The sequence below is a fragment of the Escherichia albertii genome, from assembly GCF_028622335.1.
GTDB lineage: Bacteria > Pseudomonadota > Gammaproteobacteria > Enterobacterales > Enterobacteriaceae > Escherichia > Escherichia albertii.
Genome location: NZ_CP117568.1, coordinates 2,764,756 through 2,880,098 on the forward strand (window position 1 = coordinate 2,764,756; position 115,343 = coordinate 2,880,098).

Annotated in this window: 109 protein-coding genes, 1 tRNA gene and 1 pseudogene (2 of these 111 only partly in view); 76 read left to right on the forward strand and 35 right to left on the reverse strand. The window is 48.1% G+C overall.

What is annotated here, in order from left to right:
• From PS053_RS13480 to PS053_RS13490, 3 genes are all read right to left on the reverse strand, one after another.
• Positions 1-68, reverse strand: the beginning of a protein-coding gene (locus PS053_RS13480; protein ID WP_000936287.1) for an MOSC domain-containing protein. The gene continues 580 nt to the left of window position 1, outside the view; only the first 68 of its 648 coding nucleotides appear in the window; the start codon lies at positions 66-68; the stop codon falls past the left edge of the window.
• A gap of 155 nt (positions 69-223) precedes the next feature.
• Entirely contained in the window at positions 224-1,360 is a 1,137-nt protein-coding gene (locus PS053_RS13485; RefSeq protein WP_000364957.1) for an HlyD family secretion protein, read from the reverse strand.
• Between the two features lie 2 nt (positions 1,361-1,362).
• A complete protein-coding gene (locus PS053_RS13490; protein WP_024164875.1) occupies positions 1,363-1,725 on the reverse strand; it encodes a DUF3302 domain-containing protein in 363 nt (120 codons plus the stop codon).
• A 535-nt stretch (positions 1,726-2,260) separates the two neighbouring features.
• Between PS053_RS13490 and mtlA the strand changes: the two genes are divergently transcribed.
• The 3 genes from mtlA (at position 2,261) to mtlR (ending at position 6,224) form a co-directional block, all read left to right on the forward strand.
• Positions 2,261-4,174: a PTS mannitol transporter subunit IICBA gene (gene mtlA / locus PS053_RS13495; RefSeq protein ID WP_000093236.1), complete on the forward strand. Its 1,914-nt coding sequence runs from the start codon at positions 2,261-2,263 to the stop codon at positions 4,172-4,174.
• A gap of 314 nt (positions 4,175-4,488) precedes the next feature.
• On the forward strand, positions 4,489-5,637 hold the full coding sequence (gene mtlD / locus PS053_RS13500) for a mannitol-1-phosphate 5-dehydrogenase (protein ID WP_059217102.1): 1,149 nt from the start codon (positions 4,489-4,491) through the stop codon (positions 5,635-5,637).
• Positions 5,637-6,224 (forward strand): mannitol operon repressor MtlR, encoded by a 588-nt coding sequence (mtlR, locus tag PS053_RS13505; RefSeq protein WP_000227975.1) that lies wholly within the window; start codon positions 5,637-5,639, stop codon positions 6,222-6,224. The genes mtlD and mtlR overlap by 1 nt, the downstream gene beginning before the upstream one ends.
• An 11-nt stretch (positions 6,225-6,235) precedes the next feature.
• Here the strand turns inward: mtlR and yibT are convergent, their stop codons facing one another.
• Positions 6,236-6,445 carry a protein YibT gene (yibT, locus tag PS053_RS13510; RefSeq protein WP_000516029.1) on the reverse strand — a complete coding sequence of 70 codons (210 nt, stop codon included), beginning with the start codon at positions 6,443-6,445 and terminating at the stop codon, positions 6,236-6,238.
• A gap of 284 nt (positions 6,446-6,729) precedes the next feature.
• On the opposite strand from yibT, the gene PS053_RS13515 reads away from it, so the two are divergent.
• The 7 genes from PS053_RS13515 to trmL all read left to right on the forward strand — a co-directional run bounded on the left by PS053_RS13515 (position 6,730) and on the right by trmL (position 17,167).
• Positions 6,730-7,092 carry a YibL family ribosome-associated protein gene (locus tag PS053_RS13515; protein ID WP_000665678.1) on the forward strand — a complete coding sequence of 121 codons (363 nt, stop codon included), beginning with the start codon at positions 6,730-6,732 and terminating at the stop codon, positions 7,090-7,092.
• Between the two features lie 500 nt (positions 7,093-7,592).
• Positions 7,593-8,234 (forward strand): SadB/YajI family lipoprotein, encoded by a 642-nt coding sequence (locus PS053_RS13520; RefSeq protein WP_256879254.1) that lies wholly within the window; start codon positions 7,593-7,595, stop codon positions 8,232-8,234.
• Positions 8,235-8,277: 43 nt separating this feature from the next.
• Positions 8,278-12,615, forward strand: coding sequence for a YadA-like family protein (locus PS053_RS13525; RefSeq protein WP_256879253.1), 4,338 nt, complete (start codon positions 8,278-8,280; stop codon positions 12,613-12,615).
• Positions 12,616-13,027: 412 nt separating this feature from the next.
• Positions 13,028-14,683 carry an L-lactate permease gene (gene lldP / locus PS053_RS13530; protein WP_001055293.1) on the forward strand — a complete coding sequence of 552 codons (1,656 nt, stop codon included), beginning with the start codon at positions 13,028-13,030 and terminating at the stop codon, positions 14,681-14,683.
• A complete protein-coding gene (gene lldR / locus PS053_RS13535; RefSeq protein ID WP_010341490.1) occupies positions 14,683-15,459 on the forward strand; it encodes a transcriptional regulator LldR in 777 nt (258 codons plus the stop codon). Before lldP ends, lldR begins: the two co-directional genes overlap by 1 nt.
• A complete protein-coding gene (lldD, locus tag PS053_RS13540) occupies positions 15,456-16,646 on the forward strand; it encodes a quinone-dependent L-lactate dehydrogenase (RefSeq protein ID WP_000586944.1) in 1,191 nt (396 codons plus the stop codon). The genes lldR and lldD overlap by 4 nt, the downstream gene beginning before the upstream one ends.
• A gap of 47 nt (positions 16,647-16,693) precedes the next feature.
• Positions 16,694-17,167 carry a tRNA (uridine(34)/cytosine(34)/5-carboxymethylaminomethyluridine(34)-2'-O)-methyltransferase TrmL gene (gene trmL, locus PS053_RS13545; protein WP_025238086.1) on the forward strand — a complete coding sequence of 158 codons (474 nt, stop codon included), beginning with the start codon at positions 16,694-16,696 and terminating at the stop codon, positions 17,165-17,167.
• A gap of 54 nt (positions 17,168-17,221) precedes the next feature.
• Here trmL and cysE read toward each other — a convergent pair whose 3' ends face one another.
• The 5 genes from cysE to PS053_RS13570 all read right to left on the reverse strand — a co-directional run bounded on the left by cysE (position 17,222) and on the right by PS053_RS13570 (position 20,495).
• The gene (gene cysE / locus PS053_RS13550; protein ID WP_001277555.1) at positions 17,222-18,043 is read right to left on the reverse strand and encodes a serine O-acetyltransferase; all 822 of its coding nucleotides are present in this window, start codon (positions 18,041-18,043) and stop codon (positions 17,222-17,224) included.
• 78 nt (positions 18,044-18,121) lie between these two features.
• On the reverse strand, positions 18,122-19,141 hold the full coding sequence (gene gpsA / locus PS053_RS13555; RefSeq protein WP_001076193.1) for an NAD(P)H-dependent glycerol-3-phosphate dehydrogenase: 1,020 nt from the start codon (positions 19,139-19,141) through the stop codon (positions 18,122-18,124).
• Positions 19,141-19,608: a protein-export chaperone SecB gene (gene secB, locus PS053_RS13560; RefSeq protein WP_000003382.1), complete on the reverse strand. Its 468-nt coding sequence runs from the start codon at positions 19,606-19,608 to the stop codon at positions 19,141-19,143. Before secB ends, gpsA begins: the two co-directional genes overlap by 1 nt.
• Before the next feature lie 62 nt (positions 19,609-19,670).
• Positions 19,671-19,922, reverse strand: coding sequence for a glutaredoxin 3 (gene grxC, locus PS053_RS13565; protein ID WP_000024388.1), 252 nt, complete (start codon positions 19,920-19,922; stop codon positions 19,671-19,673).
• A gap of 141 nt (positions 19,923-20,063) precedes the next feature.
• Positions 20,064-20,495 carry a rhodanese-like domain-containing protein gene (locus tag PS053_RS13570; RefSeq protein ID WP_002460317.1) on the reverse strand — a complete coding sequence of 144 codons (432 nt, stop codon included), beginning with the start codon at positions 20,493-20,495 and terminating at the stop codon, positions 20,064-20,066.
• Between the two features lie 245 nt (positions 20,496-20,740).
• Between PS053_RS13570 and gpmM the strand changes: the two genes are divergently transcribed.
• Genes gpmM through PS053_RS13585 form a run of 3 tightly spaced genes read left to right on the forward strand, consistent with a single transcriptional unit; the run spans position 20,741 to position 24,541 of the window.
• Positions 20,741-22,285: a 2,3-bisphosphoglycerate-independent phosphoglycerate mutase gene (gene gpmM, locus PS053_RS13575; RefSeq protein WP_256879252.1), complete on the forward strand. Its 1,545-nt coding sequence runs from the start codon at positions 20,741-20,743 to the stop codon at positions 22,283-22,285.
• Between the two features lie 33 nt (positions 22,286-22,318).
• The gene (envC, locus tag PS053_RS13580; protein WP_024164984.1) at positions 22,319-23,578 is read left to right on the forward strand and encodes a murein hydrolase activator EnvC; all 1,260 of its coding nucleotides are present in this window, start codon (positions 22,319-22,321) and stop codon (positions 23,576-23,578) included.
• A gap of 3 nt (positions 23,579-23,581) precedes the next feature.
• Complete coding sequence (locus PS053_RS13585; protein WP_054410740.1) at positions 23,582-24,541, forward strand: divergent polysaccharide deacetylase family protein; 960 nt, start codon at positions 23,582-23,584, stop codon at positions 24,539-24,541.
• On the opposite strand, the gene waaH is transcribed toward PS053_RS13585, so the two are convergent.
• The 3 genes from waaH to kbl form a co-directional block, all read right to left on the reverse strand.
• Positions 24,528-25,562 (reverse strand): UDP-glucuronate:LPS(HepIII) glycosyltransferase, encoded by a 1,035-nt coding sequence (waaH, locus tag PS053_RS13590; protein WP_059277657.1) that lies wholly within the window; start codon positions 25,560-25,562, stop codon positions 24,528-24,530. The genes PS053_RS13585 and waaH overlap by 14 nt on opposite strands.
• A 411-nt stretch (positions 25,563-25,973) precedes the next feature.
• A complete protein-coding gene (gene tdh / locus PS053_RS13595; RefSeq protein ID WP_256879251.1) occupies positions 25,974-26,999 on the reverse strand; it encodes an L-threonine 3-dehydrogenase in 1,026 nt (341 codons plus the stop codon).
• A 13-nt stretch (positions 27,000-27,012) separates the two neighbouring features.
• Complete coding sequence (gene kbl / locus PS053_RS13600; protein WP_059225026.1) at positions 27,013-28,209, reverse strand: glycine C-acetyltransferase; 1,197 nt, start codon at positions 28,207-28,209, stop codon at positions 27,013-27,015.
• Positions 28,210-28,422: 213 nt separating this feature from the next.
• On the opposite strand from kbl, the gene rfaD reads away from it, so the two are divergent.
• The 4 genes from rfaD to rfaL are packed head-to-tail and all read left to right on the forward strand — an operon-like array spanning position 28,423 to position 32,624.
• Positions 28,423-29,355, forward strand: coding sequence for an ADP-glyceromanno-heptose 6-epimerase (rfaD, locus tag PS053_RS13605; RefSeq protein WP_000587781.1), 933 nt, complete (start codon positions 28,423-28,425; stop codon positions 29,353-29,355).
• Positions 29,356-29,364: 9 nt separating this feature from the next.
• Positions 29,365-30,411, forward strand: coding sequence for an ADP-heptose--LPS heptosyltransferase RfaF (gene rfaF, locus PS053_RS13610; RefSeq protein WP_000699250.1), 1,047 nt, complete (start codon positions 29,365-29,367; stop codon positions 30,409-30,411).
• A gap of 3 nt (positions 30,412-30,414) precedes the next feature.
• Positions 30,415-31,371 carry a lipopolysaccharide heptosyltransferase RfaC gene (gene rfaC, locus PS053_RS13615; protein ID WP_001264631.1) on the forward strand — a complete coding sequence of 319 codons (957 nt, stop codon included), beginning with the start codon at positions 30,415-30,417 and terminating at the stop codon, positions 31,369-31,371.
• Between the two features lie 35 nt (positions 31,372-31,406).
• On the forward strand, positions 31,407-32,624 hold the full coding sequence (rfaL, locus tag PS053_RS13620) for an O-antigen ligase RfaL (RefSeq protein WP_256879250.1): 1,218 nt from the start codon (positions 31,407-31,409) through the stop codon (positions 32,622-32,624).
• Positions 32,625-32,678: 54 nt separating this feature from the next.
• Here rfaL and PS053_RS13625 read toward each other — a convergent pair whose 3' ends face one another.
• The 10 genes from PS053_RS13625 to rfaQ all read right to left on the reverse strand — a co-directional run bounded on the left by PS053_RS13625 (position 32,679) and on the right by rfaQ (position 42,624).
• Entirely contained in the window at positions 32,679-33,821 is a 1,143-nt protein-coding gene (locus PS053_RS13625) for a lipopolysaccharide N-acetylglucosaminyltransferase (protein WP_256879249.1), read from the reverse strand.
• A gap of 51 nt (positions 33,822-33,872) precedes the next feature.
• A complete protein-coding gene (gene waaZ, locus PS053_RS13630) occupies positions 33,873-34,682 on the reverse strand; it encodes a 3-deoxy-D-manno-oct-2-ulosonate III transferase WaaZ (protein WP_256879248.1) in 810 nt (269 codons plus the stop codon).
• A 74-nt stretch (positions 34,683-34,756) separates the two neighbouring features.
• Positions 34,757-35,455: a lipopolysaccharide core heptose(II) kinase RfaY gene (gene rfaY / locus PS053_RS13635; protein ID WP_125317721.1), complete on the reverse strand. Its 699-nt coding sequence runs from the start codon at positions 35,453-35,455 to the stop codon at positions 34,757-34,759.
• A gap of 17 nt (positions 35,456-35,472) precedes the next feature.
• Positions 35,473-36,489 carry a lipopolysaccharide 1,2-glucosyltransferase RfaJ gene (gene rfaJ, locus PS053_RS13640; protein WP_256879247.1) on the reverse strand — a complete coding sequence of 339 codons (1,017 nt, stop codon included), beginning with the start codon at positions 36,487-36,489 and terminating at the stop codon, positions 35,473-35,475.
• Positions 36,490-36,528: 39 nt separating this feature from the next.
• Positions 36,529-37,548, reverse strand: a complete 1,020-nt coding sequence (waaO, locus tag PS053_RS13645) for a lipopolysaccharide 3-alpha-galactosyltransferase (protein WP_059258606.1) — start codon at positions 37,546-37,548, stop codon at positions 36,529-36,531.
• Positions 37,548-38,627, reverse strand: coding sequence for a lipopolysaccharide 1,6-galactosyltransferase (waaB, locus tag PS053_RS13650; RefSeq protein ID WP_256879246.1), 1,080 nt, complete (start codon positions 38,625-38,627; stop codon positions 37,548-37,550). The genes waaO and waaB overlap by 1 nt, the downstream gene beginning before the upstream one ends.
• Positions 38,628-38,670: 43 nt before the next feature.
• Entirely contained in the window at positions 38,671-39,606 is a 936-nt protein-coding gene (waaS, locus tag PS053_RS13655; RefSeq protein WP_059256897.1) for an LPS core biosynthesis protein WaaS, read from the reverse strand.
• Between the two features lie 36 nt (positions 39,607-39,642).
• On the reverse strand, positions 39,643-40,440 hold the full coding sequence (gene rfaP / locus PS053_RS13660) for a lipopolysaccharide core heptose(I) kinase RfaP (protein ID WP_256879245.1): 798 nt from the start codon (positions 40,438-40,440) through the stop codon (positions 39,643-39,645).
• Complete coding sequence (gene rfaG, locus PS053_RS13665; protein WP_000634288.1) at positions 40,433-41,557, reverse strand: lipopolysaccharide glucosyltransferase I; 1,125 nt, start codon at positions 41,555-41,557, stop codon at positions 40,433-40,435. Before rfaG ends, rfaP begins: the two co-directional genes overlap by 8 nt.
• Positions 41,554-42,624, reverse strand: a complete 1,071-nt coding sequence (gene rfaQ, locus PS053_RS13670) for a lipopolysaccharide core heptosyltransferase RfaQ (protein WP_000414657.1) — start codon at positions 42,622-42,624, stop codon at positions 41,554-41,556. Before rfaQ ends, rfaG begins: the two co-directional genes overlap by 4 nt.
• A 411-nt stretch (positions 42,625-43,035) precedes the next feature.
• Between rfaQ and waaA the strand changes: the two genes are divergently transcribed.
• Together waaA and coaD are read left to right on the forward strand one after the other, a co-directional pair.
• Positions 43,036-44,313 (forward strand): lipid IV(A) 3-deoxy-D-manno-octulosonic acid transferase, encoded by a 1,278-nt coding sequence (gene waaA / locus PS053_RS13675; RefSeq protein ID WP_000891550.1) that lies wholly within the window; start codon positions 43,036-43,038, stop codon positions 44,311-44,313.
• A gap of 7 nt (positions 44,314-44,320) precedes the next feature.
• Positions 44,321-44,800, forward strand: a complete 480-nt coding sequence (gene coaD, locus PS053_RS13680) for a pantetheine-phosphate adenylyltransferase (protein ID WP_001171860.1) — start codon at positions 44,321-44,323, stop codon at positions 44,798-44,800.
• 39 nt (positions 44,801-44,839) lie between these two features.
• Here coaD and mutM read toward each other — a convergent pair whose 3' ends face one another.
• The 4 genes from mutM to radC all read right to left on the reverse strand — a co-directional run bounded on the left by mutM (position 44,840) and on the right by radC (position 47,056).
• Positions 44,840-45,649, reverse strand: coding sequence for a bifunctional DNA-formamidopyrimidine glycosylase/DNA-(apurinic or apyrimidinic site) lyase (mutM, locus tag PS053_RS13685; protein ID WP_059245001.1), 810 nt, complete (start codon positions 45,647-45,649; stop codon positions 44,840-44,842).
• 97 nt (positions 45,650-45,746) lie between these two features.
• Positions 45,747-45,914, reverse strand: coding sequence for a 50S ribosomal protein L33 (gene rpmG, locus PS053_RS13690; RefSeq protein ID WP_001051798.1), 168 nt, complete (start codon positions 45,912-45,914; stop codon positions 45,747-45,749).
• Positions 45,915-45,934: 20 nt separating this feature from the next.
• The gene (rpmB, locus tag PS053_RS13695) at positions 45,935-46,171 is read right to left on the reverse strand and encodes a 50S ribosomal protein L28 (RefSeq protein WP_000091955.1); all 237 of its coding nucleotides are present in this window, start codon (positions 46,169-46,171) and stop codon (positions 45,935-45,937) included.
• A 216-nt stretch (positions 46,172-46,387) separates the two neighbouring features.
• Entirely contained in the window at positions 46,388-47,056 is a 669-nt protein-coding gene (gene radC / locus PS053_RS13700) for a RadC family protein (RefSeq protein WP_010340830.1), read from the reverse strand.
• A gap of 171 nt (positions 47,057-47,227) precedes the next feature.
• Here radC and coaBC point away from each other — a divergent pair, with 171 nt between their 5' ends.
• The 3 genes from coaBC (at position 47,228) to slmA (ending at position 49,587) form a co-directional block, all read left to right on the forward strand.
• Positions 47,228-48,448 carry a bifunctional phosphopantothenoylcysteine decarboxylase/phosphopantothenate--cysteine ligase CoaBC gene (gene coaBC / locus PS053_RS13705; RefSeq protein WP_059221216.1) on the forward strand — a complete coding sequence of 407 codons (1,221 nt, stop codon included), beginning with the start codon at positions 47,228-47,230 and terminating at the stop codon, positions 48,446-48,448.
• Complete coding sequence (gene dut / locus PS053_RS13710; protein ID WP_000976060.1) at positions 48,426-48,884, forward strand: dUTP diphosphatase; 459 nt, start codon at positions 48,426-48,428, stop codon at positions 48,882-48,884. Before coaBC ends, dut begins: the two co-directional genes overlap by 23 nt.
• A gap of 106 nt (positions 48,885-48,990) precedes the next feature.
• Positions 48,991-49,587, forward strand: coding sequence for a nucleoid occlusion factor SlmA (gene slmA, locus PS053_RS13715; protein ID WP_000818597.1), 597 nt, complete (start codon positions 48,991-48,993; stop codon positions 49,585-49,587).
• Between the two features lie 36 nt (positions 49,588-49,623).
• On the opposite strand, the gene pyrE is transcribed toward slmA, so the two are convergent.
• Positions 49,624-50,265 (reverse strand): orotate phosphoribosyltransferase, encoded by a 642-nt coding sequence (gene pyrE / locus PS053_RS13720; protein WP_000806157.1) that lies wholly within the window; start codon positions 50,263-50,265, stop codon positions 49,624-49,626.
• Between the two features lie 65 nt (positions 50,266-50,330).
• The gene (gene rph / locus PS053_RS13725) at positions 50,331-51,047 is read right to left on the reverse strand and encodes a ribonuclease PH (RefSeq protein ID WP_001247086.1); all 717 of its coding nucleotides are present in this window, start codon (positions 51,045-51,047) and stop codon (positions 50,331-50,333) included.
• Between the two features lie 126 nt (positions 51,048-51,173).
• On the opposite strand from rph, the gene PS053_RS13730 reads away from it, so the two are divergent.
• The 21 genes from PS053_RS13730 (at position 51,174) to PS053_RS13835 (ending at position 68,876) form a co-directional block, all read left to right on the forward strand.
• A complete protein-coding gene (locus PS053_RS13730) occupies positions 51,174-52,037 on the forward strand; it encodes a YicC/YloC family endoribonuclease (protein ID WP_000621324.1) in 864 nt (287 codons plus the stop codon).
• Positions 52,038-52,225: 188 nt separating this feature from the next.
• Entirely contained in the window at positions 52,226-53,485 is a 1,260-nt protein-coding gene (locus PS053_RS13735) for a tyrosine-type recombinase/integrase (protein ID WP_001555742.1), read from the forward strand.
• 95 nt (positions 53,486-53,580) lie between these two features.
• Positions 53,581-54,546, forward strand: coding sequence for a hypothetical protein (locus tag PS053_RS13740; protein ID WP_001555743.1), 966 nt, complete (start codon positions 53,581-53,583; stop codon positions 54,544-54,546).
• A gap of 114 nt (positions 54,547-54,660) precedes the next feature.
• Positions 54,661-54,864, forward strand: coding sequence for a helix-turn-helix transcriptional regulator (locus PS053_RS13745; protein ID WP_001090781.1), 204 nt, complete (start codon positions 54,661-54,663; stop codon positions 54,862-54,864).
• Positions 54,864-55,295, forward strand: coding sequence for a hypothetical protein (locus PS053_RS13750; protein WP_000412543.1), 432 nt, complete (start codon positions 54,864-54,866; stop codon positions 55,293-55,295). Before PS053_RS13745 ends, PS053_RS13750 begins: the two co-directional genes overlap by 1 nt.
• Before the next feature lie 12 nt (positions 55,296-55,307).
• A complete protein-coding gene (locus PS053_RS13755) occupies positions 55,308-56,141 on the forward strand; it encodes an antA/AntB antirepressor family protein (RefSeq protein WP_273774109.1) in 834 nt (277 codons plus the stop codon).
• Positions 56,134-56,316 (forward strand): DUF4222 domain-containing protein, encoded by a 183-nt coding sequence (locus tag PS053_RS13760; protein ID WP_000476150.1) that lies wholly within the window; start codon positions 56,134-56,136, stop codon positions 56,314-56,316. Before PS053_RS13755 ends, PS053_RS13760 begins: the two co-directional genes overlap by 8 nt.
• Positions 56,310-57,377 (forward strand): ash family protein, encoded by a 1,068-nt coding sequence (locus PS053_RS23225; protein ID WP_001437061.1) that lies wholly within the window; start codon positions 56,310-56,312, stop codon positions 57,375-57,377. The genes PS053_RS13760 and PS053_RS23225 overlap by 7 nt, the downstream gene beginning before the upstream one ends.
• A complete protein-coding gene (locus PS053_RS13775) occupies positions 57,370-57,564 on the forward strand; it encodes a hypothetical protein (protein WP_001065741.1) in 195 nt (64 codons plus the stop codon). The genes PS053_RS23225 and PS053_RS13775 overlap by 8 nt, the downstream gene beginning before the upstream one ends.
• Positions 57,561-57,824 (forward strand): hypothetical protein, encoded by a 264-nt coding sequence (locus tag PS053_RS13780; protein ID WP_001024679.1) that lies wholly within the window; start codon positions 57,561-57,563, stop codon positions 57,822-57,824. Before PS053_RS13775 ends, PS053_RS13780 begins: the two co-directional genes overlap by 4 nt.
• Positions 57,821-58,042 (forward strand): hypothetical protein, encoded by a 222-nt coding sequence (locus PS053_RS13785; RefSeq protein WP_000181940.1) that lies wholly within the window; start codon positions 57,821-57,823, stop codon positions 58,040-58,042. The genes PS053_RS13780 and PS053_RS13785 overlap by 4 nt, the downstream gene beginning before the upstream one ends.
• Positions 58,035-58,637, forward strand: a complete 603-nt coding sequence (locus tag PS053_RS13790) for a hypothetical protein (RefSeq protein ID WP_001058743.1) — start codon at positions 58,035-58,037, stop codon at positions 58,635-58,637. Before PS053_RS13785 ends, PS053_RS13790 begins: the two co-directional genes overlap by 8 nt.
• 10 nt (positions 58,638-58,647) lie before the next feature.
• A complete protein-coding gene (locus tag PS053_RS13795) occupies positions 58,648-58,989 on the forward strand; it encodes a hypothetical protein (RefSeq protein WP_000628967.1) in 342 nt (113 codons plus the stop codon).
• Positions 58,982-59,353 carry a hypothetical protein gene (locus tag PS053_RS13800; RefSeq protein WP_001208878.1) on the forward strand — a complete coding sequence of 124 codons (372 nt, stop codon included), beginning with the start codon at positions 58,982-58,984 and terminating at the stop codon, positions 59,351-59,353. Before PS053_RS13795 ends, PS053_RS13800 begins: the two co-directional genes overlap by 8 nt.
• Complete coding sequence (locus PS053_RS13805; protein ID WP_001555747.1) at positions 59,340-62,096, forward strand: TOPRIM and DUF927 domain-containing protein; 2,757 nt, start codon at positions 59,340-59,342, stop codon at positions 62,094-62,096. Before PS053_RS13800 ends, PS053_RS13805 begins: the two co-directional genes overlap by 14 nt.
• A 584-nt stretch (positions 62,097-62,680) precedes the next feature.
• Positions 62,681-62,842, forward strand: a complete 162-nt coding sequence (locus tag PS053_RS13810; RefSeq protein WP_001018524.1) for a hypothetical protein — start codon at positions 62,681-62,683, stop codon at positions 62,840-62,842.
• A gap of 16 nt (positions 62,843-62,858) precedes the next feature.
• Positions 62,859-63,320, forward strand: coding sequence for a DUF2824 family protein (locus PS053_RS13815; RefSeq protein WP_000420674.1), 462 nt, complete (start codon positions 62,859-62,861; stop codon positions 63,318-63,320).
• Positions 63,314-63,991 carry a hypothetical protein gene (locus PS053_RS13820; RefSeq protein WP_000909176.1) on the forward strand — a complete coding sequence of 226 codons (678 nt, stop codon included), beginning with the start codon at positions 63,314-63,316 and terminating at the stop codon, positions 63,989-63,991. Before PS053_RS13815 ends, PS053_RS13820 begins: the two co-directional genes overlap by 7 nt.
• Positions 63,991-65,310 (forward strand): phage DNA ejection protein, encoded by a 1,320-nt coding sequence (locus tag PS053_RS13825; protein WP_021527466.1) that lies wholly within the window; start codon positions 63,991-63,993, stop codon positions 65,308-65,310. The genes PS053_RS13820 and PS053_RS13825 overlap by 1 nt, the downstream gene beginning before the upstream one ends.
• Positions 65,307-68,027: a lytic transglycosylase domain-containing protein gene (locus tag PS053_RS13830; RefSeq protein WP_016231879.1), complete on the forward strand. Its 2,721-nt coding sequence runs from the start codon at positions 65,307-65,309 to the stop codon at positions 68,025-68,027. The genes PS053_RS13825 and PS053_RS13830 overlap by 4 nt, the downstream gene beginning before the upstream one ends.
• Positions 68,028-68,177: 150 nt before the next feature.
• The gene (locus tag PS053_RS13835; protein WP_000594596.1) at positions 68,178-68,876 is read left to right on the forward strand and encodes a hypothetical protein; all 699 of its coding nucleotides are present in this window, start codon (positions 68,178-68,180) and stop codon (positions 68,874-68,876) included.
• A gap of 544 nt (positions 68,877-69,420) precedes the next feature.
• Here the strand turns inward: PS053_RS13835 and PS053_RS13840 are convergent.
• Positions 69,421-69,642, reverse strand: coding sequence for a hypothetical protein (locus tag PS053_RS13840; protein ID WP_001378274.1), 222 nt, complete (start codon positions 69,640-69,642; stop codon positions 69,421-69,423).
• A 79-nt stretch (positions 69,643-69,721) separates the two neighbouring features.
• On the reverse strand, positions 69,722-70,165 hold the full coding sequence (locus tag PS053_RS13845) for a hypothetical protein (protein WP_001344215.1): 444 nt from the start codon (positions 70,163-70,165) through the stop codon (positions 69,722-69,724).
• A 271-nt stretch (positions 70,166-70,436) separates the two neighbouring features.
• Here PS053_RS13845 and PS053_RS13850 point away from each other — a divergent pair, with 271 nt between their 5' ends.
• The 7 genes from PS053_RS13850 (at position 70,437) to PS053_RS13880 (ending at position 81,328) form a co-directional block, all read left to right on the forward strand.
• Positions 70,437-70,724, forward strand: a complete 288-nt coding sequence (locus PS053_RS13850) for a PerC family transcriptional regulator (RefSeq protein ID WP_000617439.1) — start codon at positions 70,437-70,439, stop codon at positions 70,722-70,724.
• A 985-nt stretch (positions 70,725-71,709) separates the two neighbouring features.
• Positions 71,710-73,248 carry a lysine decarboxylation/transport transcriptional activator CadC gene (gene cadC / locus PS053_RS13855; RefSeq protein WP_025238068.1) on the forward strand — a complete coding sequence of 513 codons (1,539 nt, stop codon included), beginning with the start codon at positions 71,710-71,712 and terminating at the stop codon, positions 73,246-73,248.
• Positions 73,249-73,612: 364 nt separating this feature from the next.
• Complete coding sequence (gene cadB / locus PS053_RS13860; RefSeq protein WP_000092918.1) at positions 73,613-74,947, forward strand: cadaverine/lysine antiporter; 1,335 nt, start codon at positions 73,613-73,615, stop codon at positions 74,945-74,947.
• A gap of 78 nt (positions 74,948-75,025) precedes the next feature.
• Positions 75,026-77,173, forward strand: a complete 2,148-nt coding sequence (cadA, locus tag PS053_RS13865; protein WP_002460343.1) for a lysine decarboxylase CadA — start codon at positions 75,026-75,028, stop codon at positions 77,171-77,173.
• 58 nt (positions 77,174-77,231) lie between these two features.
• Entirely contained in the window at positions 77,232-78,689 is a 1,458-nt protein-coding gene (gene dtpC / locus PS053_RS13870; protein WP_000856808.1) for a dipeptide/tripeptide permease DtpC, read from the forward strand.
• A gap of 235 nt (positions 78,690-78,924) precedes the next feature.
• Positions 78,925-80,442 carry a lysine--tRNA ligase gene (lysS, locus tag PS053_RS13875; RefSeq protein WP_000003797.1) on the forward strand — a complete coding sequence of 506 codons (1,518 nt, stop codon included), beginning with the start codon at positions 78,925-78,927 and terminating at the stop codon, positions 80,440-80,442.
• A gap of 268 nt (positions 80,443-80,710) precedes the next feature.
• Positions 80,711-81,328 (forward strand): trimeric intracellular cation channel family protein, encoded by a 618-nt coding sequence (locus PS053_RS13880; protein ID WP_000924290.1) that lies wholly within the window; start codon positions 80,711-80,713, stop codon positions 81,326-81,328.
• Here PS053_RS13880 and ligB read toward each other — a convergent pair.
• Positions 81,325-83,010 (reverse strand): NAD-dependent DNA ligase LigB, encoded by a 1,686-nt coding sequence (gene ligB / locus PS053_RS13885; RefSeq protein WP_059225568.1) that lies wholly within the window; start codon positions 83,008-83,010, stop codon positions 81,325-81,327. The two genes, PS053_RS13880 and ligB, sit on opposite strands and share 4 nt — an antisense overlap.
• A 257-nt stretch (positions 83,011-83,267) precedes the next feature.
• Between ligB and gmk the strand changes: the two genes are divergently transcribed.
• Genes gmk through recG form a run of 5 tightly spaced genes read left to right on the forward strand, consistent with a single transcriptional unit; the run spans position 83,268 to position 89,129 of the window.
• Positions 83,268-83,891: a guanylate kinase gene (gene gmk / locus PS053_RS13890; RefSeq protein ID WP_002460337.1), complete on the forward strand. Its 624-nt coding sequence runs from the start codon at positions 83,268-83,270 to the stop codon at positions 83,889-83,891.
• A 54-nt stretch (positions 83,892-83,945) separates the two neighbouring features.
• Positions 83,946-84,221 carry a DNA-directed RNA polymerase subunit omega gene (gene rpoZ, locus PS053_RS13895; protein WP_000135055.1) on the forward strand — a complete coding sequence of 92 codons (276 nt, stop codon included), beginning with the start codon at positions 83,946-83,948 and terminating at the stop codon, positions 84,219-84,221.
• A gap of 18 nt (positions 84,222-84,239) precedes the next feature.
• The gene (spoT, locus tag PS053_RS13900; RefSeq protein ID WP_000280465.1) at positions 84,240-86,348 is read left to right on the forward strand and encodes a bifunctional GTP diphosphokinase/guanosine-3',5'-bis pyrophosphate 3'-pyrophosphohydrolase; all 2,109 of its coding nucleotides are present in this window, start codon (positions 84,240-84,242) and stop codon (positions 86,346-86,348) included.
• 4 nt (positions 86,349-86,352) lie between these two features.
• Positions 86,353-87,042 (forward strand): tRNA (guanosine(18)-2'-O)-methyltransferase TrmH, encoded by a 690-nt coding sequence (gene trmH / locus PS053_RS13905; RefSeq protein ID WP_000993813.1) that lies wholly within the window; start codon positions 86,353-86,355, stop codon positions 87,040-87,042.
• Between the two features lie 5 nt (positions 87,043-87,047).
• Positions 87,048-89,129, forward strand: coding sequence for an ATP-dependent DNA helicase RecG (gene recG / locus PS053_RS13910; RefSeq protein WP_000678467.1), 2,082 nt, complete (start codon positions 87,048-87,050; stop codon positions 89,127-89,129).
• A 188-nt stretch (positions 89,130-89,317) separates the two neighbouring features.
• Here recG and gltS read toward each other — a convergent pair whose 3' ends face one another.
• Entirely contained in the window at positions 89,318-90,523 is a 1,206-nt protein-coding gene (gltS, locus tag PS053_RS13915; protein ID WP_000468838.1) for a sodium/glutamate symporter, read from the reverse strand.
• Positions 90,524-90,803: 280 nt separating this feature from the next.
• Here gltS and xanP point away from each other — a divergent pair, with 280 nt between their 5' ends.
• From xanP to PS053_RS13945, 6 genes are all read left to right on the forward strand, one after another.
• Entirely contained in the window at positions 90,804-92,195 is a 1,392-nt protein-coding gene (gene xanP, locus PS053_RS13920; RefSeq protein ID WP_002460332.1) for a xanthine/proton symporter XanP, read from the forward strand.
• A 120-nt stretch (positions 92,196-92,315) separates the two neighbouring features.
• Positions 92,316-94,025, forward strand: coding sequence for an AsmA family protein (locus PS053_RS13925; protein ID WP_256879244.1), 1,710 nt, complete (start codon positions 92,316-92,318; stop codon positions 94,023-94,025).
• Between the two features lie 398 nt (positions 94,026-94,423).
• A tRNA-Sec gene (locus tag PS053_RS13930) sits at positions 94,424-94,518 on the forward strand.
• A 162-nt stretch (positions 94,519-94,680) separates the two neighbouring features.
• Entirely contained in the window at positions 94,681-95,844 is a 1,164-nt protein-coding gene (locus PS053_RS13935; protein WP_001218984.1) for a tyrosine-type recombinase/integrase, read from the forward strand.
• Positions 95,845-95,853: 9 nt separating this feature from the next.
• Positions 95,854-97,725: a DEAD/DEAH box helicase gene (locus PS053_RS13940; RefSeq protein ID WP_000220867.1), complete on the forward strand. Its 1,872-nt coding sequence runs from the start codon at positions 95,854-95,856 to the stop codon at positions 97,723-97,725.
• The gene (locus PS053_RS13945; protein WP_000611230.1) at positions 97,722-98,144 is read left to right on the forward strand and encodes a hypothetical protein; all 423 of its coding nucleotides are present in this window, start codon (positions 97,722-97,724) and stop codon (positions 98,142-98,144) included. Before PS053_RS13940 ends, PS053_RS13945 begins: the two co-directional genes overlap by 4 nt.
• A gap of 310 nt (positions 98,145-98,454) precedes the next feature.
• Here the strand turns inward: PS053_RS13945 and PS053_RS13950 are convergent, their stop codons facing one another.
• From PS053_RS13950 to PS053_RS13960, 3 genes are all read right to left on the reverse strand, one after another.
• Entirely contained in the window at positions 98,455-99,027 is a 573-nt protein-coding gene (locus PS053_RS13950; RefSeq protein ID WP_000446136.1) for a phage polarity suppression protein, read from the reverse strand.
• Positions 99,028-99,100: 73 nt separating this feature from the next.
• Complete coding sequence (locus PS053_RS13955) at positions 99,101-99,601, reverse strand: ogr/Delta-like zinc finger family protein (protein ID WP_000638635.1); 501 nt, start codon at positions 99,599-99,601, stop codon at positions 99,101-99,103.
• A complete protein-coding gene (locus tag PS053_RS13960; protein WP_001283007.1) occupies positions 99,598-100,332 on the reverse strand; it encodes a hypothetical protein in 735 nt (244 codons plus the stop codon). The genes PS053_RS13955 and PS053_RS13960 overlap by 4 nt, the downstream gene beginning before the upstream one ends.
• A 552-nt stretch (positions 100,333-100,884) precedes the next feature.
• Between PS053_RS13960 and PS053_RS13965 the strand changes: the two genes are divergently transcribed.
• The 15 genes and pseudogenes from PS053_RS13965 to PS053_RS14035 form a co-directional block, all read left to right on the forward strand.
• Positions 100,885-101,151, forward strand: a complete 267-nt coding sequence (locus PS053_RS13965) for a helix-turn-helix transcriptional regulator (protein WP_001149160.1) — start codon at positions 100,885-100,887, stop codon at positions 101,149-101,151.
• Positions 101,148-101,738, forward strand: a complete 591-nt coding sequence (locus PS053_RS13970; protein ID WP_000980221.1) for a host cell division inhibitor Icd-like protein — start codon at positions 101,148-101,150, stop codon at positions 101,736-101,738. Before PS053_RS13965 ends, PS053_RS13970 begins: the two co-directional genes overlap by 4 nt.
• Complete coding sequence (locus PS053_RS13975; protein WP_001244665.1) at positions 101,731-102,018, forward strand: derepression protein; 288 nt, start codon at positions 101,731-101,733, stop codon at positions 102,016-102,018. Before PS053_RS13970 ends, PS053_RS13975 begins: the two co-directional genes overlap by 8 nt.
• Entirely contained in the window at positions 102,011-102,466 is a 456-nt protein-coding gene (locus PS053_RS13980; protein WP_000459302.1) for a hypothetical protein, read from the forward strand. The genes PS053_RS13975 and PS053_RS13980 overlap by 8 nt, the downstream gene beginning before the upstream one ends.
• Positions 102,467-102,601: 135 nt before the next feature.
• Entirely contained in the window at positions 102,602-102,922 is a 321-nt protein-coding gene (locus PS053_RS13985) for a DUF5375 domain-containing protein (protein ID WP_000856729.1), read from the forward strand.
• A 14-nt stretch (positions 102,923-102,936) separates the two neighbouring features.
• The gene (locus PS053_RS13990; RefSeq protein ID WP_006678642.1) at positions 102,937-105,270 is read left to right on the forward strand and encodes a primase-helicase zinc-binding domain-containing protein; all 2,334 of its coding nucleotides are present in this window, start codon (positions 102,937-102,939) and stop codon (positions 105,268-105,270) included.
• 673 nt (positions 105,271-105,943) lie between these two features.
• A pseudogene (locus PS053_RS13995) lies at positions 105,944-106,135 on the forward strand (phage integrase central domain-containing protein); the annotation flags it as partial.
• 135 nt (positions 106,136-106,270) lie between these two features.
• A complete protein-coding gene (locus PS053_RS14000) occupies positions 106,271-107,308 on the forward strand; it encodes a virulence RhuM family protein (RefSeq protein WP_025238062.1) in 1,038 nt (345 codons plus the stop codon).
• A 597-nt stretch (positions 107,309-107,905) separates the two neighbouring features.
• Entirely contained in the window at positions 107,906-109,090 is a 1,185-nt protein-coding gene (locus tag PS053_RS14005; protein WP_059225638.1) for a sugar efflux transporter, read from the forward strand.
• 289 nt (positions 109,091-109,379) lie between these two features.
• Positions 109,380-110,282 carry a carboxylate/amino acid/amine transporter gene (locus PS053_RS14010; RefSeq protein WP_256879241.1) on the forward strand — a complete coding sequence of 301 codons (903 nt, stop codon included), beginning with the start codon at positions 109,380-109,382 and terminating at the stop codon, positions 110,280-110,282.
• A gap of 221 nt (positions 110,283-110,503) precedes the next feature.
• Complete coding sequence (locus tag PS053_RS14015) at positions 110,504-110,797, forward strand: YicS family protein (protein WP_000839222.1); 294 nt, start codon at positions 110,504-110,506, stop codon at positions 110,795-110,797.
• Positions 110,798-111,126: 329 nt separating this feature from the next.
• The gene (locus PS053_RS14020; protein WP_025238060.1) at positions 111,127-111,636 is read left to right on the forward strand and encodes a SycD/LcrH family type III secretion system chaperone; all 510 of its coding nucleotides are present in this window, start codon (positions 111,127-111,129) and stop codon (positions 111,634-111,636) included.
• A 263-nt stretch (positions 111,637-111,899) separates the two neighbouring features.
• Positions 111,900-113,675 carry a hypothetical protein gene (locus PS053_RS14025; RefSeq protein ID WP_256879240.1) on the forward strand — a complete coding sequence of 592 codons (1,776 nt, stop codon included), beginning with the start codon at positions 111,900-111,902 and terminating at the stop codon, positions 113,673-113,675.
• 14 nt (positions 113,676-113,689) lie between these two features.
• On the forward strand, positions 113,690-114,841 hold the full coding sequence (locus PS053_RS14030; RefSeq protein WP_256879239.1) for a hypothetical protein: 1,152 nt from the start codon (positions 113,690-113,692) through the stop codon (positions 114,839-114,841).
• A 35-nt stretch (positions 114,842-114,876) separates the two neighbouring features.
• Positions 114,877-115,343, forward strand: the beginning of a protein-coding gene (locus tag PS053_RS14035) for an IpaD/SipD/SspD family type III secretion system needle tip protein (RefSeq protein ID WP_256879238.1). The gene runs 982 nt beyond the window's last position; the window shows 467 of its 1,449 coding nt (coding positions 1-467); its start codon is at positions 114,877-114,879; its stop codon lies beyond the right edge, outside the window.

Below are 115,343 nucleotides of genomic sequence, written 5' to 3' on the forward strand. Positions count from 1 at the left end.
TGCGAACCATCAGCCTGAAGCTGATTACCAAGAAGCGTTTGCAGTGTTACCTGAAAGTCTGGAAGCATGTCATCTCTCCTTATACCCGGAATTAGGTAATACAACGTCGCCATCGTTATATACCTAACAATATTTCGCTTCCAGCTCTGAATAAAGAAACGGCAGTAACTATTACCCGGCTCACAGAGAAGTCAAAATAATGAAGAAACTCGTATCAATTGTCCTAATGATCTAAATACAAGTAATGCATCCAACTGGTCATCCTCAACAACACTTTACGCATCACAGAAACATGGCTGAAATGGTCAGAGTAAACCGCCACTTGTGCGTAGATGCCGTCCGGCAAGGCATCGACCTCAGCATTGGGTTCAAGGTCAATTAGCGCGAGTACGCCGTCGGTTCCTGGCGTAACGGTCAGCGATTGCAGTACGCCCTGAGCCTGATACGAGCCGCCCGGCACGACAGGTAAAATGCTGGTCAGTTTCCCCCGAAAGACCTGCCCCGGCAACGCATTAAAGACGACTTCCGCTTCATCGCCGGCTTCCAGACGTAGCAGCGAATTTTGCCGGAACTGGGCGACAATTTGCCGCTTCTGCTCAGGAATAAACACCATCACCGGACGTAACGGCAAAGCCGCTGCGTAGGTGCCGGGGCGAATCAAGACCTGAGTGACATATCCATTACTTGGCGCCCGCACGATGGTTTGCGCCAGGTTATATTCCGCCTCCGTCAGTTGTGCTCGCAGGCTGACAATTTGTGACTGCTCACCGTTGACCATACTGTCTAACTGACTTTGAATTTGCGCTTGCTCCGCTATCGAACCTTTTACCAGCGCATCCTGCGCGAGAAAATTTTGCCGGGCATCATCGATATCACGTTCTGAAAATGGATTAACGGCGGCCTGGCTGCCTTTCAGGTAGCGCTGATAGTTTTTAAACAGACGATCGCGCTCTGCCGAGACCTGAGTTGTATTAGCCTGCGCTTCGGCTAACTGTGCTCTCAGCGTTTTAACGTTATGCGTTGCCGTCATCAGATCGGCCTGTAACCGCGCCACGCGCGCCTGATAACGCACTGGGTCGAGTTTAAAAAGCACCTCGCCTTTTTGAATAAGCTGATTATTTTTGTCCGTTACTTCGCTGACGATCCCCGTCACCTGTGGTGTAATGGGAATAGACACCACCGCCTTCTGCGCCGTAAACGTGTAAGGATGGTTGTAGTTCATCAATAGAATCAAACCGCTCACCAAAAACACGCCACCGAGCGCCGCCGTCGCCAGCGTCCATTGATTCACGGGAATACGGAAGATTTTAAATACCGCCCACGCCAGCGCCACGTAAGTTAAGACAATCAACAGATCCATGATTAAATCTCCGGGAACGTGGAATAATCAGTTTTTTTCTCAGCGGCAAGTTGGTGCTCCAGCCGGGAAATGCGGTCAGAAAGCGCGGCAATTTCCGCGTCAGTCGTTTTCTCTTGCGGCGTAACATGCGACTGCATACCCCAGCCGCGTTCCGGTTGGTAAAGCGTGGCCCAGATCCACAGAAACGGCCAGATAATATGTAGCGTAAACAGACTGACCCACCCTGCGGTATGAATCGCGTCGGCATGAGGATGGTTGCGCTTTTTGGCAATCAGATAGGGAATGTCATGTATCGCGATGATTCCATAAAAAATCACCAGAAAGACAAAAATCAGCACTCCCAACGCGAAATAGTTTAGAAACATAGCTGCCTCGAATTCACGCTTATCAGAGTTGTTATGGGCTGGCAGCCGGATGGGAATCAGGCTGATTATTTGACAATAATCCGGGTTTGCAAATCCCGCCATCACACCGATGGATAAATTTAGAAAGCGACAGGTTGCTCAATTACACAACAGTCTTAAGGCAAAGCCAGAATATGCTATAGATCACACTAGGATAATTCCACGCAAAAATATTTCGTGATTTAAGTCACAAAAATTCAACAAACCATCAAAACAAAAATGTGACAACAATCACATTTAAATGCCATTTTTAGCGAAATCTATGCTCTTGTTGTTTTTTTACACTGAGTTTTTGTGACATGAGTCACGTCAATTACCTCTCTACCCCCTATATTTATGTGATCAATATCACATAAAAAATCGACGACTGGACAGTTAACCGATTCAGTGCCAGATTTCGCAATATCTACAAGGTCCGGCTACCTCTGCCGCCACATTAACAAAAAACCTCGGGCTTCCAGCCTGCGCGACAGCAAACATAAGAAGGGGTGTTTTTATGTCATCCGATATTAAGATCAAAGTGCAAAGCTTTGGTCGTTTCCTCAGCAACATGGTGATGCCAAATATCGGCGCGTTTATCGCGTGGGGTATCATCACCGCGTTATTTATTCCAACAGGATGGTTACCGAACGAAACGCTGGCGAAGCTGGTCGGGCCAATGATCACCTATCTCCTGCCGCTGCTGATCGGTTTTACCGGCGGTCGTCTGGTTGGCGGCGATCGTGGCGGTGTCGTGGGCGCCATCACTACGATGGGCGTTATCGTCGGTGCTGATATGCCGATGTTCCTCGGTGCGATGATTGCAGGCCCGTTGGGCGGTTGGTGCATTAAGCATTTTGACCGCTGGGTAGACGGTAAGATCAAATCCGGTTTCGAAATGCTGGTGAACAACTTCTCCGCTGGCATTATCGGGATGATCCTCGCCATTCTGGCATTCCTCGGCATCGGTCCGATTGTTGAAGCCCTGTCCAAAATGCTGGCGGCTGGCGTTAACTTCATGGTTGTCCATGACATGCTGCCGCTGGCGTCTATCTTTGTTGAACCGGCGAAAATCCTGTTCCTTAACAACGCCATTAACCACGGTATCTTCTCGCCGCTGGGTATTCAGCAGTCCCATGAACTGGGCAAATCCATCTTCTTCCTGATTGAAGCTAACCCAGGTCCGGGTATGGGCGTTCTGCTGGCGTACATGTTCTTTGGTCGTGGTAGCGCTAAACAATCTGCGGGCGGTGCGGCAATCATCCACTTCCTGGGCGGTATCCACGAAATTTACTTCCCGTATGTGCTGATGAATCCGCGTCTGATTCTGGCCGTTATCCTCGGCGGTATGACTGGCGTGTTCACCCTGACTATCCTTGGCGGTGGTCTGGTTTCTCCGGCCTCTCCAGGGTCTATCCTTGCTGTGCTGGCGATGACGCCGAAAGGGGCTTACTTCGCTAACATCGCAGGTGTGTGTGCGGCGATGGCGGTTTCCTTCGTTGTCTCTGCCATTCTGCTGAAAACCAGCAAAGTGAAAGAAGATGAGGATATTGAAGCGGCTGCACGTCGCGTTCAGGAAATGAAAGCAGAGTCTAAAGGTGCTTCCCCGCTGGCTGCTGGCGATGTAACCAACGACCTGAGTCATGTACGTAAAATCATCGTGGCCTGTGACGCCGGTATGGGGTCCAGTGCAATGGGCGCAGGCGTACTGCGTAAGAAAATTCAGGATGCGGGTCTGTCGCAGATTTCTGTTACCAACAGCGCGATTAACAACCTGCCGCCGGATGTGGATCTGGTCATCACTCACCGTGATCTGACCGAACGCGCTATGCGCCAGGTTCCACAGGCACAGCATATTTCGCTGACCAACTTCCTCGACAGCGGTCTGTACACCAGCCTGACTGAACGTCTGGTTGCTGCCCAGCGCCACACCGAAAACGAAGAGAAAGTAAAAGATAGCCTGAAAGATAGCTTCGACGATTCCAGTACCAATCTGTTCAAACTCGGCGCGGAGAACATCTTCCTCGGTCGCAAAGCGGCAACCAAAGAAGAGGCGATTCGTTTTGCAGGCGAGCAACTGGTGAAAGGCGGTTACGTTGAGCCAGAATATGTGCAGGCGATGCTGGATCGTGAAAAACTGACCCCGACCTATCTGGGTGAGTCTATCGCAGTACCGCACGGCACGGTTGAAGCGAAAGATCGCGTACTGAAAACGGGCGTGGTGTTCTGCCAGTACCCGGAAGGCGTACGCTTTGGTGAAGAAGAAGATGACATTGCCCGTCTGGTCATTGGTATTGCTGCCCGTAACAACGAGCACATTCAGGTGATCACCAGCCTGACCAACGCACTGGATGATGAGTCCGTCATCGAGCGTCTGGCACACACCACCAGCGTGGATGAAGTGCTGGAATTGCTGGCGGGTCGTAAGTAATCCCTGTCCCACCTTCTCTACATGGAGGAGGTGGGGCTAATTGTCTGATGCGCTTTGCTTATCAGGCCTACAGGACGGTGCCAAACACGTAGGCCGGATAAGGCGTTTACGCCGCATCCGGCGGTCGGTGCACAATGCCTGATGCGATGCTGACGCGTCTTATCAGGCCTACAGGTCTGTGCCAAACACGTAGGCCGGATAAGGCGTTTACGCCGCATCCGGCAAAAAGTCCCTCTCCTCATGGAGAGGGTTTGGGTGAGGGAAAAGCCTCACCCCAGCCCTCTTGGGTAAAAACATTGATGAAGGTTAATACTATGAAAGCATTACATTTTGGCGCAGGTAATATCGGTCGTGGTTTTATCGGTAAACTGCTGGCGGACGCAGGTATCCAACTGACGTTTGCCGATGTCAATCAGGTGGTACTTGATGCCCTGAATGCCCGTCATAGCTACCAGGTTCACGTGGTTGGCGAAACCGAGCAAGTGGATACCGTCTCCGGTGTAAATGCCGTCAGCAGCATCGGCGACGACGTAGTGGATTTAATCGCTCAGGTTGATTTAGTCACCACCGCAGTCGGCCCGGTCGTGCTGGAACGTATTGCTCCGGCAATCGCCAAAGGGCTGGTGAAACGTAAAGAGCAAGGTAATGAATCCCCGCTGAACATCATCGCCTGTGAAAACATGGTGCGCGGTACCACGCAACTGAAAGGCCATGTGATGAACGCTCTGCCGGAAGACGCCAAAGCGTGGGTCGAAGCGCACGTTGGCTTTGTTGATTCCGCCGTTGACCGCATCGTGCCGCCTTCCGCGTCTGCAACTAACGATCCGCTGGAAGTGACGGTAGAAACCTTCAGCGAATGGATTGTCGATAAAACCCAATTCAAAGGCGCGCTGCCGAACATCCCTGGCATGGAGCTAACCGATAACCTGATGGCCTTTGTCGAGCGTAAACTCTTCACCCTGAACACCGGCCATGCTATAACCGCGTACCTCGGGAAATTGGCCGGTCACCAGACCATTCGTGACGCGATCCTCGACGAGAAAATCCGCGCGGTGGTAAAAGGCGCGATGGAAGAAAGCGGTGCGGTTCTGATTAAACGCTATGGTTTTGACGCTGACAAACACGCGGCATATATCCAGAAAATCCTCGGCCGTTTTGAAAATCCATACCTGAAAGATGATGTGGAGCGCGTAGGCCGTCAGCCGCTGCGTAAACTGAGCGCGGGCGACCGTCTGGTAAAACCGCTGCTGGGTACGCTGGAATACGGCCTGCCGCATAAAAACCTGATTCAGGGCATTGCCGCAGCAATGCATTTCCGCAGTGAAGATGATCCGCAGGCACAAGAGCTGGCGGCACTGATTGCCGATAAAGGTCCGCAGGCTGCGCTGGCGCACATTTCCGGGCTTGATGCCAACAGCGAGGTTGTCACCGAAGCCGTAACCGCTTATAACGCAATGCAATAATGGTGGACCTGGCGCAGGAATCCCTGCGCCCGAATAACAGATTGTCAGATATGCAGGCAACAATGGAACAAACCCAGGCCTTTGAAAACCGTGTGCTTGAGCGTCTGAATGCTGGCAAAACCGTGCGAAGCTTTCTGATCACCGCCGTCGATCTCCTGACCGAGGCGGTAAATCTTCTGGTGCTTCAGGTATTCCGCAAAGACGATTACGCGGTGAAGTATGCTGTAGAACCGTTACTCGACGGCGATGGTCCGCTGGGCGATCTTTCCGTACGTTTAAAACTGATTTATGGGCTTGGCGTAATTAGCCGCCATGAATACGAAGATGCGGAATTGTTGATGGCACTGCGGGAAGAGCTGAATCACGACGGCAACGAATATGCCTTTACGGATGATGAAATTCTTGGGCCATTTGGCGAGCTGCACTGCGTGGCGGCGATCCCTCCGCCGCCACAATTTGAACCAACCGACTCCAGTTTGTATGCAATGCAAATTCAGCGTTACCAACAGGCTGTGCGTTCAACAATGGTCCTTTCACTGACAGAGCTGATTTCCAAAATCAGCTTAAAAAAAGCCTTTCAAAAGTAAGCGATTACCGCTTACTGCTCCTCAACCTGCTTCGGCCGATAAAGCTGGCGATAATATTCCAGTCGTTTGAGATACAACGGCACGCTATCCGGGGGGATATCGGACGGAATCGCATTACGGGGGGGAAGTTTTTTCAAATACTCCCGAAACGCCTGGCTTGAGGCCATAAAATCTACGGCTTTATCGATAAGAAGCGGAACGTTTTCACCTATTTTGCCCATGATGATATCTCCGTATTACCCCGCGCCGGGAATGCGCGGCCGCCAATTTTAGTGTAGGCTCCCGATAAAGATGAGATTAAGGAAAACGTGCTTAATCCTCAATGATTACCTTTTGATGAAGGCTATCTTTATTCTTCAAATTTCTTACTCAATCAAGCAATTACACGCTTTTCAATAATGTTAACAATGTCAAAATACAACTATTGCATTGCCATCAGTTGTGAATGAACCGTCTGGTCGCGCATACTACGATCTAATAATTTATCTCTATCAGAAGTTATCTCATGAAAGAAGTCGAAAAAAACGAAATCAAACGTCTTAGCGATCGCCTGGACGCCATCCGTCATCAACAGGCCGATCTGTCGCTGGTTGAAGCCGCAGACAAATACGCTGAACTGGAGAAAGAAAAAGCGACGCTGGAAGCAGAAATTGCTCGTTTGCGCGAAGTTCACAGCCAGAAACTCAGCAAGGAAGCGCAAAAGCTGATGAAGATGCCTTTCCAACGCGCGATTACCAAAAAAGAGCAGGCCGATATGGGCAAGCTGAAGAAGAGCGTTCGCGGACTGGTGGTGGTTCACCCGATGACTGCGCTGGGCCGTGAAATGGGCCTGAACGAGATGACTGGATTTTCAAAAACCGCGTTCTAAGCTATCTATCGCCCGTAGTCCCCGTTTTTGCCTGCGTTCGCGGGCATACGGGGTTCTCACCATCAATGCCGCAATGAAATCATTGAGCACAATTCTGAAAAATCACTCCACAAAATAATATTCACTTATTAGCGTTGATAATAATTAACGCGGTCACATTCCTCAAACCATTCTGAAAAACGATAGTTTTTTGTCAAAAAACATAACTTCACATCAAATACATCATTTATATGAATATATCTTTATCGCTATACACTTGTTTACTGTTTTCACGTTTGACTTTTATTGTCATTCATCATTAGAATTCGCGTTTTAATATCATTCGCCACAAACTGAAACAATTTAATATTTAAGCATACATTTTCAATGTGAATATATTTGGCGATATTATTAAATATTTATATCTACTGTGAATAAAAACGCCGGTAACACGTAAGTTAATAAACAGGGATCTCCCTCGTTTAACAGCCTGGTTTGAGGGATGGCAAGGACATACTTATATGAATATTAAAAACATATTATTACGCGGACTCATCGTTTCACTGCTTAGCTCGTTAACAGGTTGCGACTATATTGAAAAAATCAAAGTCATTGATGAGCTAACAAAACAACAAGAACAGCAAAATGAGAAAATAGCTCTCCTTGAAAAACAACAAGTTAACATCATAAACAGTACAAAAATGCTTGCTACCGTCATCAAGAGCATTAAAGATCAACAGGATACATTTCTCTTCACCGAATTTAACCCTACGCAAACCAAATACTTTATTTTAAATAACGGTTCTGTCGGATTAGCAGGACGGATTATATCTATAGAACCTGCAGATAATGGTAGCGTCATCCATATAGCGTTAGTCAATTTATTAAGCGTTCCTGTATCAAACATGGGTTTTTATGCCACGTGGGGCGGCGAAAAACCGTCTGATGCTAAAGCCTACGCAAAATGGCAACAGTTATTATTTAGCACATCAATGAACTCCACGCTGGAATTATTACCAGGTCAATGGCAAGACATTAATCTGACGCTAAAAGGGGTATCCCCCAACAACCTGAAGTATCTGAAATTGTCTATCAACATGGACAATATTCAGTTCGACACTCTTCAACCTGCTGACCCTCAGCAGAAAAAAATCAAAAAATAAATGTAGCCTCTGCGCTTATATCAAGGAATAGAGAACATCAATAATGAACAAAATATTTAAAGTTATCTGGAACCCGGCGACGGGCAGTTACAGCGTCGCCAGCGAAACAGCGAAGAGCCGTGGGAAGAAGAGCGGGCGTAGTAAGTTGTTAATTTCTGCGCTGGTTGCGGGGGGATTGTTGTCATCGTTTGGGGCATATGCTGCTTTTACAGGAGATGGTGGTAAAAGCGCTGAAGAAGCTGCTGGCGGTACCCCGCTAACTGATGGCTGGATTGCCATTGGTAAGGGCTCTGTCGCAACGGCAGGAGCCCCGGGAAGTGGAACATCGAGTGTTGCGGTCGGGCAAGAAGCCAACTCTGGACTGGGAAGTACCGCACTAGGTTACAAGAGCAATGCGACAGGAGAAAGATCAGTCGCTTTAGGGCAAGTAACGGTCGCGACTGGCAGTCGAGCAATAGCAATAGGAAGTGCGGCGAAGGCGACCAAAGATTTTACCATTGCACTGGGGAATACCGCTCAAGCTAACAGTGATTATGCGATGGCGCTGGGCAAGGATACCAACGCCACTGGACTGTATTCACTCGCGATAGGATACAACAGTAAAACAAGCAAAGATAACGCGATCGCGTTGGGTAACGGGAGCACGTCAGATGGCGTTAACTCCGTCGCACTCGGTGCTGGCTCCGAAGCCAAAGCAGATAAAACTGTTTCTGTGGGTAATGATTCCTTAAAACGTAAAATCGTCAATATGGCGGCAGGTAAGATCTCAGATGACAGTACTGAGGCAATCAATGGCTCGCAGCTTTTTGCTATTAGCGAGTCCGTTGCCACCAGGTTGGGAGGTGGCTCTGGCGTAAATAGCGATGGCACCGTCAACGCACCAAGCTATGTGCTAAAAAATGGTACCTATAATAATGTTGGATCAGCACTCACCGGACTCGACAACAACACCCTGCAATGGAATGGCAGGAACGCCTTCAGCGCCAGTCACGGTTCAAGCACAACCAGCAAAATCACCGATATCGCTGCCGGGGACTTAACCGCCACCAGTACCGATGCCGTTAACGGCTCGCAGTTACAAGCCACCAAAGACGATGTTGCTGCCAACACAACAAGCATCACCAACCTGAGTAACGATGTTGCCGACAACACCACCAATATCACCAATCTGCAGGACGCTGTGGACGGTCTCGGCGACGATGCATTGCAGTGGGACAACGGTAAAACCGCCTTCAGCGCCGCCCACGGTGCCAGCACAACCAGCAAAATCACCAACGTCACTGCCGGGGACTTAACCGCCACCAGTACCGATGCCGTTAACGGCGCGCAGTTAAAAGCCACCAAAGATGATGTTGCTGCCAACACAACAAGCATCACCAACCTGGGCAACGATGTTGCCGACAACACCACCAATATCACTAACCTGCAGGACGCTGTGGACGGTCTCGGCGATGATGCATTGCAATGGGACAGCGGTAAAACCGCCTTCAGCGCCGCCCACGGTTCCAGCGCTACCAGCAAAATCGTCAATATGGCGGCAGGTGAGATCTCAGATGACAGTACTGAGGCGATCAATGGCTCGCAGCTTTTTGCTATTAGCGAGTCCGTTGCCACCAGGCTGGGAGGTGGCTCTGGCGTAAATGACGATGGTACCATCAGCGCACCAAGGTACAAGTTAAGATATGGTACTTATAATAGTGTTGGAGCAGCACTCAGCGGACTCGACGAAAACACCCTGCAATGGAATGGCAGCAACGCCTTCAGCGCCAGTTACGGTTACAGTTCAAGCACGAGCAAAATCACCGATGTCACTGCCGGGGACTTGACCGCTGACAGCACCGACGCCGTTAACGGCGCGCAGTTAAAAGCCACCAAAGATGATGTTGCTGCCAACACAACAAGCATCACCAACCTGAGCAACGATGTTGCCGACAACACCACCAATATCACCAATCTGCAGGACGCTGTGGACGGTCTCGGCGACGATGCCCTGCAGTGGGACAGCGGTAAAACCGCCTTCAGCGCCAGCCACGGCACCAGCACCACCAGCAAAATCACCAATGTCACCGCCGGGGCTCTAACCGCCGCCAGCACCGATGCGATTAACGGCTCACAGCTCTATGATTTCAGCAGCGCAATTGCTGACACTTTAGGCGGCGGTTCAACCGTTGGGGCCGACGGCATGTTTAGTGCGCCGACCTATACCATTGGCGGCACTGACTACGACAACCTGGGAGATGCGCTAACTGCAATTAACGCTTCTGTGGGCACTTCACTGGGTGATGCGCTGATGTGGGATGACTCCAGCAAGTCATACAGCGCCAGCCGCGCTGGAGTAACCAGCAAGATCACCAACGTCGCAGCAGGCGCACTTAGCGCAACCAGTACCGATGCGGTGAACGGCAGCCAACTCTATGGCGTCAGCAATTCTGTAGTTGATGCGCTGGGCGGCGGCTCGACGATGAATGCTGACGGCACCATCAATGCGCCAACTTACAGTATCGCCAATACCGACTACAGCAACATCGGCGACGCACTGAGTGCAATTGACGCATCACTGGATGATTCTCTGCTCTGGGATGCCAGCGCAGGCGCATTCAGCGCAGCGCATGGCACCGATACCGCCAGCAAAATCACTAATGTGGCCAACGGCCTAGTGGATGCAAATAGTACCGATGCCGTCAATGGATCTCAGCTTTTTACCACAAATCAGATGATCACCCAGATAGCCGGCAATACCAGCAACACGTATGTTGAAGAGCACGGGGCGGGAGTGAACTACATTCGTACCAACGATACAGGTTTAGTCTTCGAAGACGCTATGGCCTCTGGCATTGGCGCCACGGCTGTAGGCTACAATTCTGTGGCTTCTGCTACTGGCAGCGTCGCCATTGGTCAGGACAGCAGGAGCAATGTCGAGTCTGGGGTTGCATTAGGCAGCGGTTCCGTTTCTGACCGCGTTATCGTAAAAGGCTCGCGCAATACCAGCGTAACAGGAAATGGCGTGGTGATTGGTTATGACACCACTGACGGTGAGCTGCTTGGTGCGTTGTCGATTGGTGATGATGGCAAATATCGTCAAATCATCAACGTCGCGGATGGTTCTGAAGCTCACGACGCCGTTACCGTGCGCCAGTTGCAAAACGCCATTGGTTCCGTAGCAACCACGCCAACCAAATACTACCACGCCAACTCAACGGCAGAAGATTCACTGGCTGTTGGTGAAGATTCTCTGGCAATAGGGGCGAAAACCATCGTCAATGGTGATGCAGGTATTGGTATCGGCCTGAACACTCTGGTCCTGGCAGATGCCATCAACGGTATCGCCATCGGCAGCAATGCCCACGCAAACCATGCAAACAGTATTGCGATGGGTAATGGCTCTGAGACTACGCGTGGCGCTCAGACTGGCTACACCGCCTACAACATGGACGCGCCGCAGAACTCTGTCGGTGAGTTTTCCGTCGGCAGTGAGGACGGTCAACGTCAGATCACTAACGTCGCCGCCGGTTCACAAGATACTGATGCCGTTAACGTGGGTCAGTTGAAAGTGACCGATGCTCAGGTCGCGCAAAATACCCAAAGCATCACTAACCTGAATACTCAGGTAGGTAATCTGGATACGCGCGTAAGCACACTGGAAAATGGGATGGGCGATATCATCACCACGGGTAGCACCAAATACTTCAAGACCAACACCGATGGTGTAGACGCCAACGCGCAGGGCAAAGATAGTGTCGCAATTGGCTCCGGTTCTATTGCCGCCGCAGACAACAGCGTTGCGCTGGGTACGGGTTCCGAAGCAAACGAGGAAAATACGGTCTCCGTCGGTTCTTCCACCAATCAGCGCCGTATCACCAACGTCGCCGCAGGTAAAAATGACACCGATGCCGTTAACGTGGCGCAACTGAAATCTTCCGAAGCAGGAAGCGTGCGCTATGCCACCAACGAAGATGGTTCCATCAATTACACCACCATGAATCTTGGTGATGGTAAAGGCGGTACGACTCGCATCAGCAACGTTTCCGCTGGCGTCAACAACAACGACGCAGTGAACTACGCGCAGTTGAAGCAAAGCGTGCAGGAAACGAAGCAATACACCGATCAGCGCATGGTTGAGATGGATAACAAACTGTCTAAAACCGAAAGCAAGTTGAGCGGTGGTATCGCTTCTGCAATGGCGATGACCGGTCTGCCGCAGGCTTACACGCCGGGCGCCAGCATGACCTCCATTGGCGGCGGTACTTACAACGGTGAATCGGCTGTTGCGTTAGGTGTGTCGATGGTGAGCGCCAACGGTCGTTGGGTCTACAAATTACAAGGTAGTACCAATAGCCAGGGTGAATACTCCGCAGCCGTCGGCGCGGGTATTCAGTGGTAATGATCCATTAACGAATGGGTAAACGCCAAATTGCCTGATGCGCTTATCAGGCCTACAGGGGGATTCTGAAAATTCTTGTAGGCCGGATAAGGCGTTCACGCCGCCTCCGGCAAGATAAGGCGCACCGGATCAACAGTCTAAGGGCAATTCTCTGATGGGAATTGCCCTTTTCTTTACCCAAAATCTCCCCTCTCAAAAAATTGGCCCTACCAATTCCTGGCTTATCTGACCTCTGGTTCACAGTTCCCCAATTAAACTCACATTAACGTTGCCAATATATAACATTTAGTTAACTATTCATTGTCATTATCCCTACACAACAAAATTGGCAGTGCCACTTTTACACAACGTGTGACCAAGAGATGAGCAACAGACTCATTACACGATGTACGTGGCCTCCTGGAGACCTGCAATGAATCTCTGGCAACAAAACTACGATCCCGCCGGGAATATCTGGCTTTCCAGCCTGATAGCGTCGCTTCCCATTCTGTTTTTCTTCTTTGCGCTGATTAAGCTCAAACTCAAAGGCTATGTCGCCGCGTCCTGGACGGTCGCCATCGCTCTGGCAGTCGCTTTGCTGTTTTATAAAATGCCGGTCGCCAACGCGCTGGCCTCCGTGATTTATGGCTTCTTCTACGGTTTGTGGCCCATTGCCTGGATTATTATTGCGGCGGTGTTCGTTTATAAGATCTCGGTAAAAACCGGGCAATTCGACATCATCCGCTCGTCTATTCTTTCGATAACGCCTGACCAGCGCCTGCAAATGCTGATCGTCGGTTTCTGTTTCGGCGCATTTCTCGAAGGGGCCGCAGGCTTCGGCGCACCAGTGGCGATTACTGCTGCATTGCTGGTCGGCCTGGGCTTTAAACCGTTGTACGCAGCCGGACTGTGCCTGATTGTTAACACCGCTCCCGTAGCATTTGGCGCGATGGGGATCCCAATTCTGGTTGCCGGGCAGGTGACAGGCATCGACAGTTTTGAAATTGGTCAGATGGTTGGACGTCAGCTACCGTTTATGACCATTATCGTCCTGTTCTGGATCATGGCGATTATGGACGGCTGGCGCGGTATCAAAGAAACCTGGCCTGCGGTCGTGGTCGCAGGCGGCTCGTTTGCCATTGCGCAATACCTCAGCTCTAACTTCATTGGGCCAGAGTTGCCGGACATTATTTCCTCGCTGGTATCGCTGCTCTGCCTGACACTGTTCCTCAAACGCTGGCAGCCGGTACGCGTTTTCCGCTTCGGCGATCTGGGGGCTTCACAGGTTGATATGACGCTGGCCCACACCGGATACACAGCGGGTCAGGTATTGCGTGCCTGGACGCCGTTCCTGTTCCTGACCGCCACCGTAACACTGTGGAGTATTCCACCGTTTAAAGCCCTGTTCGCTTCAGGCGGCGCGCTGTATGAGTGGGTGATCAACATTCCGGTGCCGTACCTCGACAAACTGGTTGCCCGTATGCCGCCAGTGGTCAGCGAAGCTACCGCTTACGCCGCCGTGTTTAAGTTCGACTGGTTCTCTGCCACCGGCACTGCCATTCTATTTGCGGCGCTGCTCTCTGTCGTGTGGCTGAAGATGAAACCGTCTGATGCTATCAGCACCTTCGGCAGTACGCTGAAAGAACTGGCCCTGCCTATCTACTCTATCGGCATGGTGCTGGCGTTCGCCTTTATCTCGAACTATTCCGGGCTGTCATCAACACTGGCGCTGGCACTGGCGCACACCGGCCATGCTTTCACCTTCTTCTCGCCGTTCCTCGGCTGGTTGGGGGTATTCCTGACGGGGTCGGATACATCATCTAACGCCCTGTTCGCCGCACTGCAAGCCACCGCGGCTCAACAAATTGGCGTCTCCGATCTGTTACTGGTTGCCGCCAACACCACCGGCGGCGTCACTGGCAAGATGATCTCCCCGCAATCTATCGCTATCGCCTGCGCGGCGGTAGGACTGGTAGGGAAAGAGTCAGATCTGTTCCGTTTTACTGTCAAACACAGCCTGATTTTCACCTGTATGGTGGGCGTGATCACCACCCTTCAGGCCTATGTCTTAACGTGGATGATTCCTTAATGATGGTTATACCCAGACGCCTGTCAGACGAGGTAGCTGACCGTGTGCGGGCGCTGATTGATGAAAAACAACTGGAGGCGGGCATGAAGTTGCCCGCTGAACGCCAGTTGGCGATGCAGCTCGGCGTGTCGCGAAATTCACTGCGCGAAGCGCTGGCGAAGCTGGTGAGCGAAGGCGTGCTGCTCAGTCGTCGCGGCGGCGGCACGTTTATTCGCTGGCGCCATGACGCATGGTCGGAGCAAAACATCGTCCAGCCATTGAAAACGCTGATGGCCGATGACCCGGATTACAGTTTCGATATTCTGGAAGCTCGCTACGCTATTGAGGCCAGCACCGCCTGGCATGCGGCAATGCGCGCCACACAAGCCGATAAAGAAAAGATTCAGCTTTGCTTTGACGCAACGCTCAGCGACGACCCGGACCTCGCCTCACAAGCGGACGTTCGCTTTCATCTGGCCATTGCCGAAGCCTCACATAACATCGTGCTGCTGCAAACCATGCGCGGTTTCTTCGATGTTCTGCAATCCTCAGTGATGCAAAGCCGCCAACGGATGTACCTGGTGCCGCCCGTCTTTTCTCAGCTAACCGAACAGCACCAGGCAGTCATTGACGCTATTTTTATTGGTGATGCCGACGGGGCGCGTAAGGCGATGATGGCGCATCTTAGTTTTGTCCACACCACCATAAAACGATTCGATGAAGATCAGGCACGCCGCGCACGCATTACCCGTCTGCCCGGTGACCATAATGAGCATCCGAGGGAGAAAAACGCATGATTATTTCCGCAGCCAGCGATTATCGCGCCGCAGCACAACGCATTCTGCCGCCGTTCCTGTTCCACTATATGGACGGCGGCGCATATTCTGAATACACCCTGCGCCGCAACGTGGAAGATTTATCAGACGTGGCGCTGCGCCAGCGTATTCTGAAAAACATGTCTAACCTAAGTCTGGAAACGACGCTGTTTAATGAGAAATTATCGATGCCGGTAGCGCTGGCCCCGGTGGGATTGTGCGGTATGTATGCACGCCGCGGCGAGGTTCAGGCAGCAAAAGCGGCAGATGCACATGGCATTCCATTTACGCTCTCGACGGTTTCCGTTTGCCCAATTGAAGAAGTGGCGCCCGCCATCAAGCGCCCAATGTGGTTCCAGCTTTACGTACTGCGCGATCGCGGTTTTATGCGTAACGCGCTGGAGCGTGCAAAAGCGGCGGGTTGTTCGACGCTGGTTTTCACCGTGGATATGCCAACACCGGGCGCGCGCTATCGTGATGCGCACTCAGGTATGAGCGGCCCGAACGCCGCAATGCGCCGCTACTGGCAGGCGGTGACGCATCCACAATGGGCGTGGGATGTGGGCCTCAACGGTCATCCGCATGATTTAGGCAATATCTCGGCTTATCTCGGCAAACCAACCGGACTGGAAGATTACATCGGCTGGCTGGGGAATAACTTCGATCCTTCAATTTCATGGAAAGACCTCGAGTGGATCCGCGATTTCTGGGATGGTCCGATGGTGATCAAAGGGATCCTCGATCCAGAAGATGCACGTGATGCCGTTCGTTTTGGCGCCGACGGGATTGTGGTTTCTAACCACGGTGGTCGCCAGTTAGATGGCGTGCTCTCCTCCGCCCGTGCGCTACCTGCTATTGCGGATGCGGTAAAAGGCGATATTGCGATTCTGGCGGATAGCGGTATTCGTAACGGGCTGGACGTGGTGCGCATGATTGCATTGGGCGCCGACACCGTACTGCTGGGTCGTGCGTTCCTGTATGCGCTGGCAACGGCGGGCCAGGCGGGCGTCGCTAATCTGCTGAGTCTGATTGAAAAAGAGATGAAAGTGGCGATGACGCTGACGGGCGCGAAGTCGATTAAAGAAATCACCGGAGATTCGCTGGTACAGGAGCTGGGCAAAGAGCTGCCAGCGGCACTGGCTTCGATGGCGAAAGGGAATGCAGCTTAAGGGTTAGATCAATATCTGCTATCCTGCCCCCGCACTAAGGGGGCAGTATGCTAAACATCGTACTTTACGAACCAGAAATTCCGCCAAACACTGGCAATATCATCCGTCTTTGCGCCAACACCGGCTTTCGTCTGCATATCATCGAACCGATGGGATTCGCCTGGGACGATAAGCGTCTGCGCCGCGCGGGGCTGGACTACCATGAATTTACCGCCGTCACGCGTCATCATGACTATAGTGCGTTCCTCGAAGCGGAGAATCCCCAGCGCCTGTTTGCCCTCACCACGAAAGGCACGCCCGCGCACAGCGCCGTAAGCTATCAGGATGGCGACTATCTGATGTTCGGCCCGGAAACACGCGGCTTGCCAGCGACCATTCTTGACGCCCTGCCCGCTGACCAAAAAATTCGTATTCCAATGGTGCCGGACAGCCGCAGTATGAACCTGTCTAATGCGGTGTCGGTAGTGGTGTATGAAGCCTGGCGCCAGTTGGGGTATCCAGGAGCGGTATTGAGAGATTAAGATGCGGTAGGCCGGATAAGGCGTTCACGCCGCATCCGGCACGATCACAGGACGTCAGATCCCATCGCCATATTCAAACGTATGGTTAATACCGTTGAAATGCTGATCCATATCCATTGATGGCTTATCGCTGTCTGGTTTACCAACGATGCGTGCCGGTACGCCAGCGGCGGTAGTGTGCGGCGGCACCGGTTGCAGCACCACAGACCCCGCGCCAATTTTCGCACCGCGTCCAACTTCAATATTACCGAGAATTTTCGCGCCCGCGCCAATCATCACGCCTTCACGAATTTTCGGGTGACGGTCACCGCTGGTTTTCCCCGTACCGCCAAGCGTCACAGATTGCAGAATAGATACGTCATTTTCAATCACCGCCGTTTCACCGACGACGATGCCCGTCGCGTGGTCAAGCATAATACCGCGACCAATTTTGGCTGCCGGGTGAATATCGACCTGGAACGTCACAGAAACCTGGTTTTGCAGAAAAATAGCCAGTGCGCGACGCCCCTGATTCCACAGCCAGTGACCAATGCGATAGGCCTGCAAGGCATGAAAACCTTTCAGGTATAACAAGGGAGTTGAGTATTTATCGACTGCCGGGTCGCGGGTACGTACCGCCTGAATATCACACGCCGCAGAAGCGATCATTTCCGGGTCAGCGGCGTAGGCTTCTTCCACCACTTCACGAATCGCAATAGCAGGCATAATCGGCGATGCCAGTTTATTCGCCAGCATATAGCTTAACGCGCTGCCGAGGTTTTCGTGCTTGAGTAATGTTGCGTGGTAAAAACTGGCCAGCATTGGCTCACAGTCCGCCAGCGCTCTGGCTTCCGCTTTAATATTGTTCCAGACAATTTCCAGTTCTTCACACGACATTGCTTACTCCACACGATGAGATAATGACCGGCCCGTTCTGTGCGGGCCGGGTCATAGCGGTAACAAAGATTCCTGGGTTTAGTGGCTACTGCGCTCGTCCTTGCGTGCACGACCTAATAAAGTCAATGCTGCCTCGCGCGCGTTTTTTCCGCAATATAATACTTGATAAATTTCCTCGGTTATTGGCATTTCAACGCCGAAGCGATGCGCCAGTTCGCGGACTTCTTTCGTATTGCGGTAGCCTTCAACCACCTGACCAATCTTCTCCTGCGCGTTTTGTACATCCATGCCCTGACCGAGCATCATGCCAAAACGGCGGTTACGCGACTGGTTGTCAGTACAGGTAAGCACCAGATCGCCCAGCCCCGCCATGCCCATAAAGGTGGCAGGATCGGCCCCCAGCGCCGCCCCCAGACGCGACATTTCAGCCAGACCACGGGTGATCAGCGCCGTACGCGCATTCGCGCCAAAACCGATACCGTCGGACATCCCTGCACCAATGGCAATGACGTTTTTCACCGCGCCGCCAAGCTGCACGCCAATGAAATCCGGGTTGCTGTAAACGCGGAAACTTTTTCCGCAATGCAGCAGTTGCTGGAGGTCATCAGCAAAGGTTTGATCGGTAGAGGCCAGCGAAATAGCCGTCGGTAACCCTGCCGCCAGTTCTTTCGCGAAAGTCGGGCCGGAGATAACCGCCAGCGGAATTTGATCGCCTAACGCCTCGCGCGCCACGTCCTGCAACAGGCGCCCGGTTTCTGCTTCCAGCCCTTTGGTCGCCCACACCAGACGCGCATCAGGACGCATCAGCGGTTTAATCTGACGCAACACTTCGCCAAAAACATGGCTTGGCACGACGACAAGAATATTACGGCTGGCTGCCAGCGCGGTGGCGAGATCGCTTTCAAGATGGAGCGTGTCGGGAAAAGGCACATCGGGAAGAAACGCGGCGTTGCAACGATCGCGTTCAAGGGTAGCGATATGTTCAGGGTCATGGCCCCAGAGGACAACCTCGTGGCCATTTCTTGCCAGGGTGATGGCAAGAGCGGTGCCGTACGAGCCGGCACCGATCACAGTCATTGAAGCATTACGTTGGTTCATCAGGCATCCTGATGTTCTTCAGTACCTTCGCCAGCCTGCTGCTGCAAATAGTTCATGAACAGCGCATCGAAGTTAACCGGCGCAAGGTTCAGTTGCGGGAATGTACCGCGGGATACCATGCTGGTGATGCATTCACGAGCATATGGGAACAGAATGTTCGGGCAGTATGCGCCCAGGCAGTGCGCCATCTGGGTGCCTTCGATACCCGCGATGGAGAAAATACCGCCCTGCTGAACTTCACACAGGAACGCAGTTTCTTCGCCCAGGGATGCCGTTACGGTAACACGCAGTACCACTTCGTAAACGTCATCTGCCAGTTGAGTAGATGCCGTATCCAGATCAAGTTTAACTTCTGGCTGCCAATCTTTCTGGAAAACGTGCGGCGCGTTCGGCGCTTCAAAAGAGATATCCTTGGTATAAATACGCTGGATCTGGAAAGTCATTTCAGTGTTGTTTTGTTCTGACATGTGTAGAAAACCCTTAAGTGTTGTCCTTAAATACTGCGCAATGTAATGCCAACGTTCACACGTTATTTCAGCAGGGGATCCAGTCCACCACGTGCATCCAATGCATACAAGTCATCACAGCCGCCAATGTGCTGTGCGTCAATAAAAATCTGTGGAACCGTCGTACGGCCACTGCGTTTGATCATCTCTTCACGCCGGGCAGCATTACCATCAATCGGCAGTTCCTGAAAATTCACACCCTTGCTGCTCAGCAGCGCTTTCGCACGATGGCAATAGGGACAGGTTTCTTTGGTATAGATTTCAACATTGGCCATAACTTAGCTCCTGTTTTTTTCCCCTGCAGTTTCATGTTGCAGGAAGGCGACAATTTGGATTATCCCCTGAAGCTTATATCAATAAGTGACTGGGGGCATAATTGCAGCCAATCGCCTGCGCCATGAAAAATGACAGGTAAATTATTTGCCGCGCACCAGAGGCAAGTTCTCGCCAGCCCAGCCCGCGATGCCCTCTTTCAGTACGAATACTTGTGCAAATCCAGCTTTCGTCAGCGCGTTTGCTGGCTCCTGGCACTGCATGCCAGAACCGTCTACCACGATAACCGGTTTGTCTTTGTGCTTATCAAGTTCACCAACATTGTTGGCTTTGATTTCGCTCGGCAACAGATTGATAGAGCCTGCAATATGGCCCTTACGGAAGTCATCACGCTGACGTAAATCCACAACTACGGCGTCTTCTTTGTTGATAAGACGCGTCGCTTCACCACGAGTAATCACCTTCACTTTCGAGGTCAGGCTTTTAAACGTAGTAACCAGAACCGCCACCAGTAACGCGATCCAGGCGATACTCAGCATGGGATGGCGGCCGACAAATTGCATAATTTCTTGCATGGGGGGTAACAACTCCCGACGTAGTGATTAAAAAAACCAGGAAAGGAGTATACCTGCGCGTTGCGGCAAATACAGCCAGCGCGTGCACGGGAATGCAATTTTGCGGGGCGCTACGAAAAAAAAATCGCAATTCAGCCTCCCGCTTTCACTGCGCGGCGCCATAATTTGATCTTCAGAGGCTATTTTATCGATTCAGCTGTAGTAAAATTACGCAAATTTTGACTCTTGAGTATGAGGTTGTCGCAATGTCGGTTTCTAAAAAACCTATGGTACTGGTGATTCTGGATGGCTACGGCTATCGCGAAGAACAGCAGGATAACGCCATTTATAGTGCTAAAACCCCGGTAATGGATGCGCTGTGGGCCAATCGTCCGCATACCCTGATCGACGCTTCCGGTCTGGAAGTCGGTCTGCCTGACCGTCAGATGGGTAACTCCGAGGTAGGTCACGTTAACCTGGGCGCGGGTCGCATCGTCTATCAGGATCTGACTCGTCTGGACGTCGAAATCAAAGATCGCGCGTTCTTCGCTAACCCGGTGCTGACTGGCGCGGTAGATAAAGCGAAAAACGCGGGCAAAGCAGTGCACATTATGGGTCTGCTCTCCGCAGGCGGCGTACACAGCCACGAAGATCACATCATGGCGATGGTAGAACTGGCAGCTGAACGCGGCGCGGAAAAAATCTACCTGCACGCATTCCTTGACGGTCGCGACACCCCGCCGCGCAGTGCTGAATCCTCACTGAAAAAATTCGAAGAGAAATTTGCCGCGCTGGATAAAGGCCGCGTAGCGTCCATCATTGGTCGTTACTACGCAATGGACCGCGACAATCGCTGGGATCGCGTTGAAAAAGCTTATGACCTGCTGACTCTGGCGCAGGGCGAATTCCAGGCCGATACCGCCGTTGCCGGTTTGCAGGCTGCTTATGCTCGCGACGAAAACGACGAATTTGTGAAAGCGACCGTTATCCGTGCAGAAGGCCAGCCAGATGCCGCAATGGAAGACGGCGACGCGCTGATTTTCATGAACTTCCGTGCTGACCGCGCGCGTGAAATCACGCGTGCGTTTGTAAATGCTGATTTCAACGGTTTCGCGCGTAAGAAAGTCGTTAACGTCGATTTCGTCATGCTGACCGAATACGCCGCCGATATCAAAACTGCGGTTGCTTATCCACCAGCGTCTCTGGTTAACACCTTTGGCGAGTGGATGGCGAAAAACGACAAAACCCAGTTGCGTATTTCCGAAACCGAGAAATATGCCCACGTCACGTTCTTCTTCAACGGTGGCGTAGAAGAGTCTTTCAAAGGCGAAGATCGTATTCTGATCGATTCACCGAAAGTCGCTACCTACGACCTGCAGCCGGAAATGAGCTCCGCAGAGTTAACCGAAAAACTGGTTGCAGCTATCAAGAGCGGCAAATACGACGCCATCATCTGTAACTACCCGAACGGCGATATGGTCGGTCACACCGGGGTGATGGAAGCCGCAGTTAAAGCGGTTGAGGCCCTGGATCACTGCGTGAATGAAGTTGCAAAAGCCGTTGAATCTGTTGGCGGTCAACTGCTGATCACCGCTGACCACGGTAACGCTGAACAGATGCGCGATCCTGCTACTGGTCAGGCGCATACGGCACACACCAACCTGCCAGTTCCGCTGATTTACGTTGGTGATAAGCAGGTAAAAGCCGTCGAAGGCGGCAAGCTTTCTGACATCGCGCCGACCATGTTGTCGCTAATGGGTATGGAAATCCCGCAAGAGATGACTGGTAAGCCGCTGTTCATCGTGGAATAATCCCTCCCCATGAGGGGAAAGGCGATTAATACCATGACACGGGCCATAAAACCGCGCAGGTTTGCAATCAGGCCCATCATCTACGCCAGCGTTCTTAGCGCTGGCGTATTGTTGTGCACTTTTTCCGCCCACGCGGATGACCGCGACCAACTCAAGTCGATTCAGGCCGATATCGCTGCAAAAGAACGCGCGGTACGCCAACAACAGCAACAACGCTCAAGCCTGCTTGCCCAGTTGAAAAAGCAGGAAGAGGCGATCTCCGAAGCCACCCGTAAGTTGCGTGAAACGCAAAACACACTCAATCAACTGAATAAACAGATTGATGAGATGAATGCGTCAATTGCCAAACTGGAACAGCAAAAAGCCGCCCAGGAACGCAATCTCGCCGCGCAACTGGACGCCGCGTTTCGTCAGGGTGAACATACCGGTATTCAGCTCATTCTCAGCGGTGAAGAAAGCCAGCGCGGTCAGCGTTTGCAGGCTTATTTCGGCTATCTCAACCAGGCGCGACAAGAAACTATCGCCCAGTTGAAGCAAACGCGTGAAGAAGTCGCCATGCAGCGTGCTGAACTGGAAGAGAAACAGAGCGAGCAACAAACGCTGTTATACGAACAACGCGCCCAGCAAGCGAAGCTGACTCAGGCGCTGAACGAGCGTAAGAAGACGCTGGCCGGACTGGAGTCATCCATTCAACAAGGTCAGCAACAGCTAAGTGAACTGCGCGCTAACGAATCCCGTCTGCGTAATAGCATCGCCCGTGCGGAAGCGGCAGCAAGAGCGCGCGCTGAACGTGAAGCACGTGAAGCCCAGGCAGTACGCGACAGACAGAAAGAAGCGACGCGTAAGGGCACTACCTACAAACCAACGGAAAGCGAAAAATCGCTGATGTCCCGAACCGGCGGTCTGGGCGCGCCGCGCGGCCAGGCATTCTGGCCTGTACGCGGACCAACGCTACATCGCTATGGCGAACAATTGCAGGGCGAACTGCGCTGGAAAGGGATGGTTATCGGTGCCTCTGAAGGTACTGAGGTTAAAGCCATTGCCGATGGTCGGGTGATTCTGGCTGACTGGCTGCAAGGTTATGGTCTGGTGGTCGTGGTTGAACACGGTAAAGGCGATATGAGCCTTTACGGCTATAATCAGAGCGCACTGGTGAGCGTTGGTTCGCAAGTTCGCGCGGGCCAGCCCATTGCACTGGTGGGCAGCAGTGGCGGTCAGGGTCGTCCTTCACTCTATTTCGAAATTCGCCGCCAGGGTCAGGCGGTCAATCCACAGCCGTGGTTGGGAAGATAAGTTTTGTTTCCATTTCGTCGTAACATTCTTTCATTTGCCGCTCTGCTGGCGCTCTCTACCCCTGTACTCGCTGGCAAACTTGCCATCGTCATCGATGATTTTGGTTATCGTCCGCATAACGAAAATCAGGTGCTGGCGATGCCATCCGCCATCTCCGTCGCGGTATTACCCGACTCGCCACACGCCAGAGAGATGGCGACCAAAGCGCATAACAGCGGTCATGAAGTACTGATTCATCTACCAATGGCGCCGTTGAGCAAACAGCCGCTGGAGAAAAACACGCTGCGCCCGGAGATGAGCAGCGACGAAATTGAGCGCATCATTCGCAGTGCGGTCAATAACGTGCCCTATGCCGTGGGGATCAACAACCACATGGGCAGCAAAATGACCTCAAATCTGTTTGGTATGCAGAAAGTGATGCAAGCACTGGCGCGTTACAATCTCTATTTTCTCGACAGCGTAACCATCGGCAATACCCAGGCGATGCGTGCCGCGCAAGGCACCGGCGTAAAAGTGATTAAACGAAAAGTGTTCCTCGATGATTCGCAAAATGAAGCGGACATTCGCGTGCAGTTTAATCGCGCCATTGACCTGGCCCGTCGTAACGGTTCAACCATTGCCATTGGTCATCCTCATCCTTCAACGGTACGTGTGTTGCAGCAGATGGTTTATAACCTGCCACCAGATATTACGCTGGTGAAAGCCAGCAGTCTGCTCAATGAACCGCAGGTCGACACCTCTACGCCGCCGAAAAACACGGCGCCTGACGCACCGCGTAATCCGTTCCGTGGCGTGAAGCTATGTAAACCGAAGAAACCACTGGCGCCGGTTTATGCTAATCGCTTCTTTGAAGTATTAAGCGAAAGTATCAGCCAGAGCACGTTGATCGTTTACTTCCAGCATCAGTGGCAAGGCTGGGGTAAACAGCCTGAAGCGACGAAGGCTAACGCTAGCGTAAATTAAAAGCGCTGCGCGTGATGCGATGGTGCGACTGTGTTTTGTCGCGCCATTGCCATAAGCGGAAAGACCACAGTAACGCCTGATACCCCACCTTCACGCTGCGCACATTGGTTATCAGGCGCTTATACATACCGGAAGTGAATATCTCAGCGATCATCTGCTGGCGAGTGACAATATCCGGCTCTTTACGCACTGCATGACAAACTCGCAATGCTTCATAAGTTATTTGTTGGTGAAATTCAGGATAAATCACAATTTTGTCTGCGTAATCGCGATTTAATTTTTCCAGCAGGCGAGTAATCTTAATATAGTGACGTTGATAATTAAGGTTTTTATTCCCTTGTCTATTCAACCGGCTCACTGACGTATTATGCAGATAATATTTATATAACGATTGTTCGGTATATCGCGCACGTAATGTGTTAAACATAAACTCTGTTGTCCAGACAATATCCTGATGATGCAGTCCGACAATAAATTTAATGTTATTTTTTATAATGATATCGCGGCGATAAACGCCCATCCATACAACGTGGGTCCAGCGGCGGGAAGAAAGCCCCATCCGCAACCAATCCGGGCCAGTTAATACGCCTGTTGAACGGATACGATCGGTAGGAATAGACTGCCAGGTTTCCCCCGTTTCGCGGAAACACCAATCAGCATTGCACTGCGCCACGTCGAGATCATCCTCTAACGCCATAGTCATCAGCGTTTCGTACATGGTAGGATAAACTTCATCATCCGCATCGACAAAAGCGACATATTTGCCGGTTGCCGCTTCGATTCCGCGATTACGCGCTACCGATGCGCCAGCATTCGCCTGATGCAGCAAGCGCACATGCGGATAGTTTTCTGCATAATGCTTTGCTATTTCAACAGAATTATCCGTTGAACCATCGTTGATAATAATAATTTCCAGAGCAGTCCAGGTCTGCGCGATTAAAGATTCCATGCAAGCGTTGAAATCATCACCCGCATTATATAATGGGATAATAACACTTAGTTTATTTGCATTGTTCATCATAAATTACCGACTACGTCTGAAGTTACCCTGACGTTTTACAGGCTTTGTATTAAGAAACTATTAAGCCTGTGAGATATTATTTTTACGGGGGAGCGAGTAACTTCAGGCCAGAGAGATAATGAAAACAGTAATATAAGATAACAGCGCAATTACGAACGCTTTATTACACTGACAGGATTTTACATATTTAACGGCTTATCCTCAGGGAAAAGGGCTGGAATTTTGAATTTTCAGATTGTAGACCAAGTGCGTTTTGTTTATGCCGGATGCGCGTAAACGCCTTATCCGGCCTACAAAGCCTTCCAGATTCAATATATTGCAGAAATTATGTAGGCCTGATAAGCGTAGCGCATCAGGCTATTTTGTGTTTACCATCAGCTTCAAGGGCTGGTATTCCAGCCCTTGTTCGTTTTAATCCCAGCTCAGAATAACTTTACCGGACTGGCCTGAACGCATGGCGTCAAAGCCTTTCTGGAAATCATCGATGGAAAAACGATGAGTGATAATCGGCGAGAGATCCAGACCAGACTGAATCAATGCCGCCATTTTGTACCAGGTTTCAAACATCTCACGGCCGTAAATGCCTTTAATGAACAAGCCCTTAAAGATCACTTTCGTCCAGTCGATGGACATATCAGACGGAGGAATACCCAGCATTGCAATGCGACCGCCATGGTTCATGGTATCCAGCATGGTGCGGAATGCTGCCGGAGCGCCAGACATCTCCAGACCGACATCAAAGCCTTCAGTCATACCCAGTTCGGTCATCACGTCACTGAGATTTTCTTGCGCGACATTAACCGCATGAGTGATCCCCATTTTACGCGCCAGCTCAAGGCGATATTCGTTAACGTCGGTGATCACCACATTGCGTGCGCCGACGTGTTTTGCCACCGCCGCCGCCATAATACCGATTGGGCCTGCGCCAGAAACCAGTACATCTTCGCCTACCAAATCAAACGACAGCGCCGTATGTACCGCATTACCGAACGGGTCGAAAATTGCGGCTAAGTCGTCGGAAATATTGTCAGGGATTTTGAAGGCGTTGAATGCCGGGATCACCAGATATTCAGCAAAACAACCAGGGCGATTAACGCCAACACCAATAGTATTGCGGCACAGATGGGTACGACCGCCGCGACAGTTGCGGCAATGTCCACAGGTGATATGACCTTCGCCAGACACGCGATCGCCAATCTTGAAGCCTTTCACATCCTGACCAATAGCCACTACTTCACCAACATATTCGTGGCCTACGACCATCGGTACCGGGATGGTTTTTTGCGACCACTCATCCCAGTTATAGATGTGAACGTCAGTCCCGCAGATGGCTGTTTTACGGATTTTAATTAGCAAATCGTTATGCCCGAGTTCCGGTTCAGGAACGTCGGTCATCCAGATGCCTTCTTCCGCTTTCAGTTTGGATAACGCTTTCATCTCACATCCTCATTCAGGCAATTACGCCCAGTTGTTTACCAATACGCGTGAACGCTTCTACCGCACGCGTAATTTGCTCAGGAGTATGCGCCGCAGACATCTGGGTACGAATACGCGCCTGACCTTTCGGGACGACCGGATAGAAGAAACCGGTGACGTAAATGCCCTCTTTTTGCAGTTCACGGGCAAATTTCTGCGCAACGACCGCATCGCCAAGCATGACCGGGATAATCGCGTGGTCAGCACCTGCCAGGGTAAAACCTGCGGCTGACATCTGCTCACGGAACTGACGCGCGTTGGCCCACAGGCGATCGCGCAGTTCGCTACCCGTCTCAACCATCTCCAGGACTTTGATGGAAGCCGCAACAATGGCCGGTGCCAGCGAGTTAGAGAACAAATACGGACGAGAACGCTGACGTAGCCACTCAACGACTTCTTTACGCGCCGCGGTGTAACCACCAGAAGCGCCGCCTAAGGCTTTACCGAGTGTGCCGGTGATGATATCGACCCGGCCCATCACATCGCAGTATTCATGGGAGCCGCGACCGTTTTCACCGACAAAACCGACGGCGTGAGAGTCATCGACCATCACCAAAGCGTCGTATTTATCCGCGAGATCGCAAACCCCTTTCAGGTTGGCAATCACGCCGTCCATAGAGAACACGCCATCGGTGGCGATCAGCACATGGCGCGCCCCGGCTTCACGCGCCTCTTTCAGACGTGCTTCCAGTTCCTGCATATCGTTGTTGGCGTAACGATAGCGTTTGGCTTTACACAGACGCACACCGTCAATGATCGAGGCGTGATTTAGCGCGTCGGAAATAATGGCGTCTTCCGCACCCAGCAGCGTTTCAAACAGGCCGCCGTTCGCGTCAAAACAAGAAGAGTAGAGAATCGCATCTTCCATTCCCAGGAATGCAGCCAGTTTCTGCTCAAGCTCTTTATGGCTATCCTGGGTGCCGCAGATAAAGCGCACCGAAGCCATCCCAAAACCATGAGAGTCCATTCCCGCTTTTGCCGCCGCAATCAGCTCTGGATGATTTGCCAGTCCGAGATAGTTATTGGCGCAAAAGTTAATAACGTGGCTTCCATCAGCCACAGTGATGTCTGCTTGCTGCGCAGACGTGATAATGCGCTCTTCTTTAAACAACCCTTCCGCCTTTGCGGCTTCCAGATCGTTAGTTAATTGCTGATAAAATTCTCCACGCATTGCGGTTCTCCAGACAGGGCAATTTCCAGCACATATTACCCAAACTTATAGGTTGCGACGAGATGAGGCCTTAACACTTCTGCAAAATTCAGGATAAATAACCCCCATCTCCCTCACTTTCGGCGAATGGCTGAAGCCAACGCCATGTAGTGATATGATAGAAGCATTCGTGTCTGAGATTGTCTCTGACTCCATAATTCGAAGGTTACAGTTATGATCATCGTTACCGGCGGCGCGGGCTTTATCGGCAGCAACATCGTTAAGGCCCTGAATGATAAAGGCATCACCGATATCCTGGTGGTGGACAACCTGAAAGACGGCACCAAGTTTGTGAACCTGGTTGACCTGAATATCGCAGACTATATGGATAAGGAAGACTTCCTGATCCAGGTTATGGCAGGCGAAGAGTTTGGCGATGTTGAAGCAATTTTCCACGAAGGCGCGTGTTCTTCCACCACCGAGTGGGACGGCAAGTATATGATGGATAACAACTATCAATACTCTAAAGAACTGCTGCACTACTGCCTGGAGCGCGAAATCCCGTTCCTGTACGCTTCTTCCGCATCGACCTACGGCGGGCGCACTTCCGACTTTATCGAATCCCGTGAATACGAAAAACCGCTGAACGTCTACGGTTACTCAAAATTCCTGTTTGATGAATACGTTCGTAAAATCCTGCCAGAAGCAAATTCACAGATTGTCGGCTTCCGTTACTTCAACGTTTATGGACCACGTGAAGGCCATAAGGGCAGCATGGCGAGCGTGGCTTTCCATCTCAACACCCAGCTTAACAACGGTGAATCACCGAAATTGTTCGAAGGCAGCGAGAACTTTAAACGCGACTTCGTTTATGTAGGCGACGTGGCTGATGTCAACCTGTGGTTCCTGGAAAATGGCGTTTCCGGCATCTTCAACCTTGGAACAGGTCGTGCAGAATCCTTCCAGGCAGTGGCAGACGCGACGCTGGCTTACCACAAGAAAGGTCAGATCGAATACATTCCATTCCCGGATAAACTGAAAGGCCGTTATCAGAAGTTCACTCAGGCGGATCTGACTAATTTGCGCGCTGCGGGTTACGACAAACCATTCAAGACCGTTGCCGAAGGCGTAACGGAATATATGGCCTGGCTGAATCGCGACGCATAAGAGCACTGCATGAAAATACTGGTGATCGGCCCGTCTTGGGTTGGCGACATGATGATGTCGCAAAGTCTCTATCGCACGCTCCAGGCGCGCTATCCCCAGGCGATAATTGACGTGATGGCACCGGCATGGTGCCGTCCGTTATTGTCGCGGATGCCGGAAGTCAACGAAGCGATTCCCATGCCTCTCGGTCACGGAGCGCTGGAAATTGGCGAACGCCGCAAGCTAGGTCAGAGCCTGCGCGAAAAACGTTACGACCGCGCCTACGTCTTACCGAACTCTTTTAAATCCGCACTGGTGCCTTTCTTCGCGGGAATTCCTCATCGCACCGGCTGGCGCGGCGAAATGCGCTACGGTTTACTCAACGATGTGCGCGTACTTGATAAAGAAGCCTGGCCGCTGATGGTGGAACGCTATGTCGCACTGGCCTATGACAAAGGCGTGATGCGCACCGCACAAGATCTGCCGCAGCCATTGTTATGGCCGCAATTGCAGGTGAGCGAAGGCGAAAAATCGTACGCCTGCAATCAATTTTCGCTCTCGTCAGAACGCCCGATGATTGGCTTTTGCCCAGGCGCGGAGTTTGGCCCGGCGAAACGCTGGCCGCACTACCACTACGCGGAACTGGCAAAACAGTTGATTGATGAAGGCTACCAGGTGGTTCTGTTTGGCTCGACAAAAGATCATGAAGCGGGCAATGAGATTCTTGCCGCTCTGAATAACGAGCAGCAGGCGTGGTGTCGGAATCTGGCTGGCGAGACACAACTTGAGCAAGCCGTTATCCTGATTGCAGCCTGTAAGGCCATTGTCACTAACGACTCTGGTCTGATGCACGTTGCTGCGGCCCTCAATCGTCCGCTGGTTGCCCTGTATGGTCCGAGTAGCCCGGATTTCACCCCACCGCTTTCCCATAAAGCGCGAGTCATCCGCCTGATTAGCGGCTATCACAAAGTGCGTAAAGGCGATGCTGCGGAAGGGTATCACCAGAGTTTGATCGACATTACGCCTCAGCGCGTACTGGAAGAACTCAATACGCTGTTGTTACAAGAGGAAGCCTGACGAATGCGGGTTCTGATCGTCAAAACATCGTCAATGGGCGATGTCCTCCACACGCTGCCCGCGCTCACTGATGCCCGGCAGGCAATCCCGGGCATTACATTTGACTGGGTAGTGGAAGAAGGTTTCGCACAGATTCCTTCCTGGCACGACGCCGTTGAGCAGGTGATTCCGGTGGCAATACGCCGCTGGCGCAAAGCATGGTTTTCTGCGCCCATTAAGGCGGAGCGGAAAACATTTCGTGAAGCCCTTCAGGCAAAAAACTATGATGCGATTATCGACGCCCAGGGACTGGTAAAAAGCGCGGCGTTGGTAACGCGTCTGGCGCATGGCGTTAAGCATGGAATGGACTGGCAAACGGCTCGTGAACCGCTGGCAAGCCTGTTTTACAATCGCAAGCACCATATTGCAAAACAGCAGCACGCTGTCGAACGCACCCGTGAACTGTTCGCCAAAAGTCTGGGCTATAGCAAACCGCAAACCCAGGGCGATTATGCCATTGCACAACATTTCCTGACTAACCCACTGCCTGATGCTGGCGAATATGCTGTATTTCTCCACGCGACAACCCGTGATGATAAACACTGGCCGGAAGCGCACTGGCGAGAATTAATTGGCTTGCTGGCAGATTCGGGAATTCGTATTAAATTACCGTGGGGCGCACCGCATGAAGAAGCTCGGGCGAAAAGGCTGGCAGAAGGATTTGCTTATGTCGACGTATTGCCGAAGATGAGTCTGGAGGGCGTTGCCCGCGTGTTAGCTGGGGCGAAATTTGTGGTGTCGGTGGATACAGGATTAAGCCATTTAACAGCAGCGCTGGACAAGCCGAATATTACGGTTTATGGACCTACAGATCCGGGATTAATTGGCGGGTATGGGAAGAACCAGGTGGTTTGTCGGGCAGCAGATAAAGATCTTGCTCATCTGCCTGCAATAACAGTATTTGAAAAAATAAACTTCTAATTAACGCGTTTTATATTAAAAATGGTGGAGAAGCAATGTTAACAGCCTCATTAGCGCTGCGTAATAGAGAAAACTGGAAACCATACTGGAATAAGGCGTTGGTATTTCTTTTTCTGACAACCTTTTTCCTTGATGGTATTACCCGTTATAAACATATCATTTCAGTGCTAATGATTATTACGGTAATTTATCAAATCTCTCGTGCACCCAAAACATTCACAGCACTCTATAAAAACAATCTTTTTTATAGTGTCATAGCACTATCACTCATTCTTTTATATGCTATTTTTATCTCGCCCGACCTGAAGATAAGTTTTAAAGAATTCAGTAACACAGTGCTTAAAGGATTTTTAGCATATAGTTTACTTATACCCGCATTACTAAAAGATGAGGACAATGAAAGTATCGGTAAAATCATACTATATTCATTAGTTACCGGACTTGGATTACGTTGTCTTGTTGAAATCGTCCTTTATATTCAGGATTATAATAAAGGAATAATGCCATTTACGACCTCTGAACATCGTAGCATTTCAGATTCGATGGTATTTTTATTTCCAGCATTATTAAATCTTTGGTTTATCAAAAAAACATCTTATAAAATAGGTTTTATAATTTTCAGTGCTATTTTCCTGTTTCTGCTATTAGGAACACTCTCCCGAGGTGCATGGTTAGCAGTGCTTATTGTTACTCTACTGTGGTTAATCTTAAATCGCCAGTGGAAATTACTAATGCTGACCTCCATAATTATTACCGTCGCATCCGCTTGCGTATTTACCTATAAAACTGATCACATCCATAGAGACAGATTAATTTATAAACTTCAACAAACTGACAGTTCTTATCGTTACACTAATGGTACTCAGGGTACGGCCTGGACATTAATAATGGAAAATCCGCTTAAGGGATATGGATACGGAGATGATATTTATCATAGTATTTATAATAAACGCGTTGTAGATTTTCCATCCTGGACATTCAAACAATCCATTGGACCGCATAATATTATTCTGTCAATTTGGTTTGCAGCAGGTCTGGCTGGGTTTCTGGCTTTACTTTATCTCTATGGTTCGATTATCAAAGAAACAGCCAATGCAACATTCCAAAAAGTAGCCGTCTCGCCTTACAATGGTCAATTACTGCTATTTTTAACCCTTGTAGGCTTTTATATTATTCGTGGGAACTTCGAAGAAGTTGATCTCAAACCCATTGGCCTGATTGTTGGATTGCTGTTAGCAATGCGAAATAAATAATAAAAAAGCCTGCCTGATATTAAAACCAGGCAGGCTTTTTTAATCAAATAATCTTTAGCCAAACCAGTCTTGCATCTGAGTTTCAAAACGCTGAGTTACATGTTCCCAACTATATTTTGAGAAAACGAATTTTTGGGCATTTTCGGCAATCTGCGTTCTATTACTATCAGCTAAAACCCGGCTAATGTCAGCGAGAATACTTTCAGATGTCATCGGTTCAGCAAGGTGATAGCCCGTTATCCCCTCCAGAACAAACTCGCTAATACCACCTTTTTGACTGGCAAGAACAGGTTTACCGGCCGCCATTGCTTCGACGGCGACCATGCAAAAAGCTTCTTCTACCTGAGAAGGAACAACCACCAGATCGGCTAAATGGTAGTAATTATGCATCTGCTCCGGTGGCTGCCCACCTGCCATAATACATTGCGCGCCGATGGCTTTCGCCTCATCCAGAACTTTTTTCTGATATTCAGCTTTTTCACCTTTTTTACTGGCAAAAGGATCGCCAACGATAACCAATTTAAGATTATCTTGCTTCTTACGTAGTTTATTAAAAGCATTCATAAGCTTCAAACAGCCTTTATCTGGCGATATTCTTCCTGCAAATAGTAGCACGATATCATTTGTGCCAATATTAAGCTTTTTCCTTAAATCTGCTATATTAGTTTGTGAATATAATTCAGAGCAAAAGCCATTAGGCACAATAGCGATATTTGCGTCAGGCATTTTTTCTGAGTAGAAATCAAAAAGAAACTGGCTCGGTACGATTATCTTTGCATTTTTGTCTAACTGATCTGGTTCGAAAGCATTATGAAAATGCATTACCAGCTGTGCCTGGGGATTTCTCTCACGAATCTGTTTATACAGTTTCATACTATTATGAATAACAATAACAGATTCTTTTGGATTGGTATTTTTAGGTTGGGTATTTAAAATACGCTGAGAATACGGTACGGGATCAAGTCGAGTCCATTTCTGAAAAATTCGCTTATAGAGACGACTAAAACCAATATAATGAATATCGCAATTATCATTGACTCTTGTGTAGGTCGGATAGCCATCGTTTCGAATACAGGCGATAGTTGTTGGTATAGAAAGCCTTTTTGCCACCTGATAAATCCATGTTTCGACCGCTGCTGCTCCTTTTGGCGGTATAGAAAATATTGGTGTGACGGTAAATATTATTTTCTTAATCATTAATAGCCAACTCCAATATTTTTATAATACGATATAAAAGCATAGAAAATATTATCTTATTTTTTCATAACCGCAAGATTCTTCAATCTCTGATATTTTCATAAATGGAATAATATCATATTGAATTGCAGTATCATCGGACAAGTTATAAATATTGATATCTTTTACATTATCACGCATGAAACGAAAGAATGGCAATATTTTGTAAAAATCCCGACTCAACTCCGAGGGCATAGGATTCTTATTTTCATCATAAAAACGCGAACAACTCCCTGTTAAATCCAGACCGGAACAAATAATCCGAGCGTATTTCAGTGAATAGGCTATTTGGATTGCAGCAAAGGCAATAGTATGGCATGAACAATAACCAAGGCTAATGTCCTTACAAAATCCAACCAGCCGGCCTCTCTTAGATAAAGGTACAGAGATCAGCAGTTCTTTATGAATTTGACTCAAAATATTAAGTTTAATCTTCTTTATAAATCCACCTTTTTCCCTGCGGTAAAATGACCGTAGCACAAGGCAATTCTGAAGGATATATTGTTTATCTTCTTCGGAGGCATATTTATAAACGTCAATGTTTACGATGGTATAACGGCTTCTCTGGCTAAATTTATAAAAATCATCACGACGCTGATGTAAAAAGCGAACATCTGTAAGAACATAAATAAAAGGGACGATATTATGACTCAACAAATATTGCGCAGAACCATTGACAGCAATAACATCCTTTGTCCGTAATACTGACAAGGGTGTCTTTTGTGATGTAGGGCCGGATAGAAAAATAATAACATCATCAGATGTTTTATTTTCAATCAGGTTTTCGACATCTTTTTTGTCAATGTATCTAATATTCTTCATGATCAACCTGTAAAATAAATAACTCCGCGTAGAAATGACCTGACGAAGATGTGTATTTATGATATATGTCTGTTCTAACGCGCGGGTTTTCCTTTCAAGCGTCGCATAACGTTGCGCATTTTTTTACGATAAACTAAAAGATAATAACCAAGATCTTTAATCTCATTTTTAATGCCGTAATGACGTTCTAAATCAATACGATCTTTTGCCTTTCGTTGTGCCGAAGCGCGTTTCCCTGAGAGGTCAATAATTCTAACTTCACCATTTTTAATAATGAAGTTACCGCGGTGAGGATCACCAGATACCATACCATGTTGATGCAAGGAATTAATTGATTGTTGGATTTTATTTTTTAATTCATTATCAATATCGGGTATATCACACAACTCTACGCCATCAATATACTCAATGATCATGATATAAGTATGAACAAATCGTAAAGTTTTTCTCTCCGCCAATAAATAAAAGTCATTGAGCGTGTGCAACCCTTCACTGCGCACTTTTTGAGTTTGCTCAAAAAGGCGTTCGTAGTAATCTCCTTTTATTAGAGATTTAAAAAAACGCTCATTGCGCTTAATTTTTGGAGAGAAAACCTTAAGTATCAATTTACCGTAATCGGTATCAATAAGCATAACTTTTGTATCATCAATAGAGCGAAAAACTTTGATGATATTTATGTTATAAGACAAGAAATCATTTAATATATTGAGATATTTTGAATTTCTGTCATCAGTAAAAACTACCCAATCTTTGATCTTATTTTTCTGAATCATAATAAACCAATTAAATTTTATTTACGATAATATTTACGGTAAAGATAACGGACTCCTGCAATGATTCCGGTAAAGTAATGATGTTGTACTAACAAATGTTTATATCTTTTCTTAAATTCAATAACTGATTTTGCTTCTCTGGGTGAATCATTTTTCCATGGCGAATTATCTAAAGCTATTTTAAAATATTTTACAGATGGATAAATTGCCCATTTGTGCCATGGTTTAGTAGCACCTGTATAATGAATAAGAAGCGTATTTTCTGTAATTATTTTTTTATAGTTTTGATGAGTTTTATCTTTTAATTCACTTTTAATGGTATAAATAGTGTTGAATTCACGAGGTAAAAATATTGTCAGCCCCTTCAATAAGACGTTCATTACATCTTGATCAGGATATTTGTAGACATTATCTTTGCTCATAAGAATAGATAATGCTTTTTCTGTCAGTTTTGCATCAGCCCATTTTTTTAAATCTAAATAAACAACACCAGAATTGAAATATTGCCCTCGCAATTCAGGATCAGACAATCTGACCACTGCCTTTTCCTGCATTGGCTCGACGTCTTTGACAACGGCAGCCACCGCTCCGTTTAAATCCAGATGCAATAGTTGACTGATATCTCCCTTACAAACGACATCCGCATCAAGATAAAGCAAACGATCAAGAGTTAAACCCAAAAATTGAAATGCAAATAAACGGAAATACATTGCTCTCGACCAGACCTGCGTACAAGGCAAGCACTGGAGATTATCAGTATTGATTTTATAAAGCGTGATCCTTAATTGATATTGTTTTGCAAGATTTTCGGTTTTTTGAAAAAAAGCATCATTATAAACATCAGCAATAATATAAAAATCAAGATTAATATGTCGATTATTCAGGACAATTGATGTGATGGAAACACCTACACCATCAAGATAATTAGCATCGACACCATAGGCAACATTTAAACTTTCAGACGTATTTATATCAGCTAGCCGAAAATCCCAGGATTTAACTTTATCTATCTCTATGGCAGAAAATGAGTCCACAAGGCTACCCTTATATCATTACTTTATAGTTTCCAGGTTTTAATGCTTTATCTTTTTTATAAAATACAAAAGATAATTACTAAATCCCTTTAGGTATCTATGCTTTTTCAGCATATGTTTGGCACTATATCTCAACTGATTACTATTGTTTGGTTTCAGCAACGCAGTATTCTTCCATGGAGAGGCATTTTTGGCCTCCATAAAGGCTTGTGATACAGGATAATCCCAGGCCCAGTCATGCCAGGGTTTGGTTGGCCCAATATAATGAATAAAAATAGTATCTTTGGTTACAGGGTTTTTGAAACTTTCTTTCAGCTGATAGTTTAAACTAAACTGAGTATTATATTTTATATCAGCAAAAATAAGTTTATCTGCTAATAGCATATTCAATACATCCTGATCGGGATGCGTTATTTTTTTTACTATTTCTGGATCATTTAGCATTTCAATGGCTCGTGCAGAAACTTGTTCTACTGCCCATTGATTAACATTAATTAATAAAAAACCAGAGTTAAAATACCCATTAGCAATACCAGCGACACCTAACGAATACGCACGCTTCTCCCACCAGTCATTTTTTCCTTCCGCCACAACCATTGCGACTTTATGATCTGGAAATGAGAAATTGATTAACGGTTCTATTGACCCCTGGCAAATAATGTCTGCATCCAGGTAGAGAACTTTAGGTGCTTTATCAACGAAATAATCTGCAATGACAAAGCGAAAATAGATTGCGTATGTCCAGTTCTTGGTACTTGGTAATGAACGGAGTCGATTACCATTAATTAGATATATTTTAATTCTGGTTTTATACTGATGTGCCAGAGCATCAAAATATTTGCGATCGTCATCACCAAAATAATCAGTGAAAACATGGAAGCACAATCGACTCCCTTCATTATATTTTAATACTGAGGCAATGGAAATACCGCAACCAAAAAGAAAATTTTTGTCAGTACCATAAGCAATATCCAGACAAAGATTTTCTGTTTCTTCTTTATGATTATAATCAATAACTGAATTGAGAAATTCAGTTTCTTTGAAAAAAACCTGCTGCATTATTTCCTCCGGGAAATAGCAGAAACAATTATTTTTTGCAATCTGTCGTAATATATCGGTTGATAAAACTTACCGATAGATGTGGGAATAACATTATGTGCCAGGCTAATTTCACCTGAGATATATTTATCAAGAAGATTGATAAAACCTGTTAGCTCACCCGGTTGATATAAATGGCCATTAACACCCGGCTGAATCATATCACCAGGACCGGAGACACAATCTGCGCTGATACACGGAATACCCCACGACATCGCTTCAAGCAGGGTCATAGGAAAACCTTCAAAAGATGAGGTTAATAGCAATGCACTGACCTTTTTAATGTCCTGGCGCACTACCTCCCATGGCTGTTTTTGCCAGCCATGCCAGATAATTCGATCATTAATATTTAGTTCCCTACCATATGCCTGACATTTTTCAAAATCAGAGCCGTCACCTAATACATGAAGTTTCCAGTCACCTTGAGCTTGCGATAAGCCATCAAGCAGGTCTTTTATTCGTTTCTGGCCTTCAAATTTCATGCGCCCAACATAAATGAATGTTGCCGTTTCACCTTCTGCTGGCGCTGGAATGATCGAGTCTTTAGTTTCAACAGGGTTAAAAATAACGTTTATCGTGGACTCTGGCACCCCCCTGTTAATCATTTGCTGTTTAATGCCGGTACTGATCGCTAAATGGTAGTCTGCGCAGGTAATATATTCAGCATGCTTTTTATGATCTAAAGAGAAATGCGGCCATGAAAATACTGGCACATTGATACCTGACTTTTTACGCGCCTTTGCGGCATACAAACAAGAGATCACATCAATACAGATAACGACATCCGGCTGATAATCCTGAAGCCATTTACTCAAAGCATGAATATGTTTTGCCCGACGCAAAAAGCCTAAACGAATATTGGAAAATGAACACGAGTATTTAATCCCTTCCAGCCATTCCTTATTCATTTTGTCATTACGGCAGAGGAAAAACATTTCACTTTGGATATGTTGTTGTCTGAAAGTAGTAATGACATCACGGATCACTGTTTCCATGCCGCCGAATCCAGAAACTGCTTCGCCGATAAACGCTATTTTCATAGAAATTCTCATTAATTGAGTAAAACTCACTGTTCTAACGGTTTTATTTGTCTATAAAATCAGCAACAATTTTTGACATCATCTTATCGGGACTGAATTTATATAAACTATCATAGTCCATTGGTTCAACAGATGAGTTAATAAAATACTCTAACTTATTCCAATCATCATGGCCTATTATAAAAAAACGAGATTCATTATAGATTTCTGAACCAAGTATATTTATATTATTAGTAATTAATTTTTTATTGAAAAATAATGCCTCAAGTATACGCAGAGTCCAGCCAGATTGGTTTTCTTTAGTTATGTCAACAATTATATTAGCGTTCAATGTTCTTCTAATATTCTCTTCATAAGGTATCTGTTTTTCAATCAAATACTTTGAAGCCGGGGATGATGTCTTATCTTTGACAACATTAAAATCTAACTTACATCCTAGTGTTGTTAGTTTATCGGCTAACGCATTAATTATTTGATGACGTCCTTTATCACGACCAAGAAAGAAACATATTGGCTGGCTGTTATTTTTGTCAGATAAATTATAATCTATAACCTCTTCCATCCCTATAGGGAAAAATTGTTCTATTGCTTTAACTTTTTCATTCCCTATAAATCTATGCTCAAAATCATATATAACATCGAAATAATTGCCGTTATCAAAAATAAAATCTTCGCTAACAGTATTTCTTAGAAGCAAAACTTTATGACAATTAATATTTTTTAGGATTTGCTTATTGATACCTTTATTAATCACACTATCATTAAAGATAATTACATCATTTTTTTTAATGTCATTGAGATAATGTTTGATGAATAATCTCCCTAGCCATGTATTATCTATCCCTATTTTTGAAAATTTCTTATTTATCCAGTTGTATTTTTTGGGCGTTGTTACATTTTTTATCTTGTACTTTTTTTTCAGGTACTGGATCATTTTTAATTCATAATCTGCAACCCAATTTATAAAATAAATAGTCATAATGAAGTTAGTTCCAGTACATACTGATAAATATTTTTATAAACCTTTGCGTTGTGTTCGCTCTTTAATACGCTCTGCCTTAACGCTTGCCATGTTTAATAAATTTCGTTCAAGATAGACTATTGCACGTAAAGACTTCCCAAAATAAACCTTCATAAACCGCCATATGTCTCTCTGCGTCAGGCCAATATTCATCGATGAAAAATACAAGCCAATCAAATCCTTATCTCGCCAGCGACGCGGTACTTTTGCACGTATCTGTGCTCGATGCAGGTCGATTATCGAAATTTTTAGCTCATCTTCCCGACCAGTAAAAGGCAGGTGAAGCAAAAAATGGCAGATGTAGCAATCGCGGTGATTTATTCCTGCGGTGTGCATTTTACGCACCATGGTTGCCACTCGTGTAATCAGCATACGCTTAACACGTATATCAGGTGGATTGACCGCCCAGTCTGCACAATAATCTTCAAGGCTAATAGTGGGGGTGAGATCTTCTGTAATAATAAATGACGTGCGGGTTAATGGATTTAGCCCTCTTTCACCAAATCCAACACCGTACATCGTATCAACGCCGACATCACGCAACCGATGAATAGCATTCCATTCTCTGTCTGCCCCTAAAACAGGCATTCGCAACGAGAGCAGATTTTTTATAATCTCTTTTAATGTCGTCCCTTTGTGCCATTTGAGGAAATAGCTTTTCCCGGACAGTTCAAAGCGTAATGTGCGACGAGTCTCCAGTTCCCGGAAGACTTCACCATTTAGTTTTTTAACCTCGGTAAAAGCATCTTTACCGCGCCAAAGTGTGGCAAGCGGTTCTTTTAATTCAACCATCTAAACCACCTGTAATAATATCCGCAGCTTTCTCTGGCAGGCTATACAAATCCTGAGTATCGGCATAGTGGCGAGCATTCTCCGCCCAGGCCGCTCGCAGGGGAGACTGTGTTAACGCTTTACGTAAAACCTCATTTAATTGTTCCTGGCAGAAAGGTTCGGCAATGACCGTTCCACAATTAGCATCTGCAATATAATGCGCGTATCCACATACCGATGTGACCAAAACAGGTAATCCTGCAGCGATCGCTTCAAGAAGAACGATACCGGCAGCTTCCTGATAAGCGGGATGCAGTAATAGATCTGCTGCAGCCATTAATTCCGACACATCGTTGCGACCGGAAAAGAAACGCACATTGCTACGCACGCCAAGTTTTTCTGCCAACGCTTCAAATTTCCGCGGTTTATCCTGACCGACAACAAACAAAAGTGTATTGTGGCGTAATGATTCCGGTAACGATGCTAACGCTTCAATTGAGCGATCTACACCTTTGCGAACAAAATCTGATCCAACCTGCAGCAATAAGTTTTGTTGCTCGTTTATACCATTTTTCTGGCGATAAATTTCGCGACTGCCTGGAATTTGCTCACTGTATTTTCTGTCTGGATAGATACCGGGAGGAAGAATTTGAAAACGTTCCGGTTCGGTTTGGTAATGTTTCTGGAAATCGGCGATTTGCTTATCGGTCAGCATCATAAGTTTCGTCGATTTGCCCTGCTCGAAAGTCGCTCGCTCAAATGCAGCATAATGGCGATAGCGTGATGTCAGGCGATAGAAAAAACCTTTTTCCTGTGCCACTTTCTCGGCGTAACAGACATCGGCGGCAAAATAGACATCCAGCCCCGGCATCTTATTAAAGCCGACAACGCGATCGGCGGGATGTGTCTTCAGATGTTCTTGTACCCAGGCATAATATTCTGCATTACGCCCATGGTTAGTATGAGACTTAACCGGTACGCGAATGAGTTCAAATGCTTTCGGACAATCGCCTTCCCACGATTGCGTATATACCCGAACATGGTGACCTCGTGCTGCAACTGTTGATGCAATACGCATAAAGTCGCGTTGTAGCCCACCAAAAGGAAAATACTTATATAAACAAAACGCCACGATCATAATTGTACATTCCTGTCAGCCACAGGGGCATCTTCCGGCAACAACTTTTCCGTCGCGGCAATCACATCTTCCGCTGGAATAACAGAAAGATATTTTTTGTTGCGATCAAGTTCATGTCGGGTTGGCATTTTCTGATAATTCCCTGCCCAGAATTGAATAATATTATCGGTCCATGGACGCCAGAATACGTGATCAGTTGCACCAAATAGACTAATGACGGGGGTTTTCACTGCCGCAGCAATATGTCCTGGCGCAGAATCTACACCAATAAAAAGTACTGCATGATCAATTAACGCCCCTAGTTCAGGAAAACGTGTTTTACCTGCAAGACCGGTAATAGGTTTCGTTTGACAACCTCTCGCAATTTCATCGACGCAAGCGAGATCATCTGCCGAAGGCCCACAGGTCAGTACAACCTGATAGCCACGCCGTTGCAAGGCATCAATCACCATAGAAAATTTATCGTTGTCCCAACATTTGAATATCTGACGGGCGGTCGGTTGGATAACAACATAATGATCTTTTACGCCCAGTGCGTCTAATTCCTGACGCATCTTCTTCCAACAATCTTCGGCATAACTCATTGTTGTGTCAGTGTAGAAATCGGTAATACCTAATGGTTCAAGGACCGATAAATTACGCTCAACAATATGTGTGCCGTGTATTGGCGCTAAATGTGTAAAGCTTTTTTTCCAGATGCCATGCTGTCGGTGACCATAAAGTTGCGATATTTTCATACGTGCAGGTAAAAAACGCACCAACAATGCCACCATCCACTGATCGGTGAGATTAATGACCAGGTCGTAATTATTCGCACGCAGAGTTTTTATCAACGAAAGCGCATTTTTGATTTTATCGAATGTTCCTGCGCCTTTATTACTTATACCGTAGAGTGCATTAATTTCTGGATTTTCCGATAAAATAGGGATTGTGTCCTGATAAAGCAGCATATCGATTTTTGCGTCGGGATAATTCTGCTTGAGCGTACTGATGACAGGAGTAGTGAGTAACATATCTCCATGATATCGCATCTTTATGACCAGGATTTTCAGAAATGGCTTTTCCACTAGCGGCTCTTTTGTTGTGATTGTCTGGTTAAGTTAAGCAGAACAAAGCACGCTACCGCCCCAGGCTCAACAGCTACCTGAATACTGATAACGCACTTTCTTTGACGCGCTAGTGTATCATTTCTTTCGCTGCAATCCGATCCGAATGATTTTTATACACAATATATGTTTTAATAAATAAAATCATACAGATAATTTGACACCTTGATGCCGATAATTCCTAAGCTATTAACCTGAAGATTACAAATCTGGTCGATTTTCAATGAATCGCATAAAAATACAAAAAAACTGAAGATGTAGCGGCGGATTAGACCAAACAGCAGCTATTTCAGTCAAAAGCGGGAAAAGTAATGGTAAAGCCACAGCTAAATACATAGAATCCCCAGCACATCCATAAGTCAGCTATTTATTATGCTCGAATTGCTTTACACCGCCCTTCTCTACCTTATTCAGCCGCTGATCTGGATACGACTTTGGGTGCGCGGACGTAAGGCTCCGGCCTATCGAAAACGCTGGGGTGAACGTTACGGATTTTACCGCCATCCGCTAAAGCCAGGCGGCATTATGCTGCACTCTGTTTCCGTCGGTGAAACACTGGCGGCGATCCCATTAGTGCGCGCGCTACGTCATCGTTATCCTGATTTGCCGATTACCGTCACAACCATGACGCCAACCGGCTCGGAGCGCGTACTGTCGGCTTTCGGTAAAGATGTTCAGCACGTCTATCTGCCTTACGACTTGCCCGATGCGCTCAACCGTTTCCTCAATAAAGTCGACCCTAAACTGGTGTTGATTATGGAAACCGAGCTATGGCCAAACCTGATAGCAGCTTTGCATAAACGCAAAATTCCGTTGGTTATCGCCAACGCGCGACTCTCTGCGCGCTCTGCCGCAGGTTACGCCAGACTGGGTAAATTTGTTCGCCGCTTGTTGCGCCGTATTACATTGATTGCTGCGCAAAATGAAGAAGATGGTGCACGTTTTGTCGCCCTGGGCGCAAAAAATAATCAGGTGACCGTTACCGGTAGCCTGAAGTTTGATATTTCTGTAACGCCACAGTTAGCTGCTAAAGCCGTTACGTTGCGCCGTCAATGGGCGCCGCATCGTCCAGTATGGATTGCCACCAGCACTCACGATGGCGAAGAGAGCGTAGTGATTGCCGCGCATCAGGCGCTGTTGCAACAGTTCCCGAATTTATTGCTCATTCTTGTTCCGCGTCATCCAGAACGCTTCCCGGATGCGATTAACCTTGTTCGCCAGGCTGGTCTAAGCTATATCACACGCTCTTCAGGCGAAGTCCCCTCCACCAGCACGCAGGTTGTGGTAGGTGATACGATGGGTGAGCTGATGTTGCTGTACGGCATTGCCGATCTCGCTTTTGTTGGCGGTTCACTGGTCGAACGCGGCGGGCATAATCCGCTGGAAGCCGCTGCGCACGCTATTCCGGTACTGATGGGGCCACATACCTTTAACTTTAAAGATATCTGCGCACGGCTGGAACAAGCAAACGGACTGATTACCGTCACTGATGCCACGTCACTGGCAAAAGAGGTCTCCTCTTTACTCACCGACGCCGACTACCGTAGTTTCTATGGCCGCCATGCCGTTGAAGTACTGTATCAAAACCAGGGCGCGTTGCAGCGTCTGCTTCAACTGCTGGAACCTTACCTGCCACCGAAAACGCATTGAGGTTGTTATGCAAAAACGGGCGATTTATCCGGGGACTTTCGATCCCATTACCAATGGTCATATCGATATCGTGACGCGCGCCACGCAGATGTTCGATCACGTTATTCTGGCAATTGCCGCCAGCCCCAGCAAAAAACCGATGTTTAGCCTCGAAGAGCGCGTGGCGCTGGCGCAGCAAGCCACTGCACATCTGAGCAACGTTGAGGTGGTCGGTTTCAGTGATTTGATGGCGAACTTCGCACGTAAGCAACAAGCCACGGTGCTGATTCGTGGCTTGCGGGCAGTTGCAGATTTTGAATATGAAATGCAACTGGCGCATATGAATCGCCATCTGATGCCGGAACTGGAAAGCGTCTTTCTGATGCCTTCGAAAGAGTGGTCATTTATCTCTTCTTCACTGGTCAAAGAGGTGGCTCGTCATCAGGGCGATGTCACCCATTTCCTGCCAGAGAATGTCCATCAGGCGCTGATGGCGAAATTAGCGTAGCCTTTATGCCGGATGGCATGACCATCCGGCCCGCACCAATCACTTCTGACACTGCCTGCAATAAAACGTTGCCCGCTGCGCGTGTTTAGTCGCTACAATCGGCGTACCGCATACCCGACACGGCTCACCTTTACGTCCGTAAACCTGTAATTCCTGCGCAAAATACCCCGGTTTACCGTCGCTTTGCAGAAAATCCTTCAGCGTGGTGCCGCCTTGCTCAATCGACCGCAACAGCACCGTTTTAATCATCCGCACCAGAAGTTCACATTCTGCCAATGACAGCGATGATGCCAGCCGATCAGGATGGATCCCCGCCGCAAACAGCGATTCACTGGCGTAGATATTTCCCACGCCCACTACCAGTTTGTTATCCATCAACCAGGGTTTAATCGCTGTCTTTTTCTTGGCGCACTTTTGATGCAGGTATTCACCGTTAAAATCATCGCTAAGCGGTTCCGGCCCAAGATGGGCCAACACATTATGCCCTTCCAGCGCCCTGGTCCACAGCCAGGCGCCAAAGCGGCGGGGATCGGTGTAGCGCAGCACTTTGCCGTTGCTCATCACCAAATCAACGTGATCATGCTTTTCAGGGGGACGTTCTTCAGGAAGGATGCGCAAGCTGCCAGACATCCCCAGATGGATGATAATCCAGCCCTCTGGCAGCTCCAGCAGCAGATATTTAGCGCGGCGCTGCACGCTAAGTACGGGCTGATCGCTTAAACGGTAGATTTCTTCCGAAACCGGCCAGCGCAAACGACCGTTGCGCACAACTGCATGAAGGATGGTCGCGCCAACGAGGTGTGGTTCAATGCCGCGACGACTGGTTTCAACTTCGGGTAATTCAGGCATAGCATCTCCGGGAATGAACAGATGCAAATAATATGGGGACAGGCAGATAACAAAAAACCCCGCCGGAGCGAGGTTTTTTGTCACAACAAAGCGAGAATTATTTGATTTTCGCTTCTTTGTAGATCACGTGCTGGCGAACAACTGGATCGAATTTTTTCAGTTCCAGTTTTTCCGGCTTAGTACGTTTGTTCTTCGTAGTGGTATAGAAGTGACCAGTACCAGCAGAAGAAACCAGCTTGATTTTCTCACGAATACCTTTAGCCATGATTTATTTCCTCTAAGTACTTAGTACTTTTCGCCACGGGCACGCAGTTCAGCCAGAACTGTATCGATGCCTTTTTTATCGATTACACGCATACCTTTAGCAGATACACGCAGGGTGACAAAACGCTTCTCGCTCTCAACCCAGAAACGGTGAGAGTGCAGGTTAGGCAGGAAACGGCGTTTAGTCGCGTTCAGTGCGTGGGAACGGTTGTTACCGGTCACCGGACGCTTGCCAGTAACTTGGCAGACTCGGGACATGTCTATTCTCCAAAAATCAAATTAGCTCGAGCTTCGTATGGGGTATTGGCGCCTCGTCAGGCTTTACAGCCCGGTCATCGCAGTTCTATGTGAACTCTCGATTGCCAGGCCCAAATGCCAAACCCGAGATTCTCAAAGGTGGCGTAGTATACGCTGACTCGGCGATGTGCTCAAGTCCCGAACAGACAAAGATCCCGAAGGATCGCGCATAGCGGATTAAATCCAGCCGCGTTCGGCAAAAGAAACATATTCTCCACGCCCAATCACGATATGGTCGAGCACGCGTAATTCCATGAACTGACAACTCTTTATTATCCGTTCGGTAATGAGTTTATCCGCTTTACTGGGCTCAGCACAACCCGAAGGGTGATTATGGGCAAGGATCAGCGCCGACGCGTTTATTTTTATCGCTTCGCGAACGATCTCCCGGGGATGCACTTCCACATGGTTTAGCGTGCCGGAAAACAGCCGGCTATGGGTAAGGACTCTATGCTGAGAGTCGAGAAAGATCACCATAAAGATCTCGCGTTCTTCGCCAGTCAATTGGCTTTGTAAAAATTCACGCGTCATCTCTGGGCTAAGTAGCGGGCTTTCTTCACGCATTCGCACGTTGTAGTAACGCCGCGCCAGTTCAGCAATCCCTTTTAGCTGGGCGAATTTCGCCACACCAATGCCATGAACGCCGCTAAATTGTTCGTATTCAGAGGATAACAAGCCGTAGAGAGAACCAAAATTCTCCAGCATTTCTTTCGACAGCGTTAGCACATCTTTGCCGCGCGTTCCGGTACGCAGAAACAGCGCCAGCAGTTCAACATCCGTTAGTGAGCTAATACCCAGCCTCAGCATTTTTTCGCGCGGCATCAACAATTCTGTATTGCTCTTCACCTTCACCTCCTTTGTGGAGGGCGCATCCTGTCATAGTCGCCCGGTTAAATCGACGGCCTGTTTTCAATCCTGGAAAGCGCCTCGCAAAGTGATTCTCAGGTGAAAGCACGACAACAAAAGTATTGTGATAAAATCGCCAACTTCTGGTGTCACCCAACAGGAAAAATCATCATGAGCCTGGCCGGTAAAAAAATCGTTCTCGGTGTCAGCGGCGGTATTGCTGCCTATAAAACCCCTGAACTGGTGCGTCGTTTGCGCGATCGCGGGGCCGACGTCCGCGTGGCAATGACCGAAGCGGCAAAAGCCTTTATCACTCCACTTAGCTTACAGGCGGTTTCTGGTTATCCCGTTTCCGACAGTCTGCTTGACCCGGCTGCCGAAGCCGCTATGGGCCATATTGAGCTGGGTAAATGGGCTGATTTAGTGATTCTCGCTCCTGCCACGGCGGATTTAATTGCCCGCGTTGCTGCCGGTATGGCGAATGATCTGGTGTCGACGATTTGCCTGGCTACGCCTGCGCCTGTTGCCGTGCTACCCGCCATGAACCAGCAGATGTTCCGTGCTGCGGCTACCCAGCATAATTTGGAGGTGCTTGCCTCTCGTGGTTTGCTTATCTGGGGACCCGATAGCGGCAGTCAGGCTTGTGGTGATATCGGCCCCGGGCGAATGCTCGATCCGTTAACCATTGTGGAGATGGCGGTGGCCCATTTCTCACCCGTCAACGACCTGAAACATCTGAACATTATGATTACCGCCGGTCCAACGCGTGAACCGCTCGATCCGGTGCGTTATATCTCCAATCACAGCTCCGGCAAGATGGGTTTTGCCATCGCCGCCGCCGCTGCTCGTCGTGGAGCGAACGTTACGCTGGTATCTGGCCCGGTTTCACTACCGACGCCGCCGTTTGTGCAACGTATTGATGTGATGACCGCGCTGGAGATGGAAGCTGCCGTGAAGGCTTCAGTACAGCAGCAAAATATTTTTATTGGTTGCGCCGCTGTGGCGGATTATCGCGCTGCTACCGTGGCCCGTGAAAAAATCAAAAAGCAGGCTACGCAGGGCGATGAATTAACAATAAAAATGGTTAAAAACCCTGATATTGTCGCCGGTGTTGCCGCACTAAAAGACCATCGACCGTACGTCGTTGGATTTGCCGCCGAAACAAATAATGTGGAAGAATACGCCCGGCAAAAACGAATCCGTAAAAACCTTGATTTGATCTGCGCGAACGATGTTTCACAGCCAACTCAAGGATTTAATAGCGACAGTAATGCACTACACCTTTTCTGGCAGGATGGAGACAAAGTCTTACCGCTTGAGCGAAAAGAGCTCCTTGGCCAATTATTACTCGACGAGATCGTGACCCGTTATGATGAAAAAAATCGACGTTAAGATTCTGGACCCGCGCATTGGGAAGGAATTTCCGCTCCCGACTTATGCCACCTCTGGTTCTGCCGGACTTGACCTGCGCGCCTGTCTCGACGACGCCGTAGAACTGGCGCCGGGCGACACCACCCTGGTACCGACCGGGCTGGCGATTCATATTGCCGACCCTTCACTGGCGGCGATGATGTTGCCGCGTTCCGGGCTGGGCCATAAACACGGTATCGTGCTTGGCAACCTGGTTGGATTGATCGACTCCGATTACCAGGGCCAGTTGATGATCTCCGTATGGAACCGCGGTCAGGACAGCTTCATCATTCAACCTGGCGAACGTATTGCGCAGATGATTTTTGTTCCTGTGGTACAGGCTGAATTTAATCTGGTTGAAGAATTTGACGCCACCGACCGCGGTGAAGGCGGATTTGGTCACTCTGGTCGTCAGTAACACATACGCATCCAAATAATGTCATAACATTGCCGCAAACATTTCGTTTGCGGTCATAACGTGGGTGCCGCCTGGCAAGTGCTTATTTTCAGGGGTATTTTGTAACATGGCAGAAAAACAAACTGCGAAAAGGAACCGTCGCGAAGAAATACTTCAGTCTCTGGCGCTGATGCTGGAATCCAGTGATGGAAGCCAGCGTATCACGACGGCAAAACTGGCCGCCTCTGTCGGCGTTTCCGAAGCGGCACTGTATCGCCACTTCCCCAGCAAGACCCGCATGTTCGATAGCCTGATTGAGTTTATCGAAGATAGTCTGATTACCCGCATCAACCTGATTCTGAAAGATGAGAAGGACACGACTGCGCGACTGCGTCTGATTGTGTTGCTGATCCTCGGCTTTGGCGAGCGTAATCCTGGCCTGACCCGTATCCTCACCGGGCACGCGCTGATGTTTGAACAAGACCGCCTGCAAGGGCGCATCAACCAACTGTTCGAGCGTATTGAAGCGCAGTTACGTCAGGTATTGCGTGAAAAGAAGATGCGTGAAGGTGAGGGCTACACTACCGATGAAACGCTACTGGCGAGCCAATTGCTGGCGTTTTGTGAAGGTATGCTGTCACGCTTTGTCCGCAGCGAGTTTAAATACCGTCCGACAGACGATTTTGACGCCCGCTGGCCGCTGATTGCCGCGCAGTTGCAGTAATATGACGCCGGATGACTTTCCATCCGGCGAGTTTCTTTAAACCCCGAACTCTTCGCGATAAGCCTTAACCGCCGCCAGGTGTTCCGCCATTTCCGGCTTCTCTTCCAGATAAGCAATCAGATCGTTCAGGGTGATGATAGAGATCACCTTGCAGTTGTAATCACGCTCAACTTCCTGAATCGCCGAAATCTCGCCACGACCCCGTTCCTGGCGATCGAGCGAAATCAACACGCCAGCAAGCGTCGCACCATTGGCCTGAATAATTTCCATCGACTCGCGAATCGCTGTTCCGGCGGTGATCACATCATCCACCAGCATTACGCGTCCTTGTAACGCGCTACCCACCAGATTGCCGCCTTCACCGTGGTCTTTTGCTTCTTTGCGGTTAAAGCAGTACGGCAGGTCGCGGTCATGATGTTCCGCCAGCGCCACAGCGGTTGTGGTCGCAATCGGGATCCCTTTGTAAGCAGGGCCAAACAGCAGATCGAACTCAATGCCAGAATCCACCAACGCTTCAGCGTAAAAACGGCCTAACAGCGCCAGGTCGCGCCCGGTATTAAACAGTCCGGCGTTGAAGAAATAGGGGCTCTTGCGCCCGGATTTCAGCGTAAACTCGCCAAACTTTAATACCTGCTTGCCAAGCGCAAATTCAATAAACTGGCGCTGATATGGTTTCATGCCTTCGCTCCTCATCTTACTTTTTTACGGACAAAAAAAAGGCGACTCATCAGTCGCCTTAAAAATCAGTTTGCCAGCGCCGCCTTCTGCGTCGCTACAATGGATTCGATTCCCCCTCGGGCCAGCGCCAACAAGGTGAGTAGCTCTTCATGGGTGAACGGCTCGCCTTCTGCCGTCCCCTGCACTTCAATGATGCGCCCGTCTTCGGTCATCACCACGTTCATGTCTGTTTCAGCGGCTGAGTCTTCAACGTATTCCAGATCGCAAATCGCTTCGCCGTTCACAATTCCGACAGAAACCGCAGCCACCATCCCTTTCATCGGATTGGTTTTCAGCTTGCCATTCTCAACCAGTTTATTCAGCGCATCTGCCAGTGCGACACATGCGCCAGTAATCGACGCGGTGCGCGTGCCGCCATCCGCCTGCAACACGTCGCAGTCCAGCGTAATGGTGAATTCACCAAGCGCTTTCAAATCCACCGCGGCACGCAATGCCCGGGCAATCAGACGCTGGATTTCCATTGTGCGTCCGCCCTGCTTACCTTTCGCTGCTTCACGGGCGTTGCGAGTGTGCGTGGAACGCGGCAGCATACCGTATTCTGCGGTGATCCAGCCCTGCCCCTGACCTTTCAGGAAACGCGGCACGCCTTCTTCAATAGAGGCAGTACACAGTACTTTCGTATCGCCAAATTCGACCAGCACCGAGCCTTCTGCATGTTTTGTATAGTTACGAGTCAAGGTAACGGGACGCACCTGATTATTGCTACGGCCTGCTGGACGCATATTGAAATCTCCGGCTTGAAACAAATGTGGCTGCGCATTATACGGACTTCCGGCGGTTATTCCTATCCTGACAAGACATCGATGGCTATAATCCTTCCACCTCTCCTTTCAAAAACAGGAACGTCTATGATCCGCAGTATGACCGCCTACGCCCGGCGTGAAATCAAGGGTGAATGGGGGAGCGCAACATGGGAAATGCGCTCGGTAAACCAGCGTTATCTGGAAACTTACTTTCGTCTGCCGGAGCAGTTCCGTAGCCTTGAACCTGTCGTTCGCGAGCGTATTCGCTCTCGTCTGACACGAGGGAAAGTGGAATGTACTTTGCGCTATGAGCCAGATGTCAGCGCACAGGGTGAACTGATTCTCAACGAAAAACTGGCAAAACAGCTGGTAACCGCCGCGAACTGGGTAAAAATGCAGAGTGACGAAGGGGAAATCAACCCGGTTGATATTCTCCGCTGGCCGGGTGTAATGGCCGCCCAGGAGCAGGATCTCGACGCCATCGCCGCCGAAATTCTCGCTGCGCTGGACGGCGCCCTGGACGACTTTATCGTCGCCCGTGAAACCGAAGGTCAGGCGCTAAAAGCGTTGATCGAGCAGCGCCTGGAGGGCGTCACTGCCGAAGTGGCTAAGGTCCGTGCCCATATGCCTGAAATTCTGCAATGGCAGCGTGAACGCCTGGTCGCGAAACTGGAAGATGCCCAGGTACAGTTGGAGAACAACCGTCTGGAACAGGAGCTGGTTCTGCTGGCGCAGCGTATTGACGTTGCCGAAGAGCTGGACCGGCTGGAAGCGCATGTCAAAGAGACCTACAACATTCTGAAGAAGAAAGAAGCGGTTGGCCGCCGCCTGGACTTTATGATGCAGGAGTTCAACCGCGAGTCGAACACTCTGGCCTCGAAGTCTATCAATGCCGAAGTAACAAACTCCGCCATTGAGCTGAAGGTGTTGATCGAGCAAATGCGCGAACAGATCCAGAATATCGAATAAGCCATCAGTAAAAATCACCAAGCAGCAAAAAAACACAAAGCCCGCGAAATGTCGGGCTTTTTTGTTATCATGAGCTATCATAACGACGCAACAAAGCGCACAATATGCGTGTACATAGAGGTGTACATAATGACTTTCATGTACATTGCTTTATGTACACACCCATATTCGATATTCAGGTATTCGCAATGCCAAAACTCACAGATATGCAGATCCGCGCATGGATAAAGGCGGGAGACAGATTTGATGGCAAGGCAGACGGCAACGGCCTTTATATTTGCTACCCCAAAAACTACACAGTCCCGTTCTGGCGATTCCGCTATAAGCTCGCAGGAAAGCAGCGGGCTATGGTTATAGGCTCTTACTCCGAACTGTCACTATCAAAAGCCAGAGAAACAGCAAAAGAGCTGTCAGCCAGAGTTGCTCTTGGCTATGACGTAGCAGCAGAGAAACAGGAACGAAAAGCTGAAGCACTGGCAAAAATGGAGGCTGAGAAAAACGCCATGCGTGTTTCAGATCTGGCCTCCGAATACTTCGAGCGCCAGATACTTCCGAGATGGAAACATCCCGATATCCTTCGCCGGAGAATTGATAAGGATATTAACCCCTGCATTGGGCATATGAAGGTAGAGGACGTTAAGCCACGCCACATTGACGACATGTTGAAAGGTATCGTTGACCGAGGAGCACCAACGATAGCAACAGATGTATTACGCTGGACACGCCGTATCTTTGACTATGGGATAAAACGCCACGCTCTGGAGATAAACCCTTGTTCAGCGTTTGAAGTATCTGATGCTGGTGGTAAAGAGGTTTCCCGCGACCGTTGGCTAACTCGCGATGAGCTTATCAGGCTATTCGAGGCTATGCGCACCGCAAAAGGATTCAGCCGCCAGAACGAACTGACATTTAAGCTATTGCTGGCACTATGCGTTCGTAAGATGGAGTTATGCGCCGCACGATGGGAAGAGTTTGATTTAGATGGTGCGGTATGGCATTTGCCGGAAGAACGCAGCAAAAACGGAGACCCTATTGATATACCTCTACCTTCCCCAGCCGTTGAATGGTTGAGAGAGCTACACACCTTTTCATGTAATAGCGCATGGGTGCTTCCGGCCAGGAAGATGCAAAACAGAATGATCCCACATATTCAGGAAAGCACTTTACCCGTAGCACTGGCTAAGGTTCGCGCCGAAATGCCGGATGTGCCTAATTTCACGATTCACGACTTCCGACGCACCGCACGTACTCATTTAGCAGCGTTGGGTGTTGATCCTGTTGTGGCGGAACGATGCCTCAATCATCGCATTAAGGGCGTAGAGGGGATTTATAACCGCCATCAGTATTTTGATGAGCGTAAAGCAGCACTGGCACAGTGGGCTGATCTGCTGGTGGCACTGGAAAGCGGAAAAGACTACAACGTAACGCCTCTCAGAAGGGCGAACTAACTGAATAGATTGAGCCTAGCTCGACGGGGCGAAAAGCGGGAAGCCTTACCGCCTGGCTCAATCACAAAATAAGGCGCAGCGTAAAAGGTGACGCAATGAACGACTCTCATGAAACAACTGCGGTGCATAGAAATTTATGGCAGGAATCAGGTATTCCACCTTTGGACTACTGCACGATAGAGCGAGCATCAAAATTATTAAATTGTGAAATTGATGATATATGGCATTGGAAAGATAGACTACATATAGACTTTTATGTCTATGCTGACTTTCTTGATTTCATTGAAGCTGATGCCGCCATCCACTTCAAAAAAGATGCTGATTTTATAACTGATTTATTACTTATGTACCCAGAAGAAGTAAGGTTTACATTTCCTTTTCTTATTACCAGCGCAAGCAACGAAGTTTATATCCCAGCATCTGAAAGCGGTGCTTATGAGCTATTTTATGCACATAAACCACTGACAGTTGAAGACAGAGACAATAAAAATGTTTTTGAACAAATTGGCAAAAACTCTTTTATTGTAAGAAAATCAATTGCATGCGGATTGTTGCGTGTACGCGGTAGTACAACACGACATTATCATTCACAAGAATGTGGAGAGCCATATGTGCGACTTGAAGCAACATTTGATTGTGATCTATATAAATTCAAAATGCAAAGTTCCCAGATTCACCTGAGTAGCCTGTCAGATAAAAACATTTATATAACAAAGGCTGATTTAGAATATCTTCACGACGCAAAGGTTAATGGAAGTTTTGACGCAGCTAAGAGCAAAAAACGATACGAAATGGCGGTAGAACAGGAACTAATACCTGAAATAAAAAATAGCAACCATAATGCCGAGAGACATGCTGAAAACAGGGAAAAACTTTTCAAATCAGCAATATATCTTTTGTCAAAGTATCCTGATGAATGCCGTGGCAAAAAGAAAGAAATAAGCCCTGAGAAGTGGCGGGATTGCATAGTGGCTCATAAAGACGAAATTCCACCGTTAGCAATCACAAATGAAGATGTGATTTTGAGACACTTACGTGCTGCCGCCAACGGTAAGGGGTAGAGTAGCTAACTATTCAGGCACAGTATCATTACTGTGCCTTTTTATTGTTCATATATGTACAGATACTTCCTCCCGTAACGAAGCAACAACTATCGCTAAGAGGTTACGGGAAGCATGAACACCGACACTATTCCTACAAAAGGCTATATCAGACGCTTCCGCCTGGCTGAATTGCTGGGCGTTAGTGTATCCACCATCGACCGTAAAGTAAGAAACGGTTCACTACCACGTCCGGTAAAGCTGGGAGAAAAAATAACTGCGTTTGATGCGGTTGAGATTCACAACTGGCTGGCAGAACGCCGCGGGAAGGTGGCCTGATGGAAAAGAAAAACCGCCCATTACAGGCGGCTAATTCAGATATTCGCGTATCTGATGTTACGCCCCTTACAAAATCCCTTCAAGAACCAAAGCGCACACCGAAAAAGCATCGTGCCAGAGTCTATATGCTGCGTACTGGTATAGAGGGATGGACAGAAAATGACATTCTTCGCTACTGCCGTCTGTCTTCTGGTCGTAACTATGCAACAGAGTTAGAACGCCAGCTTGGAATCACTCTGGAGCGTATCGACGAAAAGAATCCTGATGGTATCGGAACACACCTTCGCTACCGTTTCTCCTGCCGTGGTGATGTTCTGAAAGTGATCACTCATGTTAACCATCTTGCGAACATAAATGATCACAACGGACTTTCTCAGCAGGAAATTGCCGACATTCTGAAACTCTACCCGAACGCGTTTAACGCCGCCTAACGGAGACTGAAAATGAACATCGAAAAAAGCAGATTAATTTCTGAGGCCGCCCCTCATCTGAACGCCTCTCTGGGCACAATTAACGGTAATGAATTTGCCGCAATTGTCCAGGTTATTCCTGGTCATATCGGTGGGCGTGAAACCAATATTGTTAGCGCAAAAGCGTTACACAAAGCGTTGGGCGTGGGAAAAGACTTCTCTACATGGATCACTGATCGCATCTCTGAATATGACTTCACCATTGGGCACGATTACTCAGTCCATAAAACAATTTCCCCAAATTTGGGGAAAAGCCCGAATGGCACGGCTTACAGCAAGATTAAGCACTCTGGCAGACCCGGCAAAGACTATCTGTTAAGTGTCGGAATGGCGAAAGAACTGGCAATGATCGAACGCAATGATCAGGGGCGCGCTATCCGCCGTTATTTCATCCAGTGCGAGGAAGAATTACAGCGTAGCGTGCCTGAAATCGCCGCCCGCTATCGTCGCCAGCTAAAAGCCCGTATCAGTGCCGCAAACAACTTTAAGCCAATGTGCGATGCGCTGAATATGGCCCGTGCCGAGATGGGGAAAACGACGCAGCAACACCACTACACAAACGAGAGCAATATGATTTCTCGTATCGTTCTTGGTGGGCTAACTGCTAAGCAGTGGGCGCGGATAAATGGCTATTCTGGCGAACCTCGCGACCATATGAACGCAGAACAGCTTGAGCACCTCTCATATCTCGAAAGCACCAATATCACGTTAATTGATATGGGCATGGAATATGAGCAGCGCAAAGGAGAACTCACCCGCCTGTCGCAACGCTGGCTCGCTAAGCGTCTGGAGGCGGTCCATGTTTAAGCCGACAGGAACACCACAACCTCAAAAACGCTACAAAGATGCCCACGGAGCACTCGTTACTGTCGAAAGCGTGTCTCACAACCGAGTGACGTTTTATCGCGACGGGTATCAATCGCCATGCGTACAACCGCTGGCACGTTTCATGAAGGAGTTCGCGGAGGTTAACAAATGCTAACCGCCCAGAAGAAGACATTTTCACTGGCTGGTATGTCGCCAAAATCCAGCAATATGACAGCAAAGTCAGGCATTAATACAGCAGATACAAGCAAAGTTTATCATTTGCTGGTGGTAGGAGCGGATGCCTTAACTATGTCAGAAATTACGGTCGATGGTGTTAGCGTTGAGAAGGTCAGCGGCTGCGCCAGAGAATTTCTGGTCGTAGATGGCTTTCTCTGCTCGCGTAGTGACTCCACAAAAACCTTCGTCCACGCGCGTGACGTTAACGAAATGAGCGCGATGTACTGTGCTTCTGGTTCTTCCAATAGTGAGTTTTCGGAGTCCATAAAAAAGAGCTTGCCGTTATGCGGCAACACGGTTTATGGTTATAAGGCACCTCATAAAACGGGTGCCGGGATTGGCGTCCTGGTAAATCGAATGGCGACATATGACGCGCCGAGCGTCTTTTTTTATGTCGTAGGTCTGACTCACCCATTTTTTGGGCGTTGGTGTATAATCCAGCGCCTTTGTCAATCAATGGTGGCTCAGGCAGGGGCTTCTTCGGAAGCGCCGGTATCCATTCGAGCCGGTTACGCCAACCCTGTCTGGGCTACCACCAGCGAAATTGGCGTTTCCGGTGGTAGCGTTACATGCTATCGAATGGAGGCTGCCACATGCTGGCTACTACCCCTACCCAAAAACCGCAATTTATCTGGATTATCGCCGCAGTTCGCCGCGATTGCCCGACAATTACCGCCAAAATTCATCATATTGCTGCCGAGTCTGAACGCGATGCTCGCCGTTCTCTGGTGCGCGATCACGTCTGCTTTTTTGCTGGTCGTATCCGCATGGAGGTGGCACATGATTAAAACCTACGATGTGCATATGGATCCCCTCGAACGCACAAGCCAGATCATCACACTGACAGAAGTGATTAACGACATTCTGGTGAGCAACTCTCCCTCACGAGACGAAAGACTGAAGGCGTTACTCGCGATATTGGATCTCGCCGTTCGTGACGTTCATTTCCTGCTGGAAGGTGGCGAAATGCCAGTAAAAACGGGGGAAACCAATGAATAACTCAATTAATACCCCTCGCCTTACGTCCGCACTTCAATTAATCGAGCAAGCAGCGGCTGTCCTGGTTGCTGTCAGTCTTTCGGCTGAAGAAATGGACGCTACTGATGTCGTGGATGCGATTAAAGCGTGCTCATCTTTGGTTAACGATGCCCGTGCAGAGCTGGTAATTCTTGGGGGTGAAAAATGAATATCAACTTAATTTATCGTCATCCGTGTGAGCTGGAAATTGAATCATTGCTGAGCCGTGAAGAGCCATATCCAGACACATTCACTCTTGCAGATCGCACGACTGAACGGCTTACCAGAGCGCGCACAGGTCTGGTTCATGTGATGAATGAGATTCTTCCATCGGTGGGAGGGGAACAGGCGACAGTAATCACTAGCTGGCTACAAAAAGTTACCTCTCTGATAGATATCAGTTTAATCGATGCGGAGAGTGCGAAATGACCAACATCCAGCTCATTGAAGCGCAATGTCGTATCGAACAGGTTCAGACTGTTTTAGGGTTCTGGCTTGAAGGGGCCAGCCCCAGCAACAGAGACAAGTTAATGATTGGCGCGGTTATGTCACTGCTCAATGGCGTACCAGAAGCTATTCAGGAAGCAGACGAATTGTTGGGCAAATATGAGTTACAGAATCATTCAGGCGAGGCGAAACATGAATAATTTCTTAACTTTCCATGCAGAAGCAACGCCTGACGGCGTAAACATCATGTACCGCAGCAACGATGGCATGACAGAACGCGTTGAGGCCGTTTCATATATTGATGCCGTAAATCGTCTGGATGCCGGGGATTATGACGATAAACCAGATGAAGGTATGTCAATACATCTCGCTATTGCCGATGGCGGCAACCAGGGATATTTCGATTACACATCACAGCATAACGTCATTATGTGGAGATGGCTGATCGCAACAGTATTCATGCTGGAAATGAGAGAGGAAAACGGCACTGTCAGCATCATTGATGATACTGGCAATCCTTCCGAAGTGGCTGTTTATTCCAACGGCATCGTCGCCATGCCGCTGTATCCAGTAGCAGAGCGCCTCGCTATGGCAAACAACATTGAGGGCGCGATGATAGAACGTTTTGGCATCGAGTCTGGCACAGAACGCGCCATCATTTTCTACAGAGCCATGATGGATGTGGAACAAGGAGCACTGACTCCATTTGGTCGTGAAACGCTTGCTGAACTTCACAACAGCTTTATAGCTGAACTGAATGAAAACGGCATGCCAGCGGAACCAGTGACGCACTGAGGATGGAGCCATGATTACTAAAAATTTCCGACTGAATGCGCTGGCAAATAAGTATGCGTCGGCACTGTATAACCACATTACCTCCACCAGCGGCGGGGACTATTTCATGGTTGATGCGGACGGCGAGGCCGTACGTGTGGAAATCGTCAATGGAGTAAAAGGCGTTCGCAGCCTGATCGATAGCTACACACTGGCAGCCATGAAAGTGTTCTACCCGCAGTGGGAAACCGTGGGGATCGAGCTTCTTGAGCGTTGCGTCACTAAGGACGGATTGACTGACGTCGGGCGTGAGATATGGCAAAGCATGGTTAATGACATGGGCGCAACTGTAGCGGGAGGTTCTCATGCGTGAAAATGCAGAAATGGCGCTTAGCTCCGCAATCGGAGAGCAGGTGGCAAAGATTGCTGGTGCTGTGTGGATTCATAACCTTCATTCTACTGGTGAAGAGAAAATGGCAATTCAGACGCCAGAGGGACGCACCATTACTACATCTCTGAAGCCGTCAGATGTTTGTGATCTGATTTGCGCATTCATGTACCCAGCAATGAGGACTGTCCACGGCGATAAGTGGAAACTTGCGACAACCGCTGAATTTGATATGTGGCTAAACAATGATGGCATGCTGACTGATTACGGAATAACCAAGTGGCAGATGCTGGTTAGCCATATCGCAAACGCTATAGACCACGTGGGGTACGGTGATGCGAAACATTGATCTTATCCGTCAGGTTATCAGTGCGTCTGAAAACAACTGGCCTCATGTGCTGGGCTGCCTGAACATAAATGTCCCTGACTCTCCGCGCCGTCATGCTCCCTGCCCTGCATGTGGGGGCAAAGATCGATTCCGGTTCGATGACAACGGGCGCGGTAGCTTCATCTGTAATCAGTGCGGCGCTGGTGATGGGCTGGATTTAATTAAACGCGTAAATAACTGCGACACAACAGAGGCGGCGCTTCTTGCCGCTGATGTTCTGGGTATTGATTACCGGACAACGGAAACACCAGAAGCCACCAGCCAGAAACGGGAACAACTGGAAACCGAGCGCCAGCGACGCGAACAGGAGCGCCTGAAAAGGGCAGAGAAGGACGAACAACAAAGACGGGATACGTTTTCCCGTCAGTTTGATGACATGCGCAGAAAGGCTGTAAACGGCAAATCTGATTATCTGGTTGCGAAAGGGGTAGGTGATTTTACATTCCCCGTGTTGCCCGATGGATCTCTGTTGCTGGCGCTGGTGGATAAATCCGGCGCAGTCACAGCAGCACAGACTATTACCTCACATGGTGAAAAAAGACTCCTGAGAGGTTCAGCAAAGCGGGGGGCATATCACGCCATAAACGCGCCAGAAACAACACAGAGCATCTTAATTACAGAAGGGCTGGCAACGGCATTATCTGCCCATTTAATTCGTCCAGAGGCGCTGACAGTGGCGGCGATTGATGCCGGGAACCTGTTATATGTCGCCCAGGTACTGCGGGATAAATTTCCTTCAGCACAAATCATCATTGCTGCGGATAACGACCACAGCGAAGGAAGACAAAACACGGGGAGAATAGCAGCAGAAAAAGCAGCTTTATCTGTTTCTGGATGGGTGGCATTACCCCCGACAGATCACAAAGCAGACTGGAATGATTACCACCAAAAACACGGCATTAAATGCGCCACAGAAGCGTTCAATAAGTCAATGTACCAACCACAGGGTAATGGCGTGAAACAGGAGCCACAGACCATTGAGGGAAGCGATTTTAAGGTTATGGATACCGACCCACTGAAACCAAGAATAGAAAGCCGCGAGGATGGTATTTATTGGGTATCTCCGAGAGCTGACAGCCAGAGTGGAGAAATCATCAATAACGAAAGCTGGTTATGTTCTCCGTTAAGCGTTATCGGTACTGGCAGAGACGATAAAGACCAGTATCTCATTCTTCGCTGGCTGTCGTTTGGTTCTGAAACGCCGACAACCGCTGCCATTCCACTGGCTGATATTGGTGAACGTGAAGGATGGCGCACACTTAAAGCTGGTGGGGTAAATGTCACGACCAAAAGCAGCCTCAGAGCAATACTGGCAGACTGGCTACAACGCAGTGGCTCTCGTGAATTGTGGCGTGTTGCTCATGCCACTGGCTGGCAATGCGGAGCGTACATCATGCCTGATGGGGAAATCATCGGAACACCTGAAAATCCTGTGCTGTTCAGCGGGAGAAGCTCAGCCGCAGCCGGATATACCGTCTCAGGGAGCGCGAAAAGCTGGCGTGATAACGTGGCGCGTCTGGCCTTTGGTAACTATTCAATGATGACCGGGATCGGCGCAGCACTGGCAGCGCCATTGATTGGGCTGGTGGGCGCTGACGGGTTCGGCATTCATTTCTATGAGCAGTCGAGCGCAGGTAAGACCACCACGGCAAACGTGGCGAGCAGCTTATACGGCAACCCTGATTTACTGCGGCTGACGTGGTACGGAACCGCGCTGGGGCTGGCAAATGAGGCCGCCGCCCACAATGACGGACTAATGCCGCTTGATGAAGTTGGTCAGGGCGCTGATCCTGTCAGCGTTTCACAGTCTGCCTATGCGTTATTTAACGGTGTAGGGAAACTGCAAGGCGCTAAAGATGGTGGAAACCGGGATCTAAAACGCTGGCGTACAGTGGCAATCAGCACCGGAGAAATGGATTTAGAAACATTTATCGCTACTTCCGGGCGAAAAACCAAAGCCGGGCAACTGGTGCGACTGCTGAATATTCCGTTGAGTAAAGCAGTACGCTTTCACGATTACCAGAACGGAAAACAGCACGCAGACGCACTGAAAGACGCTTACCAGCATCACCACGGCGCGTCCGGGCGTGAGTGGATTAAATGGCTGGCAGACCACCAGCAACAGGCTATTAAAACCGTTCGTGACTGCGAAAGCAGATGGAGAAGCCTGATCCCATCCGATTATGGTGAGCAGGTTCACCGTGTAGCCGCGCGATTTGCCATTCTGGAGGCCGCATTGTTGTTAGGCGAGGTTGTAACAGGCTGGGATGCTCAGACATGCCGTGATGCGATACAGCACAGCTATAACGCATGGTTGCGCGAGTTCGGCACAGGTAACAAAGAGCATCAGCAGATTATTGAACAAACGGAGGCATTTCTTAATGCCTATGGGCTTAGCCGTTTTGCACCATTTCCATACAGCCCGGCAGATTTGCCCATCAAAGATTTAGCCGGATACCGTCAGCGTGGAGAACATGACGAAAGCCCAATGATTTTCTACACATTCCCGGCCACATTTGAAAAGGAGATCGCATGTGGTTTCAACGCAAAACAGTTTGCTGAAGTGTTGAAAAAAGCCGGGATGCTAACCCCACCAAACAGCGGTCGTGGATACCAAAGAAAATCACCACGTATTCAGGGACGACAAATAAACGTTTATGTACTCAATTACCAGCCAGGAGATTATAACTCATCTGAAGAATGAGCTTCTTCATGTGCGTAGAAAAGGTGTTGGTTCAGTTGGTTCAGTTGGTTCAATTTGTAAAGAGTATTGTTTTATAAGGATTTTATTCTTTTTATTGAACCAACACTGAACCAACAACACGGTATTTTGAACCAACACAATGTGACTGAATTGATGCGCACAACACCTGGCTGGCATCAGAGAGTGTTTTACGAGACTTTCGTAAAATCCTGTGTACAAGGGCGTGACGTTTTTGAAAGTGAGCACTACGAAATTTTCGTAGTTCAGAAAACAGCCTCTGAGAAGTTGTTATGCCTGTTCAGCAAACCATCCGCATAGCTGATCGCGAATCAAATTACCAATGGAGCCAGAAGCAAGGGCAGAACTGAAAAGCGCCTGCCGTGAAGAGTAATGCGACACCATAAATATAGTTTTTAGAGTCCATAAAAAACCTGTCAAAACCTGACACACAGAACGATGCCACCAGCTACTGAGCGGTGGCATTTTTTTGTGCTATTTGTTTCATATTTTGCAATTACGATGATGAATATTGCGATTTGTGAAACTATAATAACTGTTGTTTTATACAGTTCTAAGGGGGCGTTATGGCTATTTCAGTAAAGCCGGTATTGATAAGTGAGAAGCAAATGGAAGCGATAAAGAAAATTCAGGAAGAGCAGCGTAAAAAATCAGGAATTGGAGTAGCGCCAACTCTGCATGAAATTGCACGAGGGTTAATAGATAAGGCGCTGGCAGGCTGTATGTGAAAATGGATGGCATCGCATGGAACTAAAATTTATTGATAACCCTGTGCGATTACAGGCCTTTCTTAACGAGCCAGGCAATACCGAAAATATTGTTGAGCCGGGGCACACGTACTACATCAAGCCTGATGCGGTATATCTCGGCATCTACGAAGGATTAGTGCTGGCTGGCGTTCATGAAGTGCGTAACTTCTGGCATAGCGTTGTTGAATGCCATGCGGTGTACGACCCCGGATTCCGTGGTGAATATGCACTGCAAGGGCATCGATTATTCTGCAAATGGCTTCTCGAAAACTCACCATTCCTTAACAGCATTACCATGGTTCCTGACACCACCAAATACGGACGGGCAATTATCCGTTTGCTTGGCGCTACCCGTGTTGGTCACCTTGATGATGCTTATATCAGATGTGGTAAACCCGTCGGCGTAACGCTTTATCAGTTAACTCGGCAACAATATAAGGAATTCAGCGAATGTTAATTACCCACATAGCTCATAAACATCTCAATCGTGCCGTATACGAAAAAGGCGGTGATGGTGGTGCCTCTAAAGCTCAGGCGAAGGCCCAGCAGCAGGCAATTGATTTGCAGCGCGAGCAGTGGAATACGGTGATGAATAATCTCAAGCCGTATGCAGAAGTCGGATTGCCTGCTTTACAACAACTACAAGGACTGATGACTCTGGAAGGGCAGAATAAAGCCGCGAATGATTTCTTTGGTTCTGGTTTATATAAAACACAGGCAGATCAGGCCCGTTATCAGAACCTTGTCTCAGCAGAAGCTACCGGGGGGCTTGGCTCAACAGCTACCAGTAACCAGTTATCTTCCATTGCGCCCATGCTTTATAACAATTGGCTCAGTGGGCAAATGCAAAATTATGGAAACCTGCTAAATGTCGGGATGAATGCGGCATCAGGGCAGGCAACGGCAGGGCAAAACTACGCCAATAATACCGGACAACTCTTGCAGGGGCTTGGCGCTATTCGTGCAGGTCAGGCGCAGCAGCCATCCAGTCTTGCGCGTGGTATTGGTGGGGCAGCATCAGGCGCTTTAGCGGGTGCGCAACTTGGTTCCGTTGTTCCTGGAATAGGAACTGCGGCCGGCGCTATTGGTGGTGGGCTTATTGGTCTTGTTGGGGGGCTTGGATTCTAATGGCGACATGGCAACTTGGCGGGCTGCCTAGCATGGCACCGCAAAATGATAATGCTCCTCGTTCTTCCGTTCCTCAGCCTGTGCAGTATCAGCAGCAGCCAAACGTAGGTTTAATGGCGCTACAGGGGCTAAGAGGCGTTGCTGAGATTAATCAGCAGGCGCAAATTTCCCAGCAGTTAAAAGAATATCAGGCACGGTTGGGTAGTGCGGTAGCTAATAATGATCGTGTTGGCGTGCAGAAGTTAATGGCCCAGTATCCCCAGTTTATGGCTGATTCTCAAAAACAGATGGGATTCATTGATGCTGAGCAAAATCGACAGACCGCTGACGCTGCCATGAATCTGCGTCTTGCGTCACAAACTGGAGATCCACTGACCATGCAGAAGGCCATTCAGCAGGCAAATCCAGTATTACAGCGATTTGGTCTTCCTGCTGAAGAGGTTTATCAGTCTTGGCAGAATGACCCACAGGAATTCAACAGAATCACTGACCTCATCCACCTCCATGCTGATCCAAATAGTTACTTTAGTGTTCAAGAGAAGCAGCAAGGGCAGAGCATTGCACAGCAGAACGCAGATACATCCGCATATAATGCTCAGGTTAATGCGGAACAGGGTAATCGACGTCTCGATATGGAGCAGTTCAAAGTCCTATCCGATAACCAACTACGCACGAGAGAAATGGTTCTGAAAGCACGACTTGGACGTGCTCAAAATGACATCGAGAGAGACAAGCTCAATGCTGAACTGAGCAAGATACAGCAGGCGAAAGTGGAGAAGATGAACGATAAAATTAATACTGTTGCAGGTAACATCGACTCCTTGAACTCTGCGCTTGAAGTGGGTCATGAACTGGCGGGAATTGTAGGGAAACATCCTTCGGCCGTTACCCGCTCGCAGAACTATAACCCCCTGACGCTGGGGTTTGGATTCCTTCCTGATGTAGCAGAAGACACACGAAGCCTACGCGCCAAAGCTGATGAATACAACCTAAAGGTTATTCTGCCTAGCCTCAAAGGGACTTTTGGCTCTAACCCAACCGAAGGGGAAAGGGCTGCCCTTATGCAATCTCAAAATGGCATTAAGTCAGCAACCAGCAATGAGGCATTTTTGCGAGAGTTGAATAAAGCGCAGGACGTAATTATTCGAATGCAGAAACGACAGATTGCCGGGCTCGGTATTCCTGTAACCAAATCTAAGGACGAAGAAACTGATACCAAAATGCTGTTGCAGGATCCTTCACTGGTTAAGGATTATGTGACCGCACATGGCTATCTGCCGGAAAGTTACTATCAGGCAAAACTTAAGGGATGGCAATGATGGCACAACTGACAGAAAAACAGAAAGCCTATTCCCGTCATCTCGATGAAAAATATGGTTTCCCATCAGGGACGATGGAAACATTAGTTGGCAATGAATCTAGTGGTAACGGAAGTGCCGAGTCACCGAAAGGAGCTAGAGGATTTGCTCAACTGATGCCCTCAGTAATGAGTGATGCTGGTTATCGTGGAACAGATCCGCGCTCACTGCCATTTGAAAAGCAAATGGATATCGCAGCAAACCATCTCAATAAAGGAATGAAGCGATTTGGTGATATAGGTATGGCATTGGCTGGGTATAATTCTGGCTATGCTCGTATTAATGCCGTCAGAAACGGTAAATCTACACTGCCAGATGAAACGGCTAATTACGTAAGTAAATTTGCAGATGCCGGAATAATCCCTGATGACAGTGAAATCTTGCAGTTTGCACAAACCAGTCAACATCGCAATCTTCAGCAGCCTGACTACTCAGAGCTTGATAAAGAAATATCTCAGGTGGGAGATATTTCTGCATGGGAAGCAAAACGTCAGCAATTTAAGAACATAGAAGCAGGACTACCAACAGCCAGTTCATGGGAGCAGAAAAGAGCTCAGTTTCTCGCCGATGAAAATGCCGGGGAACCGCAGCAGCAAGTAGCCAAGTCTAACCTTAATCCTGAGATGGAATATCTTTCGCCAGGACTGAAAGCTGCGCCAGAGCAGATGGCCAGAGGGATTGCTAATATACCGTTTGATGTAATGGACGCAGGCGTGGGGGTAGTCAATGCGGCGCAATCAGCCGGAGCATGGGCAGCTCAGAAGCTTGGTGTGGGTGATGGCACATACACGCCCATATCACCTGTCTTTCGCCCAGTAGACCAACCTACAGATCCATACGCGCAGGCTGGTGAGCAGCTAGCACCTTACCTTATTACAGGATTAGGTGCAGGAAAGGCAGCTACCGCAGCTTCTTCAGTTGCCAACGCTCCACGTGCTGAACGTGCGGCCACAAAGGTGGCTAGTATGTTGGCAGAAAACCTGCCAGGTACATTGGTGAACGCCCAAAAGAACGGGCAGATCAGCCCAGAAGACCTAGCAAAAGAGACAGGTATTGGCCTAGCAGGATCGCTAGGAGCACGCGCTTTAATAAAGAGCGGACAGACAGCCAGTGACGTAATGCGAGATGTATTGCGGAGTAATACAAATCAATCAGGCCATGTGTTAGGGGCAGCAAATACTCTGGAAACCGCCAATGATGTATCGAAAGCAGCGCGTTCTGCCGTAGGCCGAGAGCATATCGCATCGCAGGCATCAAACGTCAGAGATGATGTCGCTAAGGCGGCGAAAATCACTGGTATTAATATCAACACCCTGACGCCTGGAATGCGCTCAGGTAGTCGTGGAATTGCCCAAGCAGAAGGTGTTCTGGCATCAACTCCTGGGAATGTTCAGGATGCTCACCTTACGGCCTTCAATGAAATATCCTCAAAGTTGAATAAGCAGTTGTCTGATTTCGGTGCTGAGTCTGGAAGCGCATCAGAAAAAAGCGCAGCAATTAAAGAGCGCATCATCGCGAGCCTCAGTGATATGAAAACAGCAGAGAATATGGCATGGGCAGAACTGCGAAGCACGATGCCACGCGAAAGGATGAAAATGAGTAATGGGATGGCTGTCGTCCAAGCAGAAAAAGCAGCCAATGTTCCACTCAGCCCGGAGATGAAACAGTTTCAGGCTGCCAACAACCAAGGTGGCGGCATAACCTTCGACGGGATGAAGGCATGGCGTGCTAAGTTTGCTGATGCTGAACAAGCAAACACCCGGGCAGGTAAGGCCAATGCCGCCCGGATTGCCGGAGAAATGCGCAGAGCTATCACTGATGACATGCGCATCATGGCTGAAAAAGGAAACTTCCTCACAGAATGGCAGAAAGCTAACGATCTCTCTAAAAGTTACATTATCGCCAAACAAAATGCCGAATCTGTTTTTGGTCGAGATCTCGCATCAGACGCTATGGTAAGAAAAGGTGCCGATACGCTTAAGGCATCCGCAAACACTGGAACGGGAGCTTTTCACCGTCTTATCTCCGCGCTGCCGGAAGCAGAACGCCAACCTGCAATAGCATCTATTCTTCAGCATGCTGTGGCGCAGGGAGAGAAGGGAGGAATCGGTGAAGAGTCAGGTATCCAGTATTTTGCCAAGCTCATGACCCAGCAGAATGTAAACGCCATCAGTCGTCATGCGCCAGATCTCGGTAGAATGATGAAAGAGTTCGGTGTACTCGCTAAAGCCAGTACCAGACCGCAGCGATACGTAGAGCGCACGGGAAGAACAACTGAGGCTCTCAAAACGCTCGATTCAGGCCTTCCAAAGATCGTCGGCGTGATTATGAACGGTGTTCAACAGTCAGGTGCGATCGCTGGAGGCTTTGGCGGTGGTGTAATTGGTTCGATTAGTGGTTTGGTTGCTGGTGGCGCGCTAAGAAATGCTGTGGCTAAGATTGGGGCGACAAGAAGTGGTCGATATGCGATAGAGAAAGCCGTTCAGGAAGCTACAAAAGCAGTGCGCGCAGGGGCATCACCAGCAGCGATCGCCGCAGCAGAGAAACGATTTTCGGCCAATAAAATTGCCATGAAAGCAATTCGTGATGCCGTTGGGGCTGAAGAATTCGTGAAACTGACAAGGGCCGGGATTGTAGCTACCCTCAGTGGCATGAAAGATGTTAGCGAATGGGAATAGACGCTCTAACTAACAAAACCATAATAGCCAAGGACGGCATACTGATATTGAGCCAACTATCAAAATTCCATATCACATTACGAGCCTGTGGCTTACATTCGCTTACAGTGATGATAATTTATAACCACGCAATTCTTAGGTGAGATTATCATGATTAAAAATCTTCTTTTAATATTATCCCTGTCATTATTGGCTGGATGCGTACAAAAACCGTTAGTAACGGTCAATGCTTTATCTTCCGGGCAATCTGTCGGTAAGAAGTTCTTGATCATCCCCGCAAGCCAAGAACTTTGGAACACCAAACAGATTGAATACACTCAAATAGCTACGGTAGTAGCCGCCAGTTTATCAAGCCAAGGATATACACAAGTTAAAGATGAAAAATTGGCTGACCAGGTAATTCTCTTGAACTTTTTGAGAAGCGGGGCCATTTCAAATACTCGTAATGTAACCATCCCAATATACGGGCAAACTGGTGTGAGCTCAGCAACAACGTACGGAAACTCGAACACCACGTTCAATAGTTATGGTGGTGGCTACGGTACAGCTAATACCACTGGAACGGCAACAACAGTTTATACGCCTACTTATGGAATTACTGGCGCGTATAACACAACTGTGACGGACACGTTCTACGGCGCAGGGGTGATACTCCAGTCGTTTGATGCCAAGGCTTATCTCAATAATCGGCAGATTAATATGTTATGGAAAGTTGGTAGCTCAGTCGTCTCGCAACAGTCTGATGGAATTGCTGATTACAAAGGGTTGGCGAGAATAGCCGCTAGCTATGCCGGGAAAAATACAGAAGGTGATATAACTTTTAATGTTGACCCTAAAGCACCAAATTAACTAATAAGCCCGGTACGCCGGGCATTCATGCCCCTATTATTCATGAATCGCTTTTTCTGGAAGGTATGCGACAAACGTTAAGTGACATTGCCTACACATTCGGGGCTCAAATCCGCTCCCAGTTGATGGGGCCGTTACAGTACGCGCATATCCGCTTTATGTGAAACAGGAAGATTTTTCTGATATCACTGCCACAGCAAAACACCAATTTCGAGACAAGTACGCGCGCGAGGGGTATCAGTTGCAAAATTTTTTGCAACTGCGTCCGACCAGTACGCACACGATGGCGGGGGATACCATAAAAGTGTTCTCTACATGAGACAGAGTGGTGGTGATGTGTTGATTATCGGCGTATATGCGCACAGGACGCGCTATGACAATGTTTTATGCGGGTACACCAATCACATGTATCTGACGTGATAAATCGCGTTACATGACATCTCATGTTGTGCTGGTGGTTATCACGACGTTCTGAATCTGGCCTTTGCCTGATATTTTGCGACAAGTACGCGCGCGTAGCATCGACAGCATACACATTGGATATTCATTTTGTGACCAATGCGATAAGTAGCGGGATAAGAATTGATAAAATCAACAGGCCGATGATCCACTTTTGATTTTCACTGGCCTTATCTCTATTTTCATCAATCTTATCAATAATTCGACGCTCCAAGCCGTGCATATCACCGCGAATGGCAATCATCTCATTGCGAACATCCGAGAAGTGGTTGGCTTGATGTTCAATGTGTGGCGTTCTGCCTTTCATTCCTGATCCTCACCTATCGTCACCACCTGCTGGTGTATAAAGGTATTGGCCCAAGCAGCTTTCCAATGGGCACTCATGTTTATACGCTGACCTTACAATCAATCACCGCTTTTAACTTTTCAGCATTGCTTCCCTGACGCTTCCACGCGCTGTAAATATCTTTATCCCACGCTTTACCAGCTTTTGTTTGATAGCCTGCTTCATTGATCCGTTCAGCTATCACACGCCCATTATCAAATCCCTGTCGGATGGTATCGGCAATGATCTTTATAACTGCCGTTTCGTTATATGGCTTTGGTGGGATGTTCGGCTTTCCGGCAATAAGCGACGCAGCAGCTTTTTCCATGCGCTCCACCAGCCCAAGCATTCGTGAATCAATAGACTTTTCCGGCTGTCCCAGCTTCATGCGAATCGCATCAACAAGCCAGGAGGTTTTATCCCCTCCAGAAGCGAGAACAGACCGATTAAACTCATCCTGCAATTCAGATGGGATGCGGAACGCGACCAGATTAGATTTGCTCATTGCAAAGACCATATCAGTGAGTAATATCCATACAGTATATCACTGTATAACACTGTTATACGCTCAAATATCAGCCAGAAAATAACGGGCCAATCACAAAGCTATCGCTGTGTTGTTGGTTCAGAGCTGGGCTGTGTTGGTTCAAAATGAGTTGATGTTGGTTCAATATTTTAGAAAAAACATAATAAAAACAACGATCTTTACAAATTGAACCAACTGAACCAACTGAACCAACACCTTTTTGCTTATCTATATAATCTGAGAGGCAGAAATGATAAGGGACAGGAAAGCTGAAGAGCTGGAGTCAAAAGGGCTATACCGGAGAGCTGCCGCACGATGGGCAGAAGTCATGATGCTGGCAGATGGCGATAAAGAACGTGAACATGCAGCAAACAGACGCTCTGAATGTATCCGTAAGGCGGCACGCCCACCAGCAACTACAGACAGATTCGGAGATTTAAGACAGGCAGTTAAGCGGACTCATTCGGCTCTTGGTATGGATGAGGAAGCGAGAGGGTACTTCAGGCGTTATCGCGATAAAGATTGCCAGAGACAGTAATGCTCTCTCTGTTTTGGCAAATTACCCCTCACTTTGAAGGGATCGGAGCTATAAAAATGGTTTTAGGTACATTCCTCAAATTGAGGATTGTGGGAAAACCAATGAGTTAGGCTTTTCCCCCAATGGGGGTTTTCGAAAGAATCAATGGGTTAGTCCATCGTGCAAATTTGCACCCTGCCAGCCAACGCAATTTCTCGTTGGCGAAAATATCAGGTATTTACTGAACGAACGGTCTACCAGTCTGTTCAGTTACCAGTTGCATATGGCTGTTTCATGTGAGAACGGAGGTTTTTTCGGACATCACTATTGGGTAAAGCAATTTCACGAGCAATACGCGCGCGCAGGACAACAAGCCTGAACATGGTTACACACCTCGATCGTGAGGGATGTAGGCAATGGCTTCTGACCAAAGCACCCGAAAAAACCGTGTACATAAGGGTGTACATAATCAAAAATCGCATTAGGAAGAAACCAGCTACAATGCGGCATTGAAGCCAATACTCTACAAACAGATCCAATATTGAGTAACGATTTGTTCGCCTTCAGAAAAAATTAAAGATACCTAAGAGCCCGATATTTCGGGCTTTTTTGCAACTGTATATACATTGCATTTTGAATACGACAGTTTGAGTACACCCCGTTTTCAACGTTTGGATTCATGCAAAATACCAAAACGATGTACAGGCTTTTACACGATCTGTAAGAACCTCGTCGCCCACCATAAAACATACATTTTGTCAGGTCACTTTTTCAAACATCGTAAATGTAAATAAACTGTGATCATCGTTATGTGTTTTTTATGATATAGTCTTGTTGGGTAAAGCAATTCACGGATATGTTTAAACCTTCACCTATATATTTAGAAAATGATGCATAAATGGATTAAATAACATTTATATGAATTGATTGCTGAATGTCTATAGATGGTAAAAATAGGTTATGGCAATTATCATTGAACCAGTCCCTTTTCGAATGAGTTTCTATTATGCAACAACCTGTAGTTCGCGTTGGCGAATGGCTTGTTACTCCGTCCATAAACCAAATAAGTCGCAATGGGCGTCAACTTACCCTGGAGCCGCGGTTAATCGATCTTCTGGTTTTCTTTGCCCAACATAGTGGCGAAGTACTTAGCAGAGATGAACTTATCGATAATGTCTGGAAGAGGAGTATCGTCACCAATCACGTTGTGACGCAGAGTATCTCAGAACTACGTAAGTCATTAAAAGATAATGATGAAGATAGTCCTGTCTATATCGCTACTGTCCCGAAGCGCGGTTATAAATTAATGGTACCGGTTATCTGGTACAGCGCAGAGGAGGGGGAAGAAATGATGTTATCTTCGCCAACCTCTATACCAGAGACGATTCCTGATACAGCTTCTCCCGTCCACAACCTTAACATCCAATACACTCCAACACCTCCCGAACACTCCCCAGTTAGAAGCAAACGATTAACTACTTTTTGGGTATGGTTTTTTTTCCTGTTGTCGTTAGGTATCTGTGTAGTACTCGTGGCATTGTCCAGTTTTGAAACGCGTCTTCCTATGAGTAAATCGCGTATTTTGCTCAATCCACGCGATATTGACATTCATATGGTGAATAAGAGTTGTAACAACTGGACTTCTCCATATCAGCGCTCTTACGCAATAGGGGTGGGCGATTTAGTGGCTACGTCACTTAATACCTTCTCCACCTTTATGGTGCATGACAAAACTAACTACAACATTGATGAACCGAGCAGCTCCGGTAAAACGCTATCTATTGCGTTTGTTAATCAGCGCCAATATCGCGCTCAACAGTGCTTTATGTCGGTGAAATTGGTAGATAATGCAGATGGTTCAACCATGTTGGATAAACGTTACGTCATCACCAACGGTAACCAACTGGCAATTCAAAATGATTTACTGGAAAGCCTGTCAAAGGCGTTGAATCAACCGTGGCCACAACGAATGCAGGAGATGTTTCAACAATTTTTACCTCATCGCGGCGCTTTATTAACTAATTTTTACCAGGCACACGATTATTTAATGCATGGTGATGATAAATCATTGAATCGTGCCAGTGAGTTATTAGGTGAGATTCTTGAATCATCGCCTGATTTTATCTATGCGAGAGCAGAGAAAGCCTTAGTTGATATAGTGCGTCATTCTCAGCATCCTTTAGATGAAAAACAATTAGCAGCTCTGAATACAGAAATTGATAACATTGGTACAATGCCGGGTGTGAATAACCTGTCCATTTTTTATCAAATAAAAACAGTCAGTGCTTTAGAAAAAGGGAAAATAGACGACGCGTATCAGGCGATAAATACTGGCATTGACCTTGAAATGTCCTGGCTAAATTATGTGTTGCTTGGCAAGGTTTATGAAATGAAGGGGATGAACAGGGAAGCTGCTGATGCATATCTCACTGCCTTTAATTTACGTCCAGGTGAAAATACTCTTTACTGGATTGAAAATGGCGTATTCCAGACCTCTGTCCCTTACGTTGTTCCTTACCTTGACAAATTTCTCTCTTCGGAATAAGTAAAATCCCGTGCATATTCATTCACGGGAACACTTATTGTTGAATTTTTATGTTTTCTTATTGTTTAATATGTTGCGGCAATTTATTTGCCGCATAATTTTTATTACATATATTTAACCATCAGAATTTACGTAACTTATTGTAATTATTGAATGTTTATCTTTTCATGATATCTACCTGCTATTCTGATCTGTTAATGGAGAGCTCAAGACCTCACTTACAGAAACTTTTGTATTATTTCACCTAATCTTTAGGATTAATCCTTTTTTTTTGAGTAGTCTTGTCGCCAGTTTGGTCTGGTCAATAAATAGTTATACATCATGATCCGGACTCCAAATTCTAAAATGAACTTAGGAGAAAAGCATGAGTTCTGCCAAGAAGATCGGGCTATTTGCCTGTACCGGTGTAGTTGCCGGTAATATGATGGGGAGCGGTATTGCATTATTACCTGCGAACCTTGCAAGTATCGGTGGTATTGCTATCTGGGGTTGGATTATCTCTATTATTGGTGCAATGTCGCTGGCTTATGTATATGCCCGACTGGCAACCAAAAACCCGCAGCAAGGTGGCCCAATTGCTTATGCCGGGGAAATTTCTCCTGCATTTGGTTTCCAGACAGGTGTTCTTTATTATCACGCTAACTGGATTGGTAACCTGGCGATTGGTATTACCGCTGTATCTTATCTTTCAACCTTCTTCCCGGTATTAAATGATCCTGTTCCGGCTGGTATCGCCTGTATTGCTATCGTCTGGGTATTTACCTTTGTAAATATGCTCGGCGGTACCTGGGTAAGCCGTTTAACCACTATTGGTCTGGTGCTGGTTCTTATTCCGGTAGTTATGACTGCTATTGTTGGCTGGCACTGGTTTGATTCTGCGACTTATGCAGCTAACTGGAATACTGCGGGTACCACTGATGGTCATGCAATCATTAAAAGTATTCTGCTCTGCCTGTGGGCCTTCGTAGGTGTGGAATCTGCAGCAGTAAGTACTGGTATGGTTAAAAACCCGAAACGTACTGTTCCACTGGCAACCATGCTGGGTACTGGTTTAGCAGGTATTGTCTACATTGCTGCGACCCAGGTTCTTTCCGGTATGTATCCGTCTTCTGTAATGGCAGGTTCCGGTGCTCCGTTTGCAATCAGTGCTTCCACTATTCTGGGTGACTGGGCTGCGCCGATGGTTTCTGCATTCACCGCATTTGCGTGCCTGACTTCTCTGGGCTCCTGGATGATGCTGGTAGGCCAGGCAGGTGTGCGTGCCGCTAACGACGGTAACTTCCCGAAAGTTTATGGTGAAGTCGACAGCAACGGTATTCCGAAAAAAGGTCTGCTGCTGGCTGCAGTGAAAATGACTGCCCTGATGATCCTTATCACTCTGATGAACTCTGCCGGTGGCAAAGCATCTGACCTGTTCGGTGAACTGACGGGTATCGCAGTACTGCTGACCATGCTGCCGTACTTCTACTCTTGCGTTGACCTGATTCGTTTTGAAGGCGTTAACATCCGCAACTTTGCCAGCCTGATCTGCTCTGTACTGGGTTGCGTGTTCTGCTTCATCGCTCTGATGGGCGCAAGCTCCTTCGAGCTGGCAGGTACCTTCATCGTCAGCCTGATTATCCTGATGTTCTACGCTCGCAAAATGCACGAGCGCCAGAGCCACTCAATGGATAACCACACAGCGTCTAACGCACATTAATTAAAAGTATTTTCCGAAGCTCCTCCTTTCATTTGTCCCATGTGTTGGGAGGGGCTTTCTTTACCTGGAGATATGACTATGAACGTTATTGCAATATTGAATCACATGGGGGTTTATTTTAAAGAAGAACCCATCCGTGAACTTCATCGCGCGCTTGAACGTCTGAACTTCCAGATTGTTTACCCGAACGACCGTGACGACTTATTAAAACTGATCGAAAACAATGCGCGTCTGTGCGGTGTTATTTTTGACTGGGATAAATACAATCTCGAGTTGTGCGAAGAAATTAGCAAAATGAACGAGAACCTGCCGTTGTACGCGTTCGCTAATACTTATTCCACACTCGATGTAAGCCTGAACGATCTGCGTTTACAGATTAGTTTCTTTGAATATGCGCTGGGTGCTGCCGATGATATTGCTAACAAGATCAAGCAGACCACTGACGAATATATCAATACTATTCTGCCGCCACTGACCAAAGCGCTGTTTAAATATGTACGTGAAGGTAAATATACTTTCTGTACTCCTGGCCACATGGGCGGTACTGCATTCCAGAAAAGCCCGGTAGGTAGCCTGTTCTATGATTTCTTTGGTCCAAACACCATGAAATCTGATATTTCCATTTCAGTATCTGAACTGGGTTCTCTGCTGGATCACAGTGGTCCGCACAAAGAAGCAGAACAGTATATCGCCCGCGTATTTAACGCAGACCGCAGCTACATGGTAACCAACGGTACTTCCACTGCGAACAAGATTGTTGGTATGTACTCTGCTCCGGCAGGCAGCACCATTCTGATTGACCGTAACTGTCACAAATCGCTGACCCACCTGATGATGATGAGCGATGTTACGCCAATCTATTTCCGCCCAACCCGTAACGCTTACGGTATTCTTGGCGGTATCCCACAGAGTGAATTCCAGCACGCTACCATTGCTAAACGCGTTAAAGAAACACCAAACGCAACCTGGCCGGTACATGCCGTAATTACTAACTCTACCTATGACGGTCTGCTGTACAACACCGACTTCATCAAGAAAACGCTGGATGTGAAATCCATCCACTTTGACTCCGCATGGGTGCCTTACACCAACTTCTCACCGATTTACGAAGGTAAATGCGGTATGAGCGGTGGCCGTGTAGAAGGGAAAGTGATTTACGAAACCCAGTCCACTCACAAACTGCTGGCGGCGTTCTCTCAGGCTTCCATGATCCACGTTAAAGGCGATGTAAACGAAGAAACCTTTAACGAAGCCTACATGATGCACACCACCACTTCTCCGCATTACGGTATCGTGGCTTCCACTGAAACCGCTGCGGCGATGATGAAAGGTAATGCCGGTAAACGTCTGATCGACGGTTCCATCGAACGTGCGATCAAGTTCCGTAAAGAGATCAAACGTCTGAGAACGGAATCTGATGGCTGGTTCTTTGATGTATGGCAGCCAGATCACATCGATACGACTGAATGCTGGCCGCTGCGCTCTGACAGCACCTGGCACGGCTTCAAAAACATCGATAACGAGCACATGTATCTTGACCCGATCAAAGTCACTCTGTTGACTCCGGGGATGGAAAAAGACGGCACAATGAGCGAGTTCGGTATTCCGGCCAGCATCGTGGCGAAATACCTCGACGAACATGGCATCATTGTTGAGAAAACCGGTCCGTATAACCTGCTGTTCCTGTTCAGCATCGGTATCGATAAGACCAAGGCACTGAGCCTGCTGCGTGCTCTGACCGACTTCAAACGCGCGTTCGACCTGAACCTGCGTGTGAAAAACATGCTGCCGTCTCTGTATCGTGAAGATCCTGAATTCTATGAAAACATGCGTATTCAGGAACTGGCTCAGAATATCCACAAACTGATTGTTCAGCACAATCTGCCGGATCTGATGTATCGCGCATTTGAAGTTCTGCCGACCATGGTGATGACTCCGTATGCTGCGTTCCAGAAAGAGCTGCACGGTATGACCGAAGAAGTTTACATCGACGAAATGGTAGGTCGTATTAACGCTAATATGATCCTTCCGTATCCGCCGGGAGTTCCTCTGGTAATGCCGGGTGAAATGATCACTGAAGAAAGCCGTCCGGTTCTGGAGTTCCTGCAGATGCTGTGTGAAATCGGCGCTCACTATCCGGGCTTTGAAACCGATATTCACGGCGCATATCGTCAGGCTGATGGCCGCTATACCGTTAAGGTATTGAAAGAAGAAAGCAAAAAATAATTAGCTAGTACAAGGGAAGTGGCTTGCCACTTCCCTTTTTTGCTCATAAGGAGAACACATGAAAACACCCTCACAGCCGCGCGCGATATACTATATCGTGGCGATCCAGATCTGGGAGTACTTCAGTTTTTACGGCATGCGTGCCTTACTCATTCTCTATCTCACCCATCAGCTTGGTTTTGATGATAACCATGCCATTAGCCTGTTCAGCGCATATGCATCCCTGGTTTACGTTACCCCTATTCTCGGCGGCTGGCTTGCCGACCGCCTGCTCGGCAACCGCACTGCAGTAATTGCCGGCGCGCTATTAATGACTCTTGGCCATGTGGTGCTGGGCATTGATTCAAATTCAACCTTTAGCCTGTATCTGGCGCTGGCAATCATTATTTGTGGTTACGGTTTATTCAAATCAAACATCAGTTGTTTGCTTGGCGAGCTCTATGACGCGGACGATCATCGTCGTGATGGCGGTTTTTCGCTGCTGTATGCAGCGGGCAATATCGGCTCTATCGCCGCCCCCATCGCCTGTGGTCTGGCTGCACAGTGGTATGGATGGCATGTTGGCTTTGCCCTGGCGGGGGGCGGCATGTTTATCGGCTTGTTGATTTTCTTAAGTGGTCGTCGTCATTTTCAGTCCACGCGTGGCATGGATAAAAAAGCGCTCACTACCGTGAAGTTTGCCTTACCGGTATGGGGGTGGTTGATGGTGATGCTCTGTTTTGCCCCAGTATTTTTTACTCTGCTGCTGGAGAATGACTGGTCCGGCTATTTGCTGGCGATCGTTTGCCTTATTGCTGCACAAATCATTGCACGCCTGATGATCAAATACCCTGAACACCGTCGCGCTCTTTGGCAAATCGTATTGTTGATGTTTGTCGGAACGCTGTTCTGGGTGCTGGCACAACAGGGCGGCAGTACCATCAGCTTGTTTATCGATCGCTTTGTGAATCGTCAGGCATTCAATATTGAAGTACCTACTGCGCTATTCCAGTCAGTGAATGCAATTGCGGTAATGCTTGCCGGGATTGTACTTGCCTGGCTGGCATCGCCGGAAAGCCACGGCAACTCAACATTACGCGTCTGGCTGAAGTTTGCCTTTGGCTTACTGCTGATGGCTTGTGGCTTTATGTTGCTGGCATTTGATGCCCGGCACGCCGCGACTGGCGGTCAGGCGTCAATGAGCGTGATGATAGCCGGGCTGGCACTAATGGGCTTTGCCGAACTCTTTATTGATCCGGTGGCGATTGCGCAAATCACACGTCTGAAAATGTCTGGCGTATTAACCGGGATTTATATGCTGGCAACCGGGGCGGTCGCCAACTGGCTGGCCGGCGTAGTAGCACAGCAAACAACAGAGTCGCAAATTAGCGGTATGGCAATTGCGGCTTACCAGCGATTCTTTTCTCAGATGGGAGAGTGGACGTTGGGTTGTGTGGCGATCATCGTGGTATTGGCCCTTGCTGCCCGATTTCTGTTTAGCACGCCTACCAATATGATACAGGAGACTCGCGATTAATTATCGGAGAAACAATTAGTTATAAGTTGATATTTTTCAGTTTAACACACTAATAAATCGAGACGTGTAAGTCATTTAAACCATTTTATTGGTTATTTATTAGTGATATCAGCTTGAGGTGAGTGCTGGTTTCGATAAGATAAACTGAGTTATTTATAGTCGAGGCAGATAATACGGTATACCAATCTGTCTCTTTATCTACGCTAAATTGAACGCTGGATTTAGAGGAACCAAAATGTCTGAACGAGAAACACAGGGAGCCAATGAGGCTATTGATTTTAACGATGAATTGAGAAATCGTCGCGAAAAACTGGCAGCACTGCGTCAGCAAGGTGTGGCGTTTCCCAATGATTTCCGCCGTGACCATACCTCTGACCAGTTGCACGAAGAGTTTGATGCGAAGGATAACCAGGAACTGGAATCCTTAAACATTGAAGTCTCGGTTGCTGGCCGAATGATGACCCGCCGTATCATGGGGAAAGCTTCCTTTGTAACGTTGCAGGATGTGGGCGGTCGTATTCAACTGTATGTTGCACGAGATAGCCTGCCAGAAGGTGTTTATAACGATCAGTTTAAAAAATGGGATCTGGGCGACATTATCGGCGCACGTGGTACGCTGTTTAAGACGCAAACTGGCGAGCTTTCCATTCATTGTACTGAGTTGCGTCTGCTGACTAAGGCACTGCGTCCTTTGCCGGATAAATTCCATGGTCTTCAGGATCAGGAAGTACGTTATCGCCAACGTTATCTGGACCTGATCGCTAACGATAAATCCCGCCAAACTTTTGTTGTGCGCTCAAAAATTCTGGCGGCTATTCGCCAGTTCATGGTTGCTCGCGGCTTTATGGAAGTCGAAACGCCGATGATGCAGGTAATTCCAGGTGGGGCATCTGCTCGCCCGTTTATTACCCATCATAATGCTCTGGATTTGGATATGTATCTGCGTATCGCGCCGGAGCTGTATCTGAAACGCCTGGTTGTGGGTGGTTTTGAGCGGGTATTTGAAATCAACCGTAACTTCCGTAACGAAGGTATTTCTGTTCGCCATAATCCTGAGTTCACGATGATGGAGCTCTACATGGCGTATGCGGATTACCACGATTTGATTGAACTTACAGAATCGCTGTTCCGTACACTGGCACAAGATGTACTGGGTACCACTAAAGTCACTTATGGCGAGCATGTGTTTGATTTCGGTAAACCGTTTGAAAAACTGACCATGCGTGAAGCAATCAAAAAATATCGTCCAGAAACCGATATGGCTGATCTGGATAATTTTGATGCTGCTAAAGCGTTAGCTGAATCTATCGGTATTACAGTAGAGAAAAGCTGGGGACTGGGGCGTATTGTCACCGAAATCTTTGATGAAGTGGCAGAAGCACATCTGATTCAGCCGACCTTTATTACTGAATATCCGGCAGAAGTGTCGCCGCTGGCGCGCCGTAATGATGTTAACCCGGAAATCACCGACCGCTTTGAATTCTTTATCGGCGGTCGTGAAATCGGTAATGGTTTTAGCGAATTAAACGACGCAGAAGATCAGGCCGAACGTTTCCAGGAGCAGGTTAACGCCAAAGCTGCAGGTGACGACGAAGCCATGTTCTACGACGAAGATTACGTCACCGCACTGGAATATGGTTTGCCGCCAACTGCGGGTCTGGGTATTGGTATCGACCGAATGATCATGTTGTTTACTAACAGCCATACGATCCGCGACGTTATTCTTTTCCCGGCTATGCGTCCGCAGAAATAAGTTCCGCTTTAATTCAAGAGATATGTAATGCTGCCCGCTCAGGCGGGCAGCATTTTACTTAGTGGAAAAGCTGTCAGAAAACGACCGTTTACCATACTTTTTCTAATGCGTTTTTCTTAGCGTGACACCAGAAAAATGCATGCATACTACAGAAAACCTCAACCCCACATAATCACAACTTATCAATTTAGTCTCACCTTAAAAAATCTCAATCGTGACAACGTGCATAAATCGCTACCCTGCCAGGCAGATTTTTAGGGAGGGAGCCATGCTGTTACACATTTTGTATTTGGTTGGCATTACTGCCGAAGCCATGACGGGGGCGCTGGCGGCCGGACGGCGGCGCATGGATACATTTGGCGTAATTATCATTGCGACAGCTACTGCAATCGGTGGCGGTTCAGTGCGCGATATCCTCTTAGGACACTATCCGCTCGGCTGGGTCAAACATCCTGAATATGTGATTATCGTCGCCACCGCTGCGGTTCTCACCACTATCGTCGCCCCTGTAATGCCTTACTTGCGAAAAGTCTTTCTGGTGCTGGATGCGCTCGGATTGGTGGTATTTTCTATCATTGGCGCGCAGGTTGCGCTGGATATGGGCCACGGCCCAATCATTGCCGTCGTCGCCGCTGTAACTACCGGCGTATTTGGCGGCGTATTGCGCGATATGTTCTGTAAACGTATTCCCCTGGTCTTTCAAAAAGAGCTGTACGCCGGCGTTTCGTTTGCTTCCGCCGTGCTGTATATCGTGCTGCAACACTACGTCTCTAACCATGATGTAGTGATTATCTCCACTCTGGCATTTGGTTTTTTTGCCCGTTTGCTGGCACTGCGTCTTAAACTGGGATTACCGGTTTTTTATTACAGCCACGAAGGTCACTAAGGCACAAAGCCTGTGATCTGCTGGGCAGCCAGCCAGTTGCCCAGCATCTTGATTTGCGCATTATCTTTCCATTCCATCACTTTGCTGGCACGCCGTGCTCCTGTACCCGGCAGCTGCTGCCAATATTGTTCAGTTCTCTGCAAAAGTTGCTCCCAGGACCGTTCATCACTGGCGTTAAGAGCCGCCTGAGTTAACGGTATTCCCATTGCCATCACCCAGCGGGTAAAAGGTTGTTTGCGCGCAAGGTTAAACTGATGCCATAGCTGTTCGCTTTTACTTTTCGCTATTCCCGGTGTGTTATGTAATTGATCTGGCGTTAATGAAAGCCAGGAAAAGAGATGTTCAAAGCGATGAGTCTGGTGCAGCGTACGCCAGCCAGCCTCGCCAATTCCCTCCAGCCCCAAAACCTGTTTTGAACCCAGCCAGACTAAGCGTGAAATGAATTGTTCCCGGCAAACATCAGAAGCAAAGTAGCACGTCAACGAGTTAAAGCGGTTTTCTGGCGGCATAGGCTTAGTGCGTTCAGCACCACGCCACACCACATCGTCAATACGAGGAATGCCCTGACCTGCAAGGCTGATAAGAATTTGATCGCCAGGTGCAATGTCCCACTCCTGCCAGCGTCTGACAGAACCAATGTTCACCCGCTGAACCCGTTTATCGTCCAGCATAACTGGCGCGAGCGACGCCACTACCGAGATTTTTCCACTCTTACCCACGGCAAACTGAATGGCGTTCACTTCGGCAACCTGAGCCACCGGCTGATATTTCCACGCCGCCAGCCAGTCCGCCTGCCCCGGCAGCCAGTGGCTGGATTCCGGTTCTTTAGCCCCTCGCACAACCACGCCATCGGTGACAAAGGGTAACTTTGCTTTCCACCACTCATTGCGTGCGCATTCAACCTCATCTGCATTTTTCACCGCACGGGTATATCTCTGCGTTAACGCAAACCCGGCTGTCGCAAGCAAATGCAATCGATCAGTCATTGACTGCGGTCCATCCGGCCACGCCCAGATAAATACGCCCAGAGAATTTAGCGTGTCAGCGTTATCCTGTCGCATCATCAGGCCAGCCACTTTTGAACGAGCATTCATCCCGCCCATTTGCTGTTGGATATGACTCTCACGCTGGAGAAAGATTTCGCCCTGAAGCGTGCTATTGGCTAAAGGTCCGCTTACAGAGTGCGGCACAGAAGAAATCTGACGTACTTTCTGCGTCCAGTCCTCACCTTTCAGACCATTACCACGACTGATCACCTGACTGAGTTTTCCATCGCGATAGACCAGAGTTACCGCGACACCATCTACTTTCGGTTGCACCCAAAGATCGCCGCGCCCACGCATCCATTGGCTTACCGCATTCTTATCGGTCAGTTTACGCACGCCGGTATGAGCGACAGGATGCATAACGGTGCCGTGTAACGGCGGTGCTATAGCATCACGATTTGTCTCTTCGCCAAAACAGCGTTGCCACTGGGCAAGGCGGGCGCTTAACTGATCGTAAATACTGTCTTCAATAGTACTTTGCCCTTCTTTCCAGTAATCATCGTCCCACTGCTTTATTTGCTGTTGCAGGCGGGAAATTTCGTCATGTGCTTTGACTGGCGACCATGCCGGGCAGGCCGCCTGCGCCGACGATTGCCAGCACAGGATACTGATTAAGATTGCAATCCATACTTTCATCTTCACCTCCGCTGTACGTTGTCAGGCAGGTATACAACGTAGTGAAAACAAAACCGAGGGGCAAAAATGAAGCGTGGAATAACGATTCCAGAGAATCTTCTCTGTTGCAGTAAATGACAGAAAACTTCGGAAGCAGGTACGCAAAACGCAACCACATTGTACAAAAAGTGTGAGCGAGGACTGCGTCAGCTAGCCGCAATGTGTATAATAAGCCCGTATGTACGTTTAATTTCGCTAATCACATACGTAAAATACTCATGGCTCAAGGCACGCTTTATATTGTTTCTGCCCCCAGTGGTGCGGGGAAATCCAGCCTGATTCAGGCTTTATTGAAAACTCAACCGTTGTATGACACCCAGGTTTCTGTTTCACACACCACGCGCGCGCCGCGTCCGGGTGAAGTACATGGTGAGCACTACTTCTTTGTTAATCATGATGAATTTAAAGAAATGATTAGCAGAGATGCGTTCCTCGAGCACGCAGAAGTGTTCGGTAATTACTATGGAACGTCACGCGAGGCCATCGAACAAGTGTTGGCGACTGGCGTAGATGTCTTCCTGGACATTGACTGGCAAGGTGCGCAGCAAATCCGCCAGAAAATGCCCCATGCACGGAGCATCTTTATTTTACCGCCGTCCAAAATCGAACTGGACCGCCGTCTGCGTGGTCGCGGTCAGGACAGCGAAGAGGTCATTGCAAAGCGTATGGCGCAAGCTGTTGCAGAAATGAGCCATTACGCCGAATATGATTACCTGATTGTGAATGATGACTTCGATACCGCATTGACCGATTTGAAGACCATTATTCGCGCCGAACGTTTGCGCATGAGCCGCCAAAAGCAGCGTCATGACGCTTTAATCAGCAAATTATTGGCAGACTGAATCTTCTTTCAGTATCATGCCCAGTCATTTCTTCACCTGTGGAGCTTTTTAAGTATGGCACGCGTAACTGTTCAGGACGCTGTAGAGAAAATTGGTAACCGTTTTGACCTGGTACTGGTCGCCGCGCGTCGCGCTCGTCAGATGCAGGTAGGCGGAAAGGATCCGCTGGTACCGGAAGAAAACGATAAAACCACAGTAATTGCGCTTCGCGAAATCGAAGAAGGTCTGATTAACAATCAGATCCTCGATGCTCGCGATCGTCAGGAACAGCAAGAGCAGGAAGCCGCTGAAATTAATGCCGTTGCCGCTATTGCTGAAGGTCGTCGTTAATCACAAAGCGGGTCGCCCTTGTATCTGTTTGAAAGCCTGAATCAACTGATTCAAAACTACCTGCCGGAAGACCAAATTAAACGTCTGCGGCAGGCGTATCTCGTTGCACGTGACGCTCACGAGGGGCAGACACGTTCAAGCGGTGAACCCTATATCACGCATCCGGTAGCGGTTGCTTGCATTCTGGCCGAGATGAAACTCGACTATGAAACGCTCATGGCGGCGCTACTGCATGACGTGATTGAAGATACCCCGGCCACCTACCAGGACATGGAACAGCTTTTTGGTAAAAGCGTCGCCGAACTGGTAGAAGGTGTATCGAAGCTTGATAAACTCAAGTTCCGCGATAAGAAAGAGGCGCAGGCCGAAAACTTTCGCAAGATGATTATGGCGATGGTGCAGGATATCCGCGTCATTCTCATCAAACTCGCTGACCGCACCCACAACATGCGCACACTGGGCGCACTACGCCCGGATAAACGCCGCCGCATCGCGCGCGAAACGCTGGAAATCTACAGTCCGCTGGCACACCGTTTAGGTATTCACCATATTAAAACCGAACTCGAAGAGCTGGGTTTTGAAGCGCTGTATCCAAACCGTTACCGCGTGATTAAAGAAGTGGTGAAAGCCGCGCGCGGCAACCGTAAAGAGATGATTCAAAAAATCCTCTCAGAAATCGAAGGGCGCTTGCAGGAAGCGGGAATCCCGTGCCGCGTCAGTGGACGTGAGAAGCATCTTTATTCGATCTACTGCAAAATGGTGCTCAAAGAGCAGCGTTTTCACTCAATAATGGATATCTACGCGTTCCGCGTGATCGTCCATGATGCCGATACTTGTTATCGCGTGCTCGGTCAGATGCACAGCCTGTACAAACCGCGTCCGGGACGTGTAAAAGACTATATCGCCATTCCAAAAGCAAACGGCTATCAGTCTTTACACACCTCAATGATTGGTCCGCACGGCGTACCGGTTGAAGTCCAGATCCGTACTGAGGATATGGACCAGATGGCGGAGATGGGTGTTGCCGCTCACTGGGCGTATAAAGAACACGGCGAAACCAGCACGACTGCACAAATCCGCGCCCAGCGTTGGATGCAAAGCCTGCTGGAACTTCAGCAGAGTGCCGGTAGCTCGTTTGAATTTATCGAGAGCGTTAAATCCGATCTCTTCCCGGATGAGATTTACGTTTTCACACCGGAAGGGCGCATTGTCGAACTACCGGCTGGCGCCACACCCGTCGATTTCGCCTATGCGGTGCACACCGACATTGGTCACGCCTGCGTGGGCGCACGCGTCGACCGCCAGCCATATCCACTATCGCAGCCACTCTCCAGCGGTCAAACCGTTGAAATCATTACCGCACCAGGCGCTCGTCCAAACGCTGCATGGCTGAACTTTGTCGTCAGTTCGAAAGCGCGCGCTAAAATTCGCCAGCTGCTGAAAAACCTCAAACGTGATGATTCCGTGAGCCTTGGCCGTCGTCTGCTCAATCATGCGTTAGGCGGCAGTCGTAAGCTCAATGAAATCCCGCAAGAGAATATTCAGCGCGAGCTGGATCGTATGAAGCTGGCGACGCTGGATGATCTGCTGGCGGAAATCGGTCTTGGCAACGCGATGAGCGTAGTAGTGGCGAAGAATCTTCAGTACGGGGATGCGCCTGTTCCTCCGGCAACATTGGCCCATGGTCATCTGCCGATTAAAGGTGCCGATGGTGTGTTGATCACTTTTGCGAAATGTTGCCGTCCGATTCCTGGCGATCCCATTATTGCTCATGTCAGCCCCGGTAAAGGTCTGGTGATTCACCATGAATCCTGCCGTAACATCCGTGGTTACCAGAAAGAGCCTGAGAAGTTTATGGCTGTAGAATGGGATAAAGAGACGGCGCAGGAGTTCATCACCGAAATCAAGGTGGAGATGTTCAACCATCAGGGCGCACTGGCAAACCTGACGGCGGCGATCAATACCACCAATTCCAATATTCAAAGTCTGAATACGGAAGAAAAAGATGGTCGTGTCTACAGCGCCTTTATTCGCCTGACTGCGCGCGACCGTGTACATCTGGCGAATATCATGCGCAAAATTCGCGTGATGCCGGACGTAATTAAAGTTACCCGAAACCGAAACTAGTCCTATGAATGCACAACGTTATGCGCGTATCTGCGAAATGCTCGCCAGGCGACAGCCTGATCTGACTGTCTGCATGGAACAGGTTCACAAGCCCCATAACGTTTCTGCGATCATTCGTACCGCAGATGCCGTTGGCGTACACGAAGTTCACGCTATCTGGCCGGGTAGCCGAATGCGCACCATGGCTTCAACCGCGGCAGGCAGCAACAGCTGGGTACAGGTGAAAACGCACCGCACTATTGGCGATGCCGTTGCCCATTTGAAAGGCCGGGGCATGCAGATTCTGGCAACGCATCTTTCTGACAACGCTGTCGATTTCCGCGAAATTGATTACACCCGCCCGACCTGTATTTTAATGGGCCAGGAGAAAACGGGTATCACGAAGGAAGCGTTAGAACTGGCGGATCAGGATATCATCATCCCGATGGTCGGTATGGTGCAGTCACTGAACGTCTCCGTCGCCTCCGCCCTTATTCTTTATGAAGCTCAACGTCAGCGACAAAACGCAGGCATGTATCTGCGTGAAAACAGCATGTTGCCGGAGGCAGAACAACAACGCCTGCTGTTTGAAGGCGGTTATCCGGTGCTGGCAAAAGTCGCAAAACGTAAAGGTCTTCCCTACCCCCACGTCAACCAGCAGGGCGAAATTGAAGCCGATGATAACTGGTGGGCCACCATGCAAGCGGCAGGGTAAGCGCGATGAAAGGTCGCCTGTTAGATGCTGTCCCGCTCAGTTCCCTAACGGGCGTTGGTGCAGCGCAAAGTAACAAGCTGGCAAAAATCAACTTGCATACCGTGCAGGACTTGCTGCTGCATCTTCCCCTGCGCTACGAAGACCGCACCCATCTCTACCCCATCGGCGAACTACTGCCGGGTATCTATGCCACGGTAGAAGGCGAGGTGTTGAACTGCAATATCACCTTCGGTGGTCGGCGGATGATGACCTGCCAGATCAGCGATGGTTCCGGCATTCTCACCATGCGCTTTTTCAATTTTAATGCGGCGATGAAAAACAGCCTGGCGACAGGACGGCGCGTGCTGGCCTATGGGGAAGCAAAACGCGGTAAATATGGCGCGGAAATGATCCACCCGGAATACCGCGTGCAGGGCGATCTCAGCACACCGGAGTTACAAGAAACGCTCACGCCGGTTTACCCAACAACGGAAGGCGTAAAGCAGGCGACGTTGCGTAAATTGACCGATCAGGCGCTGGAGCTACTCGAAACCTGTGCCATTGAAGAGCTACTGCCTCCTGAACTGTCACAAGGCATGATGACGCTACCGGAAGCCTTACGTACCCTGCATCGTCCGCCGCCAACGCTCCAGCTTAGCGATCTGGAAACCGGGCAGCATCCGGCACAGCGCCGGTTGATTCTGGAAGAGTTGCTGGCGCACAACCTCAGCATGTTAGCGTTACGCGCCGGAGCGCAACGTTTCCATGCCCAGCCGCTTAGCGCCAATGACGCGCTGAAGAATAAACTCCTTGCCGCGCTGCCGTTCAAGCCGACGGGCGCTCAGGCTCGCGTGGTGGCGGAGATCGAGCGCGATATGGCACTGGATGTTCCAATGATGCGTCTGGTGCAGGGCGATGTAGGCTCCGGTAAAACGCTGGTTGCCGCCCTCGCCGCACTGCGTGCTATTGCACACGGTAAACAAGTGGCATTGATGGCGCCGACAGAACTGCTGGCAGAGCAGCACGCCAATAACTTCCGCAACTGGTTTGAACCGTTGGGTATCGAAGTGGGTTGGCTGGCTGGCAAACAGAAAGGCAAAGCACGACTGGCTCAGCAAGAAGCCATCGCCAGCGGTCAGGTGCAGATGATTGTCGGTACCCACGCCATCTTCCAGGAGCAGGTGCAGTTTAATGGTCTGGCGCTGGTGATTATCGATGAACAACACCGCTTTGGCGTACATCAGCGTCTGGCATTATGGGAGAAAGGCCAGCAACAGGGTTTCCATCCTCATCAGTTGATCATGACTGCCACGCCGATCCCACGCACGCTGGCGATGACCGCCTATGCCGATCTCGATACCTCGGTTATTGATGAATTACCGCCTGGTCGTACGCCAGTGACGACTGTTGCTATCCCGGATACACGCCGTAACGACATTATCGCTCGCGTGCGTCATGCCTGTATGACTGAAGGTCGTCAGGCGTATTGGGTTTGTACGCTGATTGAAGAGTCAGAATTACTGGAAGCGCAAGCGGCAGAAGCAACGTGGGAAGAGTTGAAACTGGCCTTGCCGGAACTGAACATCGGTCTGGTGCATGGGCGGATGAAACCTGCCGAGAAACAGGCGGTGATGGCATCGTTTAAACAGGGCGAGCTGCACCTGTTGGTTGCCACTACCGTCATTGAAGTCGGTGTTGATGTACCTAACGCCAGTCTGATGATTATCGAAAACCCGGAACGTCTGGGTCTGGCGCAGTTGCACCAGTTACGTGGTCGCGTGGGCCGTGGCGCGGTGGCTTCTCACTGCGTGCTGCTCTACAAAACGCCGCTCTCCAAAACGGCGCAAATCCGCCTGCAAGTGCTGCGCGACAGCAACGATGGATTTGTGATTGCACAGAAAGATTTAGAAATTCGCGGACCGGGTGAATTGTTAGGTACCCGTCAAACGGGTAATGCCGAATTTAAAGTGGCCGACTTACTGCGCGATCAAGCCATGATCCCGGAAGTTCAGCGCCTGGCACGGCATATTCACGAACGTTACCCACAACGGGCAAAAGCGCTGATAGAACGCTGGATGCCGGAAACGGAACGTTACTCCAACGCATAAAAGACGGCGGTGAGAAGACCGTCGTTTCAGGTTGCCCTACCTTCTTGCCGGATGCGGCGTGAACGCCTTATCCAGCCTACAGAAACTTACGAACTCAATAAATTGTGAATCAATACGTAGGCCTGATAAGCGAAGCGCATCAGGCACTTGTCTTTGTTGCGGCGGCACTTACACCGCCGCTTCATCAATTAACCTGCAAAAATAGGCAGCATCAAATACAGCTTAATCACCAGTGCGTTGACGATATCGATAAAGAACGCACCAACCATCGGCACCACCAGGAACGCCATATGAGATGGACCAAAGCGTTCAGTGATCGCCTGCATATTGGCGATTGCTGTTGGCGTTGCGCCAAGACCAAAACCACAGTGACCCGCAGCCAGCACCGCCGCATCGTAGTTTTTCCCCATCATGCGCCAGGTGACAAAGATAGCGTACAACGCCATGAAGATGGTCTGCGCCACCAGAATCGCCAGCATCGGCAGCGCCAGCGAAGCCAGTTCCCACAGTTTCAGCCCCATCAGCGCCATCGCCAGGAACAGCGACAGGCTCACGTTACCCAGAACGGATACCGCACGCTCGAAGACGCGGTAAAAGCCCATCATTGACAAGCCATTGCTTAAAATCACGCCAACAAACAGCACACAAACGAAGGTTGGCAATTCAAAAGCGGTTCCAGCCAGTAACTGGGCAACGATTTTCCCCACTGTCAGGCAGATAGCGATCAGCGCAATGGTTTCAATCAGCACCAGCGAGGTGATCATGCGCCCCACATCCGGTTTTTCGAACGCGGTTGGGACTTCCTGGTCATCAGGGATACCGTTTGGCGTGGTGGAATGTTTTACCAGATACCGGGCCACAGGGCCGCCAATCAGTCCGCCCAACACCAGACCGAACGTCGCACAGGCCATCGCCACTTCCGTCGCGTTAGTAAAACCGTAGCGTTCAATGAATAATTTACTCCACGCCGCGCCGGTCCCATGACCGCCAGAAAGCGTAATAGACCCCGCCAACAGTCCCATAAGCGGATCGAGTCCTAACAGGCTGGCCATACCAATGCCAATGGCATTTTGCATCACCAACAGACCAACAACCACAATCAGGAAAACCCCTACCACACGCCCACCGGCACGCAAACTGGCAAGGTTGGCGTTCAGACCAATGGTAGCGAAGAAAGCCAGCATCAACGGATCGCGCAGGGACATATCAAAGTTGACTTCCCAACCCATGCTTTTTTTCAATACCAGCAGCGCCAGCGCCACTAACAAACCACCCGCAACAGGTTCCGGTATGGTGTATTTCTTCAAAAAGGAGACGGAATGGACCAACTTGCGCCCGAGCAGCAACGTCAGCGTCGCGGCAACAAGCGTTGCTAAAGTATCGAGATGAAACATAGTTACTCCTTTGTGTCCGCATCACTCTTCCATACTCGTCATACCTCCTCATGCCCTTACTGCAAGGCGAAATATGACGAGTATCAAGGTCATGCTTTCCGGGTTCAAATTCTCAGCCGAAAATAAAAAAATGGCATGGATTTTAAGCAGAAAACAACCAAAAGTTATATAAAAAAGTACATTTATCACATTTAAATATTTAGAAGAACACCTGGCAAACGTTTGCTTTTATCTTTCGGTCAGCTAAAATGCCCGCTTTGCTACCACGGGATTGTTTTCGATGTCTGTTTCCACCCTCGAGTCCGAAAATGCGCAACCGGTTGCGCAGACTCAAAACAGCGAACTGATTTATCGTCTTGAAGATCGTCCGCCGCTTCCTCAAACCTTATTTGCCGCCTGTCAGCACCTGCTGGCAATGTTTGTCGCGGTGATCACGCCAGCACTGTTAATTTGCCAGGCATTAGGTTTACCAGCACAGGACACACAACACATTATTAGTATGTCGCTGTTTGCCTCTGGTGTGGCATCGATTATTCAGATTAAAGCCTGGGGACCTGTCGGTTCAGGACTGCTGTCAATTCAGGGCACCAGCTTCAACTTTGTTGCGCCGCTGATTATGGGCGGAACAGCACTAAAGACCGGTGGTGCCGATGTTCCGACAATGATGGCGGCGCTGTTCGGCACGCTAATGCTGGCAAGCTGTACCGAGATGATTATCTCCCGCGTTCTGCACCTGGCGCGCCGCATTATTACACCGCTGGTTTCTGGCGTTGTGGTGATGATTATCGGCCTCTCGCTGATTCAGGTAGGGCTAACGTCCATTGGCGGCGGCTATGCAGCCATGAGCGATAACACCTTCGGTGCGCCAAAAAATCTGCTGCTGGCGGGCGTGGTATTAGTTTTAATCATCCTGCTTAACCGTCAACGCAACCCGTATCTGCGCGTCGCCTCGCTGGTGATTGCTATGGCGGCAGGTTATGCGCTGGCGTGGTTCATGGGCATGTTGCCAGAGAGCAACGAACCGATGGCGCAAGAACTGATTATGGTGCCAACACCGCTTTATTATGGCCTTGGCATTGAGTGGAGCCTGCTGCTGCCGCTGATGCTGGTCTTTATGATTACCTCGCTGGAAACGATTGGCGACATCACCGCTACCTCTGACGTTTCTGAACAGCCGGTTTCCGGTCCGTTGTACATGAAACGCCTGAAAGGCGGCGTGCTGGCAAATGGCCTGAACTCATTTGTGTCGGCAGTATTTAACACTTTCCCGAACTCCTGTTTCGGGCAAAACAACGGTGTGATCCAGTTAACCGGTGTTGCCAGCCGCTACGTTGGCTTTGTCGTGGCGCTGATGTTAATCGTGCTGGGCCTGTTCCCGGCAGTGAGCGGTTTTGTGCAACATATTCCAGAACCTGTTCTGGGCGGTGCTACGCTTGTGATGTTTGGCACCATCGCCGCCTCTGGCGTGCGTATCGTCTCCCGGGAACCGTTAAACCGTCGGGCAATACTGATTATTGCGCTGTCGCTGGCGGTCGGTCTGGGCGTTTCCCAGCAACCGCTGATTTTACAGTTTGCCCCTGACTGGCTGAAAAACCTGCTCTCTTCCGGGATTGCCGCTGGCGGCATCACAGCCATTGTATTGAACCTGATTTTTCCACCGGAAAAACAGTAACCCACTCGCGGCGGTAAACTTCTTTACCGCTGCAGCCACTCTCTTTCACTATTCCCGTCTTGAGGAATGCGCGTAAATCGTGCATAACTCCCTTATGTGCATTTCACGGGATGGAAGACCATGAAATTTATTGGGAAGCTGGTTCTCTATATTCTCATCACGTTATTCGTGGTGATCGCTGGCCTCTATTTTCTCCTGCAAACTCGCTGGGGGGCGGAACATGTCAGTGCATGGGTTTCTGAGAATAGCGGCTATCATCTGGCCTTCGATGCGATGGATCACCGATTTTCCGCGCCGTCTCATATCGTACTGAAGAACGTCACGTTCGGTCGCGACGGTCGCCCCGCAACTCTGGTGGCAAAAAGTATCGATATCGCCTTAAGTAGTCGACAACTGACCGAACCACGCCATGTCGATACCATCTTGCTGGAAAACGGGACACTGAATCTCACCAACGAGACGGCGCCGCTACCGTTCAAAGCCGATCGCCTGCAACTACGCGATATGGTACTCAATAGCCCCAATGGCGAATGGAAGCTTAGCGCGCAGCAAGTAAATGGCGGCGTCATTCCGTGGTTGCCAGAGGCCGGTAAAGCCCTTGGTACAAAAGCACAAATTCAGTTTAGCGCCGGTTCACTGTCGCTTAATGATGTTCCTGCCACCAATGTGCTAATTGAAGGCAGTATTGATAACGATCGCGTTACACTGACTAATCTGGGCGCCGACATCGCTCGCGGTACATTAACCGGAAATGCACAGCGTAATGCCGACGGGAGCTGGCAGGTGGAAAATCTGCGCCTGGCGGATATCCGTCTACAAAGCGAAAACTCGCTTATCGACTTCTTTGCGCCATTGCGCTCTGTTCCGTCATTGCAGATTGGTCGTCTGGAAGTCATCGACGCTCGTCTGCAAGGCCCGGACTGGGCTGTGACTGACTTCGATCTCAGCTTGCGCAACATGACTTTCAGTAAAGATGACTGGCAGGCGCAAGAAGGTAAGCTGTCGATGAATGCCAGCGAGTTTATTTACGGTTCGCTGCATTTATTTGACCCGATCATAAATGCGGAGTTTTCTCCGCAGGGCGTGGCGTTGCGTCAGTTCACCAGTCGCTGGGAAGGAGGCATGGTCAGGACGTCAGGCAACTGGCAACGCGACGGGAAAACGCTGACCCTTGATGATCTGGCAATTGTTGGACTGGAATATACCCTGCCGAAAAACTGGCAGCAGTTGTGGATGGAAACGACGCCTGGCTGGCTAAATACTCTGCAACTGAAAAAATTCAGCGCCAGCCGCAACCTGATCATTGATATCGATCCAGACTTCCCGTGGCAGCTCACCGCGCTCGATGGTTATGGCGCGAATCTGACGCTGGTTGCCGATCATAAATGGGGCGTCTGGAGTGGCTCGGCAAATCTGAATGCCGCCGCTGCGACGTTCAATCGCGTTGACGTGCGTCGTCCGTCTCTGGCGCTGGCTGCCAACAGCAGCACGGTGAATATCAGCGAACTTAGCGCGTTTACCGAGAAAGGCATCCTGGAAGCCACTGCCAGCGTTTCGCAAACGCCGCAGCGTCAAACCCATATCAGCCTGAACGGACGCGGTGTGCCGGTAAATATTCTGCAGCAGTGGGGCTGGCCAGAGTTACCCATTACCGGCGATGGTAATATCCAACTCACTGCCAGCGGCGATATTCAGGCCGATGCGCCGCTAAAACCTACAGTAAACGGACAGCTTCATGCCGTGAATGCTGAAAAGCAGCAAGTGACTCAAACCATGAATGCTGGTGTGGTTTCCAGCGGTGAAGTCACGTCAACGGAGCCAGCGCAGTAAAAATCAATCTTGCCGGGTGCGACACAGACTCTTCGTACCCGGCATTTCTCCATACATTACAGCATCATTGCCAGTTCATTCCCTTGCCCACCTTCAGCTTTCGCCGTTTACTTTCGCAATATTGTGCCCAGTTCTTCGCTTTCCCCGCTCCCGTCAGGTCGACTGATACTCTGACTTGCTGTGTGACCCATTCTTGAGAATGTGTTTTTTGTTATTAACTGACATTTCTTGTTTTCTATGCTCGTACAGCGAAGAAGTACAACACATTGATTTAATGGATATTTATGTGAAATAGATCATAGCAAAGCAAAACAAGTCTGAAAAAAGTGTGATGGGGGATGTGATAAGGCAAGGAAGTAGCTATAATGCGCCCCGCCTCCATGTAGCAATCGAGGCGCGGAAGATCGTCGTCTCCGGTGAGGCGGCTGGACTTCAAATCCAGTTGGGGCCGCCAGCGGTCCCGGGCAGGTTCGACTCCTGTGATCTTCCGCCAAACCTCATCCAGCCAGTTCCGAGATACTCCATAAAACCCTTTATATTCAATATGATGAATAATCATCTTATCCGTAATAGTCCGAGAACGTCTCCCTGAATCCGCGAAAAATATGTATAGTAATGTGTATAGAATTTTTATACGCAGTTTTTAGTTATACATATGGCTCTAACCGATATACAAATCAAACGCGCAAAACCACAAGACAAACCATATACATTGAATGATGGGCAAGGCTTGTCATTACTCATCAACCCAGACGGCTCAAAGGGATGGCGCTTCCGTTTTCGTTTTGCAGGCAAAGCGCGGCTAATGTCATTTGGTAGTTATGATCTTGTAAGCCTCGCGGAAGCACGTGAGAAACGCGATACGGCACGTAAACAGGTTGCAAACGGCATTGACCCAGTAGAAGAACGTAAGGCTCAGAAACTTGCTCAGAAATTATCAACTGAAAACTCTTTTGAGGCCGTTAGCAGAGAATGGTATGCAGCAAAAGCAGACCGCTGGACAGTTGCCTATCGCGAAGAAATCATTAGGACGTTTGAACATGATGTTTTTCCTTTTATTGGTAAACGACCAATATCTGAAATTAAACCGCTAGAGTTGCTTGAAGTACTTAAGCGTATAGAAAAACGTGGGGCATTGGAGAAAACAAGAAAAGTACGACAAAGATGCGGAGAAGTGTTTCGTTACGCGATCATCACTGGCCGCGCTGAATACAACCCGGCACCTGATTTAGCTATAGCGTTAGCCGCTCCAAAGCAAAAACATCATCCTTTTCTCACTGCAGAAGAATTACCTTACTTCGTCAGAGATCTTGAAGCTTACACGGGCAGTATCATCACTAAAAATGCGACCAAGATTGTGATGCTTACAGGTGTAAGAACACAGGAAATGCGCTTTGCCACTTGGGAAGAAGTTGATTTAGAAAAAGGGATATGGGAAATACCTGCAGAACGTATGAAAATGCGTCGTCCTCACCTTGTCCCTTTGTCAACGCAGGTAATCGATCTTTTCAACCAACTAAAACCAATTACAGGACACTACCCATACATCTTCATAGGAAGGAACAACCGCAGAAAACCTATCAGTAAGGAAAGTGTAAATCAAGTAATTGAACTCCTCGGGTATAAAGGAAGAGTTACAGGACACGGTTTTAGACATAGTTTATCGACAATCTTGCATGAGAAAGGCTATAACAGCAATTGGATAGAGCTACAACTAGCACATGTTGATAAAAACAGCATAAGAGGCACTTACAACCATGCACAGTACCTCTTACAACGGAAAGAAATGCTTCAGTGGTATGCTGATTTTTTAATGTAAGGAGAAAATATGACTTATTTTACTAACACAGCAGTAAATATCGAAGGAAACAGAAAGTTAAGAACTCCTCAAATCGAGGCCTATATAAAAATAAGGGAGTTTTTCAGCGACCCTGAGCACCGTGAAGCTCTTGTGATTCTACCTACAGGCACAGGTAAAAGTGGGTTAATTTCTATTGCACCATACGGTGTATCTCAAAAAAGAGTTTTGATTATTACACCAGGTCTTGTTACCAAAGATAGTATTAGAAAGACACAAGAAGTATTAGAAGATAACTTTTGGATAAATTATGACATTGTCTTCAGCAGTAAAGATATTCCTGTAGTTAGTGAATATACACCAGATATATCTTCTGAACACTTAGAACAAAGCCACATTATATTTTCTAATATACAACGTATATCTGGAAATAGAAAAAGCGCACTAATTAATAGAGTTCCAGAAGATTTCTTTGATTTTATTATCGTTGATGAAGCACATCATGCACCAGCCCAAAGCTGGCGTGATGCTCTTAAATATTTCTCTAAAGCAAAAGTTTTACATGTCACAGGAACCCCTTATCGTGGTGATGCTCAAGAAATCCCGGGAGAAATAATTCATGAAACACCATTGTCAGAAGTGATGAGAGCAAAATATGTAAAATGGTTAAGAAAAGAAACTGTTAATGCTCATGAGTTGTACTTCACAACTCCAGATATACCTAACAAAAAACTAACTAAAGAAGATATTTTAGAATTTAAAGATAAAGAATGGATTGAAAAAAGCATTGCCCTATCTCCGGAGTGTTCAAATGATGTGATTGAGCATAGTATTTTAAAACTAAATATACTTAAAGAAGCATCACCTAAAGTCCCACATAAAATTCTCGCTGTAGGATGTAGCATTACTCATGCCGAAGATCTAGCTAAATGGTATGAAGCAAAAGGTCTACGTGTAGTTATAATTCATAGTGAAATGGATGATGAAGTAAAAGCAGACGCTTTCCTTAACATTGAAAATCATAACGCCGATGTTGTTATATCGGTAAATATGTTAATGGAGGGCTATGACCATAAGTATTTAAGCATTTTGGCAATCTTCAGACCTTACAGGAGCCTTAATGCATTTGCTCAAGTTGTTGGCAGAATTCTACGTGCGATTCCTGAAAACGAGATTACTGCATTTGAAATAGATAATAATGGAATTGTGATTTTTCATGAAGAAATTGGATTAAATCCAATGTGGGAAAAATTCCAGAGCGAAGTAGATAGAGCCAAAAGAACCATCAATCGAGAATATACATTTACTGATGATTATTATAGAGAAAGAGAAAACTTTTTGGCTGGTGTCGCAAGTGATGGGGCTTACGTCAGTGATCAAGATTCTTATTTAGAAGATGTTGATTTTAACTCTTTATTCGAAGAAAAAAGAGCTGAAATAAACAAAAAAGTTGATGAACAATTAGAAATATTCAGGAAGGCAAGTCTTGATGCAGGATTAACGTTACCTGATGACACTCTGAAATTGTTTAAAAGAGACTTAATTGAACAAGAATCTAGGAAAGCTGCTGGAGAAATAGATCAAGATCTAGTAGAAAAAAGGCCGCATCTTGCTCGTAAAAAAATGAGAGAGATCTTAACCGCTAAGATTAAAGAAGAGGCTTCTAACCTTCTGATAATAAATGGCCTCGATGAGAAAGGACAAGAACTGCAACCTATTTTTTCACCACATCTTAGGAATCTACAGACAACCGATGCAAATGATGCTATTATTGTAAAATTCATTTTGGGTAAATTGTATAGACAGTTTGGTCCTGTAAAAGATCGAGACAACCAAACTTTACAGAACTCAATTAATTCAATACCTGAGATCTTAGCTGAAGTGTCGAGGATGTTAAAATGATTAATGTAGCTCAAATTTTGAAAAATTTAGCTGCCTTTTGTTCAGTCAAGGGAGTTCAACCTGATGAACTTGTGACCGCTATATTTGAAAAAGAATATAAAAAAATTGAAACATACAAGGTCAATTGTCTTATTTATTTCATCATGGATTACTCCGAAAAAATTGATGATGATGAAACATTTATTTCTATGCGTTATATTTATGACGAGAATAAATCACTTATAAAAATAGAACAAAAGCTAAACAATGGACGTTATCATACCCAGTGGGACAGAAATGACGCACTGAAGAAATATATAATAAATCAACTTTCTGAACTTCCATATCAGAAAAGAGACGAGGTCTATCAGACAATTTTAGAAAATATACCTATTGATGCAAGTTACTCCTTACCTCCAAGGCTAAAGCTTGTTAGCTAAGTTATAATTTCACTGAAGGCACCATTTGGTGCCTTTTTTTCAATGCAAATATATCCAAACTCAATGTAATCTATAAAAACCGTTTTACCTCCACATTATGAATAATATAAATATACACTGGCGCGCAGTGCTTTCCCCGCCTCGCCCGCCCGCTTTGCGGGGCGGTTTTAATGCAGTTGCACTGACACGCTCAGACCGCGCCGGGAATGGCGCGGTTTGCAGAAAATGAGGCAGGGAAACGCATGCAAAGCCATGCACCTTATCGATGCATGGCTTTTTTCAGTAAAAACGGGCGGATTTTCGGGGAATTTTACACAGACTGACGTGATGCCAGTTGCGCACTTTTACGCGAAAAAATCATGTTCTGCGCAGGGGTGAATTTTTCACGGCTGTCATCCACCGAAGCCGCGTCAGGCCTGAATCCGATGGCCGTTAAAATGTCGCTATCCTGTACGGAATAATTAATTTTTTCACCCTTCGCAAGCCAGGACAGAAGGGCTTCACGCAGGGCATCTGTGGCACGCTGTATGGCACAGTTTCGGGCAATGGCCGTCAGCTCACTGTAGCCCATCAGCTCCGGTGCCAGTGCCGCCGCCAGTGCTGTGCCGTGCTGCTGCATAAAATCATTCAGCCGGTCGCGGATGCTGATGTGCTGAACGGCTTCATGCGAACGAATATAACGACCAGCGGCCTGATTCACCTGCCATTTTCTGACTTCGATAATATTGCGTAATTCGTCCAGGCGACTGACGTTTCTGCCTTCTCCTGACAGAAGCCGCAGATATTCCTGTTCGGCCGCTGCCAGCTCATTTTTGCGTTGCAGCCATGCTGCTTTGTTATTCTGACAGGTGTCAAAGGCCTGCTGTAAGGCTGTGCTTTCCATCGTTATCTCTTTCTCATCATGCTGAAGAATAAAAATACGGTGTGCGGCGACGGCCGGTGTTAACCGGCAGCCCTCATTCCAGACGCAGCGAATATGATTGTGTTTTTAAGCGTACTGGCGGCAGTTCCTGTTTTTCATGCAGGCTTTCTGCCAGTTCGTCCGGCGTGACCGGGCGGACAATGAAACGGTTGATGGTCTGAAGCGTTTTAAACACCAGACCACAGCCCGGATCCGTGCACACATAAAAACGCTCGGTGACTTCCTGAGACAGACGCCTCGATGTTCTTGACAGTGCAAGGCCTTTACATCTCCGACAACAATATCCGGTAACAAGCATTCTTTTCGGGCGTTTCATACTGCCGGAGGCTGACGTCAGTGAATCGCGGTATCTCTGTTTGCCTGAAATGTATTCCATTCCTGAATCTTTACTGTCAGAGAAAAAGCTTTCACTCGCTTCAAATGTCGCAGAGCAATAAATATTCCGGCACTGTGCAATCATTATCTTGGTGCCATCGTCCATGAAATGTGCGCGACGGGTGTGAGCAACATGTCCACACGACGGGCAGTAAATCATGACAGCAGTCCTCTGGCCTTAAGCTCTGCTCCCTGCTGGTCTATTTTGTCCTGCCACACCTTGCGCTGTGCCGGTGTGCCTGCCACCTCATAATCCATGTGCGGGAGTGTTGCCGCTGACAGTCCGGTCAGCCGGAGAACCGGCTCACCGGTGAGGCTGATTTGCATCTGTTTTATTTTCTGTTCCAGCGATGATTTCACCTGCTGCATGACAGCCTTTTCCGGTGCGACGTAGCCCTGATGGCCGGTGGTGTTGGCGAGCGGATTTTCCTGTACCAGAATGCTCAGATGCATTGCCCGGACAAGCGCCTCACAGGTTTCATTCAGGGCGTGTTCCAGCTCATGCTCTGCATACAGACTCAGCAGGTGATGATGTGCCTTCCGGTAGGCGGTGGCCGTGCTGTCACACGCCCCTTTCAGGCGTTCACGTTCAAAATTCAGCACCACGGCCAGATTGTCATATTCCTGTACCAGCTCCCGGCGTGCCACGCGCTCAATGTGGCGCTGTTTCAGCTCGTCGCTCAGGACACCACCGGCTGCACGAAAGGCTGTGCGCCAGTCATCAGCGTCATTTCCGTCGGCCTGCGCCAGCGCATTTTTTTCCTGCTCTGCCCGTTCAATGGCCTTGACGGTCTCATCCATCAGTCGGGCGTTCTCAAGATGAGCGGCTCTGGCCTTTTCCAGTTGTGCCAGTGCGGGTTGCAGATATTCAGGGATGGTGTTGTCAGACATTTTCCGGCTCCTCGTCACTTCAGATTAAGAAAATTGTGACGTACACCGGACAACAACACGACGCATTGCAGATGTGCCAGTCCTGACACAGGAGACTCATCCTCAGACCGGCAAGCCAGGAAAAGGTCGCAGGAAAAACCGGCTTACTGTTTGTTTTTTTATATTTTACTGTTCACCTCTGTTCACCATAAGAAAAAAGATAAGTAATACAGTAAGTTAAATGGTGAACAATCGCAGTAATGACTGTTCACCGTCTGTTCACCACTGTTCACCCGCTCATGGACTTTTTGTGCTGTTTACTACTGTTTGTTTTTATTAATTCGCTGTGAATGAATAAGAAGAAACGATTTGTATTTCACTATAAAAATTACGAATTGCTTTAAGTGGCTTTAAATGACTTTAAGTGGGAATGAACAAAAAACACACAGTCATTGTAAGGCTGCCGGAACAAATCCCCCCTGTTGCGTCTGCCAAAAATATTCACAAAATAAAGCGCTACCCGAAGCCGGACGGACTTATCCGGTGCTGTATGGACATTAACGAGGTAGCCCGATGCAAGCTGTTTTTTCTTCCCCGTCTCCCGCCCCTGTGACGCCACTGATGCCGCTGCCGGACATCACGCAGGAGCGTTTTTTACGTCTGCCGGAAGTGATGCACCTGTGCGGCCTGTCACGCTCGACCATCTATGAACTCATCCGTAAGGGGGAATTTCCGCCGCAGGTGAGTCTTGGCGGTAAAAATGTGGCCTGGCTGCACTCTGAAGTCACCGCATGGATGGCCGGACGCATTGCCGGACGCAAACGGGGGTACGACGCATGATGATGCCCGCTCTGCAAAAACTCCCTTTTTCTGGCTTGCCTTTTTCCGGCATTTGCGGATATAGTTTTTCCGCTGCCGCAAAATCGGCAGCCGGGCGTGAGAACCCGAGTATGTTATCGGCGACATATGACGCGCCATGCGTCTTTTTTTGTGTCGCAATCAACGCCACAGAGCACCAGATTATGGTGTGGCGTGTGGTTTGCCGTGCAGGTATGATCCTGTTCGCAATCGCATGTTATGCCACTGAGTCAATGGTAGCTCAGGCGGGGCAGCCTCCGGGCTGGCCGGTTTCCGATAACGCCGGTATTCTCACCCCCGTCTGGGCTATCGCCATCGAGCGTGAGAACTCCGGCGATAGCGTCATTTACGCTGTTATCGGAGGTTGCCTTATGGCTACGACCCTTACCCCCTCACACCCTGAATTTGTCTTTGTGTTTGCGGCTGTCCGTCGCGCAGACCGTCATCCCCGTATCTGTATGCTTCGCACCGTCGCCGGTGATGAACGCAGCGCCCGCCGTTCCCTTGTCCGTGACTATGTGCTCTCCCTTGCTGCCCGTCTGCCGGTGGTGGAGGTGTCCCATGCGTAATAAAAAAGCCCCTCAGACCGTCTCAGCGCGTCATGACGCCCGTGAACACCTCAGCATTGAGGCTTACCATAAGCTCAACCGCGCCAGCGCCGTATCCCAGTTTGTTGGGGGTGATTTGATTCACCGTGAACTCTCCGGCCTGCATCAGCTCTACATTCCGCATATTTTCAGCTACCTGAATGAAGATATTGATTTTGTGCTGAATGAGCTGAAAGCCAAAGGCCTGTGCCGCGATTTTCTCGCCCAGCAGAAAGACCGGGGAGACAGGACGCATGTTTGATTTTCCCCAGCCCGGTGAGATTTACCGTTCTGCCGGTTTTCCCGATGTGGCCGTGGTCGGCATTCTGGAAGACGGTATTCCGTGGGAAATGCCGTACCGCTGCCCGGACATTGTCTGGAATCCGTACCGCCGTAAATTCAGTATCCTTGTGCGTATCCTCGCCGACGGGCGCACCACAGACATCCCGCTGGGGCGTTTTCTGCGGGAATTTACCTGTGACCGTCCTGACCTGTTTAAACGCAGCCCCGTAAACCGGCATGCGGTACTGAAAGAAATGGCCGGAGACCCGGAATTACAGAAATGGCGGGAGAAATATCTGGATATTTACCCGCAGGACACTGTTCCGGTCAGCCGGGCAGCACCGGTAGCGCGGGAATGGCGGGAAATTCCCCGCACGGAGCCTGACCCGGAAACCACCCCGGATAACAGTTACCGCAATTATCTGTAATTAAAAAACGACACCCGAAAAATTAAATGTGCGTATTCGCGCAGGGATACGCACGTCTTCAGGAGACGCAGATATGCCTTATCAGTTAATGCAACCGGCACGGAATGCAGTCATCTGTCACAGGGAGGAAAGCAAATGAAAACACCCTTACCGCCCGTCTTACGCGCTGCCCTTTACCGTCGCGCTGTCGCCTGTGCCTGGCTGACCGTGTGCGAACGTCAGCACCGCTACCCGCATCTCACCCTTGAGTCACTGGAGGCGGCCATCGCCGCTGAGCTGGAAGGCTTTTATCTGCGCCAGCACGGTGAGGAAAAAGGGCGTCAGATAGCCTGTGCCCTGCTGGAAGATTTAATGGAATCCGGCCCCCTGAAGGCCGCGCCGTCGCTGTCCTTTCTCGGGCTGGTTGTGATGGATGAACTCTGTGCCCGTCACATAAAAGCGCCGGTACTGCACTGAAGGAGAACAACACCATGAAAATGAACGTAACCGCCACCGTCAGCCATGCGCTCGGCCACTGGCCGCGTATTCTCCCGGCGCTGGGGATTCAGGTGCTGAAAAACCGTCATCAGCCCTGTCCGGTCTGTGGCGGGAGTGACCGCTTCCGTTTTGATGACAGGGAGGGGCGCGGCACCTGGTACTGCAATCAGTGTGGTGCCGGTGACGGCCTGAAACTGGTTGAAAAGGTGTTTGGTGTCTCCCCGTCCGACGCGGCCGCAAAGGTGGCTGCCGTGACCGGCAGCCTGCCCCCGGCTGACCCGGCAGTGACGGCTGCCGCCGTTGCTGAAACAGAAGCTGCCCGGAAGAACGCTGCCGCACTGGCACAAACCCTGATGGCAAAAACCCGTCCCGGAACCGGTAACGCCTACCTGACCCGCAAGGGCTTTCCCGGCCGGGAATGCCGGATGCTGACCGGCACACACAGAGCCGGTGGCGTGAGCTGGCGTGCCGGTGACCTTGTGGTGCCACTGTATGACGACAGCGGCGAACTGGTTAACCTTCAGTTAATCAGTGCTGACGGCCGTAAGCGCACCCTGAAAGGCGGACAGGTCAGGGGCACCTGTCACACCCTTGAAGGACAGAATCAGGCCGGAAAACGTCTGTGGATAGCGGAGGGATACGCGACCGCACTTACCGTGCATCACCTGACCGGTGAAACGGTGATGGTGGCGCTTTCTTCCGTGAACCTCCTTTCTCTGGCCAGCCTTGCCCGGCAGAAGCATCCGGCCTGTCAGATTGTCCTTGCCGCAGACCGTGACCTCAGCGGTGACGGCCAGAAAAAAGCCGCCGCAGCCGCAGATGCGTGTGAGGGCGTTGTTGCCCTGCCGCCGGTCTTCGGTGACTGGAATGATGCCTTCACGCAGTACGGCGGGGAGGCCACCCGTAAGGCCATTTACGATGCCATCCGGCCACCGGCTGAAAGCCCGTTCGACACCATGAGCGAAGCAGAGTTTTCCGCCATGAGTACCAGCGAAAAGGCCATGCGTATCTATGAGCATTACGGTGAGGCGCTCGCGGTCGATGCCAACGGCCAGCTTCTGTCCCGCTATGAAAATGGTGTCTGGAAGGTGCTGCCGCCACAGGACTTTGCCCGGGATGTGGCCGGGCTGTTTCAGCGTCTGCGCGCGCCGTTCTCCTCCGGGAAGGTGGCCTCCGTGGTGGACACCCTGAAGCTGATTATTCCACAGCAGGAAGCCCCCTCCCGCCGCCTGATTGGCTTTCGTAACGGCGTGCTCGACACGCAGAACGGCACGTTCCACCCGCACAGTCCGTTACACTGGATGCGCACCCTGTGCGATGTGGATTTCACCCCGCCGGTGGACGGTGAAACGCTGGAGACCCACGCCCCCGCGTTCTGGCGCTGGCTTGACCGTGCCGCCGGTGGCCGTGCGGAAAAACGCGACGTGATTCTGGCCGCACTGTTTATGGTGCTGGCAAACCGCTACGACTGGCAGCTCTTTCTGGAGGTGACCGGTCCCGGCGGCAGCGGCAAAAGTATCATGGCCGAAATAGCCACCCTGCTGGCCGGGGAGGATAACGCCACGTCGGCCACCATTGAGACGCTGGAATCCCCGCGTGAACGTGCCGCGTTAACTGGCTTCTCACTGATACGCCTGCCGGACCAGGAAAAATGGAGCGGCGACGGTGCCGGACTCAAGGCCATCACCGGCGGCGATGCGGTGTCCGTGGACCCGAAATACCGGGATGCGTACTCCACGCATATCCCGGCGGTGATTCTGGCCGTGAACAATAACCCGATGCGCTTCACCGACCGCAGCGGCGGCGTGTCACGCCGGCGGGTGATTATTCACTTCCCGGAACAGATAGCCCCGCAGGAGCGCGACCCGCAGCTTAAGGACAAAATCACCCGCGAGCTGGCGGTCATCGTGCGTCACCTGATGCAGAAGTTCAGCGACCCGATGCTCGCCCGGTCACTGCTTCAGTCCCAGCAGAACTCAGACGAGGCACTGAACATCAAACGGGATGCCGACCCGACGTTTGATTTTATCGGCTATCTGGAAACCCTGCCGCAGACCAGCGGCATGTATATGGGGAACGCCAGTATCATCCCGCGTAATTACCGTAAATACCTCTATCACGCCTATCTGGCCTACATGGAGGCAAACGGCTACCGGAATGTACTCAGTCTGAAAATGTTCGGGCTGGGGCTGCCGGTGATGCTGAAGGAATACGGACTGAATTACGAGAAGCGCCATACCAAACAGGGGATACAGACCAACCTGACGCTGAAAGAGGAAAGCTACGGCGACTGGCTGCCAAAATGTGACGACCCTGCGACAGCCTGACCCACCTGACCGGCATCTGCCGGTCTTTTTTTATCCCTGAATTCCCCGAAGGTGAACAATCCACTGTTCACCCTTCACCGTATATTCACCCGTTATCACACTGAAATTTAAAGAGAAAAATGAAAGGTGAACAGTGTGAACAATCAAATCAAAAAAAAACTTTTTTCTCCCTGTGTGATTTCAGTTCGGGGGATTAATCACCGGTATGAGTCACACCGGCAGAATGCCGGAGGTGAAGAATCGAATGTTCACCCTTCACCCATTATTCACCACCTATCACTCTGAAATAAAAGGAGAAAACAGAAAGGTGAACAGTGTGAACAGTTCTTTCGAAAAAAAATTTTTTTCCTGAGTTAACATGCGTGAAGATACGTGTAAAAATTAATCGATAGATATTATATGTATAAGGATGTGTATAAATGAATTATAATAGAAAAATATAAACGATTTGAATCAAATGGTTATATGGCAATTTTGACTCCTGTGATCTTCCGCCAAAGTTCCTCTTCTGAACTCTCCCGATGTCAACAAAACCCCGTCTAATCCCTTATATATCAGGCTTTCTTTGTATCCTGAGGTCACCCAACTTCAACCCATATCAAGTTGTTTTCGGGAGGGCATTAGGGGTATCAGGTTGGTTACTGGCGGAAATCCCCCCAGGAGGATGGATTCATCAAAAGCCGATCGGTGGTCATTACGCTATCATGATGAAATCATCGACACCTTTGAGAAAGATCCTTATACGGGAAGACGTCCTATTGTCGATATAAAGCCGATGGACTGGCTTGGGATTCTTCGTCGCCTTGAAAAACGCAGCGCTTTAGAAAAAATGTGCAAAGTTCGCCAGCGTTGTAACGAAGTCTTCTGGTGGAGAAGATGAATGATATCGTGGCGAAGCACTTTCCGTCAGCGTTATCAGCAAAATAACACTGTTCATATACAGTTCTCTGGCATACTACGTGGGTTATAGCATTACGGATTTTATTTAAACGGAGGCGACATGTCAGACAAAGACTTAACCCAGTCCCCGGCAGGCGAATTTGTTATGTTTGCCAGCGATGACGGTGAGGTACGCGTTGAATGCCGCTTTGAGCAAGAAACACTCTGGTTGCCCCAGGCAACTATTGCTAACCTTTATCAGGTTACTCCCCAGGCCATTACGCAACACATTAAAGCTATCTACGAAGAAGGCGAACTTGAACAAAATGCAACCTGTAAGTCTTACTTACAAGTTCAACAGGAAGGAAATCGTCAGGTAAGCCGCAATATGCTTCACTACAGCCTGCCCGTCATTCTCGCCGTTGGCTATCGTGTTCGCTCGCCTCGCGGCACGCAATTCCGCCAGTGGGCCACCCAGACGCTTCAGGAATACCTGATCAAAGGTTTTGTGATGGACGATGAGCGGCTGAAAAATCCACCTGTCGGTTCATCGGTTGTGCCCGACTATTTTGATGAGATGCTCGAACGCATCCGCGATATTCGCGCCAGCGAGCGTCGGGTTTATTTGCGGGTGCGGGAGATCTTTGCGTTAGCTGCCGACTATCAGCCATCGCTAAAAGAGACCACGCAGTTTTTTCAAACCATCCAGAACAAGCTGCATTTTGCCTGTACCGGGCATACCGCTGCTGAACTCATCCACAAGCGTGCCAATGCCAGCCAGCCGCACATGGGTTTGACCAGTTATAAAGGTGAAGAGGTGCGTAAGGGCGACGTGACGGTGGCAAAAAATTATCTCACCCAGGATGAAGTCAGCGAACTTAATCGCGTGGTTAATATGTGGCTGGACTTTGCCGAGGATCAGGCCCGTCGTCGTCAGCAGGTCTTTTTGCGCGACTGGCAGGATAAGCTGGATCAGTTTCTGCAATTTAACGACCGCGAGGTTCTGCAGGGCGCAGGTAAAGTCAGCAAGAAAATGGCCGATGAAAAAGCGCAGGCGGAATATAGTCAGTTTGCTGAACAACAACGGCGCTTAAAAGAAGCCGAAGGCGAAAAGGATATTGCCGCTTTGCTACAGTGGAAAAAAGAGGCTAAAAAGTAACTCAGAATGCCCTCAAACTCCACACGCAAAATCATTTGGGGGGGCTTATGGGGGTTACTCATTTATCCAGCATAAACTTAAAATCAATGAGTTAAAAATCAAATGCGACTCCTGTAATCGCCCAAATGCCTCTGCTGGTATTTATCAATCCCTTGCTATACCGTTAAAACGGTACACTTTCTTCTGCTCGCGATTCAATCGGTTTTATCAAAGCATTCTAACCGTTGATGACTATAAAGGCGACAGGTCTCTCCAACCAAGTACCAAATTGGTTATTCCTACTAGTAAGATTTCATATTATCTATATAAGAAAATAACCACTGACAACCTGATTGTTATTTCATCATCAAAAATCGCCATTTAAATTATTAATATACACAGCATATAGCAATATATGTAGCATCTGTATCAAATATTCTTAAACATATTCACTTTATATCATTCTTATTTTTGCAATAATCTTAATTGCTGATTATTTTGGGTTGCGGTAGTATGGATTCCGCTAGCGTCAGCATACTTAACAGGCCCTTAATTAGGTTTACGACTTATTGAAATGCGGAATTTCCCGCAATTCCTTTATTGCAGTGATACACAAGCATGCAAAAAACGGCCACAACGCCTTCAAAGATATTAGACATTACGGCAGCAGCATTTTTAATTGTTGCTTTTCTTACAGGGATTGCTGGAGCGCTACAAACACCAACACTCAGTATATTCCTCGCGGATGAATTAAAGGCCCGACCAATTATGGTTGGATTCTTTTTTACCGGCAATGCGATTATGGGGATTCTGGTAAGTCAGTTTTTAGCCAGACACTCCGATAAGCAAGGCAACCGAAAATTATTAATTCTGTTATGCTGCCTGTTTGGCGTGATGGCCTGTACCCTTTTCGCATGGAATCGTAATTATTTCATCCTGTTATCTACAGGCATATTGTTGAGTAGTTTTGCGTCCACTGCTAATCCACAAATGTTTGCTCTCGCCCGTGAACACGCCGATATGAACGGCCGTGAAACGGTGATGTTCAGTACTTTTTTGCGTGCCCAGATATCTCTCGCCTGGGTCATTGGCCCACCACTCGCCTATGAACTGGCAATGGGATTTAGCTTTAAGGTGATGTATCTCACTGCGGCCATCGCATTTGTTCTCTGCGGCCTGATAGTCTGGCTCTTTCTACCATCAATACAGAAAAGCATTCCTGCCACGACCCGCCCCGTAGATATGTCCACGACCTCTCACAGCCGACGAGATACCTGGTTACTTTTCGTGGTTTGTACAATGATGTGGGGTGCTAATAATCTTTACATTATCAATATGCCGTTATTTATTATTGATGAATTACATTTCACCGACAGATTAGCTGGTGAAATGATCGGCATTGCCGCCGGGCTGGAAATTCCGGCAATGCTCATTGCGGGTTACTTTATAAAACGCATTGGAAAGCGTTTTTTAATGCTGATTGCCATCGTAAGCGGTATCTGTTTTTATGCCAGTGTATTGATGGCAACGACCCCTACCGTAGAGCTGGAATTACAAATACTCAATGCAATATTCCTGGGTATTCTCTGCGGTATTGGTATGCTTTACTTTCAGGACCTGATACCCGAAAAAATTGGCTTCGCCACTACACTATATGCCAACACCTCACGCGTGGGCTGGATAATAGCCGGTTCACTCGACGGTATCATGGTCGAAATCTGGAGTTATCATTCCTTGTTCTGGCTGGCGATAGGTATGCTGAGCATCGCAATGATATGTCTGCTGTTTATTAAAGACGCTTAACTGTTTAAAACTAAAACAAGATGCTCCGTCATCAACACTGACAGCGCGCCCTTCCTCATATAGATATGCATTAATAATTGCAGCCACTACAACACCATTCTCTTTTTGCGCGTTATCATGATTTCCTTTACTTCTATGATCATGACAACTGTTGCTATTTTCAGGATTCGCCAGAACTGGCGTAGCCAGAAATGAGATTGATACAACGGAGACAACGCCGGGCCATAGTCGTCAATTTTGCTATTATGTTCGTAAACATAAACGACAAAATTGAATGCAGAGGGGAAAAATGGGTTCCACCAGAAAGGGGATGCTGAACGTTTTGATTGCCGCCGTATTATGGGGGAGTTCCGGTGTCTGCGCACAATACATCATGGAACAAAGCCAGATGTCGTCGCAGTTTCTGACAATGACACGTCTGATATTTGCTGGCTTTATTCTGCTGACGCTCTCATTTTTTCACGGCGATAAAGTCTTCTCGATAGTAAAAAATCATAAAGACGCCATCAGCTTGCTGATTTTTTCCGTGCTTGGTGCGCTGACAGTACAACTGACCTTCTTACTAACCATAGAAAAATCAAATGCGGCTACGGCAACGGTACTACAGTTCCTCTCGCCAACAATTATTGTGGCGTGGTTCTCGCTGGTTCGTAAATCGCGCCCAGGAATTCTGGTATTCGCCGCGATCATGACGTCGCTTATCGGTACTTTTTTGCTGGTGACTCACGGAAATCCCACCTCACTCTCGATTTCTCCCGCAGCACTCTTCTGGGGAATCGCCTCGGCTTTTGCTGCTGCGTTCTACACCACTTACCCCTCTACGCTCATTTCTCGCTACGGTACGCTGCCCATCGTCGGCTGGAGTATGTTGATTGGTGGTCTTATCCTGCTCCCTTTTTATGCCAGGCAAGGAACAAACTTTGTGGTTAACGGCAGCTTAATCCTGGCATTTTTCTATCTCGTCGTCATCGGCACATCGCTGACGTTTAGTCTGTATCTGAAAGGTGCACAGTTAATTGGCGGGCCGAAGGCCAGTATATTGAGTTGTGCAGAACCGCTAAGCAGTGCACTACTCTCTTTATTGTTACTCGGCATCACGTTTACCCTACCGGACTGGTTGGGAACGCTGTTGATTCTTTCATCAGTGATATTGATTTCAATGGACTCCCGCCGTCGCACCAAAAAAATATAGGCGTCTGGTACGATATCATCGCCTGTTAGCAACCCGGTTGCGTCATCGCGTCCGGGTCTGACGTTAGGCTTATAATTAATATTTTCACATCCCATCTGTATTCGGCCTGAACTGGCACTTCTTGCTGAACGCATAAGATACGTTTAGCACAAGCTAATGATAGCGGAGGAATTTGACTACACTTACGCTTTATACGACCTATATCTACAGAGGCTGAAGCCATGAAATCACTGACACTCTTTTTTATCGCCATTTGCCTCATTCTCCCCACCATTGTGCAGGCGGAGTCACCGTTCAGTTCGCTACAGTCGGCAAAAGAAAAAAAAGTCGTATTGCAGGATTTACGCAAACTTTGTACCCCGGAGGCATCATTATCTGACGATGCATGGGAAAAAATGATGCTATCCGATAAAAATAATCAACAACATATACGTGAAGCCATCGTAGCAATGGAGAGAAATAATCAGAATAATTACTGGGAAGCGCTAGGAAAAGTAGAGTGCCCGGATATGTAATTACGTGACTATTCTGAAAAATAGACAAGAACGGGGATCTTATATCTGATTCCTGTTCATCTTTCTTTCCTGTCAGACGTAAACCCTCGTTTATTATCTTCACCTCCCTCGTAAAAATGAACACTTCCATCAGGATTATGATCACATTCCCTTTTACATTACATTTATCGAATTACACATATCCCAGCAATCAATTGAAATTTATCTATTTTTCTCTCATAACTCAGTAGGTATAGTAATGGGTTTAAAAATGAGCGAATTTTGATATCGCCCCTCCAGGGAAAGATGGTGAACTCTGTTCATAGAATGTTTATATGGAGAAGCAAGAGATGGAAAGCGCAGATCTGGATTTAGCTGAAAGCCAGGAAATGGTATTAGGGCTTGCAAAAGCATTGGGCATGGGCGCGTCACTTGCTGAGTTGCATGGTGTCACCCCTGACACACTGGAAGGAATATATGCATATGCATATGACTTTTATGAAAAGGGACGGCTGGATGAAGCTGAATTATTTTTTAAATTCCTCTGTATTTATGACTTCCAGAATTATAACTATCTAAAAGGTTATGCAGCAGTATGTCAGTTAAAGAAACAATATCAAAAAGCGTATGATATCTATAACGTCTGCCTGATACTTTGCCCCAACGATGACTTCTCGACTGTTTACTATATGGGACAATGTCAGATGGGACTAAACAACATCGCCATCGCAATCGAATGTTTTAAATCTGTCGTAGAATATAGTTCCAATGAAAAAATAAAAGGGATGGCCAGCACCTGGCTTGAATTGTTAGACATGCATAAAAAAGAGGCCACAGGAAATAAGGAGTCTACAGAGTGAACAGTATAAATAAGGTAGCTCATTCCAGTTCTGTGGAACCACTCAGGCAAGAAAAGTATAAGCTCCCCATTATCAATGAATTTCTTGCCGGACATATAAATTTTAACAGTTCAGGGGAGACATTGAGTTTAATACCAGAGCTTATAAAACCCATACAATCTCCAGCGGCAGAAACTATGCACGCGCTACAAAAGTTATCAAGACGTTAGTAACAACTGATTTCCTTTCTATACCCACAATAGCGAAAGAAAAAGGAAAACACTATGAGCGGAAATTCAAGTATTACAACTATAATTTCGCAGCAAGATAAAATACATCGCATTGAAGGAAGGTCATATTCTGATGAGGAAATGCTACGTATTAATAAAAACATGCTGCAAGCATTTCCCGACAGTCTTAATAAAAATGCTGAAAGAATTGATAAAAACGATGCTTCTTTTATTGGTGAAAGACCCAGTCTGGGCAAACCATCGATAAATACTAAAGATATTAACTTATCTAAACTTTTAAATGTTATGAACAGTATGCAATCCGCGCCAGATAATGACAGCATACGAAATAACATCAATAAATTAATTCCAGTATACGAAAGTAAGCTTGATAACTACCGAAATGCAACCCGTAAATACTCTAGTCTGGTGAATTCAAGTAAACAAGCTAATGACAAAATGGTACATGCAAAGAAATACTTCGACAATGCAGATAAACAGGTTAGATCTCAGTTAAAAAAAAGAAATAATTTACTAAACCAGATAATAGTATTACCTGAACATAATCCAGAACGTCATGAGCTTGAGCAAAAACTTGCCCTCACAGGAAAAAACCTTGATCTGGCAATAGAAAAAAAGAAAACTGCAGACAAATCATTAGGGTGTTCCGTAATTGTACAAGATGCGCTACTGTCACAAACAATGGCCGTTTATGATGAGTTAAGTGAACAAGAAAAAAATAACGCCTTCTCAACCAACCTTTGCTTATCTACAGAAGTGCATGAAAATAAAAGCAATACATCACAATTTATATTACTAATGACATCGTTGCTGGAAGTAATGGGAGATACGTCTATTGAGTCATTACAAAGCCAGTCTGATGTTATGAAAGAAATAAATCGTGCACGTGAAGCCAGGATGAATGATATGGCAAAAACTTCCAAAAAATTGTCACACATCATGAAGATTATCAATTATGTAATTACCGCCAGTTCAGTATTATTAAGTGTTGCAATTGTTATCGGTGGAGTAGCAACAGCTATTTTTTCTGGTGGCCTCACCTTCTTTGCCGCAGTATCTATTGCCAGCGGCTTAATTGGCCTGTCTTTAGTTGCTATTGATGTTTTTGGTCAATTATTTTTCGATGTTTCGCCGGTCTCATGGGTCATGCAAAAATTTTTTGAAGGCACAACATGGCTGGTAGAACATTACGATCTGAAATTAAAAATTATCGACAAGATCATGGAGGCCGTTGGTTTTAACAATGATCAAATCGATATGTTTAATGATGTCTATGCAATTATCGAGGTGATTATAGTTACTCTTATCATAGCCGTCGCTACATTTGTAATATGTAAACAATTGGTTGCCACCTTTACCGCCGATGCCGCAGAAGCAGCGTCAACTGCAGCAATGAAAACGGCAGAGCAAACAGCAGAACAGGTAGTAGAGAAGACTGTAGAGAAAGCGACAGAAGAGACAGCAGAGAAGGCAGCTGAAAAAACAGTGGAGAAGATAGCAGAAAATGTCGCGAAAGGTCTTGGGAAAAAAATCACATTAAAAATAATTGGCGCAACGGTGAAAATTCATGCACTGGATATTGCATTTTTTTCATTATGTAATGCAGTTGTTAACGTCGGATATCAAAATAATATAGCTAGCGCTGATATAGCAAGAGAAAACATTCAGGTTGAACAAGAAGTTAATAAGGGCATTTTGCAGATTATGGAGTCACTTGAAAAAGCGATCAATGAAATGGTGGCCTCATTAAGCAACATACTGCAAGACCGCTACAGAGCATTACAATCCAGTATGAATACTTTAGCTTAAAAGGAGTAATAAAAATGGAACCAATCAGCAAGACAACAGTTACGTTATCAAAGCCGGTATATCTGGATAACCTACCCGAAAAAGCTGACATCAAAAAAAATATAGCATTAAATGAATTTGGACTACCGATTTATTCTCCAGAAAACAACAATCAAGGAAGCAATAAACAAAAACTGATAAAACCTGAGCAAGAAATTACCGCTGACAACAAAGAAAAACTATTAGAAAAAATGTACCTTATCACACAAAATACGGAGCAATCCTTTAAAGAAGATAAAATTAAATTCACAGATAAAAGTGTACAAATCGGCGATGACAAAATTGAATTTAACAACGCTGGTGAAGCTATATACGTTAATAGTCAAAAAGAAAAATTCAATATCCTTAACATATTAGATAATATGACGCCACGGCAGCAAATTATAATGGAATTATGTCTGCGAGTTTATAATGATATGAATATCTCAACATCAAAACTGGTGACATCTATGAGTGGACTGTATCAGGAATTGATAAAAGAGCAGGCACATAAGACAAGAGTGGCCGCAGCCATTTCTCTGGTAACATCGATTGCTGCCTGTAGTATAACCGTCGGCATTCAGGTCCTTTCGGCTGTCAGTACAATGAAAAAATCTGCAACAACACCTGCACCTCAGAAAATAAGTGAACAAAAAACAAACGAGCCGAAAGAATATATAAAAAATCAGGAAGTAGATATCAAAGAAAATATGAGTGAAACTAAAGAAAATGGTATCGAAACGGGTGAAACGGGTGAAATGGGTGAAATGGGTGAACAATGTAAAAAAGTTGAAGAAGAGCCACAGAACAAAAAAGAAGAAGAAAAACAATCCCATGACGATTATAAAGCAACAAACCAGAACAGATGGCTTGCTGTATCCACAATGATGGAAGGTATATCTATTCATTCTCACGTGATCAATCAAGCAATTATTGCACTAGGAAAAACAGGCGAAGAATATATAAGATCTGAAAAAGACATAAAGGAAGTTAATAAAAACAACGCCCACACTTCAGAGCAAACATTAGAATCACAAATAAGCAGTTCAGTACAAGCTAAAACTAGCATGCTGGAGATGATGAACTCTATTGTTAATACTATTCTCAATACCGATCAGACGCTGGTAGACAATATGCGCAAGTCATAATATATAATAATATTATTTTTCGACAGGAGAGGATCATGAGCAACGAAACAATACATTTTGAACACATCGTAAATATACCAAAGACTGATTCACTCTTACAAAAAGAGGATAAAAAATCACTCCCAAATACCACCACTGCATTTGAAAAGTATCAAAGAATGTCATCTATGCAAGATATTAAAGTAGAGCATGCTCGTTCGATTATCACTCCAGAAATTGAAAAATTATTACAAGAACTGAATGGCAGCAGAAACTTACTAAACAAGCTTGATATTAAATTAAAAATGTCACTCCCTGAATTGTCTTTACAATTTGATGGGGCCCAATTCCATCTAAGCAACAGCGCTGTGAATGTATCACTTACTCCTGAGCAGAAAGGATTAATTACTACCATCAACCAACAACTTAAATTTATCTTCGAAAGTATTAAATCTCTCGAAAAAATCTTAGAAAATAGCTTTTCCCGGCAGTTGACCAATAACAGCCTGTTGAACATATTAAG

Excerpts from the sequence above, each read along its gene's own strand:
- PS053_RS13485 (WP_000364957.1), bottom strand. The coding sequence starts at position 1,360 with ATGGATCTGTTGATTGTCTTAACTTACGTGGCGCTGGCGTGGGCGGTA.
- PS053_RS13490 (WP_024164875.1), bottom strand. The coding sequence starts at position 1,725 with ATGTTTCTAAACTATTTCGCGTTGGGAGTGCTGATTTTTGTCTTTCTG.
- mtlA (WP_000093236.1), top strand. The coding sequence starts at position 2,261 with ATGTCATCCGATATTAAGATCAAAGTGCAAAGCTTTGGTCGTTTCCTC.
- mtlD (WP_059217102.1), top strand. The coding sequence starts at position 4,489 with ATGAAAGCATTACATTTTGGCGCAGGTAATATCGGTCGTGGTTTTATC.
- mtlR (WP_000227975.1), top strand. The coding sequence starts at position 5,637 with ATGGTGGACCTGGCGCAGGAATCCCTGCGCCCGAATAACAGATTGTCA.
- yibT (WP_000516029.1), bottom strand. The coding sequence starts at position 6,445 with ATGGGCAAAATAGGTGAAAACGTTCCGCTTCTTATCGATAAAGCCGTA.
- PS053_RS13515 (WP_000665678.1), top strand. The coding sequence starts at position 6,730 with ATGAAAGAAGTCGAAAAAAACGAAATCAAACGTCTTAGCGATCGCCTG.
- PS053_RS13520 (WP_256879254.1), top strand. The coding sequence starts at position 7,593 with ATGAATATTAAAAACATATTATTACGCGGACTCATCGTTTCACTGCTT.
- PS053_RS13525 (WP_256879253.1), top strand. The coding sequence starts at position 8,278 with ATGAACAAAATATTTAAAGTTATCTGGAACCCGGCGACGGGCAGTTAC.
- lldP (WP_001055293.1), top strand. The coding sequence starts at position 13,028 with ATGAATCTCTGGCAACAAAACTACGATCCCGCCGGGAATATCTGGCTT.
- lldR (WP_010341490.1), top strand. The coding sequence starts at position 14,683 with ATGATGGTTATACCCAGACGCCTGTCAGACGAGGTAGCTGACCGTGTG.
- lldD (WP_000586944.1), top strand. The coding sequence starts at position 15,456 with ATGATTATTTCCGCAGCCAGCGATTATCGCGCCGCAGCACAACGCATT.
- trmL (WP_025238086.1), top strand. The coding sequence starts at position 16,694 with ATGCTAAACATCGTACTTTACGAACCAGAAATTCCGCCAAACACTGGC.
- cysE (WP_001277555.1), bottom strand. The coding sequence starts at position 18,043 with ATGTCGTGTGAAGAACTGGAAATTGTCTGGAACAATATTAAAGCGGAA.
- gpsA (WP_001076193.1), bottom strand. The coding sequence starts at position 19,141 with ATGAACCAACGTAATGCTTCAATGACTGTGATCGGTGCCGGCTCGTAC.
- secB (WP_000003382.1), bottom strand. The coding sequence starts at position 19,608 with ATGTCAGAACAAAACAACACTGAAATGACTTTCCAGATCCAGCGTATT.
- grxC (WP_000024388.1), bottom strand. The coding sequence starts at position 19,922 with ATGGCCAATGTTGAAATCTATACCAAAGAAACCTGTCCCTATTGCCAT.
- PS053_RS13570 (WP_002460317.1), bottom strand. The coding sequence starts at position 20,495 with ATGCAAGAAATTATGCAATTTGTCGGCCGCCATCCCATGCTGAGTATC.
- gpmM (WP_256879252.1), top strand. The coding sequence starts at position 20,741 with ATGTCGGTTTCTAAAAAACCTATGGTACTGGTGATTCTGGATGGCTAC.
- envC (WP_024164984.1), top strand. The coding sequence starts at position 22,319 with ATGACACGGGCCATAAAACCGCGCAGGTTTGCAATCAGGCCCATCATC.
- waaH (WP_059277657.1), bottom strand. The coding sequence starts at position 25,562 with ATGATGAACAATGCAAATAAACTAAGTGTTATTATCCCATTATATAAT.
- tdh (WP_256879251.1), bottom strand. The coding sequence starts at position 26,999 with ATGAAAGCGTTATCCAAACTGAAAGCGGAAGAAGGCATCTGGATGACC.
- kbl (WP_059225026.1), bottom strand. The coding sequence starts at position 28,209 with ATGCGTGGAGAATTTTATCAGCAATTAACTAACGATCTGGAAGCCGCA.
- rfaD (WP_000587781.1), top strand. The coding sequence starts at position 28,423 with ATGATCATCGTTACCGGCGGCGCGGGCTTTATCGGCAGCAACATCGTT.
- rfaF (WP_000699250.1), top strand. The coding sequence starts at position 29,365 with ATGAAAATACTGGTGATCGGCCCGTCTTGGGTTGGCGACATGATGATG.
- rfaC (WP_001264631.1), top strand. The coding sequence starts at position 30,415 with ATGCGGGTTCTGATCGTCAAAACATCGTCAATGGGCGATGTCCTCCAC.
- rfaL (WP_256879250.1), top strand. The coding sequence starts at position 31,407 with ATGTTAACAGCCTCATTAGCGCTGCGTAATAGAGAAAACTGGAAACCA.
- PS053_RS13625 (WP_256879249.1), bottom strand. The coding sequence starts at position 33,821 with ATGATTAAGAAAATAATATTTACCGTCACACCAATATTTTCTATACCG.
- waaZ (WP_256879248.1), bottom strand. The coding sequence starts at position 34,682 with ATGAAGAATATTAGATACATTGACAAAAAAGATGTCGAAAACCTGATT.
- rfaY (WP_125317721.1), bottom strand. The coding sequence starts at position 35,455 with ATGATTCAGAAAAATAAGATCAAAGATTGGGTAGTTTTTACTGATGAC.
- waaO (WP_059258606.1), bottom strand. The coding sequence starts at position 37,548 with ATGCAGCAGGTTTTTTTCAAAGAAACTGAATTTCTCAATTCAGTTATT.
- waaB (WP_256879246.1), bottom strand. The coding sequence starts at position 38,627 with ATGAAAATAGCGTTTATCGGCGAAGCAGTTTCTGGATTCGGCGGCATG.
- waaS (WP_059256897.1), bottom strand. The coding sequence starts at position 39,606 with ATGACTATTTATTTTATAAATTGGGTTGCAGATTATGAATTAAAAATG.
- rfaP (WP_256879245.1), bottom strand. The coding sequence starts at position 40,440 with ATGGTTGAATTAAAAGAACCGCTTGCCACACTTTGGCGCGGTAAAGAT.
- rfaG (WP_000634288.1), bottom strand. The coding sequence starts at position 41,557 with ATGATCGTGGCGTTTTGTTTATATAAGTATTTTCCTTTTGGTGGGCTA.
- waaA (WP_000891550.1), top strand. The coding sequence starts at position 43,036 with ATGCTCGAATTGCTTTACACCGCCCTTCTCTACCTTATTCAGCCGCTG.
- coaD (WP_001171860.1), top strand. The coding sequence starts at position 44,321 with ATGCAAAAACGGGCGATTTATCCGGGGACTTTCGATCCCATTACCAAT.
- mutM (WP_059245001.1), bottom strand. The coding sequence starts at position 45,649 with ATGCCTGAATTACCCGAAGTTGAAACCAGTCGTCGCGGCATTGAACCA.
- rpmG (WP_001051798.1), bottom strand. The coding sequence starts at position 45,914 with ATGGCTAAAGGTATTCGTGAGAAAATCAAGCTGGTTTCTTCTGCTGGT.
- rpmB (WP_000091955.1), bottom strand. The coding sequence starts at position 46,171 with ATGTCCCGAGTCTGCCAAGTTACTGGCAAGCGTCCGGTGACCGGTAAC.
- coaBC (WP_059221216.1), top strand. The coding sequence starts at position 47,228 with ATGAGCCTGGCCGGTAAAAAAATCGTTCTCGGTGTCAGCGGCGGTATT.
- dut (WP_000976060.1), top strand. The coding sequence starts at position 48,426 with ATGATGAAAAAAATCGACGTTAAGATTCTGGACCCGCGCATTGGGAAG.
- slmA (WP_000818597.1), top strand. The coding sequence starts at position 48,991 with ATGGCAGAAAAACAAACTGCGAAAAGGAACCGTCGCGAAGAAATACTT.
- pyrE (WP_000806157.1), bottom strand. The coding sequence starts at position 50,265 with ATGAAACCATATCAGCGCCAGTTTATTGAATTTGCGCTTGGCAAGCAG.
- rph (WP_001247086.1), bottom strand. The coding sequence starts at position 51,047 with ATGCGTCCAGCAGGCCGTAGCAATAATCAGGTGCGTCCCGTTACCTTG.
- PS053_RS13730 (WP_000621324.1), top strand. The coding sequence starts at position 51,174 with ATGATCCGCAGTATGACCGCCTACGCCCGGCGTGAAATCAAGGGTGAA.
- PS053_RS13735 (WP_001555742.1), top strand. The coding sequence starts at position 52,226 with ATGCCAAAACTCACAGATATGCAGATCCGCGCATGGATAAAGGCGGGA.
- PS053_RS13740 (WP_001555743.1), top strand. The coding sequence starts at position 53,581 with ATGAACGACTCTCATGAAACAACTGCGGTGCATAGAAATTTATGGCAG.
- PS053_RS13745 (WP_001090781.1), top strand. The coding sequence starts at position 54,661 with ATGAACACCGACACTATTCCTACAAAAGGCTATATCAGACGCTTCCGC.
- PS053_RS13750 (WP_000412543.1), top strand. The coding sequence starts at position 54,864 with ATGGAAAAGAAAAACCGCCCATTACAGGCGGCTAATTCAGATATTCGC.
- PS053_RS13755 (WP_273774109.1), top strand. The coding sequence starts at position 55,308 with ATGAACATCGAAAAAAGCAGATTAATTTCTGAGGCCGCCCCTCATCTG.
- PS053_RS13760 (WP_000476150.1), top strand. The coding sequence starts at position 56,134 with ATGTTTAAGCCGACAGGAACACCACAACCTCAAAAACGCTACAAAGAT.
- PS053_RS23225 (WP_001437061.1), top strand. The coding sequence starts at position 56,310 with ATGCTAACCGCCCAGAAGAAGACATTTTCACTGGCTGGTATGTCGCCA.
- PS053_RS13775 (WP_001065741.1), top strand. The coding sequence starts at position 57,370 with ATGAATAACTCAATTAATACCCCTCGCCTTACGTCCGCACTTCAATTA.
- PS053_RS13780 (WP_001024679.1), top strand. The coding sequence starts at position 57,561 with ATGAATATCAACTTAATTTATCGTCATCCGTGTGAGCTGGAAATTGAA.
- PS053_RS13785 (WP_000181940.1), top strand. The coding sequence starts at position 57,821 with ATGACCAACATCCAGCTCATTGAAGCGCAATGTCGTATCGAACAGGTT.
- PS053_RS13790 (WP_001058743.1), top strand. The coding sequence starts at position 58,035 with ATGAATAATTTCTTAACTTTCCATGCAGAAGCAACGCCTGACGGCGTA.
- PS053_RS13795 (WP_000628967.1), top strand. The coding sequence starts at position 58,648 with ATGATTACTAAAAATTTCCGACTGAATGCGCTGGCAAATAAGTATGCG.
- PS053_RS13800 (WP_001208878.1), top strand. The coding sequence starts at position 58,982 with ATGCGTGAAAATGCAGAAATGGCGCTTAGCTCCGCAATCGGAGAGCAG.
- PS053_RS13805 (WP_001555747.1), top strand. The coding sequence starts at position 59,340 with ATGCGAAACATTGATCTTATCCGTCAGGTTATCAGTGCGTCTGAAAAC.
- PS053_RS13810 (WP_001018524.1), top strand. The coding sequence starts at position 62,681 with ATGGCTATTTCAGTAAAGCCGGTATTGATAAGTGAGAAGCAAATGGAA.
- PS053_RS13815 (WP_000420674.1), top strand. The coding sequence starts at position 62,859 with ATGGAACTAAAATTTATTGATAACCCTGTGCGATTACAGGCCTTTCTT.
- PS053_RS13820 (WP_000909176.1), top strand. The coding sequence starts at position 63,314 with ATGTTAATTACCCACATAGCTCATAAACATCTCAATCGTGCCGTATAC.
- PS053_RS13825 (WP_021527466.1), top strand. The coding sequence starts at position 63,991 with ATGGCGACATGGCAACTTGGCGGGCTGCCTAGCATGGCACCGCAAAAT.
- PS053_RS13830 (WP_016231879.1), top strand. The coding sequence starts at position 65,307 with ATGATGGCACAACTGACAGAAAAACAGAAAGCCTATTCCCGTCATCTC.
- PS053_RS13835 (WP_000594596.1), top strand. The coding sequence starts at position 68,178 with ATGATTAAAAATCTTCTTTTAATATTATCCCTGTCATTATTGGCTGGA.
- PS053_RS13840 (WP_001378274.1), bottom strand. The coding sequence starts at position 69,642 with ATGAAAGGCAGAACGCCACACATTGAACATCAAGCCAACCACTTCTCG.
- PS053_RS13845 (WP_001344215.1), bottom strand. The coding sequence starts at position 70,165 with ATGAGCAAATCTAATCTGGTCGCGTTCCGCATCCCATCTGAATTGCAG.
- PS053_RS13850 (WP_000617439.1), top strand. The coding sequence starts at position 70,437 with ATGATAAGGGACAGGAAAGCTGAAGAGCTGGAGTCAAAAGGGCTATAC.
- cadC (WP_025238068.1), top strand. The coding sequence starts at position 71,710 with ATGCAACAACCTGTAGTTCGCGTTGGCGAATGGCTTGTTACTCCGTCC.
- cadB (WP_000092918.1), top strand. The coding sequence starts at position 73,613 with ATGAGTTCTGCCAAGAAGATCGGGCTATTTGCCTGTACCGGTGTAGTT.
- cadA (WP_002460343.1), top strand. The coding sequence starts at position 75,026 with ATGAACGTTATTGCAATATTGAATCACATGGGGGTTTATTTTAAAGAA.
- dtpC (WP_000856808.1), top strand. The coding sequence starts at position 77,232 with ATGAAAACACCCTCACAGCCGCGCGCGATATACTATATCGTGGCGATC.
- lysS (WP_000003797.1), top strand. The coding sequence starts at position 78,925 with ATGTCTGAACGAGAAACACAGGGAGCCAATGAGGCTATTGATTTTAAC.
- PS053_RS13880 (WP_000924290.1), top strand. The coding sequence starts at position 80,711 with ATGCTGTTACACATTTTGTATTTGGTTGGCATTACTGCCGAAGCCATG.
- ligB (WP_059225568.1), bottom strand. The coding sequence starts at position 83,010 with ATGAAAGTATGGATTGCAATCTTAATCAGTATCCTGTGCTGGCAATCG.
- gmk (WP_002460337.1), top strand. The coding sequence starts at position 83,268 with ATGGCTCAAGGCACGCTTTATATTGTTTCTGCCCCCAGTGGTGCGGGG.
- rpoZ (WP_000135055.1), top strand. The coding sequence starts at position 83,946 with ATGGCACGCGTAACTGTTCAGGACGCTGTAGAGAAAATTGGTAACCGT.
- trmH (WP_000993813.1), top strand. The coding sequence starts at position 86,353 with ATGAATGCACAACGTTATGCGCGTATCTGCGAAATGCTCGCCAGGCGA.
- recG (WP_000678467.1), top strand. The coding sequence starts at position 87,048 with ATGAAAGGTCGCCTGTTAGATGCTGTCCCGCTCAGTTCCCTAACGGGC.
- gltS (WP_000468838.1), bottom strand. The coding sequence starts at position 90,523 with ATGTTTCATCTCGATACTTTAGCAACGCTTGTTGCCGCGACGCTGACG.
- xanP (WP_002460332.1), top strand. The coding sequence starts at position 90,804 with ATGTCTGTTTCCACCCTCGAGTCCGAAAATGCGCAACCGGTTGCGCAG.
- PS053_RS13925 (WP_256879244.1), top strand. The coding sequence starts at position 92,316 with ATGAAATTTATTGGGAAGCTGGTTCTCTATATTCTCATCACGTTATTC.
- PS053_RS13935 (WP_001218984.1), top strand. The coding sequence starts at position 94,681 with ATGGCTCTAACCGATATACAAATCAAACGCGCAAAACCACAAGACAAA.
- PS053_RS13940 (WP_000220867.1), top strand. The coding sequence starts at position 95,854 with ATGACTTATTTTACTAACACAGCAGTAAATATCGAAGGAAACAGAAAG.
- PS053_RS13945 (WP_000611230.1), top strand. The coding sequence starts at position 97,722 with ATGATTAATGTAGCTCAAATTTTGAAAAATTTAGCTGCCTTTTGTTCA.
- PS053_RS13950 (WP_000446136.1), bottom strand. The coding sequence starts at position 99,027 with ATGGAAAGCACAGCCTTACAGCAGGCCTTTGACACCTGTCAGAATAAC.
- PS053_RS13955 (WP_000638635.1), bottom strand. The coding sequence starts at position 99,601 with ATGATTTACTGCCCGTCGTGTGGACATGTTGCTCACACCCGTCGCGCA.
- PS053_RS13960 (WP_001283007.1), bottom strand. The coding sequence starts at position 100,332 with ATGTCTGACAACACCATCCCTGAATATCTGCAACCCGCACTGGCACAA.
- PS053_RS13965 (WP_001149160.1), top strand. The coding sequence starts at position 100,885 with ATGCAAGCTGTTTTTTCTTCCCCGTCTCCCGCCCCTGTGACGCCACTG.
- PS053_RS13970 (WP_000980221.1), top strand. The coding sequence starts at position 101,148 with ATGATGATGCCCGCTCTGCAAAAACTCCCTTTTTCTGGCTTGCCTTTT.
- PS053_RS13975 (WP_001244665.1), top strand. The coding sequence starts at position 101,731 with ATGCGTAATAAAAAAGCCCCTCAGACCGTCTCAGCGCGTCATGACGCC.
- PS053_RS13980 (WP_000459302.1), top strand. The coding sequence starts at position 102,011 with ATGTTTGATTTTCCCCAGCCCGGTGAGATTTACCGTTCTGCCGGTTTT.
- PS053_RS13985 (WP_000856729.1), top strand. The coding sequence starts at position 102,602 with ATGAAAACACCCTTACCGCCCGTCTTACGCGCTGCCCTTTACCGTCGC.
- PS053_RS13990 (WP_006678642.1), top strand. The coding sequence starts at position 102,937 with ATGAAAATGAACGTAACCGCCACCGTCAGCCATGCGCTCGGCCACTGG.
- PS053_RS14000 (WP_025238062.1), top strand. The coding sequence starts at position 106,271 with ATGTCAGACAAAGACTTAACCCAGTCCCCGGCAGGCGAATTTGTTATG.
- PS053_RS14005 (WP_059225638.1), top strand. The coding sequence starts at position 107,906 with ATGCAAAAAACGGCCACAACGCCTTCAAAGATATTAGACATTACGGCA.
- PS053_RS14010 (WP_256879241.1), top strand. The coding sequence starts at position 109,380 with ATGGGTTCCACCAGAAAGGGGATGCTGAACGTTTTGATTGCCGCCGTA.
- PS053_RS14015 (WP_000839222.1), top strand. The coding sequence starts at position 110,504 with ATGAAATCACTGACACTCTTTTTTATCGCCATTTGCCTCATTCTCCCC.
- PS053_RS14020 (WP_025238060.1), top strand. The coding sequence starts at position 111,127 with ATGGAAAGCGCAGATCTGGATTTAGCTGAAAGCCAGGAAATGGTATTA.
- PS053_RS14025 (WP_256879240.1), top strand. The coding sequence starts at position 111,900 with ATGAGCGGAAATTCAAGTATTACAACTATAATTTCGCAGCAAGATAAA.
- PS053_RS14030 (WP_256879239.1), top strand. The coding sequence starts at position 113,690 with ATGGAACCAATCAGCAAGACAACAGTTACGTTATCAAAGCCGGTATAT.